At 71.3% G+C, this 112,785-nt stretch carries 109 protein-coding genes and 1 pseudogene (2 of these 110 only partly in view); 49 read left to right on the top strand and 61 right to left on the bottom strand.

Annotation, left to right across the window (positions count from 1 at the left end; genetic code table 11):
* From EDF47_RS03805 to EDF47_RS03795, 3 genes are all read right to left on the bottom strand, one after another.
* Window positions 1-388, bottom strand: partial view of a hypothetical protein gene (locus tag EDF47_RS03805; protein WP_131879495.1) — the 5' portion only. It extends 497 nt beyond the left edge of the window; only the first 388 of its 885 coding nucleotides appear in the window; the start codon lies at window positions 386-388; its stop codon lies off the left edge, out of view.
* Window positions 385-981, bottom strand: a complete 597-nt coding sequence (locus tag EDF47_RS03800) for a TasA family protein (protein ID WP_123291955.1) — start codon at window positions 979-981, stop codon at window positions 385-387. The genes EDF47_RS03805 and EDF47_RS03800 overlap by 4 nt, the downstream gene beginning before the upstream one ends.
* Before the next feature lie 151 nt (window positions 982-1,132).
* Entirely contained in the window at window positions 1,133-1,687 is a 555-nt protein-coding gene (locus tag EDF47_RS03795; protein WP_123291956.1) for an alternate-type signal peptide domain-containing protein, read from the bottom strand.
* A 356-nt stretch (window positions 1,688-2,043) separates the two neighbouring features.
* Here EDF47_RS03795 and pnuC point away from each other — a divergent pair, with 356 nt between their 5' ends.
* Entirely contained in the window at window positions 2,044-2,709 is a 666-nt protein-coding gene (pnuC, locus tag EDF47_RS03790) for a nicotinamide riboside transporter PnuC (RefSeq protein ID WP_131879493.1), read from the top strand.
* Window positions 2,710-2,836: 127 nt separating this feature from the next.
* The gene (locus EDF47_RS03785; protein WP_123291958.1) at window positions 2,837-3,547 is read left to right on the top strand and encodes a hypothetical protein; all 711 of its coding nucleotides are present in this window, start codon (window positions 2,837-2,839) and stop codon (window positions 3,545-3,547) included.
* Here EDF47_RS03785 and EDF47_RS03780 read toward each other — a convergent pair.
* The 6 genes from EDF47_RS03780 to EDF47_RS03755 form a co-directional block, all read right to left on the bottom strand.
* Complete coding sequence (locus EDF47_RS03780) at window positions 3,544-4,767, bottom strand: ABC transporter permease (protein ID WP_133937974.1); 1,224 nt, start codon at window positions 4,765-4,767, stop codon at window positions 3,544-3,546. The genes EDF47_RS03785 and EDF47_RS03780 overlap by 4 nt on opposite strands.
* The gene (locus tag EDF47_RS03775; protein ID WP_123338726.1) at window positions 4,764-5,690 is read right to left on the bottom strand and encodes an ATP-binding cassette domain-containing protein; all 927 of its coding nucleotides are present in this window, start codon (window positions 5,688-5,690) and stop codon (window positions 4,764-4,766) included. Before EDF47_RS03775 ends, EDF47_RS03780 begins: the two co-directional genes overlap by 4 nt.
* A 145-nt stretch (window positions 5,691-5,835) precedes the next feature.
* Complete coding sequence (locus EDF47_RS03770; protein ID WP_133938025.1) at window positions 5,836-7,491, bottom strand: glycoside hydrolase family 13 protein; 1,656 nt, start codon at window positions 7,489-7,491, stop codon at window positions 5,836-5,838.
* Window positions 7,492-7,559: 68 nt separating this feature from the next.
* A complete protein-coding gene (locus EDF47_RS03765) occupies window positions 7,560-8,465 on the bottom strand; it encodes a carbohydrate ABC transporter permease (protein ID WP_123291961.1) in 906 nt (301 codons plus the stop codon).
* A complete protein-coding gene (locus EDF47_RS03760) occupies window positions 8,465-9,412 on the bottom strand; it encodes a sugar ABC transporter permease (RefSeq protein WP_123291962.1) in 948 nt (315 codons plus the stop codon). The genes EDF47_RS03765 and EDF47_RS03760 overlap by 1 nt, the downstream gene beginning before the upstream one ends.
* Before the next feature lie 11 nt (window positions 9,413-9,423).
* On the bottom strand, window positions 9,424-10,686 hold the full coding sequence (locus tag EDF47_RS03755) for an extracellular solute-binding protein (RefSeq protein WP_243834000.1): 1,263 nt from the start codon (window positions 10,684-10,686) through the stop codon (window positions 9,424-9,426).
* Window positions 10,687-10,854: 168 nt separating this feature from the next.
* Here EDF47_RS03755 and EDF47_RS03750 point away from each other — a divergent pair, with 168 nt between their 5' ends.
* Entirely contained in the window at window positions 10,855-12,111 is a 1,257-nt protein-coding gene (locus EDF47_RS03750; RefSeq protein WP_133937970.1) for an ROK family protein, read from the top strand.
* On the opposite strand, the gene EDF47_RS03745 is transcribed toward EDF47_RS03750, so the two are convergent.
* Together EDF47_RS03745 and EDF47_RS03740 are read right to left on the bottom strand one after the other, a co-directional pair.
* On the bottom strand, window positions 12,017-12,763 hold the full coding sequence (locus EDF47_RS03745) for a CoA pyrophosphatase (RefSeq protein WP_243833999.1): 747 nt from the start codon (window positions 12,761-12,763) through the stop codon (window positions 12,017-12,019). The two genes, EDF47_RS03750 and EDF47_RS03745, sit on opposite strands and share 95 nt — an antisense overlap.
* A gap of 151 nt (window positions 12,764-12,914) precedes the next feature.
* Entirely contained in the window at window positions 12,915-13,745 is an 831-nt protein-coding gene (locus tag EDF47_RS03740; RefSeq protein WP_243698071.1) for a siderophore-interacting protein, read from the bottom strand.
* A gap of 113 nt (window positions 13,746-13,858) precedes the next feature.
* Between EDF47_RS03740 and EDF47_RS03735 the strand changes: the two genes are divergently transcribed.
* Window positions 13,859-14,380, top strand: coding sequence for a hypothetical protein (locus tag EDF47_RS03735; protein WP_131879487.1), 522 nt, complete (start codon window positions 13,859-13,861; stop codon window positions 14,378-14,380).
* An 85-nt stretch (window positions 14,381-14,465) separates the two neighbouring features.
* Here EDF47_RS03735 and EDF47_RS03730 read toward each other — a convergent pair whose 3' ends face one another.
* The 11 genes from EDF47_RS03730 to EDF47_RS03680 all read right to left on the bottom strand — a co-directional run bounded on the left by EDF47_RS03730 (window position 14,466) and on the right by EDF47_RS03680 (window position 30,278).
* Window positions 14,466-15,449, bottom strand: coding sequence for a glycoside hydrolase family 16 protein (locus EDF47_RS03730; RefSeq protein ID WP_131879485.1), 984 nt, complete (start codon window positions 15,447-15,449; stop codon window positions 14,466-14,468).
* Between the two features lie 274 nt (window positions 15,450-15,723).
* Window positions 15,724-16,917 carry an alpha-hydroxy acid oxidase gene (locus tag EDF47_RS03725; RefSeq protein ID WP_133938021.1) on the bottom strand — a complete coding sequence of 398 codons (1,194 nt, stop codon included), beginning with the start codon at window positions 16,915-16,917 and terminating at the stop codon, window positions 15,724-15,726.
* Between the two features lie 128 nt (window positions 16,918-17,045).
* The gene (locus EDF47_RS03720; RefSeq protein WP_133937968.1) at window positions 17,046-18,524 is read right to left on the bottom strand and encodes a rhamnulokinase family protein; all 1,479 of its coding nucleotides are present in this window, start codon (window positions 18,522-18,524) and stop codon (window positions 17,046-17,048) included.
* 21 nt (window positions 18,525-18,545) lie between these two features.
* Window positions 18,546-20,648 (bottom strand): bifunctional aldolase/short-chain dehydrogenase, encoded by a 2,103-nt coding sequence (locus tag EDF47_RS03715; RefSeq protein ID WP_131879481.1) that lies wholly within the window; start codon window positions 20,646-20,648, stop codon window positions 18,546-18,548.
* Between the two features lie 4 nt (window positions 20,649-20,652).
* Window positions 20,653-21,825: an L-rhamnose isomerase gene (gene rhaI, locus EDF47_RS03710; protein WP_133937966.1), complete on the bottom strand. Its 1,173-nt coding sequence runs from the start codon at window positions 21,823-21,825 to the stop codon at window positions 20,653-20,655.
* 335 nt (window positions 21,826-22,160) lie between these two features.
* Entirely contained in the window at window positions 22,161-24,467 is a 2,307-nt protein-coding gene (locus tag EDF47_RS03705; RefSeq protein ID WP_133937964.1) for an alpha-L-rhamnosidase, read from the bottom strand.
* A 120-nt stretch (window positions 24,468-24,587) separates the two neighbouring features.
* On the bottom strand, window positions 24,588-25,394 hold the full coding sequence (locus tag EDF47_RS03700; RefSeq protein WP_235036067.1) for a carbohydrate ABC transporter permease: 807 nt from the start codon (window positions 25,392-25,394) through the stop codon (window positions 24,588-24,590).
* An 86-nt stretch (window positions 25,395-25,480) separates the two neighbouring features.
* Complete coding sequence (locus EDF47_RS03695; RefSeq protein ID WP_243649937.1) at window positions 25,481-26,416, bottom strand: sugar ABC transporter permease; 936 nt, start codon at window positions 26,414-26,416, stop codon at window positions 25,481-25,483.
* Between the two features lie 4 nt (window positions 26,417-26,420).
* Complete coding sequence (locus tag EDF47_RS03690) at window positions 26,421-27,770, bottom strand: ABC transporter substrate-binding protein (RefSeq protein ID WP_131845794.1); 1,350 nt, start codon at window positions 27,768-27,770, stop codon at window positions 26,421-26,423.
* 332 nt (window positions 27,771-28,102) lie between these two features.
* Window positions 28,103-29,188 (bottom strand): LacI family DNA-binding transcriptional regulator, encoded by a 1,086-nt coding sequence (locus EDF47_RS03685; protein WP_132099989.1) that lies wholly within the window; start codon window positions 29,186-29,188, stop codon window positions 28,103-28,105.
* Between the two features lie 79 nt (window positions 29,189-29,267).
* Window positions 29,268-30,278 carry a LacI family DNA-binding transcriptional regulator gene (locus tag EDF47_RS03680; RefSeq protein WP_123291975.1) on the bottom strand — a complete coding sequence of 337 codons (1,011 nt, stop codon included), beginning with the start codon at window positions 30,276-30,278 and terminating at the stop codon, window positions 29,268-29,270.
* Between the two features lie 432 nt (window positions 30,279-30,710).
* On the opposite strand from EDF47_RS03680, the gene EDF47_RS03675 reads away from it, so the two are divergent.
* From EDF47_RS03675 to EDF47_RS03665, 3 genes are read left to right on the top strand one after another with little or no spacing between them, the layout of a single operon-like run.
* Window positions 30,711-32,066, top strand: a complete 1,356-nt coding sequence (locus EDF47_RS03675) for an MFS transporter (protein ID WP_208320969.1) — start codon at window positions 30,711-30,713, stop codon at window positions 32,064-32,066.
* Window positions 32,063-32,404, top strand: a complete 342-nt coding sequence (locus tag EDF47_RS03670; RefSeq protein ID WP_131879475.1) for an L-rhamnose mutarotase — start codon at window positions 32,063-32,065, stop codon at window positions 32,402-32,404. Before EDF47_RS03675 ends, EDF47_RS03670 begins: the two co-directional genes overlap by 4 nt.
* A 43-nt stretch (window positions 32,405-32,447) precedes the next feature.
* On the top strand, window positions 32,448-32,879 hold the full coding sequence (locus EDF47_RS03665; protein ID WP_133937962.1) for a DNA methylase: 432 nt from the start codon (window positions 32,448-32,450) through the stop codon (window positions 32,877-32,879).
* Between the two features lie 93 nt (window positions 32,880-32,972).
* Here EDF47_RS03665 and EDF47_RS03660 read toward each other — a convergent pair whose 3' ends face one another.
* From EDF47_RS03660 to EDF47_RS19715, 7 genes are all read right to left on the bottom strand, one after another.
* Entirely contained in the window at window positions 32,973-35,642 is a 2,670-nt protein-coding gene (locus tag EDF47_RS03660) for an alpha-L-rhamnosidase (protein WP_133937960.1), read from the bottom strand.
* 13 nt (window positions 35,643-35,655) lie between these two features.
* Window positions 35,656-36,600: a carbohydrate ABC transporter permease gene (locus EDF47_RS03655; RefSeq protein ID WP_131879473.1), complete on the bottom strand. Its 945-nt coding sequence runs from the start codon at window positions 36,598-36,600 to the stop codon at window positions 35,656-35,658.
* Window positions 36,597-37,574, bottom strand: coding sequence for a sugar ABC transporter permease (locus EDF47_RS03650; RefSeq protein WP_208320968.1), 978 nt, complete (start codon window positions 37,572-37,574; stop codon window positions 36,597-36,599). The genes EDF47_RS03655 and EDF47_RS03650 overlap by 4 nt, the downstream gene beginning before the upstream one ends.
* Window positions 37,571-38,938 (bottom strand): extracellular solute-binding protein, encoded by a 1,368-nt coding sequence (locus EDF47_RS03645; protein WP_165918785.1) that lies wholly within the window; start codon window positions 38,936-38,938, stop codon window positions 37,571-37,573. The genes EDF47_RS03650 and EDF47_RS03645 overlap by 4 nt, the downstream gene beginning before the upstream one ends.
* A gap of 165 nt (window positions 38,939-39,103) precedes the next feature.
* Complete coding sequence (locus tag EDF47_RS03640) at window positions 39,104-40,405, bottom strand: cytochrome P450 (RefSeq protein WP_133937958.1); 1,302 nt, start codon at window positions 40,403-40,405, stop codon at window positions 39,104-39,106.
* Between the two features lie 28 nt (window positions 40,406-40,433).
* Window positions 40,434-41,702: an NAD(P)/FAD-dependent oxidoreductase gene (locus EDF47_RS03635; RefSeq protein WP_166673182.1), complete on the bottom strand. Its 1,269-nt coding sequence runs from the start codon at window positions 41,700-41,702 to the stop codon at window positions 40,434-40,436.
* A 2-nt stretch (window positions 41,703-41,704) separates the two neighbouring features.
* Window positions 41,705-41,896, bottom strand: a complete 192-nt coding sequence (locus EDF47_RS19715) for a ferredoxin (protein WP_165918787.1) — start codon at window positions 41,894-41,896, stop codon at window positions 41,705-41,707.
* 143 nt (window positions 41,897-42,039) lie between these two features.
* Here EDF47_RS19715 and EDF47_RS20300 point away from each other — a divergent pair, with 143 nt between their 5' ends.
* The 4 genes from EDF47_RS20300 (at window position 42,040) to EDF47_RS03615 (ending at window position 47,871) form a co-directional block, all read left to right on the top strand.
* Window positions 42,040-42,900: an AraC family transcriptional regulator gene (locus EDF47_RS20300; protein WP_133937954.1), complete on the top strand. Its 861-nt coding sequence runs from the start codon at window positions 42,040-42,042 to the stop codon at window positions 42,898-42,900.
* 62 nt (window positions 42,901-42,962) lie between these two features.
* Window positions 42,963-45,539, top strand: a complete 2,577-nt coding sequence (locus EDF47_RS03625; protein ID WP_133937951.1) for an alpha-L-rhamnosidase — start codon at window positions 42,963-42,965, stop codon at window positions 45,537-45,539.
* Window positions 45,540-45,645: 106 nt separating this feature from the next.
* A complete protein-coding gene (locus EDF47_RS03620; RefSeq protein WP_133937950.1) occupies window positions 45,646-46,560 on the top strand; it encodes a metallophosphoesterase in 915 nt (304 codons plus the stop codon).
* A 249-nt stretch (window positions 46,561-46,809) separates the two neighbouring features.
* A complete protein-coding gene (locus EDF47_RS03615; RefSeq protein ID WP_133937948.1) occupies window positions 46,810-47,871 on the top strand; it encodes an NADP-dependent oxidoreductase in 1,062 nt (353 codons plus the stop codon).
* A 25-nt stretch (window positions 47,872-47,896) separates the two neighbouring features.
* Here EDF47_RS03615 and EDF47_RS03610 read toward each other — a convergent pair whose 3' ends face one another.
* From EDF47_RS03610 to EDF47_RS03600, 3 genes are read right to left on the bottom strand one after another with little or no spacing between them, the layout of a single operon-like run.
* Window positions 47,897-48,775, bottom strand: coding sequence for an ABC transporter permease (locus EDF47_RS03610; protein WP_173169249.1), 879 nt, complete (start codon window positions 48,773-48,775; stop codon window positions 47,897-47,899).
* Window positions 48,762-49,724: an ABC transporter ATP-binding protein gene (locus EDF47_RS03605; RefSeq protein ID WP_131879456.1), complete on the bottom strand. Its 963-nt coding sequence runs from the start codon at window positions 49,722-49,724 to the stop codon at window positions 48,762-48,764. The genes EDF47_RS03610 and EDF47_RS03605 overlap by 14 nt, the downstream gene beginning before the upstream one ends.
* A gap of 38 nt (window positions 49,725-49,762) precedes the next feature.
* The gene (locus EDF47_RS03600; RefSeq protein ID WP_131879454.1) at window positions 49,763-50,839 is read right to left on the bottom strand and encodes a sigma-E factor regulatory protein RseB domain-containing protein; all 1,077 of its coding nucleotides are present in this window, start codon (window positions 50,837-50,839) and stop codon (window positions 49,763-49,765) included.
* Window positions 50,840-50,978: 139 nt separating this feature from the next.
* Between EDF47_RS03600 and EDF47_RS03595 the strand changes: the two genes are divergently transcribed.
* Complete coding sequence (locus EDF47_RS03595; RefSeq protein ID WP_131879452.1) at window positions 50,979-52,448, top strand: FGGY family carbohydrate kinase; 1,470 nt, start codon at window positions 50,979-50,981, stop codon at window positions 52,446-52,448.
* 86 nt (window positions 52,449-52,534) lie between these two features.
* Here the strand turns inward: EDF47_RS03595 and EDF47_RS03590 are convergent, their stop codons facing one another.
* From EDF47_RS03590 to EDF47_RS03575, 4 genes are read right to left on the bottom strand one after another with little or no spacing between them, the layout of a single operon-like run.
* Entirely contained in the window at window positions 52,535-53,017 is a 483-nt protein-coding gene (locus tag EDF47_RS03590) for a ribose-5-phosphate isomerase (protein WP_133937946.1), read from the bottom strand.
* Window positions 53,014-54,756 carry a dihydroxyacetone kinase family protein gene (locus EDF47_RS03585; protein ID WP_133937944.1) on the bottom strand — a complete coding sequence of 581 codons (1,743 nt, stop codon included), beginning with the start codon at window positions 54,754-54,756 and terminating at the stop codon, window positions 53,014-53,016. Before EDF47_RS03585 ends, EDF47_RS03590 begins: the two co-directional genes overlap by 4 nt.
* An 11-nt stretch (window positions 54,757-54,767) precedes the next feature.
* Window positions 54,768-56,084 (bottom strand): MFS transporter, encoded by a 1,317-nt coding sequence (locus tag EDF47_RS03580; protein WP_207895492.1) that lies wholly within the window; start codon window positions 56,082-56,084, stop codon window positions 54,768-54,770.
* 27 nt (window positions 56,085-56,111) lie between these two features.
* Window positions 56,112-57,242 carry a zinc-binding dehydrogenase gene (locus tag EDF47_RS03575; RefSeq protein WP_123672438.1) on the bottom strand — a complete coding sequence of 377 codons (1,131 nt, stop codon included), beginning with the start codon at window positions 57,240-57,242 and terminating at the stop codon, window positions 56,112-56,114.
* A gap of 105 nt (window positions 57,243-57,347) precedes the next feature.
* Here EDF47_RS03575 and EDF47_RS03570 point away from each other — a divergent pair, with 105 nt between their 5' ends.
* Both EDF47_RS03570 and EDF47_RS03565 read left to right on the top strand, forming a co-directional pair.
* Window positions 57,348-58,160: a GolD/DthD family dehydrogenase gene (locus tag EDF47_RS03570; protein WP_131879446.1), complete on the top strand. Its 813-nt coding sequence runs from the start codon at window positions 57,348-57,350 to the stop codon at window positions 58,158-58,160.
* A gap of 25 nt (window positions 58,161-58,185) precedes the next feature.
* Window positions 58,186-59,148, top strand: a complete 963-nt coding sequence (locus EDF47_RS03565) for a sugar-binding domain-containing protein (protein WP_131879444.1) — start codon at window positions 58,186-58,188, stop codon at window positions 59,146-59,148.
* Window positions 59,149-59,293: 145 nt separating this feature from the next.
* On the opposite strand, the gene EDF47_RS03560 is transcribed toward EDF47_RS03565, so the two are convergent.
* Window positions 59,294-59,818, bottom strand: coding sequence for a DinB family protein (locus EDF47_RS03560; protein ID WP_132100000.1), 525 nt, complete (start codon window positions 59,816-59,818; stop codon window positions 59,294-59,296).
* Between the two features lie 210 nt (window positions 59,819-60,028).
* Here EDF47_RS03560 and EDF47_RS03555 point away from each other — a divergent pair, with 210 nt between their 5' ends.
* Window positions 60,029-61,561, top strand: a complete 1,533-nt coding sequence (locus EDF47_RS03555) for an MFS transporter (protein WP_133937942.1) — start codon at window positions 60,029-60,031, stop codon at window positions 61,559-61,561.
* A gap of 228 nt (window positions 61,562-61,789) precedes the next feature.
* Here EDF47_RS03555 and EDF47_RS03550 read toward each other — a convergent pair whose 3' ends face one another.
* Window positions 61,790-62,818 carry a GTP-binding protein gene (locus tag EDF47_RS03550; RefSeq protein ID WP_133937940.1) on the bottom strand — a complete coding sequence of 343 codons (1,029 nt, stop codon included), beginning with the start codon at window positions 62,816-62,818 and terminating at the stop codon, window positions 61,790-61,792.
* 57 nt (window positions 62,819-62,875) lie between these two features.
* Here EDF47_RS03550 and ykgO point away from each other — a divergent pair, with 57 nt between their 5' ends.
* Window positions 62,876-62,998 (top strand): type B 50S ribosomal protein L36, encoded by a 123-nt coding sequence (gene ykgO / locus EDF47_RS03545; RefSeq protein ID WP_022905672.1) that lies wholly within the window; start codon window positions 62,876-62,878, stop codon window positions 62,996-62,998.
* A 28-nt stretch (window positions 62,999-63,026) separates the two neighbouring features.
* Entirely contained in the window at window positions 63,027-63,683 is a 657-nt protein-coding gene (locus tag EDF47_RS03540) for a histidine phosphatase family protein (protein WP_131879436.1), read from the top strand.
* A gap of 83 nt (window positions 63,684-63,766) precedes the next feature.
* Here EDF47_RS03540 and EDF47_RS03535 read toward each other — a convergent pair whose 3' ends face one another.
* Window positions 63,767-65,527: a glycerol-3-phosphate dehydrogenase/oxidase gene (locus EDF47_RS03535; RefSeq protein ID WP_133937938.1), complete on the bottom strand. Its 1,761-nt coding sequence runs from the start codon at window positions 65,525-65,527 to the stop codon at window positions 63,767-63,769.
* A gap of 191 nt (window positions 65,528-65,718) precedes the next feature.
* Here EDF47_RS03535 and EDF47_RS03530 point away from each other — a divergent pair, with 191 nt between their 5' ends.
* The 4 genes and pseudogenes from EDF47_RS03530 to ald all read left to right on the top strand — a co-directional run bounded on the left by EDF47_RS03530 (window position 65,719) and on the right by ald (window position 70,361).
* Window positions 65,719-66,681 carry a sugar-binding domain-containing protein gene (locus tag EDF47_RS03530; RefSeq protein ID WP_166673181.1) on the top strand — a complete coding sequence of 321 codons (963 nt, stop codon included), beginning with the start codon at window positions 65,719-65,721 and terminating at the stop codon, window positions 66,679-66,681.
* Window positions 66,682-66,730: 49 nt separating this feature from the next.
* Window positions 66,731-67,690 carry an AraC family transcriptional regulator gene (locus EDF47_RS03525; protein WP_133937936.1) on the top strand — a complete coding sequence of 320 codons (960 nt, stop codon included), beginning with the start codon at window positions 66,731-66,733 and terminating at the stop codon, window positions 67,688-67,690.
* Window positions 67,691-67,743: 53 nt separating this feature from the next.
* Window positions 67,744-69,132: pseudogene (locus tag EDF47_RS03520) on the top strand (FAD-linked oxidase C-terminal domain-containing protein).
* A 128-nt stretch (window positions 69,133-69,260) separates the two neighbouring features.
* Complete coding sequence (ald, locus tag EDF47_RS03515; RefSeq protein ID WP_131845775.1) at window positions 69,261-70,361, top strand: alanine dehydrogenase; 1,101 nt, start codon at window positions 69,261-69,263, stop codon at window positions 70,359-70,361.
* A 229-nt stretch (window positions 70,362-70,590) separates the two neighbouring features.
* On the opposite strand, the gene EDF47_RS03510 is transcribed toward ald, so the two are convergent.
* Window positions 70,591-71,391, bottom strand: a complete 801-nt coding sequence (locus EDF47_RS03510) for a tryptophan-rich sensory protein (RefSeq protein WP_123292320.1) — start codon at window positions 71,389-71,391, stop codon at window positions 70,591-70,593.
* A gap of 164 nt (window positions 71,392-71,555) precedes the next feature.
* Between EDF47_RS03510 and EDF47_RS03505 the strand changes: the two genes are divergently transcribed.
* The 7 genes from EDF47_RS03505 to EDF47_RS03475 all read left to right on the top strand — a co-directional run bounded on the left by EDF47_RS03505 (window position 71,556) and on the right by EDF47_RS03475 (window position 78,797).
* Entirely contained in the window at window positions 71,556-72,539 is a 984-nt protein-coding gene (locus EDF47_RS03505) for a magnesium and cobalt transport protein CorA (protein WP_243698069.1), read from the top strand.
* A gap of 14 nt (window positions 72,540-72,553) precedes the next feature.
* A complete protein-coding gene (locus EDF47_RS03500) occupies window positions 72,554-74,668 on the top strand; it encodes an alpha-galactosidase (RefSeq protein ID WP_208320967.1) in 2,115 nt (704 codons plus the stop codon).
* Window positions 74,669-74,728: 60 nt separating this feature from the next.
* On the top strand, window positions 74,729-76,012 hold the full coding sequence (locus EDF47_RS03495; protein WP_133937934.1) for a chloride channel protein: 1,284 nt from the start codon (window positions 74,729-74,731) through the stop codon (window positions 76,010-76,012).
* Between the two features lie 96 nt (window positions 76,013-76,108).
* The gene (locus EDF47_RS03490) at window positions 76,109-76,321 is read left to right on the top strand and encodes an antitoxin (RefSeq protein WP_123292323.1); all 213 of its coding nucleotides are present in this window, start codon (window positions 76,109-76,111) and stop codon (window positions 76,319-76,321) included.
* A gap of 134 nt (window positions 76,322-76,455) precedes the next feature.
* Entirely contained in the window at window positions 76,456-77,748 is a 1,293-nt protein-coding gene (locus EDF47_RS03485) for a SufS family cysteine desulfurase (RefSeq protein ID WP_133938013.1), read from the top strand.
* Window positions 77,745-78,194, top strand: coding sequence for a Fe-S cluster assembly sulfur transfer protein SufU (gene sufU / locus EDF47_RS03480; protein ID WP_133937932.1), 450 nt, complete (start codon window positions 77,745-77,747; stop codon window positions 78,192-78,194). The genes EDF47_RS03485 and sufU overlap by 4 nt, the downstream gene beginning before the upstream one ends.
* A gap of 135 nt (window positions 78,195-78,329) precedes the next feature.
* Entirely contained in the window at window positions 78,330-78,797 is a 468-nt protein-coding gene (locus tag EDF47_RS03475; protein WP_133937930.1) for a GNAT family N-acetyltransferase, read from the top strand.
* Window positions 78,798-78,805: 8 nt separating this feature from the next.
* Here the strand turns inward: EDF47_RS03475 and EDF47_RS19710 are convergent, their stop codons facing one another.
* Entirely contained in the window at window positions 78,806-78,958 is a 153-nt protein-coding gene (locus tag EDF47_RS19710; RefSeq protein ID WP_165901119.1) for a hypothetical protein, read from the bottom strand.
* A 16-nt stretch (window positions 78,959-78,974) separates the two neighbouring features.
* Complete coding sequence (locus EDF47_RS03470) at window positions 78,975-79,406, bottom strand: GNAT family N-acetyltransferase (protein ID WP_208320966.1); 432 nt, start codon at window positions 79,404-79,406, stop codon at window positions 78,975-78,977.
* A gap of 440 nt (window positions 79,407-79,846) precedes the next feature.
* On the opposite strand from EDF47_RS03470, the gene EDF47_RS20140 reads away from it, so the two are divergent.
* Complete coding sequence (locus EDF47_RS20140; RefSeq protein ID WP_243833998.1) at window positions 79,847-80,038, top strand: hypothetical protein; 192 nt, start codon at window positions 79,847-79,849, stop codon at window positions 80,036-80,038.
* Window positions 80,039-80,062: 24 nt separating this feature from the next.
* On the opposite strand, the gene EDF47_RS03460 is transcribed toward EDF47_RS20140, so the two are convergent.
* Genes EDF47_RS03460 through EDF47_RS03450 form a run of 3 tightly spaced genes read right to left on the bottom strand, consistent with a single transcriptional unit; the run spans window position 80,063 to window position 81,450 of the window.
* The gene (locus tag EDF47_RS03460; protein WP_165918789.1) at window positions 80,063-80,638 is read right to left on the bottom strand and encodes a DUF308 domain-containing protein; all 576 of its coding nucleotides are present in this window, start codon (window positions 80,636-80,638) and stop codon (window positions 80,063-80,065) included.
* 52 nt (window positions 80,639-80,690) lie between these two features.
* The gene (locus EDF47_RS03455) at window positions 80,691-80,933 is read right to left on the bottom strand and encodes a hypothetical protein (RefSeq protein ID WP_243833997.1); all 243 of its coding nucleotides are present in this window, start codon (window positions 80,931-80,933) and stop codon (window positions 80,691-80,693) included.
* Between the two features lie 52 nt (window positions 80,934-80,985).
* On the bottom strand, window positions 80,986-81,450 hold the full coding sequence (locus EDF47_RS03450) for a MarR family transcriptional regulator (protein ID WP_133937928.1): 465 nt from the start codon (window positions 81,448-81,450) through the stop codon (window positions 80,986-80,988).
* Between the two features lie 62 nt (window positions 81,451-81,512).
* Here EDF47_RS03450 and EDF47_RS03445 point away from each other — a divergent pair, with 62 nt between their 5' ends.
* The 3 genes from EDF47_RS03445 to EDF47_RS03435 all read left to right on the top strand — a co-directional run bounded on the left by EDF47_RS03445 (window position 81,513) and on the right by EDF47_RS03435 (window position 83,985).
* The gene (locus EDF47_RS03445) at window positions 81,513-81,881 is read left to right on the top strand and encodes a VOC family protein (protein ID WP_133937927.1); all 369 of its coding nucleotides are present in this window, start codon (window positions 81,513-81,515) and stop codon (window positions 81,879-81,881) included.
* Window positions 81,882-82,073: 192 nt separating this feature from the next.
* Window positions 82,074-83,477: an LLM class flavin-dependent oxidoreductase gene (locus EDF47_RS03440; RefSeq protein WP_200849208.1), complete on the top strand. Its 1,404-nt coding sequence runs from the start codon at window positions 82,074-82,076 to the stop codon at window positions 83,475-83,477.
* 4 nt (window positions 83,478-83,481) lie between these two features.
* A complete protein-coding gene (locus tag EDF47_RS03435; protein WP_133937925.1) occupies window positions 83,482-83,985 on the top strand; it encodes a GNAT family N-acetyltransferase in 504 nt (167 codons plus the stop codon).
* A gap of 4 nt (window positions 83,986-83,989) precedes the next feature.
* Here EDF47_RS03435 and EDF47_RS03430 read toward each other — a convergent pair whose 3' ends face one another.
* Together EDF47_RS03430 and EDF47_RS03425 are read right to left on the bottom strand one after the other, a co-directional pair.
* Window positions 83,990-84,577, bottom strand: coding sequence for a VOC family protein (locus EDF47_RS03430; RefSeq protein ID WP_123292003.1), 588 nt, complete (start codon window positions 84,575-84,577; stop codon window positions 83,990-83,992).
* A 117-nt stretch (window positions 84,578-84,694) separates the two neighbouring features.
* Window positions 84,695-85,450, bottom strand: coding sequence for an SGNH/GDSL hydrolase family protein (locus EDF47_RS03425; protein WP_200849207.1), 756 nt, complete (start codon window positions 85,448-85,450; stop codon window positions 84,695-84,697).
* 173 nt (window positions 85,451-85,623) lie between these two features.
* Here EDF47_RS03425 and EDF47_RS03420 point away from each other — a divergent pair, with 173 nt between their 5' ends.
* The 6 genes from EDF47_RS03420 to EDF47_RS03395 are packed head-to-tail and all read left to right on the top strand — an operon-like array spanning window position 85,624 to window position 92,787.
* Window positions 85,624-87,183, top strand: coding sequence for an NCS1 family nucleobase:cation symporter-1 (locus tag EDF47_RS03420; protein WP_133937923.1), 1,560 nt, complete (start codon window positions 85,624-85,626; stop codon window positions 87,181-87,183).
* Between the two features lie 56 nt (window positions 87,184-87,239).
* Window positions 87,240-88,004 (top strand): aspartate/glutamate racemase family protein, encoded by a 765-nt coding sequence (locus EDF47_RS03415; protein WP_133937921.1) that lies wholly within the window; start codon window positions 87,240-87,242, stop codon window positions 88,002-88,004.
* Complete coding sequence (gene allB, locus EDF47_RS03410; RefSeq protein WP_133937919.1) at window positions 88,001-89,425, top strand: allantoinase AllB; 1,425 nt, start codon at window positions 88,001-88,003, stop codon at window positions 89,423-89,425. The genes EDF47_RS03415 and allB overlap by 4 nt, the downstream gene beginning before the upstream one ends.
* 43 nt (window positions 89,426-89,468) lie before the next feature.
* A complete protein-coding gene (locus tag EDF47_RS03405; RefSeq protein WP_133937917.1) occupies window positions 89,469-90,701 on the top strand; it encodes an alanine--glyoxylate aminotransferase family protein in 1,233 nt (410 codons plus the stop codon).
* Window positions 90,698-91,957 (top strand): allantoate amidohydrolase, encoded by a 1,260-nt coding sequence (locus EDF47_RS03400; protein ID WP_133937915.1) that lies wholly within the window; start codon window positions 90,698-90,700, stop codon window positions 91,955-91,957. The genes EDF47_RS03405 and EDF47_RS03400 overlap by 4 nt, the downstream gene beginning before the upstream one ends.
* Window positions 91,954-92,787: a MurR/RpiR family transcriptional regulator gene (locus tag EDF47_RS03395; protein WP_133937913.1), complete on the top strand. Its 834-nt coding sequence runs from the start codon at window positions 91,954-91,956 to the stop codon at window positions 92,785-92,787. The genes EDF47_RS03400 and EDF47_RS03395 overlap by 4 nt, the downstream gene beginning before the upstream one ends.
* On the opposite strand, the gene EDF47_RS03390 is transcribed toward EDF47_RS03395, so the two are convergent.
* Both EDF47_RS03390 and EDF47_RS03385 read right to left on the bottom strand, forming a co-directional pair.
* A complete protein-coding gene (locus tag EDF47_RS03390; protein ID WP_133937911.1) occupies window positions 92,754-93,269 on the bottom strand; it encodes an SRPBCC family protein in 516 nt (171 codons plus the stop codon). The two genes, EDF47_RS03395 and EDF47_RS03390, sit on opposite strands and share 34 nt — an antisense overlap.
* The gene (locus EDF47_RS03385) at window positions 93,266-93,841 is read right to left on the bottom strand and encodes a GNAT family protein (protein WP_133937909.1); all 576 of its coding nucleotides are present in this window, start codon (window positions 93,839-93,841) and stop codon (window positions 93,266-93,268) included. Before EDF47_RS03385 ends, EDF47_RS03390 begins: the two co-directional genes overlap by 4 nt.
* 44 nt (window positions 93,842-93,885) lie before the next feature.
* Between EDF47_RS03385 and EDF47_RS03380 the strand changes: the two genes are divergently transcribed.
* Window positions 93,886-94,923, top strand: coding sequence for a dipeptidase (locus tag EDF47_RS03380; protein ID WP_133937907.1), 1,038 nt, complete (start codon window positions 93,886-93,888; stop codon window positions 94,921-94,923).
* 53 nt (window positions 94,924-94,976) lie between these two features.
* Here the strand turns inward: EDF47_RS03380 and EDF47_RS03375 are convergent, their stop codons facing one another.
* Window positions 94,977-95,648, bottom strand: a complete 672-nt coding sequence (locus EDF47_RS03375) for a DUF899 family protein (protein ID WP_123292329.1) — start codon at window positions 95,646-95,648, stop codon at window positions 94,977-94,979.
* A gap of 166 nt (window positions 95,649-95,814) precedes the next feature.
* Between EDF47_RS03375 and cysK the strand changes: the two genes are divergently transcribed.
* Together cysK and epsC are read left to right on the top strand one after the other, a co-directional pair.
* Window positions 95,815-96,753 carry a cysteine synthase A gene (gene cysK, locus EDF47_RS03370; RefSeq protein WP_133937905.1) on the top strand — a complete coding sequence of 313 codons (939 nt, stop codon included), beginning with the start codon at window positions 95,815-95,817 and terminating at the stop codon, window positions 96,751-96,753.
* Window positions 96,750-97,334 (top strand): serine O-acetyltransferase EpsC, encoded by a 585-nt coding sequence (epsC, locus tag EDF47_RS03365; RefSeq protein WP_243833996.1) that lies wholly within the window; start codon window positions 96,750-96,752, stop codon window positions 97,332-97,334. The genes cysK and epsC overlap by 4 nt, the downstream gene beginning before the upstream one ends.
* Before the next feature lie 64 nt (window positions 97,335-97,398).
* Here the strand turns inward: epsC and EDF47_RS03360 are convergent, their stop codons facing one another.
* Complete coding sequence (locus tag EDF47_RS03360; protein WP_235035941.1) at window positions 97,399-97,698, bottom strand: excalibur calcium-binding domain-containing protein; 300 nt, start codon at window positions 97,696-97,698, stop codon at window positions 97,399-97,401.
* Window positions 97,699-97,853: 155 nt separating this feature from the next.
* On the opposite strand from EDF47_RS03360, the gene EDF47_RS03355 reads away from it, so the two are divergent.
* Window positions 97,854-98,228: an MmcQ/YjbR family DNA-binding protein gene (locus tag EDF47_RS03355; RefSeq protein WP_133937903.1), complete on the top strand. Its 375-nt coding sequence runs from the start codon at window positions 97,854-97,856 to the stop codon at window positions 98,226-98,228.
* On the opposite strand, the gene EDF47_RS03350 is transcribed toward EDF47_RS03355, so the two are convergent.
* Complete coding sequence (locus tag EDF47_RS03350) at window positions 98,229-98,894, bottom strand: MOSC domain-containing protein (RefSeq protein ID WP_133937901.1); 666 nt, start codon at window positions 98,892-98,894, stop codon at window positions 98,229-98,231.
* Between the two features lie 106 nt (window positions 98,895-99,000).
* On the opposite strand from EDF47_RS03350, the gene EDF47_RS03345 reads away from it, so the two are divergent.
* From EDF47_RS03345 to EDF47_RS03335, 3 genes are read left to right on the top strand one after another with little or no spacing between them, the layout of a single operon-like run.
* Window positions 99,001-99,555 carry an RNA polymerase sigma factor gene (locus tag EDF47_RS03345; RefSeq protein WP_111084365.1) on the top strand — a complete coding sequence of 185 codons (555 nt, stop codon included), beginning with the start codon at window positions 99,001-99,003 and terminating at the stop codon, window positions 99,553-99,555.
* Entirely contained in the window at window positions 99,552-100,190 is a 639-nt protein-coding gene (locus EDF47_RS03340) for a hypothetical protein (RefSeq protein WP_133937900.1), read from the top strand. The genes EDF47_RS03345 and EDF47_RS03340 overlap by 4 nt, the downstream gene beginning before the upstream one ends.
* On the top strand, window positions 100,187-100,495 hold the full coding sequence (locus EDF47_RS03335) for a hypothetical protein (RefSeq protein ID WP_133937898.1): 309 nt from the start codon (window positions 100,187-100,189) through the stop codon (window positions 100,493-100,495). The genes EDF47_RS03340 and EDF47_RS03335 overlap by 4 nt, the downstream gene beginning before the upstream one ends.
* Before the next feature lie 37 nt (window positions 100,496-100,532).
* Here the strand turns inward: EDF47_RS03335 and EDF47_RS03330 are convergent, their stop codons facing one another.
* The 7 genes from EDF47_RS03330 to EDF47_RS03300 all read right to left on the bottom strand — a co-directional run bounded on the left by EDF47_RS03330 (window position 100,533) and on the right by EDF47_RS03300 (window position 106,878).
* Window positions 100,533-101,699, bottom strand: coding sequence for a low temperature requirement protein A (locus tag EDF47_RS03330; protein WP_243833995.1), 1,167 nt, complete (start codon window positions 101,697-101,699; stop codon window positions 100,533-100,535).
* Between the two features lie 92 nt (window positions 101,700-101,791).
* Window positions 101,792-102,682 (bottom strand): phospholipase, encoded by an 891-nt coding sequence (locus EDF47_RS03325; RefSeq protein ID WP_131845753.1) that lies wholly within the window; start codon window positions 102,680-102,682, stop codon window positions 101,792-101,794.
* A gap of 290 nt (window positions 102,683-102,972) precedes the next feature.
* Complete coding sequence (locus tag EDF47_RS03320) at window positions 102,973-103,428, bottom strand: MarR family transcriptional regulator (RefSeq protein ID WP_131921792.1); 456 nt, start codon at window positions 103,426-103,428, stop codon at window positions 102,973-102,975.
* Window positions 103,429-103,614: 186 nt separating this feature from the next.
* Window positions 103,615-104,265 (bottom strand): GntR family transcriptional regulator, encoded by a 651-nt coding sequence (locus tag EDF47_RS03315; protein WP_133937896.1) that lies wholly within the window; start codon window positions 104,263-104,265, stop codon window positions 103,615-103,617.
* A gap of 122 nt (window positions 104,266-104,387) precedes the next feature.
* Entirely contained in the window at window positions 104,388-105,179 is a 792-nt protein-coding gene (locus EDF47_RS03310; protein WP_166673180.1) for a DUF2071 domain-containing protein, read from the bottom strand.
* A complete protein-coding gene (locus EDF47_RS03305; protein ID WP_123338786.1) occupies window positions 105,176-105,574 on the bottom strand; it encodes a hypothetical protein in 399 nt (132 codons plus the stop codon). Before EDF47_RS03305 ends, EDF47_RS03310 begins: the two co-directional genes overlap by 4 nt.
* Window positions 105,575-105,603: 29 nt before the next feature.
* Window positions 105,604-106,878, bottom strand: coding sequence for a bifunctional phosphopantothenoylcysteine decarboxylase/phosphopantothenate synthase (locus tag EDF47_RS03300; RefSeq protein ID WP_131879575.1), 1,275 nt, complete (start codon window positions 106,876-106,878; stop codon window positions 105,604-105,606).
* Window positions 106,879-106,942: 64 nt separating this feature from the next.
* On the opposite strand from EDF47_RS03300, the gene EDF47_RS03295 reads away from it, so the two are divergent.
* On the top strand, window positions 106,943-107,734 hold the full coding sequence (locus EDF47_RS03295) for an NRDE family protein (RefSeq protein WP_166673179.1): 792 nt from the start codon (window positions 106,943-106,945) through the stop codon (window positions 107,732-107,734).
* Window positions 107,735-107,784: 50 nt separating this feature from the next.
* On the opposite strand, the gene EDF47_RS03290 is transcribed toward EDF47_RS03295, so the two are convergent.
* Window positions 107,785-108,693: an SDR family oxidoreductase gene (locus EDF47_RS03290; protein WP_123938565.1), complete on the bottom strand. Its 909-nt coding sequence runs from the start codon at window positions 108,691-108,693 to the stop codon at window positions 107,785-107,787.
* An 88-nt stretch (window positions 108,694-108,781) separates the two neighbouring features.
* Here EDF47_RS03290 and EDF47_RS03285 point away from each other — a divergent pair, with 88 nt between their 5' ends.
* The 3 genes from EDF47_RS03285 to EDF47_RS03275 all read left to right on the top strand — a co-directional run bounded on the left by EDF47_RS03285 (window position 108,782) and on the right by EDF47_RS03275 (window position 111,522).
* On the top strand, window positions 108,782-109,891 hold the full coding sequence (locus EDF47_RS03285) for an LLM class flavin-dependent oxidoreductase (protein WP_243698067.1): 1,110 nt from the start codon (window positions 108,782-108,784) through the stop codon (window positions 109,889-109,891).
* 149 nt (window positions 109,892-110,040) lie between these two features.
* Entirely contained in the window at window positions 110,041-110,670 is a 630-nt protein-coding gene (locus tag EDF47_RS03280; RefSeq protein WP_123938566.1) for a hypothetical protein, read from the top strand.
* Window positions 110,671-111,030: 360 nt separating this feature from the next.
* On the top strand, window positions 111,031-111,522 hold the full coding sequence (locus EDF47_RS03275; RefSeq protein WP_123292028.1) for a pyridoxamine 5'-phosphate oxidase family protein: 492 nt from the start codon (window positions 111,031-111,033) through the stop codon (window positions 111,520-111,522).
* 135 nt (window positions 111,523-111,657) lie between these two features.
* Here the strand turns inward: EDF47_RS03275 and EDF47_RS03270 are convergent, their stop codons facing one another.
* Window positions 111,658-112,785 carry the 3' portion of a hypothetical protein gene (locus EDF47_RS03270; RefSeq protein ID WP_133937891.1) on the bottom strand. Its footprint extends 114 nt past the window's final position, so the window shows 1,128 of its 1,242 coding nt (coding positions 115-1,242); its start codon lies off the right edge, out of view; the stop codon is at window positions 111,658-111,660.

Here is a 112,785-nt window from a genome sequence, read left to right as displayed (position 1 = left end):
GTGACGCCCAGGTGCCGGTGACCGAGCCGCTGCCGACCGCGGTGTTCGTCGTGCACGCCGCGGTCGTGGCGACGGGCCACGCGACGACGGTGACCGCCTGCGCGAGCGCCGTCGAGCTGCCGGCGACGACGGACACGGTGGTCGTCGCGGTGCCGGCGATGGAGCCCGAGTTGGTGAGCGTGATCGGCTTCGTGACCGACGTCACCGTGGACGAGAAGGTGGTGGTCAGCGCGCTCGTGCCGGCGATCGAGGCGGAGACCTTGCCGATCGTGACGCTCGAGGCCGTGGTGCCGGACGCACTCCACAGTGCCCAGGCGGCGCTCGACCCACCGCCGACGAACACGGCGGTGAGCAGCACGGCGACGACGAGCCGGAGACGGCGGTTCATGCGGAGACCTGCGTTCCGGTGACGGTGAGGGTGAAGTCGGTGACGGCGCCGGACACGCTCTGCGGCGCGTCGGCGTCGAGGACCAGCTCGACACAGCCGACGGTGCTCGCACCGGGCTGGAGCGTGAACGAACCGCTACCGGTGTCGAAGGCGGCGAGACGGCCGCTCGCGCCGGACAGCCCGGCGGTGCAGGCCGCAGCCGATGACACGTTGGTCAGACGGAGCGTCAGCTCGCCGAGGACGGCCGCCGACGACGCGTTCGTCGCGTAGGCGACGTTCGTGGACGTCGTGGCGACGCGCATCGACAGTGGGATCGAACCGGTGTTCTTCACGGCGAAGGTGCCGGTGACTCCGGTACCCGGTCCGAGGACGGTCGTGTTCATCGTCGACAGGGTGCCGACGGTGATCGTCGCGGTCGCGGACTTCACGGTGGTGGCCGCGGTGCTGGCGGTGCCGTTCCAGAGGGCGTAGGTCCCGCCGACGCCGAGGAGCGCCGTGGCGACGGCGACGACCAGGGCGAGCGCGACGGGCAGGATCCACCGGTGGCGTCGTGCCGCGCGGTGGCGGCCCGTCGTCCTCGGTGTCCCGGTCATGTGCGTCCCCTGGTGCTCGTGAGCCTCTGCTGGTGCGGGCCACAAGGGCCCAGACGGGCCACAAGGGCCCAGACGGGCCACAAGGGCCCAGCACGGGCCACGACCGGCGGATCAGGGGCCGGTCGTGGCCCGCGTCAGTGCGATCGGTGGATCAGGAACCGATCGCGGTCTGGGTGAGCGTGAAGGCCAGGGCGCCGACGTTGATCGACCCGTTCTGCCCGGTCGTCGCCGAGGACGGCAGCGTGATCGTGAAGACGACCTTGACGGTCGAGGTCGACGCCGACGGCGAGACGACGAAGGTGTTCGCGTTCGACGTGGACTGCACGACGGTGGCGCTCGAGGACGTCACGGCCAGGGTCTTCTGCGTCGCGGCGAGGAGTGCGGAGTCACCGGTGATCGACTGGCTGGCGTAGGTCAGGTTCGCCTTGAGGTCCTGGCCGGTCGCACCGATGTTCAGCGTCTGCGTGAACTGGAACGTGTTGCCCGGCACCATCAGGGCGGTGGTGGGGTTGATCGCGGTCGAGCGGCCGTTCGTGATGTCCGTCCAGGCGCCGTCGTTGTTCGCGCTGAGGGTCAGCGTGCCGGAGCTCACCGAGGACGCGGCGCTGGAGGCACTGGCGTTCCAGAGGGCGAAGGTGCCTGCTCCACCGAGGAGGAGGGCGATGCCGGCTGCGCCGGCGATGGCACCGGTGACGATCTTGTGCATGGTGGCGGGTCCGTTCTGTGCGTTCGGGGCGCACTGGATTCCACCAGCTCGTGATTCGGGTCGTCGTGCCGGTGGGACGGTGTCATCGACCTCGCGGGTGAGGGGTCGCGGCTGACCTTTGCCGAGAGCGGTCGCCGGGCTCCGGAGCGCAGATCTGCTGCTCGGGCGGGCTGGACTCGCTCTGGTGACGACGGTACTCGTCCCCCAAAGTGCGGACAAGTAGGAACATGCTTTCGCATGGACCCAGAACGGGGGTGATTTTTGTCCACCCTGTGGAGGACATGTTTGTACCCCGATCACCACCGGAATGCCGGACGGCCCCCGACCGTTGCACCGACCGGAAACGAGGAGGGCCCATGGGCATCGTGCGCTGGCTGTTCGACGCGCAGATCGTCATCGGCGACCAGACGGTGCTCTGGCGCGAGGTGATCGGCAACGTCGTCGGGCTGCTCAGCGCGCTCGGCGGGATGCGCCGCAAGGTCTGGGCCTGGCCCGTCGGGCTGGTCGGCAACGCGCTCCTGTTCACCGTCTTCATGGGCGCACTGTTCGACACCCCGAACCCCGTCAACCTGCTCGGCCAGGCCGGCCGCCAGGTGATGTTCATCATCGTGAGCATCTACGGCTGGTACCGCTGGACCCACCGGCCCGACGACACGTCCACCGTGATCGAACCGCACTGGGCGTCGTGGCGGACGCGCGTCCTGCTGGTCGTCGGCATGGTCGGCGGGACCGCCCTGCTCACCCCGGTGTTCCGCGCCCTCGGGTCGTACGAGCCGGTGTGGAGTGACGCGTGGATCTTCGTCGGCTCACTGCTCGCCACCTACGGCATGGCGAAGGGCTGGGTCGAGTTCTGGCTCATCTGGGTCGCGGTCGACCTTGTCGGTGTCCCGCTCCTGTTCTCGGCCGGGTACTACGCGTCGGGTCTCATGTACGTCTTCTACGGCGTCTTCACGCTGACCGGGTTCTTCGTCTGGGCGAAGCAGCGGGTGAAGCCCCCGGCAGCCCCCGTCACCGTCGGCTGACGAGTCGGCTGACGACCCGGCTGAACGGCCCGCCCACGCCGATCCGGTCCACGCCGACCCGGCGTGGATGTGACGGCCCCCGGTCTGGGACGAGACAATGGGGTACCGCACACGATGGGATGGTCGGATGGAACCCCTGCACGGCGAACGCGTCGAGGACGATGAGTCCCTCGCCGAGCGCACCGTCCGCGGAGCGATCCGCGCCTACCGGCTGCACTCCTTCGACGCGGTCGACGCCTCGGTGGTGGCCGAGGTCGCGGGCATCCCGCTCGAGACCGTGGAGCGGTTGTTCCCCGCGTGGGAAGCCCTGTTGCTGGTGACGTACGACCGGTGGACGCAGCTGCGTGGCACCCGTCGGAAGACCCCGCCGGCGTGCACGATCGACCACGTCCGGCTGACCCTGGCCGAGGACGTCGCCGACCCGGGGCTCGTCCGCGTCCTCGCGGGCGTGATCACGGTCGCGAGCTCGGAGTCCGGCTTCGCCGAGCTGTTCCGCAAGCGCTTCGACGAGTACGTCGAGCAGCTCAGCAACGGTCTGCAGCGCGACTTCGACAACGGTGCCGAGGAATCGGCGATCCCGTCGTACCAGGCGGCCACGCAGCTGCTCGCGGTGTACGAGGGACTGCAGATCCAGATGCTCGTCCGGCCGCACATCGACGTCATGGTGGAGTTCGACCGGTCGGTCCGGACGCTCCGCCAGGGCTGGAAGCAGCACGAGTTGCCGTCGTGGGACCTCGACGCCGACGTCCCCGAGCGCGAGACGCCGCAGCGCCAGCGACCGGCGGAACACCAGCAGACTGCACGCGAAGCCGAGCGGGAACCCCAGAGCCGTCCCTAACGGGAGACCGACCGCCGCCACCACGACACGATCTGGCGCAGCGTCACCTTCGACCCGTACTGCGCGACCGAGTGCCGGAACAGGTACTCGGCGAACCAGAGCAGCAGGCCGGCGGCGACGAACACCTCGACGATGCAGACCACCGACTCGGTGACGCTCAGCGAGCCGACGGCGTTCCGCACCATGGCGGTGACGGGCGTGAACGTCGGGAAGTACGTGAAGAACGCGGCGACGGGCGACGTCGGGGTGGTCATCACGAAGAACGCCGCGTAGAGCGGGATGATCAGGGCGAAGATCGCCGCCGACTGCAGTGCCGAGGCGTCCTTGATCGACGGCACCGCGGCACCGACGGCGACGAACAGTCCGGACGCCAGCAGCACGCCGCCGACGAGCAGCAGCGCGCCGACGAGCATGCGCCACGGGTCGATCGTCAGCCCGCCGAGCTGCGAGGCGACGAGTGGCAGGACGGCGAGCATCCCGACCAGCCCCGGGATGACGAACACCCCGACCTGCACGAACCCGACGAGCAGCATCGCGATCACCTTGCCGCGGATCAGGTCGCCGGCGGTGACGGCGGTCAGGATCATCTCGGAGATGCGGTTCTCCTTCTCCTCGACCACGACGGTCACCATGCGTGCCGCGAGCAGGATGACGAGTCCGAAGAAGGCGGCGACGTACAGGAACGGCGGAACGATCGACAGCCATCCCGGCGCGACCTGCCCGTCGGCGTAGGTCGTGACGTCGGTGGCCGGTGGGGAACGCAGGAGCTCGACGGTCTCGGGGTCGTCGACGGTCGCGGCGACGCTCTGCTCGAGCACCCGTTCGGCGAGCGACGAGTAGCCACCGTTCGCGAACAGGCCGCGGTCGGCGGCATCGACGGTGATCGGCGAGGTCGAGGGGGAGGACGGGAACGAGATGAAGGCGTCGAGGTCCCCGGAACGCACGGCGGCGCGGTCGGCGTCGGCGTCGGTGGACGGCGACCCGCCCCACTTCGCCGCGACGGACTCGGACACCAGCCCGGAGTGGTCGACGTAGCGGAACGGGGTCTTCGTGGCCGACGAGCCCGAGACGACCGAGTCGGTGCCGGCTGCCTGTCCGATGCCGACGAGCAGGGACACGATGACGATGACGACCGGCAGTGCGAGGGTGCCGATCCAGAACGCGGGCTTCTTGACCGCGCGGACGAACTCGAACCGGACGACGGTGCCGAGGCGGCTCACGCTGCTGCCCCCGCGGCGGCGAGCGCGTCGTGGCCGTAGACCTGCACGAAGATCTCGTCGAGCGGGATCCGACGCATCTCGAACGCGGTGACGCGGACACCGTCCGCCACGAGCGCCGCGAGGATGTCGGCACCGTCCGGTGCGGCGGCGGACGTCGGCACGAGGTAGGCGACGTGCCCCTCGTGCCGCGCGAGCTTGTACAGCGGCGAGCGGGGGACCGGTCCGTCGAGGCCGACCCGGGCGACGGCGCCGCCGAAGGCGTCCTGCACGTCGGGGATCGACCCGTAGGCGGCGGCGGTGCCGTCCTTGAGCAGCAGGATCCGGTCGCAGAGCCGCTCGACCTCGTCCATGTGGTGGGTCACGAGGATGACGGTCGCGCCGTCGGCCTTCCGTTCGTCGACCAGGTCGAGCAGCAGCCGTCGGTTCACGGGGTCGAGGCCCTTCGTCGGTTCGTCGAGGATGAGCAGCCGCGGCCGGTCCATGATCGTGATGCCGAGCTGCACCTTCTGCTGCTGCCCGCCGGAGAGCTTGTCGACGCGGAGCTTGGCGCGGTCGGCCAGACCAACGCGTGCCAGGTAGTCCATGCTCCAGGCCGTCGCCTCGGGGCCGCGCAGCCCGCGGAGCCGTCCGAAGTAGGACATCACGTCGATGACGGATTCCTTGCGGTAGAGCCCGCGCTCTTCGGGCAGGTACCCGATGCCACCGGTGGCGGGCCGGTAGGGCTGGCCGTCGATGGTCAGGGTGCCCGCGGTCGGGGTGGTGATGCCGAGCAGGGCACGGATCGTCGTGGTCTTGCCGGAGCCGTTGCTGCCGAGCAGGCCGAACGTCTCGCCGGCGGCGACGTCGAACGACAGTCCGTCGACCACGTTCCGGTCCCCGAACCGCATGACGAAGTCCTGCACGCTGATCGTCGCCCCGCTCATGCGGCGACCCTACCGTCAGCGGCTGACGTCTCGGATGCCGGTCGCGGCCCGAGATGGTGACCCCACGGCGGACGGGAGGCCCGGTGCCTGCCTGCACCGTGCCTCCCGTCCGTCACCTGGTCGCGTCCACGACGCGCACCCTGCGTCAGGAACGCAACCAGGCCGTCCCCACGCCCGTGAGAGCACCGTCTGCCACCGGTGCCGAGGCGAGCAGCAGCTCGCCGGCGGGGAGTTCGTAGGGCTCGTCACCGAACACCGTCACGCTCGTCCAGCCGTTCGGGCGTCGGAACGCGAGCACGTCGTCGCGGCCGGTCTCGAGCCACTCCAGGTGCTCCTCGGACTGCAGCTGGCCGCGCAGCCCGAGGGCCTTCCGGTACAGGCTCAGGGTCGAGTCGGGGTCGGTGTCCTCGGCCTCGACGCTCGCGTCCGCGAACCACGCCGGCTGCGGCAGGTGCGCGGAGCCGGAGCCGAACGACGGGCCGGACCGGGTCCACGGGATCGGGACACGGCAGCCGTCGCGGCCGACGTCGACGCCCGGGTTGCGGAAGAACGCGGGGTCCTGGCGGTCGGCGTCGGGGATGTCGCCGACCTCGTGCAGACCGAGCTCCTCGCCCTGGTACAGGTAGGCGGAGCCGGGCAGTGCGAGCTCGAGCAGGGTCGCCGCCTGCGCGCGGCGCAGCCCGAGCGAGCGGTCCAGCGCGTCCTGCGACCCACCGGCGAGCAGCCACTTGCCGCCCTGCTTGTCGGGGGAGCCGTTCCGCGCAGGCAGCGCGTAGCGGGTGGCGTGCCGGACGACGTCGTGGTTCGAGAACACCCACGTGGTCGACGAGCCGGACTGCTCGGCCAGGCCGAGGTTGAACTCGATGATCTCCTTGAACGAACCGGCGTCGAAGTCGGCCTCGAGCAGGTCGAAGTTGAACGCCTGCCCCAGACCGTCGGCGCTGGCGTACCGGGCGCGGCGGTCGGCGGCGACCCAGGCCTCGGCGACCGCAGTGCGCGCCGGGATGTACTCGTTGAACACGGTCCGCCACTCGGCGTAGATCTCGTGCACGTCGTCGCGGTCCCACAGCGGGTGCGAGCCGTCCTTCGGGATCTCGGCGAGCTCCGCCCAGGTCGGCAGGGCTCCGGACGGCAGGTCCTTCGCGAGCCCGTGGGCGACGTCGATGCGGAAGCCGTCGACGCCGCGGTCCGACCAGAAGCGCAGGGTGTGCAGGAAGTCGTCGCGGACCTCGCGGTTCGCCCAGTTCAGGTCGGGCTGCTCCTTGGCGAACGAGTGCAGGTACCACTGGCCGTCGCCGACCGCGGTCCAGGCCGGGCCGCCGAAGATCGAGATCCAGTCGGCCGGAGCCTGTTCGCCGGACGGCCCGGTGCCGTCGCGGAAGACGTAGCGGTCGCGGGCGGGGGAGCCCTTCGGCGCGGCGAGCGCCTCGCGGAACCACTCGTGCCGGTCGCTCGTGTGGTTCGGCACCACGTCCACGATCACCCGGATGCCGGCGGCGTGCAGCGCCTCGACCATCCGGTCGAAGTCGTCGAGCGTGCCGAGCTTCGGGTCGACGTCGCGGTAGTCGTCGACGTCGTAGCCGCCGTCGGCGAGGGCGGACGGGTAGAACGGGCTGAGCCAGACGGCCTCGACACCGAGCGACGCCAGGTACGGCACGCGCTCGGTGATGCCGGGCAGGTCGCCGATGCCGTCGCCGTTCGCGTCCGCGAAGGAGCGCGGGTAGATCTGGTAGACGCTCGCCTGGCGCCACCAGGTCTCGTCGGTGGCAGTGGTGGCGGGCTGGGCGAGGGTGTCGGTCACGACGGGCCTTTCGTGGTTCGTGGCGGTGTCGGTCGGTTCGGTCGTACCGGCCGGGTCGGTCGTCTTGCTCACTTGATGGCGCCCTGGGTCACACCGGCCATCACCCATCGCTGCGTGACGAGGTAGACGATGATCGCCGGGGCCATCGCCATCAGGTACGAGGCGAACGAGACGTTGTAGTTGTTGCTGAACTGGGTCTGGAACATCTGCTGCAGCACCGGCAGGGTCTGCAACGCCGGGTCCGAGGTGATCAGCGACGGCATCACGAAGTCGTTCCACGACGCCAGGAACGCGAAGATGCCGACGGTGGCGCTCATCGGTGCCAGCAGCGGGAACACGAGCCGCCAGAACACCTGACCGGTGCTCGCGCCGTCGATGCGGGCGCTCTCCTCGAGCTCGGCCGGGATCGACCGCAGGAACGCGGTGAAGAGCAGCACGCTGAACGACAGCTGGAACATGACGTGCAGCAGCGCGACGCCGAACGGGTTGTCCAGGTGCGCGAGGCCGGTGAGCTTCACCTGCGACAGCGCGAGCACCGGGAACGGCAGGAACATGGCGGCGAGCAGGTAGAAGAACGACCAGCGGAACAGCCGACGGTCCCAGTTCCGGGCGATCGCGAACGCCGTGAACGACGCGAGCAGGATCGTGCCGACGACGGTGATCGCGGCGACGAGCACCGAGACGCCGAACGCCCGCGGGAAGTCGGTGAGCTCCCACGCCTGCACGAAGCCGTCGACGCTGAACGGTGCCGGCAGCGAGAACGCGTTGCCGTCGACGGCCTGGCCGGTCGTCTTGAACGCCATCGTCAGGGTGACGTAGAGCGGCACCAGGATCGAGAGCGCGCAGAGCACGAGGACGACGGTGACGGGCCAGTTGGCGTTGCCGCCGCGGCGGCCGGCGGTCCGGTCGGCGTCGACCGATCTGATGCTGCCCGTCTTCGTCGTCCCCGGACGGAGGGGTGTCTGGATGGTCATCAGAGCGCTGCCTTCCCGCGGGTCGCCCGCAGCTGGATCACGGCGATGACGACCGCGATGATGAAGAAGATCGTGGCGTTGGCCATCTGGTAGGCGTAGTCGCCGCCGTTGAAGCCCTTGAAGATCGACATCGCGACGCTCGTGGTCGAGGTGCCGGGGCCACCGTCGGTCAGGCCGACGATGATGTCGTACGAGTTCAGGAAGTTCTTGAACCCGATCACCAGGTTGATCAGGATGTAGCCGGCCGTCAGCGGTGCGGTGATCGAGATCAGCTGCCGCCACGCGCTCGCGCCGTCGAGGGCAGCTGCCTCGTAGACCTCGCCGGGGATGGACAGCACCCCGGCGATGTAGATGAGGAGCGTCGACGGGATCGCCTGCCACGCGGTGACGATCACGATGGCGACCCACGCCAGGTCGGGGTTCGCCAGGATGCTCTGCTCGAGCGGACCGAAGCCGATCGCACTGGCCAGGGCCGGCAGGCTGTTCGCGAACAGGAACGAGAACACGTACGCGATGACGATGCCCGAGATGACCATCGGCAGCACGAACACCGCGCGGAGGGCGATCTTGCCGCGGATCTTCGACGTCAGCGCGATGGCGAGCAGGAACGCGATCGCGTTGACGACGATCACGGTGACGAGCGAGAACCCGAGGGTGAACAGGTACGCCTGCAGGATCGCGGGGTCGGAGAACACCGCGACGTAGTTCGTGAGCCCGATGAAGCGGAACTCACCGAACCCGACGGAGTTCGTGAAGCTGAGCACGATGCCCATCACGGCCGGCAGCGTGATGGCGAGCGTGAAGAGCAGCAGGGTGGGGAGCAGGAAGGCGAGGAAGAGCGGTTCGATCCGCTTCCGCTTGTGGGTGACGGACGGGAGGCCCGGGGCGGCTCCGCCACGTCGGCGGCGGTCCGCCGTCGTGATGGCTTCGGTGGTCGTGGTTGCCATGGGACGTCTCCTTACGCGGCCGTGCGGAGCGCGAGACGCGCCCAGTCGGCGTCGAGGGTGCGGAGCTGGCGCTGCGGGTCGCCGCCGAAGGCGATCGACTGCGCGTAGTTCGCGACCGGGATCTCGGCGGGGATGAGCTGCGACGCACCGAGGTAGAAGGCGGCGTCGTCGTAGTACGACTGCATGCCGGTCAGCGCCGGGTTCGACGCCGGGGGAGCGTCCTTCCGGACACCGAAGCCGTTGTTGTCGGCGTTGTACTTGTCGTTGACCTTCGACTGCATCAGGAACGTCAGGAACTCGCGGGCGGCCTCCTGCTTGCGGGACGCCTCCGGGATCCAGAGCGCCAGGTCGACGTTCACCCGCACCTTGTTGTCCGCGGCGTCGTCGGTGACGGGCAGCGGGAACGTGCCGAGGTCCATGTCCTTGTTCGTCTTGGCGATCTCGCCGAGCGCCCACGGCCCCTGCAGGTACATCGCGGCCTTGCCCTGTGCGAACGCGAGGTTGCCGTCGCCGTAGCCGCGGCTGGCGGCACCGTCCTGGTGCCATGCGCGCAGCTGGGTCATGCGCTCCATCGGCGTCCGGAGGTCCTTCTCGAACGACACCGACGAGTCCTTGCCGACGCTCGTGCCCTCGCGTCGCAGTGCGTCGAACGTCTTCGGGGTGTCGATCGCACCGCCGACCGTGTAGTCGAACATGCCCTGCGCGATCGTCCAGTTGTCCTTGAACGTCCCGTAGATCGGGGCGATGCCGGCCTGCTGCAGCCGCCCGCAGAGATCGGCGAACTCGCTCCAGGTGGTGGGCACCTCGAGTCCCTGCTCGGCGAACAGCGCCTTGTTGTAGATCACCGAGGCGGCGGTCACCGAGTACGGCAGCGCGCTCTTGCGACCCGGGTAGTCGGCGGTCTGCTGCATGAGCGGCCACAGGTCCGGGTTGATCGTGTCGGCCTGCGGCAGGTCGGAGAGGTCCGTCAGGGCTCCGTGCTCGACGAACGGCACGACCGAGAAGTTGTAGTTCCAGCAGCCGAGGTCCGGCGGCCGGTTCCGGACGAAGTTCGCGGACATGCTGGAGGTCGAGTCACGGACGACCCGCACCTTCGACTGGCTGTCGTGGAACTGCGCGATGACGCCGTCGAAATACCCGATGACCTCGGGCTTCGAGACGTAGAACGTGATGGTCTCCGGCTTGGCGCTCGAGGACCCGATCGGGGCGCACCCGGCGAGCGCGAGGCCCGCTCCGATGCCGCCGGCTCCGAGCAGGAACGAGCGTCGGCTCACCGATGCCGCCGTCCTGGTCGTGGCGTGTGGTTGCACGTCGTCTCCGTCCGTCCGGACCCGGCAGCCCTGCCGTTCCGTCCTGCGATCGGCTCCGATGCCGACCGCGAGACTAAATCTAGCGACAAAATCTAATTACGCAAGGAACTCGTTGCGCGATAAGGTCACGGCATGCCGCCACCCCGTCGAACGAGCGCCGAGACACTGCTCGCGCACGCCTTCGACGCTGGCGCCTTCACCGCGACCGAGGCCATCGACGCCACCGGCCTGACCCGCTCGACCGTGCTGGCCGCGTGCGAGGAACTCGTCCGGCTCGGCTGGCTCCACGAGCTCGACGACGCCCGTGCCGCCGGGGAGTACCGGATCGGTCGGCCCGCCCGGCGCTACGAACTCGACACCGCCGCCGGGGTCGTCGTCGGGGTGGACGCCGGACAGCACCGGGTCACCGCCATCGTCGCCGACCTGCGCGGCACCGTGCTCGGTCGCGCCGAAGGGGCACTCGGTGAGTCGGGACTCGAGGTTCCCGTCCGGCTCGCAGTCCTCGCCGACACCGTGGACGACGCGCTCGCCGCCGCCGGAGCCGACCGCTCCCGCGTTCTGGTCACCGTCGTCGGCATCCCCGCGCCGGTCGACGCCGGCGGGGCATCGCCGGGCGACGGCGGCTTCTGGGACCGGATGAACCCGGGCTTCGCCGGCGCCGTCCCGCACGGCCGCGTCGTCGTCGAGAACGACGCGAACCTCGCCGCGCTCGCCGAGCGGCCGTCCTCGGGGGACGCCTCGTTCGCCGCACTGCTCTCCGGCGAGCGGTTCGGCAGCGGCCTCGTGGTCGACGGTGTGCTGCTCCGCGGTGCCCACGGCGGCGCGGGGGAGATGCGCGTGCTCGACATCGTCCAGGGGGTCGGGTCGTCGGACGGCATCGGCGCGACGGCGCGGACGCTGGTCGCCGAGGCCGTCGCCGCGGGCGAGGTCCGGCCGGGCAGTCCGCTCGCGGTGGACGCCGGTGCCTCCGCCGTGTTCCGCGCGGCGCAGGACGGCGACACCGTGGCGCTGGCGATCGTCGACCGCCTCGGCGACCGACTGGCCCGCGTCTGCGTCCTGCTCGCCAGCCTGCTCGACATCGACCGCGTGGTCGTCGCCGGTGCGATCGCCCAGCCCGCCGTCGCCGTCATCGACCGCGCCCGCGCGCTGCTCGACGGCTGGCACTTCGACCCCGTGCCCGACCTGGTGGCGTCGACGCTCGGCGGCGACGTCGTCGTCATCGGGGCCGTCGCCCACGCGGTGGACGCAGTCCGTGCCGACCCGCTGTCGTTCCCGCTGGGCGGTACCGACCGGATCAGTGTCGACGATCGAGCGGCAGTTCCCGCTCCCGATCCCAGTCCTCGGTCCACCCGAGCCGGTCGAACAGCGCATCCAGCAGCATCGCGGTGAACCCCCACACCAGGTGGTCGTCGTGGTGGTCGTCGTCGTGGTGGTCGCCGTCGTCGTGGTCGCTGTGCTCCGCATCGACGGTGAAGCCCGGCCCGCGCCACTCCTGACCACCGCGTTGGATCACCGTGACCCCGCGGTTCGCCGGGTCGAGCAGGTCCGCCACGGGGACCCGGAACACCGCGGCCGACTCGCGCTCGTCGACGACCCGGATCGGGGACGGCTCGCGCCACCACCCCAGCACCGGGCGCACCAGGTGGTTCGAGAACGCCAGCGGCACCGCGGGCAGCGTGCCGAGGACCTCGACGCCCGTCGGGTCGAGCCCGGTCTCCTCACGCGCTTCGCGGAGGGCTGCGGCGACGGCGTCGACATCGCCCGGGTCGATCCGTCCGCCGGGGAACGCGACCTCGGCCGGGTGCGCGCGCAGGGTCGTGGCGCGCGCGAGTAACAGGACGTCCAAGTCGCGCGGGACGTCGGCGGCGACGGCCGGGCGGTCGCTGGGGGTGCGGTCGAGCGTGCCGAAGAGCATCAGGACGGCGGCGTGCCGCGGGCTGGACGAACCGGTGAGTTCGCCCGCCACGGGCCCGGCATCCGCCCACCCGTTCGCTGCGACGGTCGCGAGTGCCGCCCGTGCTCGCCCCTCGTCGCCCATCACCCGCCCACCCTAGGCGTGCGGCGCTGGTGGCCGTGCGCCGTGCTTCGTGCTTCGTGCGTCCGCGCCGTGCTTCGTGAGCAGAAATGGTCGGGTCGGGAATCGGCACTCGACCATTCCTGCTCACGAAGTTGCCGGAGGTGCCCGAACGCAGTCAGCCGGACCGGCCCGCGCGCCAGTACCCGGTGAAGGCGATCCGCTCCTTCGGGATGCCCGCGCCGACCCAGTGCCGTCGTGCTCCGCCGGCGAGGGACTGCTCGCCGGCGACCCAGGCAGCGTGGTCGGGGCTCACCGACGATCGGGTGACCGCGTCGAGCGCCGCGGCTCCGGGACGTCGACCGGGTTCGCGGGTGATCCACGTCACGTCGATGCCGGTCGGCGCATCGATGGTCCGCACGTCGGCGTCCGTCGGGACCTCGAGGATCGCGGTGCCCTTGGTCGAACGGGGGAGCGACTCGAGGATCCCGGCTGCAGCGGGCAGGGCGCTCTCGTCCGCGACGATCACGATCGGACGACCGAGGGCGTCCCGGTCGAAGCCGATGCCCTCGTCGATGAGCCCGGCCACGTCGCCGGGCTGTGCGCCGAGTGCCCACCCAGCCGCGGTCGGCCCGGTCGGTGCGTGGTCGTCACCAGTGCCGTGCACCACGAAGTCGACGTCGAGCTCGTCGCCCTGGTGCAGTCGCCGGAGGCTCCGCACGGTGTAGCTGCGGAGGATCGGTCGGCTCGCCTTCGCCACCGTCAGGAACCTCAGGTAGCTCACCGTGTCGAGCTTCTGCGGGGCCCGCGCGAGGTCACCGCCGTCCACCGGCAGGAACAGACGGAACCACTGGTCGTAGCCCATGTGGGTGAATCGGCTCAGGTCGTCGTCGCCGAACACCACGCGGATGAAGGACGGCGAGATCCGTTCGGTCCGCACGACGTGCAGGGTGAGGAGCTCGACGCGTTCCGGCTTCGTGCGGGTCGCCTGCATGTTCGTCCGTGCCACGTAGGTAAGGCTAACCTAACTATTACTCGAGCGGGAAGTCTCAGCCGACTCCCGGGCACCGTCGGCATGGTGGAGGAACCGAGGACCACTCGAACATTCGACGAGGAGACACCGTGGACCGCTTTCGACGACTCCCGCTGCCGGCACTGCTGCCCATCGTGTTCGTCCTGGTCGGCGGACTGTACTTCGCCATCGGTCTGGCTTCGAACCCCGACGGTGCCGGTCTGGCCGCCCGCGCGATCGGATCGCTCTTCTACGCCGTCTTGATGACGGTGTTCTTCGGCTTCCTCATCGCCTACCGTCGCCGCCGAGCGGGTGGCACCGAGGGTGCTGCCGCGATCCAGCGAGCGGTGCGCTCCGGAGACCTGCCGGACGACGTCGACCACGTCGTGTGGACCCGCGAGCTCGAGTCGACCCGCAAGCGGTACCGGAACAACCGGGTCATCGTGCCGATCATGGTCGTCGTCTTCGCGGCCTTCTCGGTCTGGGCAGCTCTGACGGTCAGTCCGTTCTGGTGGGCGATCCTGGTGCTGTTCGTGGGGATGTGCGCGTACTCCGTCTGGGAGACCCGACGGGCACTGCGGAACATCGACCACCTGCTGACCACCCTGCGCGGAACCTGGACCGTGCGCTGACGTCGCGAGCCTGATCCAGTGAGCAGAAGACGTCGGGTCCCTGGTGGGAAACCGACGTCTTCTGCTCACTCAGTGGGCCGAACGCTCACTCCGTGGTGGAGACCCAGTCGATGAGCAGGTTGCCCTGGTCGCCCCAGTTGCCGACCTGGAACATGAAGCGGTGCGGGGTCGTCGGTACGTCGTGCGTGATCGTGTCGAGGACCTTGCCGTCGACGCTGTAGGTGACCGACTCTCCGGGCACCCAGTCCACCGTGTAGGTGTGCCAGTCGCGCCATGAGACGCCCGTGCCGATCTGGACGCGGTCGGCTTCCTTGCCCGGGGTCATCGAGTGGTGGAAGGCCGAGGGGCTGTCCTCGAAGTTGCCCTCGGGGAAGTCGATCTCGCCGTCGGACCAGGTGCCCGACGTCGGCCACAGCATGAACGCCGCGCCGTTGCCGTCGCCACCGGTTGCCTTGGCGCGGACGGAGAACGAGCCGCCGACGTGGTCCCAGGCTCCGGCGGAGGAGCCGAACGTGCCGGCCGCCCCCGCTCCGGTGCCGAGGGCGACGTCCATCACGCCGTCGTGCACCGAGACGGTCTTGCTCGGCGCGTAGATGCCGGAGGTGCCGTCGGGGTAGGGCTGCCACGACTGCGGGTAGAGCCGCGAGACGAGGCCGGTGACGGCGTCGGTGGTGAAGTCCTCGACGAACGAGGCGGCCGGCGCAGCGGAGGTGTCGGCGACCTCGTCCTGCGGTTCGGCCGCGTCGTCGGCGTCCGACTCCGCGGCTTCGGCGTCGTCGGTGGGCGCAGCCGCCTCGGGTTCCGCGGTCGGGGTGGTGTCCTTGATCGGCGCGGCCTCGGCGGTCGGCGCGGGCGTCTCCGTCGGCGTCGCGTCCGACTCCTCGTCGTCTGACGGGGCCGGGGTCGCAGTGTCCGAGGGGGTGGGCGTGGGGGTCACCGGGGCGTGCTGCCCGTGGCGGTGTCCGCCCCAGCCCCACCAGCTGTCAGCGGAGGCGGCGGAGGCGGTGGGGACTCCGAGTGCCAGGCAACCGGCGGTCGCTGCCGCCAGGATCGCGCGACGGCGGCTCATCGGGTGTGCCGTTCGGTGGTGGAGGTGATGGGCGTGGTGGTCGCGGGGGTCGTGCCGCGCATGGGCGTGCACGTGCTTCGGGTCGAGATGTCGGGCTCCTCGGGGTGCTCGGGCGCAGGATGCGGGGAGGGGACGGCGCGCCAGGGGGCAGGATGCCGAGGGGTTCGGTGACGCGTCCACGGACATCTTGCATCATTTGTGCCCCGTTCGGGGGTAATCGCCCGAATCGGCACCCGAACGCGCGGTGAACGGCGGGCAGCCCGCGCCCGCCGCCTCAGCCGCGCGGCACCGGCTGCAAGCGCTGCAGCTGCGTCACGTGACCGGGCTCGAGCTCGTCGAGCGACGTGACCCCGAGCAGCCGCATCGTGCGCTCGATCTGCTCCGACAGGATCTGGATCATCCGGTCGACACCGGCCTCGCCGCCCGCCATCAGCCCGTACAGGTACGCGCGGCCGACCATGGTGAACTTCGCACCGAGCGCCACGGCGGCGACGATGTCCGCGCCGGACATGATGCCGGTGTCGAGGTGCACCTCGGTGTCCATGCCGACCTCCTTCACCACGGAGGGCAGCAGGTGGAACGGCACGGGTGCCCGGTCGAGCTGGCGTCCGCCGTGGTTCGACAGCGTGATCCCGTCGACGCCCATGTCCGCCAGACGACGGGCGTCGGCCAGGGACTGCACGCCCTTGACGACGACCTTGCCCTTCCACTGGTCGCGGATCCAGGCGAGGTCCTCGTAGGTGACGGTCGGGTCGAACATGTGGTCGAGGAGCTCCCCGACGGTGCCGGACCACCGGTCGAGCGACGCGAACGCCAGCGGCTCGGTGGTCAGGAAGTCGAACCACCACCACGGTCGCGGGATGGCGTTCAGTACGGTCCGGGCGCTCAGCTGCGGCGGGATCGAGAAGCCGTTGCGCTTGTCCCGCAGGCGCGCGCCGGCGACGGGCACGTCCACGGTGACGAGCAGCGTGTCGAACCCGGCCTTCTCGGCGCGGGAGACCAGCGCCATCGACTTCTCGCGGTCCTTCCACATGTACAGCTGGAACCAGTTGCGGCCGTTCGGGTTGGCGCCGCGGACGTCCTCGATGGCCGTGGTGCCCATGGTGGAGAGCGAGAACGGGATGCCCGCGCGTCCGGCTGCCCGAGCACCGGCACGTTCGCCCTCGGTCTGCATCATGCGCGTGAACCCGGTGGGGGCGATGCCGAACGGGTACGCGACCGGCGCACCCAGCACCGAGCGCGAGGTGTCCACGGACGACACGTCGCGCAGGATCGCGGGTGTGAACTCGATGTCCTCGAACGCCTGGCGGGCGCGCGCGAGCGAGATCTCGGCCTCGGCGGCGCCCTCGGTGTAGTCGAACGCGGCCTTCGGCGTGCGGCGGGCGGCGATGTCGCGCAGGTCCCAGATCGTCAGGGCCTGTTCGAGGCGCTGACGCCGACCGGGCAGCGAAGGCTTCTTGAACTGCATGAGCGGCGCGAGGTCACGCACGGTCGGCAGCTGCCGCTTGATCGGGGTCCGCCGGGCCGACGGTGTGCCCGGGGTGGCTGCCGGTGCGCCCGTGGCGGGGTCGACGCGGTGCTGGTCGTCGGTCGAGGTCATACAGACATCCTACGTCTCGAGGTGGATTGGCGGAGGGAAGCGTCGGAGGAACGCGGGGTGTACCGGACGGGCTCGACGGTGCGCGCGATCGTCGCGCGCAGGGCCTCGAGCGATGCGCCGCGCAGGCCGCCGAGTCCGGCTGCCCGCGCCTGCAACAGGATGTTGCCGAGTGCCGTCGCCTCGACGGGCCCGGCCAGGACGGGCAGCCCGGTGCGGTCGGCCGTCAGCTGGCAGAGCAGTCGGTTCTGCGATCCGCCGCCGACGATGTGCACCTGTCGGACGTCTTTCCCCGTGATGGTGCTGATCGTCGCAAGTGTCTCCGCGTACGCGCCGGCCAGTGACTCGAGGATCGAGCGCACGAACTCGGCCCGCGACGCGGGCGCGCTCAGCCCGTGGTCGCCGCACCAGGCGGCGATGCGCGCGGGCATGTCGCCGGGCGCCGTGAACGACTCGTCAGCGGGGTCGAAGACGGGGACCGGGGCCGTGACGGCCGCGGCGGAGGCGAGCAGGGCCTCCAGGTCGATGCTCGCGCCGTCACGTTCCCAGGTGCGGACGCTCTCGGAGAGCAACCACAGTCCGGACACGTTCTTCAGGAACCGGACGCGGCCGTCGACCCCGCCCTCGTTGGTGCAGTTCGCGTCGCGCGCCGCGTCCGACAGGACGGGTGCGTCGAGCTCGACGCCGACGAGTGACCAGGTGCCGGAGGAGATGTACGCGAAGTCCGGTTCGGTCGCGGGGACCGCGACGACGGCGGAGGCCGTGTCGTGCGAGCCGACGAGCGTGACGGGTGCCTGCCCGCCGACGGCGTCGGCGACGGACGGCAGCAGGGGCCCGAGTCGGTCGCCCGGGTCACGCAGGGTGGGCAGGAGGCCGGCCGGGAGGCCCGCAGCAGCCCGCAACGCCGGGTCCCACCCGCGGGTCGTCGCGTTCAGGACCCCGGTCGTCGACGCGTTCGTGCGCTCGGCCGCCTCGACACCGGTGAGCCAGTAGCCGAGCAGGTCGGGGACGAGCAACGCCCGCTGCGCGAGCTGCAGGGACGGGTCGGCAGCGAACTGGAACACCGTGTTGAAGGGCAGGTGCTGCAGACCGTTCCGGGCGTACAGCTCGGCCGCGTCCATCCGTCGGTGCACGCGGTCGACGCCGCCCTCGTGCCGCTCGTCGCGGTAGTGGTACGGCAGCCCGAGCAGCCGACCGTCGCGCAGCAGGCCGTAGTCGACCGCCCACGAGTCGATGCCGATGCTGACGATCGCCGGGTGCGTGGCGAACGCCTGACGGAGGCCGTCGGTCACCTGTCGGTGGAGCTCGACGACGTCCCAGTGCAGGGCCTCGCGGTCGTGCTCGTGCAGGGTCACGGGGCCGTTCGGGAACCGGGCGACGTGCTCCATCCGGACGCCGTCGGTGTCGACGTGCCCGAGGATCACGCGGCCGCTGGTGGCCCCGAGGTCGACGGCGGCGACGGTGCCGCTGGTGGACATGCTCTTACCTCTTGTCGTTCATCAGCGCAGGAACGCGGCGGCGACACCCGCGTCGACGGGCACGTGCAACCCGGTCGTGTGCGAGAAGTCGTCGGTGCAGATGGCGTAGACGGCGTTCGCGACGTTCTCCGGGACGACCTCGCGCTTGAGGATGGTGCGCTGGGCGTAGAACGCGCCGAGGTCCTGCTCCTCGATGCCGTAGGTCTTCGCGCGGTTCGCTCCCCAGCCGCTCGCGAAGATCCCCGAGCCACGGACGACGCCGTCGGGGTTGATCCCGTTGACGCGGACACCGTGCTCGCCGAGCTCCGCCGCCAACAACCGGACCTGGTGCGCCTGGTCGGCCTTCGTCGCCGAGTACGCGATGTTGTTCGGACCGGCGAACACCGAGTTCTTCGACGAGATGTAGACGATGTCGCCGCCGAGGCCCTGCTCGATGAGGACCTTCGCTGCCGCCTTGGACACCAGGAACGACCCCTTCGCCATGACGTCGTGCTGCAGGTCCCAGTCCTGTTCGGTGGTCTCGAGCAGGCTCTTGCTGAGCGACAGTCCGGCGTTGTTGACGACGAGGTCGAGGCCGCCGAAGTGCAGCAGCGTCTCTTGGATGGCCTGCTCGATCTCCGCTGCGGACGTCACGTTCGCCGCGACGCCGATGGCCCTGTCCGTGTTCCCGATCTCGGCCGCAGCGTCTTGCGCCTTCGTGAGGTCGAGGTCGGCGATGACGACCGCGGCACCCTCGGCGGCCAGGCGCTTCGCGATCGCCTTGCCGATGCCGCTCGCGGCTCCGGTGACCAGGGCGATGCGGGTGGCGAGCTTCTTGGGGGCCGGCATCCGCTGCAGCTTCGCCTCTTCGAGGGCCCAGTACTCGATGCGGAACTTCTCGGCCTCGTCGATGGGGGCGTAGGTGCTCAGCGACTCGGCGCCGCGCATGACGTTGATCGCGTTGACGTAGAACTCCCCGGCGACGCGGGCGGTCTGGGCGTCCTTGCCGTAGGAGAACATCCCGACGCCGGGCACCAGCACGATGAGGGGGTCGGCGCCGCGGATCGCGGGGGAGTCCGGGTTCGCGTGGCGGTCGTAGTAGGCCTGGTAGTCCGCGCGGTACTGCTCGTGGAGTTCGTGCAGGCGGGCGGTCTGCTCGTCGACGCTCGCGGTGGCGGGCAGGTCGAGGATGAGGGGCTTCACCTTGGTGCGCAGGAAGTGGTCGGGGCAGCTCGTGCCGAGCGCGGCGAGCTCCTCGGCGCGCGACGACGCCAGGAACTCGAGCACGACATCGCTGTCGGTGAAGTGCCCCACCACCGGCTTGTCGTGCCCGGCGATGCCGCGGATCGTCGGTGCGAGGGCGGCGGCGCGTGCGTGGCGTTCCTCGGTCGGCAGCGCCTCGAAGCCTGCTCGGGATCCGCCGAACGGGTCGGCCTTCCCGTGCTCCGCGATGAACTGCTCGGCGGTGTCGATGATCCAGCGCGAGTTCGCCTCGGCCTCCTCGCTCGTCTCGCCCCAAGCCGTGATCCCGTGGCCGCCGAGGATCGTGCCGATCGCCTGGGGGTTGTCCCGCTTGATCGCGGCGATGTCGAGCCCGAGCTGGAACCCGGGTCGGCGCCACGGCACCCACACCACCGTGTCGCCGAAGATCGTCGACGTCAGGGCTGGTCCGTCCGCCGCCGTCGCGATGGCGATGCCGGCGTCCGGGTGCAGGTGGTCGACGTGCGCGGCGTCGACCAGGGCGTGCATCGCCGTGTCGATGGACGGGGCGGCACCGCCCTTGCCGTGCAGCGTGTAGTCGAACGCGGCGACCATCTCGTCCTCGCGCTCCACTCCCGGGCCTGTTTCTGATGCGTACATGTCCTGGAGGGCACGGACGCGGTCGACGCGCAGGACCGCGAGGCCCGCCGGGGTGAGGGTGCCGAGGTCGCCCCCGGAGCCCTTCACCCAGAGCAGCTCCACCGGCTCGCCCGTGACCGGGTCGGTGTCGGTGCCCTTCGCCGAGGTGTTCCCGCCGGCGTAGTTCGTGATCCGCGGATCCGAGCCGAGCGCGTTCGAGCGCGCGATGAGCGCACTGATCGTGGTGTCTGCGTCGGTGCCGTGCGTTGCGGGGTCCACCCGAGCCTCCAGGTCGTTGATCGTCATCTGTCTACGCGCCCCAGCCGGCCTGGACGCCACCGACGCGGTCCTCGGCGATCGACTGCTGGTACCCGGAGTCCAGGTACGCGCGCATCGGGTTCGCCGGCAGACCGCGGGATTCGCGCCACGCGGCGAGGTCCGCCCGGACGTCGGTCTGGTACGCGTCCATGAAGACCTCGTTCGCGCCGAGGACGTCGTGGGCCTCCTGCGCTGCGGTCAGGGCCACGCGGTCGAGGAGCAGTGCCCGGGCCGTCATCTCCTGCACGTTGAGCACGGAGCGGATCTGACCGGGGATCTTGTCCTCGATGTTGTGGCACTGGTCGAGCATGAACGCGACGTCGTGGTTGTCGTAGCCGCCGCCGCGGATGACCTCGACCAGGATGCGGAACAGCTGGAACGGGTCCGCTGCGCCCACGATCAGGTCGTCGTCGGCGTAGAACCGCGAGTTGAAGTCGAAGCTGCCGAGCTTGCCGAGGCGCAGGAGCTGCATCACGATGAACTCGATGTTCGTGCCGGGGGCGTGGTGGCCGGTGTCGAGGCAGACCATCGCCTTGTCGCCGAGCGCGGACGTCTGCACGTAGCTCGTGCCCCAGTCCGGCACGTCGGTGTGGTAGAACGACGGCTCGAAGAACTTGTACTCGAGCACCAGGCGCTGGTCGGCACCGAGGCGGTCGTAGATCGTGCTGAGCGACTCGTGCAGGCGGTCCTGGCGGGAGCGCATGTCCTCCTGCCCGGGGTAGTTCGAGCCCTCGGCGAGCCAGATCTTCAGGTCGCGGCTGCCGGTGGCGTCCATCACGTCGATGCAGCGCAGGTGGTGGTCGATCGCCTTCTGCCGGATCGTCTCGTCGACGTGGGTCAGGGCGCCGAACTTGTAGTCGTCGTCCTGGAACGTGTTCGAGTTCACGGTGCCGAGCGACACCCCGTGCTCTTCGGCGTGCCGCTTGAGGTCGCTGAAGCCGTCGACGAGGTCCCACGGGATGTGCAGGGCCACGGTCGGTGCGAGGCCCGTGTACTTGTGCACCTGGGCGGCGTCGGCGATCTTCTCGTACGGGTCGCGCGGGGTGCCGGGCGTGCTGAACACCTTGAAGCGGGTCCCGGAGTTGCCGAAGGCCCAGCTGGGCAGCTCGATCTGCTGTCGTGCGAGCTGGTCGGCGATGCCGGTGAAGGTCGGGGTCGATGTCATCGTGTCACTTCCTCGTGTGCGATTGAATCGTTTCATACAGTACGGGTCGCGGCGGTCTGCCGCAACCGTGTGGGGTGTGTTGCGTCGCGCGCCCCGTTGCGGTCATCGCGCCCCGGAGAGTCGGGGCGCGATGACCGCACGGGGGCGCGATGCGGGACGGGCGCGGGCGCGATGCGCGCACGGGGGCGCGGGACGGGCGCGGGCTGCGCGCCCCGTTGCGGTCTTCGCGCCCCGAAGAGTCGGGGCGCGAAGACCGCCCGGGGGCGCGACGCCGGGCGAGCGCCGTCAGGCGTCCCGCGCACCCACCGTGACCAGCCCACCGTCCGCTCCCCGCGCTACGCCGCGGGGACCGCAGCCGGCGCGCGCAGCTCGTGCGAGCCAGCGCCGAGCCGCTGCTCCGCAGCACCCGGCAGGCGCACGACCGCAGTGACGCCCTCCGGCACCTGTGCACGGACGAGCAGCTCGCCGTCGACGAGCTCCCACCGCACCGCGATGTGCCCGTGCACGGAGTCGAGCGACGTCGAAGCCCACGTCAGGCCACCGCCCGGCTGCGGTGCGATGAGCACGGAGGCGTACCCCGGTTCGAGCGCCGACAGACCGCCCACCACCCGGTGCATCCAGTCCGCCACGGCACCGAGTGCGTAGTGGTTGAACGAGGTCATCTCACCCGGGTTGATGGTGCCGTCCGGCAGCATCGAGTCCCAACGCTCCCAGACCGTCGTCGCACCCATCGTCACCGGGTACAGCCACGACGGGCACTCCGTCTGCAGAAGCAGCCGGTACGCGTCGTCGAGGTGTCCGGTCTGCGTCAGCGCGTCGGTGATGAACGGCGTACCCGCGAAGCCCGTCGAGATCCGGTACCCGGACTGCTCGGCCAGCTCCGCCAGGCGGTCGCCCGCACGGCGCTCGTCGTCCTCGTCGAGGATGCCGAACACGATCGCGAGCGCGTAGACGGTGGTGCAGTCGCTCCGGATGCGGCCGTCGGTCACGTAGTGCTGACGGAACGCGGCCTGGAGGCCCGTGGCGAGCTCCTCGGCTTCCGTCGCCTCCGCCTCGTGGCCCGTCAACCGCGCCGCCTGCGCCACCAGGGTCGCGCTGCGGTACGCGCACGCCGTCGCGACGACGCCCGGGTCGGCCTTCGCCTTGGCGGCGTCCTCCGGCGGGGCGTCCGGGTCGAGCCAGTCGCCGAACTGGAAGACGGTGGCCCACAGGCCCTCGGGTGACAGGTGGCCCTTGATGCGGCGGAGGTGCGCCGTCATCGAGTCGAGCTGCTCCTCGAGCACCGCGGTGTCGCCGTAGGCCTGGTACAGGGTCCACGGCACCCAGACGCCGGCGTCCGACCAGATGGCGGTGGCGTCGGGGGTGCCGAAGTCCTCGGCGGGGGAGTACTTGAGCACGTCCGGCACCACGAACGGGATGACACCGTCGGCGTGCTGCTGCTCGAGCCACACGTCGCGGAGCCAGTCGCCCAGGAACGCGCGGGTGTCGAACAGGTAGGACGCCGTCGGCGCGAACGCCGCGATGTCGCCCGTCCAGCCGAGGCGCTCGTCACGCTGCGGGCAGTCGGTCGGGACGCTCAGGAAGTTGCCCTGCATGCCCCGGATGACGTTGTCGTGGAACGTGTTGAGCAGCTCGTGGCTGGACTCGAAGGTGCCCGTCCGGGTCAGGTCGGAGCCGACCTGCACCGCGGTGACGGCCGCGCGGAGTTCGTCGAGCGTGCCGGTCCAGCCGTCGACCTGGGCGTACCGGAAGCCGTGGAAGGTGAAGCGGGGCTCGAAGCGGTCCTCACCGCCGCTCAGGGTGAAGTGGTCCGTCGCCTTCGCGGTGCGCAGCGGGCGGGTGCCGAGCTCGTCGTGTTCGAGCACCTCGGCGTGCTTCAGGGTCAGCACCCTGCCCGCGGGCCCAGAGGCGACCACGCGGAGCCAGCCGACCAGGTTCACGCCGAAGTCGATCAGCGTCGCGCCGGACGGGCTCGTCCACACCTCGACGGGGGCGATCTCGGCGAGGGGTCGGACCGGCGGCACGGTGTCGGCGACGAGTTCGCGCTCGCCGATGTCGACGGTGCGCACGGCGCTGGTGCGTCCCTCGTGGCCGTCGACGCTCGGTGTGGTGACCTCGCCGGGCGTCAGGAAGGAGCCGTCGCGGAGTCGGGCGTCGATGTCCTCGCCGTCGTACAGCTGGTCGGCGGTGATCGCGCTGGACAGGGCCTGCCAGTCCGTGTCGGTGGCGACGAGCTGTTCGTGGCCGTCGGCGAAGGTGATGCGGAGCTCGGCGAACGCGGCGGGCTCGTCGGCGTACCAGCCGCCGCCGCCACCCCAGGCGAGCCGACCGGCGGCCCAGCCCTTGCCGAGGACGAGTGCGAGCACGGCGGCGCCACCTGCGGGCGTCTCGGTCAGGTGTGGCGTGACGTCGTGCGAGACGACGCGGATGCGCCACTCGTAGCTCGTCCACCCCGGTTCGAGCAGGTGGTCGGAGACGCGTTCGCCACCGAGCCACGCCTCGACGACGCCGAGGGCGCTGACGTCGAGGGTCGCGCTCGTGACGGCGCCGTGGCCGTCGTCGAGGGTGAACTCGCGGCGCAGGATCGGTGCGCTCCCGAGGTCGGCGTCGCTCGTGATGAACGGTGCTGTCCAGGCGGTCATGTGGTGTGTCCTTTCACGCGACCGGTCGTCGTCGACCGGTGCGGGGGTCCGGGGCCCGGCCGCCCGCCCGGGTGGGCGGTGCGGCGGAGGCGGGTCGCGCCTCCAGGCAGAGGTCGGGCGTCAGCCCTTGACGGCGCCGCTGGTCATGCCGGCGACGATCTGGCGGTTGAAGAAGATGTACAGGATCAGCGGCGGGATCGTGATGAGCAGGACGTCGGTGAACAGCAGGTTGAGCTGGCTTACCGACTGGCTCTGGAACGAGTAGAGCGTCTGCTGCACCGTGGCGTTCTCGGATCCCGGCAGGAAGTACAGCGGGTTCGTGAAGTCGTTGAACACCGTGACGGACTGCACGAGCACGACCGTGATGATGACCGGCTTGAGCAGCGGCAGCACGACGCCGAAGAACAGACGGATCGGTCCGGCGCCGTCGAGGACGGCTGCCTCGTCGAGCTCCTTCGGGATCGTCGCCACGAACGCCCGGAAGAGCAGGATGCAGAACGACAGGCCGAAGGTCGCCTCGATGAGGATCATCCCGCCCATGGTCTTGAACAGGTTGAGCCCCTGCAGCACCCAGATCGTCGGGACGATCGCGGGCGGGACGATGAGGCCCGCCAGGACGAAGAAGTTGATCACGCCGTTCCACTTGCTCGGACGACGCTGCAGCACGTACCCGACCATCGCGGAGAACACGACCATCACGATCACGCTGCCCACGGTCAGGACCGCACTGTTCAGGAACGCGCGGACGATCACGCCGTCACCGGATCCGAACACGGCCTGCAGGTTCTGCCAGAGCTGCCACTCGGTCGGCAGGCTGAAGCCGAGCTGGTTCGCCTCGGCCGGGTTCTTCATGGCCTGCAGCAGGACGAAGACGAACGGCACCAGGAACACCACGAAGCTGACGACGATGGCGATCGAGCCGATGATCCACCGTCGGGTCCGGCCCGGGTGGCGGTTCCGGCTCGCCGGCGTCGGCGCACGGCCGGCGGTCCGGCGGGGGCTGGTGACGGCGGTCACAGGTCCGCCTCCTTGCGGTTCAGGAGCCACGAGATCGGGACCATGATCGCCGTGACGACCACGAACAGGACCACGTTGCCGGCGGTCGACAGGCCGTAGAACCCGGCCTGGTACTGCTTGTAGATGACGCTCGCGATGACGTCACTGGTGAACCCTGGCCCACCGCCGGTCATCGCCCAGATCAGGTCGAAGGACCGCAGCCCGCCGATCAGCGACAGGATGATGACGGTGCCCATCGCGGGACGCGACAGCGGCAGGGTGATGTTCCGGAAGATCGACCACGCGCTCGCGCCGTCGACCCTTGCGGCTTCGAAGTACTCCTGCGGGATCGCCACGATGCCGGCGATGAAGATGAGCGTCGCGATGCCGACGCCCTTCCAGACGTCCACCGCGGCGACGCTCCACAGGGCGAGGGCCGGGTCGGTCAGCCACCCCGGAGTGGGGAGGCCGACCGAGCCGAGGACGCCGTTGATGATCCCGTGGAACGGGTCCATCAGCGCCTTGAACGTGATGCCGATGCCGATCGTCGACACGAGCACCGGGAAGAACACGACCGCCCGCAGGTAGCCGCGCCCCAGCACGGGCGACGTGAGGAGCAGGGCGAGGGCGAGTCCGATGACCACCTTCGCCGCGCTCGTCACGAAGCCGTACTGGAACGTGTGCACGAACCCGGAGACGAGCTGCGGGTCCTGGAAGAACCGGACGAAGTTGTCGAAACCGATGAAGGTCTGGTCGAACAGCGTCCAGCGGGTGAGGGAGAAGTAGAACCCGGCGAAGGTGGGGACCGCGAAGAACACGACGTACAGCGCGATCGCGGGGATGAAGAACCACGCGGGGTAGAACGAGCGCATCCGCTTGCGCGCGGGACCGGTCCCGCCGGAACCCGCTCGGGTCTTCGCCGGCTCGAGTGCCGTCGTGAGTGTCGCGGTCACCGTGTCACCAGCCCTTGATGCCGAGCTGCTGTGCCTGCTGGACGACGTCGTCGTCGTACTGGTCAGCACCCTTGGCCGCGTTGGTGATGCCGGAGCCGACCTGCACGCAGATCTTCTCGAGGTTCGGGCCCTTGATCGGGGACAGGAACTCGAGCGCCGGGCTCGCCTTGCCGTCGTCCAGGTACTTCTGCAGGTCGTCGATCATCGGGGGCACGTCGTCGGGCAGCGAGCAGGTCGAGATGACGTACGGGCCACCGGGGGTTCCGGTGTCGTTCTGCACCTTGCAGCCGTCGGCCGAGTTCGCGAAGGCGATGAACTTCTTCGCGGCGGCGAGCTCGTCACCCTCGGTGGTCTTCGGGATGTACAGGCCGTTCGGCTCCCAGATGGTCAGGTTCGTGTCGTCGGCGTCCTCGGCCGGCAGCGCGAACGCTCCGATGTCCGCGACCGCGTCGGGGCTGTCCTGCTGCAGGGTCGAGATCGCGTTCGTCAGCATCGGGTACTGCGCCCCGGTGCCGTCGGCGAGCATCTTCAGGCCGTTCGCCTGCGTGGCCGAGGCGTAGTCCTCGTTGTAGAGGTCCTTGTCCTTGCCCTCGGCGAGGTGGTCGAAGCCGGCGAGTGCGGGGTCCTTGGCGTAGGACTCCTTGTTCGCGGTGTAGTTGTCCGCCCAGTCCTTGTCCTGCGCCGTGATGTTGGCGAAGTCGCCGAGCACGAACAGCTGGCTGGTCCAGGTGTCGCCGTACGTCTGGATGATCGGGGCGACCTTGCCGGCGTCCTTGATCTTCTCGCTGTTGCTGATGAACTCGTCCCACGTGGTGGGGACGCTGAGTCCGAGGTCGGCGTAGACCTTCTTGTTGTACATGACGCCGCCACCGAAGCTCGTGCCGAAGGGAGCGCCGTAGACGCCCTTGTCGGTGCTGACGACCTTGGTGAACTGCTCGTCGACGTCCTTCGTCCAGCTCTCGTCGGACAGGTCCACCAGGGTGTTGTCCGGGTTGAGGGCCTGCATGAGCGAACCGGAGTTGTAGTTGAAGACGTCGGCCATCTCGCCGGTCGACAGCTGGGTCTTCACCAGGTTGTCGCCGTCGGTGCCCTGCGGGCGGGTGTCGAACTTGACCGTGATGTCGGGGTTGGCCTTCTCGAACGCCTCGATGAGCGGCTTCGCGGTGGCTGCGGTCGCGGGTGAGTTGTCGGCCTGGTAGGTGATCTGCACCTTGCCGCCGCCTTCGTCGGCGGAACCGCCGGACGAACAGGCCGCGAGCCCGCCGATCAGGACCGTGGCGCCGCCGATGGCGACGAGCCGTTTGACGACGGCGCGCTTGGTGAGCGTCCTCGTGGTCAGGGAACGAGCTGACATTCCTTACCTCCTCGTAAGGCCCGGGGCGGGGTACCCCGGGTGAAACGGACCCGGATCCCGCGTCGTCGTGGGCTCCGGTTGCTGCTGTTTAGAACGTTTCAATCAGGATGGAACCACGTGGATTGAAGCGTGTCAATCGCTGTGCCGATTTCGTTACGGGAACGCGCATGCCTGGTGCGCGCGGTCCCGCCTCGCCCCACCCGCCCTGCTTCGCCCGCCCTGCCTCCACCCCACCCGCGAAAGCGACAGTGTGCCGCGAACTGTTCGCGCGGATCTGTCGCTTTGCCGGACCAGACGGCGTCCCGTGCCGCAGAACTGTCGCTTTCGCGCGCTCAGGCCTCGGTGCGGCGCGGGTCGCTCGGCGCCGTGGCCCGCGCGGCCGCTGCACCGGCGCGGCCGAGCGTGCTCTCGCGGGGGACGAGCTCGCTGCCGAGCACCACGGTGCGGTGGACGTGCATCGGGTCGGAGAGCTCCTCGAGCAGCAGGGCCACCGCGGTGGCGCCCATCTCCTCGCCGTGCATGGTGACCGAGGTCAACGGCACCGCGCCACCCCACGCGACCGAGTTGTGGTCGCACCCCGACACCGGGATGTCCTCCGGCACGCGGATGCCGGCGGCTCGGAGCTCGGAGACGACCGCCATGGCGAGCAGGTCGGTGACGCCCAGGACGCCGTCGGGCCGTTCGGCGACCGGCATCGCGGCGATCCGCGCGCCGGCGTCGGTGCCGCCGGGCGGGTCGATGTCACCGGCGTCGACGTCGACGAGTTCGACTCCGGGGTGTTCCGCGATCGCGCGGAGGAGCCCCGCGCGGCGACGGGCCACCGGCTGCAGGTCGGGCCGGGCACTCACGAAGCCGATGCGTCGGCAGCCCTGCTCGATGAGGTGCTGTGCGGCGACGTACCCGGCCTGCTCGTTGTCGACGACCACCGAGCAGGCGTCCACCTCGGTCGGTTCGTAGTTGACGTAGACGACGGGCAGGCCGTGCTGCTTCGCTGCCTCGACCTGTGCGCGAGACTCCGTCATCGAGGCCAGCAGGATGCCGGACACCCGGGTGCTCTCGAGGAACGCGAGGTGTTCGCCCTGCGCCTCGAGGTCGTTCTCGCTGCTGGCGACGAGCAGGGTGCGCCGGCGTTCGCGGGCGGTCGTGTGCGCACCGCTCACCACGTCGGTGAACAGCGAGTTGCGGAGCGAGGCGACCACGAGACCGATCGCCCGGGTGCTGCCGGACACCAGTGCCCGGGCGTTGCGGTTCGGCGTGTACCCGAGTTCGGCGATCGCGTCGTGCACGCGTGCGGCCGTGGACTCGGCGACCCGCTCGGGGTGGTTCAGGACGTTCGAGACCGTCGCCAGCGAGACGCCGGCGCGAGCTGCGACGTGGTGCACGCTCGGCGGGCCGTCGCGCCGGGGGACATGCACCATGCTCCGATCGTAGGCCGCAGCGGCGGCCGGTCCGTGCCGCAGAGCCGGGCAGGCTGATGGGCAGACGCGAGGCGGTCGGCTACGCGTCGGCGACGGAGGACTGCCGGACCACGAGCTCCGGCGTGAACTCGACGTGCTCGAGGTCGATGCCCTGCCCGAGCTCGACCTGCTTCGTCAACAGCTCGATCGCCTGGCGCCCGAGGTCCTGTGCAGGCTGGCGCACCGAGGTCAACGGGACGACGGCTGCCTCGGCGAAGGCGATGTCGTCGTAGCCCACGATCGCGATCTCGTCCGGCACCGCGATCGTGCCGCGCATGATGAACGCCTGTTCGAGGCCGACCGCGAGCAGGTCGTTCGCCGCGAACACCGCGTCCGGCCGTTCACCGCGGGGGCGTGCCTGGAGTTCTTCGCCGATGCGACGCCCTTCGAGCACCGACAGTGACGCGGTCGGCAGGACCTCGAGCTCGATACCAGCTGCCCGGGCCGCCGACAGTGCCCCGGCGTGCCGGTCGGCAACCTGGCGGATGCTGGACGGGCCACCGACGAACGCGATGCGTGTCCGCCCGATGGCCGCGAGGTGCTCGACCGCGATGCGACCGCCCGCGACGTCGTCCACCGACACCGAGGCGAAGTGCTCGTCGTCGGCGCGGCGGTCGACGAGCACGACGGCGGTGCCCTGGTCGCGCAGGCGGGCGAGGCGGGACAGGTCGTCACCGGCGGGGGAGATGAGCAGGCCGGCGACGCGGCGTTCCTCGAACAGGTCGACGTAGGTGCGCTCGCGGTCGGTGGACTCGTCGGAGTTGCCGATCAGGACGGCCAGGCCCTTGTCCATCGCGGCGTCTTCGGCGCCGCGCGCGACGTCGGTGAAGAACGGGTTGCCGCCGTCGAGCACGATCAGGCCGACGGTGGAGCTGCGGCCGGCCCGGAGCTGGCGTGCGGAGTCGTTGCGGACGAACCCGAGCGCGGCGATGGCGGACTGCACCCGGTCGACGGTGGTCGGGGCCACCTTGTCGGGACGGTTCAGGACGTTCGACACCGTCCCCAGGGACACGCCGGCGAGCGCTGCCACCTCTCGCACACTGACCGCCATGTGGCCATCCTGGCATCGCACCTGCGCTTCCGGGTGGTGCGCGCCGTGATCTGTGGAAAACGGCGGACGGGAGGCGCGGTGCGGGCTGGGCCCGGGCCTCCCGTCCGGTGGGTGGTCGCGTCCACCGCACGGTGCGAGATCGTGGGTGCGGCCGCGCCCCGTGCGTGCTCCGCTCCGGCGTCGCACCGTGCGTGCTGCGCCGCCACGTGCGAGGTTGGCCGCTCGGTGCGCGCTTGCAGCGCCGCACGGAGCGGGCAACCTCGCACCGAGTGAGCGACCGCGCACCGTGCGGACGCGGGCCCGCACCGTGCGGACGCGGGCGCGCCGCACGCGGACGCGCAAAGCACGGACTTGCCAACGCCCGCCGGGGCGCACTATCGTCTCGCTGTCCCGTTGAAACGATTCACTGGCGAACACGCGAACGGAGGACCAATGGCGGTCCGAATCGGAGCCCGGAGCACCACGGGCTGGAAGGCGACCGTCTCGGTCGCCATGTCGAACTACATCGAGTCGGGGTCGATCATCGCGATCGCCACGAGCCTCAGTCTGTGGCAGGCGCAGTTCCACGTCGGCGACCTCGAGGTCGGTCTGCTGGCGAGCCTGTCGGCGAATGCGTTCGGCGCGGCCGCCGGCGCCATCATCGGCGGACCGCTGTGCGACCGCTACGGCCGGAAGTTCATCTACACCTACGACCTGCTGCTCTACATGCTCGGCATCCTGCTCGCGGTCTTCGCCGGCAGCTACGGCATGCTGCTGGTCGGCTTCATCCTGACCGGCATCGCGGTCGGCGCCGGGGTGCCGGCGAGCTGGACCTACATCGCCGAGCAGGCACCAGCGGACAAGCGCGCCGCCCACGTCGGCACCGCGCAGCTCGCCTGGTCGATCGGCCCGATGGTCGGCTTCGCGTTGGCCATCGCCGCCGCACCCCTCGGACTGCTCGGCAGCCGGCTCATCTTCGCGCACCTGTTCGTCGTCGCCGCCGTCGTCTGGTGGCTCCGCCGCGGGCTGCCGGAGTCGGCGATCTGGAAAGACGAGCGCGCCGCGACAGGCACCGCGAACTTCTTCCACGGGATCACCCAGCTGTTCAGCCGGCGCCGGAACCTGACCGCGATGCTGTTCCTGTTCGGCGTCTACGCGCTCTGGAACACCGTCGCCGGGCAGGCCGGCATCTTCCAGCCGCGGGTGTACTCGGCCACCGGGGTCACGAGCGTCACCGAGCAGTACGGCCTGCAGATCCTGGTGTGGGGCTGCACCGTCGCCGCGACCTACTTCGGCTTCATGCGCTACGGCGACCGGGTCAGTCGACGGTTGCTGTTCGCCCTCGGCGCGGTGCTGGCGATCGTCGCCTGGGCCGTCCTGATCTACGCGCCGGCGAACCTCGGCACGCTGCTGTTCTTCGCCGTGGCGTGGGGCATCTCGTCGGGCATCGGTGCCCAGGCGTTCTACGGCCTCTGGACGAGCGAGCTCTTCGCCACCCGGTACCGGGCCAGTGCGCAGGGCGTGCTCTTCCTCGCCGCGCGGGTCATGGTCGGTCTGCTGAGCATCTGGTTCCCGCTGCTGCTGTCCGACATCGGACTCCGTGCGCTCGGCGGACTCATCCTGGGGCTCCTCGCGATGTCGTTCCTGGTCGGCACCATCTGGGCGCCGAGCACACAGGGCAAGACGCTCGAGGCGATCGAGGCCGAGCGGTACGGCACCGTGACCACCGTCACCGGTACCGTGCGCACCGCCGACGAGCGCGCCGTGCAGGACGCCGAACGGCGTCGCCGCGCCGAGGCCGACCGGTGACCCGCGTCTGCTTCCGACTGCAGGTGCAGGCCGAGCACCTGGACGCCTACCGCGAGCGGCACGCCGCGGTCTGGCCGGCGATGCTCCGGGCGATCGCCACGGCGGGGCGGCGGAACTACTCCCTGTTCCTCGACGACGACGGCCTGCTGATCGGCTACTACGAGACCGACTCGGTGGCCGATGCCGACGCGTCGCTCGCGGCCTCCGAAGTCGCGAGCGCATGGGAGGCGCACATGCAGGACCTGTTCGACGGTGCCGCGGGTCGGGCGGACCAGACCGCGCGGGTGCTGCCCGAGGTGTTCAACCTGGAGGACCAGCTGGCCGCCGCCGCCGAGTGAGGAGCGGGGGAGCGGGGAGCGGGGGGCGGGTAGCGTCCGGTCCATGGCCGACGTGACCCACGCCGCGGACCTCGGGATCGACCTGTCCGACGGCAAGCCCCAACAGCTCTACCGGTGGTTCCTCGCGAGCATGCTCTTCGGCAGGCCCATCCGGCAGGAGCAGGCGGCGGAGACCTACCGCGTCCTCATCGACCACGGGTTCACCAGCCCGGGGAAGTTCGCGGGCGCCGGACGCGAGCAGTTGCGGAGGGTCCTGGACGAGGGCGGCTACGCGCGCTTCGACTACCAGATGACCGATGCCCTGCACGAGACGATGCACACGCTCGACGCCGACGAGGGCTCCGTGTCGCACCTGGTGAAGACCGCGGCATCGCGGAAGGACCTGCGCGACCGACTCGGCACGCTCAAGGGGATCGGTCCGAAGACGATCGAGATCTTCCTGCGGGACATCCCGGACGCGGTGCTGCCGGACTGAGCGCGAGTGCGTGCCCGGATGACTTCGTGAGCAGGAATGGTCGGGTGGGATGACCCGACCCGACCATTCCTGCTCACGAAGCGCCCGCCCGCGCTACACGGGAACCGAGGCCTGCCACGTGCCGTGGGCCAGCGGCGTCGCCGGAGCGCCGGGCAGGTCGAGCACCGCGGTCGCGCCGACCGGCACGGTGACCGAGACCGACAGCGTGCCGTCGACGACCTCCCAGTCGATCGCCGCCCGTCCGTGCGGGGTGTCGAGCGCTGCCCCCGCCGAGGTCAACCCACCACCGGGGCGCGGGGCGAACAGGATGTCCCCGTAGCCGGGGGACGCGAGCGCGATGCCGGCCACCACCCGGTGCATGAAGTCCGCGACCGACCCGAGGGCGTAGTGGTTGAACGACGTCATCCCGCCGGAGTTCACACGGCCGTCCGGCAGCAACGAGTCCCAGCGCTCCCAGATCGTCGTCGCGCCCTGCGCCACCGGGTAGAGCCACGACGGGCACTCGTCCTGCAGCAGCATCGCGTAGGCGTCGTCGAGGTGCCCGGCCTGCAGCAGCGCGTCGCAGACCACGGGGGTGCCCGCGAACCCGGTGCCGATCCGGTGCCCGTTCGCGCGCACCAGGGCGGCGAGCCGTTCACCGACCGGCCCCGAGGCGTCGACGAGCCCGAACACGATCGCGAGCGCGCTGGACGCCTGCGAGTCGTCGAGCACCTCGCCGGCGTCGGACAGGAATCGCTCGCGCCATGCATCGCGGATCCGGCCGGCCAGCGCCGCGTAGTGCTCGGCGGCCGACGAGTCGCCGAGCACCCCCGCCCATGCCGCCAGCACCGACGTCGATCGGTAGGAGTACGCCGTCGCCAGGCAGTACTTGTCGGCCTTCGCGGCCGCGGCGTCCTCCGGCGGGGCGAGCGGGTCGAGCCAGTCGCCGAACTCGAAGCCGTCGACGCGCACCAACGACTCGTCCGAGGTCGCGTGTACCCCGTCGACCCAGGCCTTGGCGGAGGCCCACTGGTCCTCGAGCAGCCCGACGTCGCCGTACGCCCGGTACAGCTCCCAGGGTGTGAGCACCGCCACGTCGCCCCACACGGCGGCGTGGTTGCCCTCGGGGTCGGCGCCCGGCAGCGTCGGCACGTAGTGCGGCACGCCGCCGTCCGGTCGCTGCTCGAGCGCGAGGTCCCGCAGCCACGACCGCAGGACGCCGGCGCAGTCGTACAGGAACGCCGCGGTGGGCGTGAACACCTGCAGGTCGCCGGACCAGCCGAGCCGTTCGTCGCGCTGCGGGCAGTCGGTCGGGATGTCGACGAAGTTGCCGCGCATCGACCAGACGACGTTCTCGTGGAACCGTTCGAGTCGTGGATCCGAGCAGTGGAACCACCCGGTGCGGCGCATGTCCGAGTGCAGGACCTCGGCGACGATGTCCCCGGGCTCGAGCGTCGCGGACGGCCATCCCTCGACCTCGGCGTAGCGGAACCCGTGCACCGTGAACCGCGGGTGCCACGTGCCGGTGCCGTCGTCGGACGGCCCGGAGTAGAAGACGTCGGTGGCCTTCGCGGTGCGCAGTGGCCTGGTGGCGAGCTCGTCGTCCTGCATGACCTCGGCGTGCCGCATCGTGACGCCGAACGGTCCGACCGCGTGGTTCCGGATCCGCAGGCGGCCCGGCAGGTTCTGCCCGAAGTCGAGCTGGATCGCGCCGGCGTCCCAACGCCGTGACCACGTCGGTTCGATCTCCTCGGTCACCCGGACGACGGGGCCGTCGGCGGCGACGAGCGAGGCGGACGGGCGGTCGAGGACCTCGACCGGGTCCCAGTCGGAGTCGTCGAACCCGACGGCCTGCCAACCGTCGGGCTCGACTCCGCCATCCCACTTCTCTCCGTCGTAGAGGCCGGAGAGCAGGATCCCGGCGCGTGCGGCGCGCCAGGAGTCATCGGTGCCGAAGGTCTCGGCCGTGCCGTCCTCGTACTCCACCTCGAGTTGGGCGATGAGTGCGAGGCGGTCGCCGTAGACGTTCCGCATACGGTCGTCCCAGGTGATCCGGCCGCGGTACCAGCCGTCCGCCAGGCGCGCGCCGAGGACGACGTCGCCGCCCTGCGACAGGTGTCCGGTGACGTCGTGCACGAGGTACCGCACGCGGTGTCCGTACGACGTCCACCCCGGCGCGAGCTCGGCGTCGCCGACGCGCACCCCGTCGATGGTCACCTCGTGCAGGCCGAGGCTCGCGACCGCGAGCCGCGCCCGGCGGACCGGCCCGCGCAGCGAGACCTGTCGCCGGAGCACCGGCGGTGCCTGGTCGACACGGGTGTTCTCCCGCCAGGGCGCGGCGACGAACGAGGCGGTCCAGTCGCTGTCGGCCAGGAGGCCCGCCTCGACCTCCAGGGGCTCGCTCCAGTCCGTCGCGTGCTCGGCTCCGGTGCCGTCGTCGCCCACCACACGGACGCGCCAGACCGCGCGCTCGCGGGACGTCAGTGGTGCGAACGGCCACGCGACGAGGACGCCGGAGCCGTCGACCCGGGCGGAGGAACCGGCGTCGTCGCCCGCCGACCGCGAGACGAGTTCGACGTCGGCTCCGATCGGGGACCAGCCCGCGGGGGCGTCGGGTACGAGCCACGACAGGCGCGGAGTCGGTGAGCCGATCCCGAGGGGGTCGCGGAGGTGTTCGACGCGGAGCCCCGACGGGGCGACCGTGTCCTGCGGGCCGGTGGCGGGCCTCCCGGTCGGGTGGGAGCCGGCCACACGGCGGGCGGTGGATGTCGTCGTGTCGGTCATGCGGTTCCTTTCGTCAGTCCTTGATGCCGGACATCGTGATGCCCTGGATGAAGGTCTTCTGGGCGAAGAAGAACAGCACCACGATGGGGATGAGGATGATGGTCGAGACGGCCATGAGGGGGCCGACCGCGGTGTCGCCCTGCGCGCCCTGGAAGAACGTCAGGCCGAGGGACAGGGTGTACTGGCTCGACTTCGTCAGGTACAGGAGCGGGCCGAGCAGGTCGCTCCACGACGCCAGGAACTGGAAGAGCATCACGGCCGCCAGCGCGGGCTTGCAGAGCGGCAGGATCACCTGGAAGAACACACGCAGCTCGCCGGCGCCGTCGATGCGTGCGGCGTCCGACAGCGCTTCGGGGATGCCGAGGAAGAACTGGCGCATCAGGAAGATGAAGAACGGGATGCCGAAGAACGTCGGCACGATGAGCGGTAGGTACGTGCCCGTCCAGCCGATGTCACGGTAGGCCACGAACAGCGGCACCATCGTGACGTAGAACGGCACCATCATCGTCGCGATCAGGATCGTGAAGATCCCGTTCCGCCACGGCCACCGGATCTTCGAGACGCCGTAGCCGACCATCGCGCTGGACAGTGCGGCGCCGATCATCGAGGGCACGCAGATCACGAGCGTGTTCCAGAAGTACTGCAGCAGCGGGAACGTGGCGAGGCCGTACGAGAAGTTGCCGGTCGTGATGGTGTCCGGGAACCACTTCACCGGGAACGCACCGATGTCCGCCTGGGTCTTGAACGCGCCCGTCACCATCCAGAACAGGGGCATCAGGAAGACGACGCTCAGCACGATCAGGACGGAGTGCTTCGCGATCGACTCGGCGACCTGCGGCCAGGTGCGCTTGCGGTGCTTCGGGACCGGTCGGCTGGGCTCCGCGGTGCCGGGGCGGCCGGGTTGCCCCGGCTCGAGGGCGGCCGCGGCCGCGCCGGTCGGACTGTCGATGGCGGTCATCGTGCCTCACCTCCGTAGTAGACGCGCCGGCCGATGATCCGGTACGCCAGGATCGAGACGGCGGCGATGATCACGAAGAGCACCCAGCCGACCGCGCTCGAGTAGCCGAGTTGGTAGTGGTAGAACGCGGACTGGTACAGGTAGACGCCGGACACCAGGGTCGAGCCGGCTGGATCGCCGTACCCGCCCGTCATCACGAACGCCTGCGTGAAGTACTGGAACCCGGCGATCAGGCCCGTGATGGTCGCGAACAGCAGCTGCGGGCTGATGAACGGCAGCGTCACGTTGCGGAACTGCTGCCAGGTGCCGGCGCCGTCGAGGGACGCCTGCTCGAGCAGGTCCTGCGGCACGCCCTGCAGGCCGGCGAGCAGGATCACCATGAGGTTGCCGACGCCCCACAGCCCGAACAGGATCAGCGCGGGCTTGGACCAGTCCGGGTCCGAGAGCCAACCGGGGCCCTGGATGCCGAACAGCCCGAGCACGTTGTTGATGACGCCGTACTGCGGGTTGAGGACGTACGCCCAGATCACCGCACTGGCGACGATCGGCACGATGGACGGGACGAAGAAGACCACGCGGTAGAAGCCGAGGCCCCGCACCCGCCAGTTCAGCAGCAGTGCCAGGCCGAGCGCGACGGCGATGCCGAGCGGGACGGAGATCACCGTGATGAAGAGCGTGTTGCCGAGCGACAGCCACCACTGGCCGTCGGCGAAGAGCGTCCGGTAGTTGTCCCAGCCGATCCAGTCGCGGCTGCCGCCGAGCAGGTTGGCGTTCGTGAAGCTGTTCACGGCGCTGGTGATGATCGGGCCACCCGTGAAGGCGACGAGACCGATGATCGCCGGCGCGGTGAAGAAGAGCCCCCACAGGAACGTCTGTCGCTGCGCGCGGGTGCGGGGGATCCAGTGGGTGAGCCAGCTGGACCCCTTGTCGCGCGACCGCGGTCCGCTGGTCGTGATGCTCCGTGTGACGGTCACGGGTGCTCCTTCCGGAACTCGTCGAGGGCGGAGTTGACCTGCGCGGCGACGCTCTTCATGGCGCGCTCGGGGGTCGTCTTGCCGTAGATGGCACTGCTGACGGCGACGTCGAGTGCCGTCGCGTAGGTGCTGGCGACCGGGATCGTCGGTCGGATGTTCCGCGCGGACAGCAGGCCCTCGCGGTAGATCGCGACCGTCGGGTCGTCGCGGAACTCCTGCAGGACCGGGGACTTCGTGTAGCCGGGCAGCAGGGTGCCGTTCGTGAAGTTCGCCTGGGTGCCCTCGTCGGACGTGGTCGCGAACTGCAGGAAGTCCCACGCGGCGTCGTGCTCCTTCGACTCCTTCGGGATGAAGAGGTCGTAGCCGCCGAGCCAGGTGGCACTGCCGGGGGAGCCGAGCCCCTCGGCGTAGGGGAACAGTGCGGCGCCGAGCTCGACCTTGGACGCGTCGCCCTGCTTGTAGACGTTCGAGCTGTCGGTCGTGGTCATCGGCGCCATGCCGACGTTCCCGCTCGCGATGGACGGCAGGGTCTGCGACGGAGCGGTGACGGCGAGCTGGCTGGCGCCGCCGACCTTCTTCGCGTAGTCGCACATCCACTGCAGCCCCTGCACGATGTTGTCGTCGTCCGGGGTCGCGACCTGGTTGTCGTCGCTCATGAACTTGCCGCCGAAGGCGAAGCCGAGCGTGAACATCGAGTTGCTGAAGCCGTAGTAGTCCCACGGGATCGTGCCGATGCGGGTGATCCGCCGGCCGTCCTTCCGCAGGATCTTGTCCGAGAACCGGTCGAGCTCGTCGATGGTCGTCGGCGGCGTCTCGGGGTCGAGGCCGGCGTCGGCGAAGACCTTCTTGTTCCAGAACAGCGGGAAGTTGACGTCGACCAGGATCGGGTGCGCGTAGATGCCGTCGGTCGCGGTCATCTGCTTCCACACCGCCGGGGCGTAGTCGGCTTCGCCGAGGCCGGCCTTCGCCATGTAGCCGTCGAGCTTCGTGACGACGCCGTACCCGGCGAACTGCGGGTACTCCTCGGGCGTGCAGAAGGCCAGGTCGGGCGGGGTGCCCGCGGCGATGGCGGTCTGCAGACGGATCTGGGTGTTGCCGGACAGCGGCGCGTACGTGACCCGGACGCCGGTGTGCGACTGCGACTTCTCGTAGAGCTCCCCGAGCAGCACCCAGGCGTTGCCGAGGGTGCCGCCCCAGATGTTGTAGAGCTCGATGACGTGGTCGCGGCCAGGTGCCGGGTCCTTGCTGAGTCGGATGCCCTGCTGGTCGGCAGCAACTGCGCCGCCGCTGATCACGGTGCACCCCGCGAGCCCGATCGTCGCTGTGCCGGCGGCGATCGCTGCGAGGAACGCCCGACGCGACACGTCGCGTGGCGCGGGCCTGGTGGGTGGGTGTGGTGGTCGGCTCGACATCGAGTCCCTCCGGTCATCTTCGTTGACAATCGGCACACCGTCCGGTGGAGGTGAATCGTTTCACCGGGCGGCTGGCGACAAATGTACGACGCTCCGGGCCGGAGCGCCAGCATTAATTCAGATCGATGGACAAATTGAACGAGGATCGGTTTTCGGGCCGGTCCCCGCGGTCTCCTGGCCCCACGTGACATGGACCGCTCCCGCCTCGTACGTGGCGACGGGGTTCGCGAACGGCAGCGGGTGGAGCTGGTCGGCGTCGAGCAGTCGGAGCCCGGGCAGGCCGGCGAGCAGTTGCGTGAGCGCCTGCCGGATCTCGAGCCGCGCGAGCTGCTGCCCGACGCACCCGTGCGGACCGTGCCCGAACCCGAGGTGCCCGAAGGCGTCCCGCTCGACGTCCAGGCGATCGGGGTCCGGGAACCGTTCCGGATCCCGGTTCGCACCGACGGGCGAGACCGACACCGTCGTGCCGGCCGGGACGAGCTGGTCGTCGACGACGACGTCCTCGGTCGCCGTCCGCGGGAACAGGGTCAGGAACATCGCACCGGTTCGCATGAACTCCTCGATGGCCGGCGCGATGCGGTCCGGGTCGTCGCGGAGCAGGGCCAGCTGGTCGGGGTTCGTGAGCAACGCGACCATGGCGGTGGCGATCAGGTAGGCGACGGAGTCGTGTCCCGCGCTCATGAGCTGGAACACGAGCCCCTCGACCTCGTACCGCTCGAAGTCCGAGGCGAGCAGGTCGCTCACGACGTCGTCGCCGGGATCGCCCGTCCGTCGGTCGAGGACCGTCCGGATGTGGTCGAACCGCTGCTGGGTGGTGGTCGTCGTCACCTGGTCGACGAACAGTTCCCGGAACTGCGGCACCAGGTCGTCCGGCACCCCGATCACCCGGCAGTGCGTCCGTGCGGCGATCGGCTGGGCGAAGTCGGCGAACACGTCGGCACCGGGGCCCAGCGCCCGGAACACCGCGAGCTGGCCGGCCACAGTGTCGTGCACCCAGGGCTCGCGACCACGGACCTGCTTCACCGAGAACCGGCTGGTCACACCGCGGCGCATGCGCTGGTGGGCGTCGCCGTCCAGGGCGAGCAGGTTGGCGGCGTCGATCGACCGGCGTGCGGCGTCGTCGAGCGTGTCCGGTGGAGGCGCCGTGGTTGCGTGCGCTGGGTCGTGGGCCGGTGCAGCGTCGCTCCGCGGCATGCGGTGGGGCAGCTGGCTGAAGCGCGGGTCGCCGAGCACCGCTCGCGCGGCCTCCCACCGGGTCTCGACCCTGCCGACGTGGCCGTCCTGGTACTCGAGCGGTACCGCGGCGTCGGATGCGCGCCACGCGGCGAGTGTCGGCGACGGGGCGAGCGGCGTGCCGTCCACGGGCAGGGTGCGCGCGTGCGCGAACGGGCAGGCGGCGGGTTCGGTCGAAGTGGTCACGGGGACCTCCAGGTCGGTGCGGTGCGGGTCATCGGGTGGGTGTCGGGATGCCGGCCGCCAGGAGCCGTCGTGCGCGTCGGAAGGACCGCGGTGCACCCCAGCCGACGACACCCGTGGTCGCGTGGTCGTTGGTACCACCGCGGTCGCCGGCACTGTCGTGGTCGCCGGCACCGCCGTGGTCGCCGGAGCGCTGCACGAGGACGGCCGGGTCGTCGTCCCACGGTTCGAGCGGCGCGGCGGGGTCGAAGGTGCCGGCTGCCTGCACGAGCACGCCGTGCACCTCGGACCAGAAGAACGGCACGCGCTCGGTCTGGTCGTCGTGGCCGGTGATGGTCGCGGCGACGGACAGGGCCTGCTCGATCGCGTTGGTCTGGTGCTCGACACGGGGTGGCAGCGACGTGCCGGACGCGGGAGCGGGTGCCGGTACGAGCCCGGGCGCCGCCCACCGCGCCACGTCGCCGATCGCGAAGACGTCGGGAGCCGCGACCCCGCGTGCATCGCAGCAGACGCCGTCGTCGACGACCAGCCCGGAGCCAGCGAGCCAGGCCGCGTTCGGACGTCCGCCGGTCGCGGCCACGACCACGTCGGCCGGCACGCGCCGACCGTCGCCGAGCACGACCGCCGTGCCGCCGCGCCCCGTGCCGCCGCGCCCCGTGCCGTCGGTCCGCGTGGCCTCGACCGCCCGTGCCCCGGCGCTCGGTTCGACCGTGACGCCCGCGGCCCGGTGCAGCGCGGTGAGCCGATCGGACAGCGCGAGCCCGACCGTCCCGAACGACAGCCCGCCACGACGTCCGACCATCGTGACCGCGCGCTCGCTGCCCCGGGCCGCCGACGCGATCTCGGACGCGAGCACCCCGCTGCCGATGACCACGACCCGCTCGGCCGACGTCCACGCGGCACGCAGCCGCACGGCGTCGTCGAGCGTCCGCAGCAGGTGCACGCGTTCGGCGCCCGGTACGGCGGGTCGGACCGCGGTCGCCCCGGTGGCGACGACGAGCACGTCGTACGCGATCGGGCCGGCATCGGTCAGCAGTCGGTGCGCCGACGGCTCGAGGCCGGTGGCTCGGACACCACTGCGGATCGTGACGTCGAGGGCGTCGAGCTCCGCGGCGGTCCGGAGCGCCGCGCGATCGGCATCCCATGCTCCGGTCAGGACCTGCTTCGAGAGCGGTGGCCGACCGTACGGCACGTGGGGCTCGTCGCCGACCAGGGTCACCGGCCCGCTGTGGCCCTCGGCCCGGAGCGCCTCGGCGACCGTCAGACCGGCGACCGAGGCGCCGACGACGACCACGTGCACGGTCAGTCCTGCAGGGTGATCGCGTGTGCGGGGCAGAGCGCCGCCGCGCGTCGGGCTGCTGGTTCGTCGGCGGCGCCCGGGTGCTCGTCGAGGAGCTCCACGATGCCGTCGTCGTCCTGGTCGAAGAGTGCTCCGGCGACAAGGGCGCACTGCCCGGCCCCGACGCAGATGTCCGTGTCCGCGGTGATCCGCATGGTCGTCCTCCTGTCACCGATCGCCGTCGACCGGTGCACCGACGCTACGTTCGGACCAGGTGGCGGCGGCATGGGTTCCGCGGGCAGAACCTGGACGATCCGGTCAACGCTGGTCCACCTGCACCGATGCGTACAGTGTCCGCATGGACGAACGCGCTGCCGCTGGCCCCGTCGTCGTCGCGGCGAACTGGTACCGCTTCCGCCCGGGTGAGCAGATCCACCACCTGTGGGTGCACAGCGTGTGCTGCCTCTGGGTGCTGAGCGGGAGTGGGGTGGTCGAGTCCACCGGGCAGCGGTTCCACCTGACCGCCGGCGACGTCCTCCGGCTGCCGTGGAGCCACGACGTCGCCTACCGCGCCGACGACCGCTCGCCGTTCCGGTTGGGGACGGTGCACGTCGTCCCGCGCCATGTGCGCGGTCGGCCGGTCGTCCCCGAGGTCGCGCACGCGCCCGGTGACCAGGTGCTGGGCGACTCCGCACGCTCCGACGATCCCGACGGCGTGGACCTCCCGATCCTCTGGCCGGGGCGCAGCAGTGTCGCGCGTCGCCTCGGGTCGCTCGGCCGGTACGTCGTCGAACGGTTCGCCGACGGCCCGTTCGACGAGTCGGTGTTCCGCGCGCTCGGGGCGGTCGTGCTCGCCGAGACCCGCGCCGCACGCGACGACGAACACGAGACGGTCCCGGTCGCGCTCGACCGGATGACGGACTTCGTGCTCCGGAACCTGCAGCGCCCGATGACCGTCGCCGAGATCGCCACCGCTGGCGACTGCAGTGAGTCGACGGCCGGCCGGCTGTTCGCCGCGCACCTCGGGTCGTCGGTGTCGAGCTGGGTGCGCGAGACCCGGATGCGAGAGGCAGCCGAACTGCTGTTGACGAGCGGACTCCGGGTCGGCGAGGTCGCCGCCGCAGTCGGGTTCGCCGACCCGCTGTACTTCTCGCGGGCGTTCCGTGACGCGTTCGGAGTCCCGCCGAGTCGCTACGGCATCGACCGCATCCGACCTTGATGCCGCACGGGTTGACAGCGCCCGGATCGTCCTGAATCGTTTCATCCGACCTTGGAGGTGCGATGGAGCTCCTGGACCACGACGTCGACGGCCAACACGACCCGATCGGGACCGCACAGTGCGGCCTGCGGTTCGCCTGGCGTCCCGACGAGACCCAGACCGCTGCGCAGGTGGTGGTCCGGGACGCCGACCGCGTCGTCTGGGACTCCGGCCGCACGGAGACGCCGACACCCTGGTTGCGTTCGCCGTCCGACCTGCGGTTCACCGCGTGGACCGAACACGCTTGGGAGGCCCGGGTGGAGTCCGCCACGGGCGTCGCCGTGGTACGCGGCAGGTTCACCCCGGCACCGCTCGCCGCCGCCGAGTGGTCCGGAGCACGCTGGATCGGAGGCCCGGCCAGCGCCGGAGCCGCCGCGCGTGACGCCGCCGACGACGGCCGGGGTCCGCGCGCACGCAGCGCGGACGGCAGCTTCGCCGCACCGGTGCTCTCGATCGGTGTGCCGGCCGGACCGCCGGTCGAACGGGTACTGCTCGCCCTCGCCGCCGGGGGCCACGCCGACGTGCGCGTCGACGGGGCGCTCGCCACCGACGAGGTCCTGGCGCCGACCACGACGCACTGGGACCGCCGGGTCCAGGTCGTCGTGCACGACCTGACGGCGGCGCTCGGCGACGGCAACGCGCACGAGGTCGGTCTCGAACTCGGCCGCGGCTTCCACGGCATGACGAACGCGAACGTCTGGGCGTGGGAACGGGCTCCGTGGCACGCGGAGCCCTCGGTCCGTGCGGTGCTCCGGATCGAGCGCGACGGCGGCGCGGTGGAGGTGCTGCCCACCGGACCGGACTGGACCGCGCGGGCCGGCACGATCCTCCTGGACGACCTGTACGGCGGCGAGCTGGCGGACCTGCGCCGTCGCGTCGGCGGGTCGCTGGCGGCGGTTCCGCAACCGGCCACCGTCGTCCCCGGCCCGGCCGGGGCGCTCGAGGCGCGACGTGAGCAGCCGATCCGGATCGTCGAGGAGCTCGCGGCCACCTCGGTCACCGAAGCCGCACCGGGGGAGTGGGTCGTGGCCTTCCCGCGGGTGATCGCCGGTTGGGTCGGTCTGCGGTTGCCGGCCGGTGCCGCGGGGCGGACGGTCCGGATCCGCTCGGGCGAACGGCTGCGCGCTGACGGACTGCCGAACGCCGACGACGACAACCACTACTTCGCCGACGGGTTCCAGACCGACGAGGTCACCCTCGACGACCGTGGCGGGTGGTGGGAGCCACGCTTCTCGTACAAGGGATTCCGGTTCGTGCAGCTCTCCGGTTGGCCGGACGCGTCCGGTCCCGCTTCGTCCGACGTCGTCGCCCGGGTGGTGCGCACCGACGTCGCACGGCGCGCGGACTTCCGGACCGACGAGGCCCTGCTGCAGTGGGTGCACGACGCGACCGTGCACACGATGGAGAACAACCTGCACGGGTACCCGACCGACACCCCGAAGTACGAGAAGAACGGGTGGACCGGCGACGCAGCGGTCGGCGCGGACATGTTCCTGACGAACCTCGACACCGCGGCGGTGCTCACGAAGTGGGTCGGTGACCTCGCGGAGACCGTCGCACCGGGGCACCCGCCCGCGCTGATCGCCCCCAACGCCGGCGTGTTCGGCGTCGACACCCGCGCACCCGTGTGGCACGCAGCGCTCGTCACCGTGCCGTGGGACGTGTACCGCCACACCGGGGACCCCGCAGTGCTGGAGCAGCACGTCGACGTCATCGAGGAGTACGCGCGCTTCGAGGCCGAACGGTCGCCCGGGGGGATCGCCGACACGATCCTCGGGGACTGGGTCGCCCCCGGCACGAGCCCCGGCGGCGGAAACCCACCCGAGGACTCCCGCGTGCCGGCCACCGCGTTCCTCGTCCGGATCCTCGACACCGTCGCCGCGATCGACGACGTGCTCGGGCGCGACGGGTCCTGGGCACGAACGGCCGCAGAGGACGTCCGCGCGGCGTTCACCGAGGCGTTCCTGCACGACGGCGCGGTCCGGGGCGAACGCGACGAGGGATTCCGACAGTCCCACCAGGTGCTCGCCCTCGCGTTCGACGTCGTGCGCGCCCCGTCCGACCGGGGAGCCGTGGCCGCGGCGCTCGCCGCCGACGTCCGGGCCCGCGGCGACCACCTGGACACCGGGGCGATCGGGACGAAGTGGCTGCTGCCCGTCCTGACCGACGCCGGCTACCCGGACCTCGCGCTCGCCGTCGCCCGACAGACCTCGCCACCGTCGTGGGGCGCCTGGCGCGAGGCCGGGGCGACGTCGATGTTCGAGCACTGGGACCTGGCGGCACGGTCGCACGGTCACTACTTCCTCGGGACGGTCGACGACTGGCTCACCGGGTGGGTCGCGGGGATCCGGCCGACCGAGGCCGGATGGCGGCGGTTCACCGTGGCACCCGCGGTGTGCGGCCCGGTCGGGTCGGCATCGTGCACGGTGCGGACCCCGTACGGCGACGCCGCGGTGGCGTGGACCGCCGATGACGGCACCGTGTCCCTCACCGTGACGGTGCCGCCCGGTTCCGGCGCGGACGTCGTCCTGCCCGACGGCACGCAGCACGTCGCCGGCCCCGGCACGAGTCACTTCGTGAGCAGAAACGGTCGAGTCTGACGACCCGACCCGACCATTCCTGCTCACGAAGCGCCCCCGCTCACGAAGCGCCCCCGACCCAACCCCGCCCAGCCCACCCATCGCCCCCGTGGCTACCGTGGACCCCATGCAGCCGCCCGCAGCAGGAACCCTCCGCGTCCTCCACCTCTCCGACACCCACCTGACCGGCGACGGCGCCCTGCACCAGGGGGCCGTCGACACCACCGCAGCGCTGGACGCCGTGCTCGCCCACGTCGACGGAGTGCCCGGCATCGGCCTCGTCGTCATCTCGGGCGACGTGTCCGAGGACGGCAGCCCCGAGTCCTACGCCGCCGTCCTCGAGCGGGTCGGCGGATGGGCCGAACGCCACGGAGCCGCCCTCGTCGCGGTCCCGGGCAACCACGACCTGCGCGAGGGCTTCCGCCAGGTGCTGTCCAACGGCCACGTCCTCGGCGAGGGCGGCCGACCCGTCATGCACACGATGGAGTACCACCCGCCGACGGTGCCGGTGTGGGGGCAGTCCCTCGTCGCCGGCCGGAGGATCGTCACGGTCGACACGAGCGTGCCGGGTGCCGGCTACGGCGAGCTGAGTGACGCCAGCCTCGAACGACTCCGCGCCGCGCTCGCCGGGGACCACGCCCCGCACGGCACGGTCGTCGTCCTGCACCACCCGCCCCTGCCGGCCCCGACCGAGCTGCACGAGGCGCTCCGGCTGCAGAACCCCGAGGCGCTCGCTGACGTGATCCGGGGTTCCGACGTGCGCGTGGTCCTGGGCGGGCACTACCACCACCACTTCGCCGGATCGCTGGCCGGGGTCCCGGTCCTCGTCGCCCCCGGGGTCGCGAACGACACGGACGTCACCGGCGCGTACGACGAGGAATCGGCCTCCGTCGACAGCGGCGCCCTCGTCGTGGACGTCGCCGAGGACGGCTCCGTCTGGTCGACGCCGCTGCGCGTCCCACGCCCCGACGCCGACCCGCTCGCGTTCCACCTCGACGCCGAGACCGTCGCGTCCGTCATCGCGGCCGCCGGCAAGCACTGAGCGGCAGCCAGCAAGCACTGAGTGGCCGCCGGAAAGCACCGAGCGGCCGGCGTGCAGTGAGCGCGCGACGCGCACCGAGCGCGCGGGGCGCCCTGGACGTGCGCGACCGACGGACGGGAGGCCCGTGGCGGCGCCGCCACGGGCCTCCCGTCCGCTCGTCGGTACCGCCCACGGCCGGTACCCCGCCTGCTCGGGCTGCACGCGGGGAAACCGAGTAGGCCGGAGGCACACGCCAGCGAAGGAGCACCCATGCGGAACGGCAAGGCAGTCCAGTACGACCGGTACGGCGACTTCAGCGTGGTCGAGCTCGTCCCGCAGGAGAAGCCGACGGCCGGCCCCGGCGAGATCGTCGTCGAGATCGTCGCCGCCGGGTTGAACCACATCGAGCGCTTCCTGCGCGAGGGGAAGCTCCGGGACCACATCGAGCTCGAGTTCCCGGCACGGCAGGGCGTCGACTTCGCCGGCATCGTCCGGGCGCGGGGCGACGGCGTGAAGGACCTTCGGGTGGGTGACGAGGTCATGGGGCACGCGCCCCAGGGCGGATCGCACGCGAACTGGATCGCGGTTCCGCGTGGTGCCGTCATCAAGAAGCCCGAGTACGTCGGGTGGGAGGTCGCCGGTGGCCTGTACCTGGCCGGGTGCACGGCGGTGTCGGTGGTGCGATCGCTCCGCCTCGGACCGGACGACACCGTCGTCATCACCGCTGCAGCGGGCGGTGTCGGCCACATCGAGAGCCAGCTGGCGCACGACGCCGGTGCGACCGTGATCACCCTCGGCAGTGCGCGCAACCACGACTACCTGCGGCAGATCGGCACGCTGCCGGTCGTGTACGGCGAGGGCGAGGAAGACCGCATCCGAGCGATCGCGGACGGCCGGCCGATCACCGCCTTCATCGACAACCACGGGGAGAGCAATGCCGAACTCCTGGCGGAACGCCTCGGGGTCGGGTCCGAGCGCTTCGTGTCGTCGGACGAGCGCCGCGACATCGAGCTGCGGTTCCTGCGCGCCCCGGCAGAGGACGAGGAGACCCGGGAACTCCTGACCCTGCTGGCGAAGGCCCTGCAGGAACGTCGCTTCCAGGTGCTCATCTCGGGCTTCTACCCGTTCGAGTACATCGTCGAGGCGTACGAGGACCTCGCCGAGATGAAGTCACGCGGCAAGGTCGTCATCGGGATGCAGACGGTCGAGACCGGAGCACGGCTCGACTGGTACCGCTCCGAGAAGGCCCGCGACCTGCGGGACCGCTACGCGGATGCGCGCGGCTCGGAGGCGGAGACGATGGCGGGCGGCTCAGCGAGCCCGGCGAGCTGACGGCGGTCGGGCTCGGCGGTCGGGCTCAGCTCAGGATGTCCTTCGAGGCGAACCGGCTGTACGCCAGCGCCCCGAACACGACGACGTAGCCGAGCTGCAGCAGTGCGTTCGAACCGAACGAGTCGAACGAGATCGGGTCGCGGAGCAGGTCGCCGAACCCCAGCCACTGGTGCGAGAACAGGTACGGGTGCAGCCAGTCGAGCTGGGGCAGCTGGTCGAGGACCTGGGAGGCCCCGGCCAACACCACCGTCGCGGCCATCGCCCCGACCGGCACGTTCGTCAGTGTCGAGGCGAACATGCCGATCGCCACGAGTCCGAGCATCGACATCGCCACGTAGAGGGCGAGGAGCAGTGCCCGACCGGCGTACGACGCTCCGCCGACCTGGGTGCCGGACAGCAGGGTGACCGGACCGATCGGGAACAGCACGGCACCGATCGCCGCACCGACGAGCACCACGAGCAGCGTCGCTGCCAGGCAGAACGCGACCGCGCCGGCGAACTTGACCAGGATGAACCGCACCCGGCCGGTCGGTGCGACGAGCAGGTAGCGGATGGTGCCGTGGCTGGCCTCGCCCGCGACGGTGTCGCCCGCGACCACGCCGACAGTGAGCGGCAGGAACAGCGGGATCGACACCGTCAACGCAGTGAACGCCACGAACAGGCCGTTGTTGGTGATGTCGCCGAGGAACGCCGGACCGCCGTCGTCGCCGTCGGTCGTCAGCTTCACGGCGACCGCGATCAGGACGGGGACGAGCGCGAGGGCCCCGAGCATCGCCCACGTGCGGCGGCGGCGGAACACCAGCGCGAGTTCGGAGCCGAGCAGGGCGAAGGGACGCTGGCGGCGCGGGGCCTCGGCATCGGCCTCGGCGTCGGGCAGTGCACGGGCAGTGTCAGGCAGCGACATCGAAGCCCTCTCCGGTGAGCGCGACGAACAGGTCCTCGAGCGTGCCGCCGCCGACCGTCAGCCCACGGACGCGGACGTCGGCGCGGACGAGTTCGGCGGTGATGGTCTCGGGCAGCAGCTCGTGCGGCAGGTCGGCGACCAGGACGTCCGCGCCGCCGTCGTGCCGGGGGACGAGTCCGAGCCGGCTCAGCACGCTGCCGGCCTGCCCGACGTCGGGCGTGCGGACGGTCACGGTGCGTGCACCGGCGGACCGCAGCTCGTCGAGTTCGCCCTGTGCCACGAGCTTGCCGGTGCGCATCACCGCGGCGTGGGTGCAGACCTGCTCGATCTCGGCGAGCAGGTGGCTCGACACGAACACCGTCGTGCCGTCGTCCGCCAGGGACCGGATGAGGTTGCGGACCTCGCGCGTGCCCTGCGGGTCGAGGCCGTTCGTCGGTTCGTCGAGCACCAGCAGGTCGCGCGGGGAGAGCAGTGCGTTCGCCAGGCCCAATCGCTGCTTCATGCCGAGCGAGTACGCGTGCGCCTTCTTGTCCGCCGCGTGCGTCAGGCCGACACGGTCGAGGGCGCTGGCCACGCGGGCCTTGCGGGTGCGCGGGTCCGACGTGGGGTCGGCCGCGTCGAAGCGCTGCAGGTTCGCGCGCCCGGACAGGTACGGGTAGAAGGCCGGACCCTCGACCAGGGCACCGACGTGCGGCAGCACCTGGTGGAGCGCCTTCGGCATCGACTGGCCGAGCACCTCGATCGTGCCGCCGGTCGCGCTCGACAGCCCGAGCAGCATCCGGATCGTCGTCGTCTTGCCGGAGCCGTTCGGCCCGAGGAACCCGAACACCGCGCCGCGCGGCACCGACAGGTCGATGCCGTCGACGGCGCGCTGCTTGCGGAAGACCTTCTGGAGGCCCGTGGTGCGGATCGCGAGGTCGGTGCCCGTGGTCGGACGGGTCGCGTCCACGGCGGCCGGTTCCGTCGTGTGCGCGGGTTCCGGTGTGCTCACTTCGCGGCGGCGACCAGCGACGACACCGGCACGGCGCCGGCGAGGACCCGGCCGTCGTCGGTCAGGTAGACCGACACGAGCGAGGTCTGGACGGCACGGCCGCCGTCGACGGCCTTCGTGAGCTGGCCGAGCAGGCCCGACGCCTCGTCACCGAGGGACGACTGGTCCACCGTGCCGGCGGGGAGCTCGGCGATCGTGCCCCAGCCTTCGCCCGTCAAGGTCGGCTCGTCACCGTCGTGCGCGGTGCGGGCGTGGTCACCCTTCGCGTGCGCACCGTGCTCGGCGTCGGACAGGTCCTTCTCGGTGACCTTCGCGTTCGACGGGGGAGTGAAGTCGAAGAGCCGTGCGGCCGGGGCGCCGTAGTCGAGGCTCGTGAACCCGACCTGCACCGCGGGGTCGTCCTGCCCGGCGGCCTGGATCGTCGCGCGCAGCGGGAGCCCGGTCTGCTGGTCGACCGCCAGTCGGACGGTGCCGACCAGGGTGTCGGAGGACTTCGGCGTCAGCGTGATCTGCCAGGCGTCGTGACCCGCGACGCTGACCTCGGTCGGCTTCGAGACCGTGGTGCTGGGGGTGATGGCGTCGATGGCTTGCTCGGCGATGTCGGTCGGCGTGGTGGTGCCGTCCTGCAGGTCCTTCGCGGTGTCGGAGGGCAGGGTCACGTGCGTGGCCGTGCGCTCCTTCGAGTCCCAGGTCCAGACCTCGGACCCGTTGCGGACCACGTCCTGCTCGGCGAGCTGCTCCGTCAACTGCACGCGCTGCTTGTCGGCGCCGTCGACGTACACGCGGGCAGTGTGCGACGAGGTGAGCAGCCCGAGCACGTCCGAGGCGTCGCCCTCGAGCGAGGAGCCGCCGGAACCGGTCGGCAGTTCGGGGAGTCCGAGGTCGCTCGACTGCGAGAGCTTGCCGGAGTACTGCGCGTCCGAGGACTTCGCGATGCTGGCGATGACGTCGGCCGCGGTCGGGTTCGTCCCCGCGATCGGGTCGTTCGCCGCGTTCGCGATCATCGGGGCGGCGACGGCGCCGGCGACGACCACCGGCGCGATGACTGCTGGCAGCCAGGCTGACTTCTTCATCGGGTTCCCCTCGTGGAGCATCGGAGTCGTGAGTACGGTACGTCCGGCCCCCGACAGGACGCTGGGCGTCGACGGATCGCGATCGTTCGTAGACTCGGGGCGCGACCGACGGCGGTCGTGTGGCGGCGAAGGAGGCGGCATGCGGGCGGTGCTCGGTCTGGACATCGGGACGTCGAGCACGAAGGCGCTGCTGGCCCGGTTCGACGGCACCGTGATCGCCGAGGTGAGCCGTCGGCACGACGTCGACCGTCCTGCCCAGGGCCTGGTCGAGATGGACGCGGCCGTGTGGTGGGACGAATTCACGACGTTGACGCACGAGCTCCTCGCGCTCGTCCCCGATGCCGACGTGCAAGCCGTGGGCGTGAGCGGCATCGGCCCCTGCGTCCTGCTGACCGACGATGCAGGGGATCCGCTGCGCCCGGCGGTCCTGTACGGCATCGACACCCGGACGGCCGACCTGCTCGACGAGGTCACGGCCGAGCTCGGGGGCGAGGACACGATCCGCGCCCGGTGCGGCTCTGCGCTGAGCACCCAGGCCGCCGGGGCGAAGCTCGCGTGGGTCGCCCGGCACGAGCCCGACGTCTGGGAGCGGGCGGTCCGGTTCACGATGCCGGCGTCACGCGTGGTGGAGCTGCTGACGGGGGAGTACGTCCTCGACCACCACTCGGCCAGCCAGACCACCCCGTTCTACGACGTCCACGAGAACACCTGGATCACCGAGTGGTGCGACCGGCTTGCGCCCGGCCTGCCCCTGCCGCGGCTGCTGTGGTCCGGCGACCAGGCGGGCGTGGTGACGCGCGAGGCGGCCGCGGCCACGGGCCTCCCGGTCGGTATCCCCGTGACGGCCGGCACCATCGACGCCTGGGCGGAGGGCGTGAGCGTCGGCGAGTCGGTGCCGGGCCGGATGTTCCTGCAGTACGGCACCACGATGTTCATGATCGCGCCGACCGCCGAGCCGACGCCGGTGCCGGGCATGTGGACGACGGTCGGGACGCACCCGGGGCAGCCGAGCGTGTCGGGTGGGATGGCGACCTCCGGGGCGATCACCGACTGGCTGCGTCGGCTGGTCGACGGCGAGTGGCCGACGATGCTCGAAGAGGCACGGTGCGCCGGGATCGGCGCGAACGGGCTGCTGATGCTGCCGTACTTCGCGGGTGAGCGGACGCCCATCGCCGATCCGGACGCGCGCGGGGTGATCGCTGGGCTGACGGTGCGGCACACGCGTGGGGACATCTACCGGGCGACGCTCGAGGCGACGGCCTACGCGGTCCGGCACAACATCGAGGTGCTGCGTGCGGCCGGGGTCGAGGTCCGCGAGCTCGTCGGGGCCGGCGGCGGGTTGCTCGGACGGCTCTGGCCGACGATCGTGAGCGACGTGACCGGGCTGCGGCAGACGGTGCCGTCGGTGACCGTGGGGGCGTCGTACGGGTCGGCGTTCTTGGCGGCAGCGCTCGTGGCCGACGTCGACATCCGGCAGTGGAACCCGCCGGCCACCGTCATCGAGCCCGACCCCGTTGCGACGGCCGCCTACGAGCCCGGGTACCGCGACTACCGCGAGCTCTACGAGGCGACGAAGGCCGTCGTGCACCGCTTGGCCGCGCGCAGCTGACCGTTCGACACCGCGCAACGGACACAGCACCGCGCAGATGCACGGTGCTGTGTCCGGAACCTGGTTCCGCGGGAGTGCCGCCGCGCCTACGCCTGGGCGTCGACGCCGGCCGGCGCGCTGCCGTCGTAATCGCAGATGGCCTGGACCTTCGAGGCGCTCGCGCTCGTTCGGTCGAACTCGTAGCCCAACCACTCCTTCGCCATCCGGCGGGCGACCTCGACGCCGACGACCCGCTGGCCCATGCAGAGGACCTGGGCGTCGTTCGACAGGACCGAACGCTCGACGCTGAACGAGTCGTGCGCCGTGACGGCCCGGATGCCCGGGACCTTGTTCGCCGCGATCGCGACGCCGAGTCCGGTGCCGCAGATCAGGATCGCGCGGTCGGCCTCACCGTTCGCCACGAGTCGTGCCGCGTCGACGGCCACGTGTGGGTAGGCGGTGTGCCCGTCCGCGTCCACGCCGACGTCGACGACCGACACCACCCGCGAGTCGGCCTGCAGGTCCTGCTTGATGATCTCCTTGTAGTCGAACCCGGCATCGTCCGAGCCGATCACGAGACGGTACGTCATGCGTGTGTTCCTTCCAGTTCGTTCGCACGGGCAGCGAGGACCTCGCCGACCCGCGTGAGGATCATCCCCATCGAGGTGGCACCCGCGTCGGGTGTCCCCAGGCTCTTCTCCGCCAGCGGCCGGGCACGCCCGACCTTCGGCGTGAGGTCGGCTGTCTTGTCGGCCTCGTCACGAGCGACTTCCGCTGCAGCCTGCCACGCGTCGGTGAGCGAGGAGCCAGCCGACACCGAGGTCCGCAGTGCATCCACGAACGGCAGCAGTGCGTCGAGCAGCGTCTTGTCTCCACGGGACGCCCCGCCCAGGTGGACGATCGAGTCGGCGAAGGCCTGCGCGGCCTCGACGACGTCGGACGCCTCGTACGCGGAGCGGTCGTCGCGCAGCGACCGTCCGAAGGCCTCGAGTGCCGCACCCCACAGGACTCCCGAGGTGCCGCCCGCGAACTCGGCCCACGCGTCACCGGCGCGTCCGAGGACGAAGGCGACCCCTGCCTCCTGGCCGACCCGGTCGACCGCCTTCCGAGCCGCGCCGATCCCCTTGACCATGCCGCGTCCGTGGTCGCCGTCGCCGGCGACCGCGTCGATGCGGCCGAGCTCCTGCTCGTGCTCCCGCAGGAGCGCGTCGATCGCCTCGATCGCGTCGCGTGCCGTGTGCGCGGCCTGCCGGGAGGCATCACTCGCGTCCGGCACGGCCGTCGCCTCGTCCTCGGCGTCGTCCACGGCGTCGGCCGGCAGCAACGCTGCGATCGGCGCGGCCGCCTTGCGGTACGCGGGCGTGTAGGTGTCGGCGCGCCACAGGGGATCGAGCTCGTCGTCGAGCCACTGCAGGGTCAGCGAGCAGCCGCTCATGTCGAGGCTCGTGACGAGTTCACCGACCTCGGGTTCGACGATCTCGAGGCCGGCGTCCTGCAGCAGCGGGAGGACGCGTCCCCAGAGCAGGAACAGTTCCTCGTACTTCGTGTCGCCGAGGCCGTTCAGGATCGGGGCGACCCGGGTACCCGCGTTCGCCGGTCGGTCGGCGAGCAGCCGTTCGACGAGCAGCCCCGCGAGGTCGGTGGCGCGGAGCAGTGGGACGTCCTCGATGCCGGGCTCGCCGTGGATGCCGAGCCCGAGTCCGAGGTGGCCGTCGGGCACGGTGAAGAGCGGCTCGGTGGCGCCGGGCATGGTGCACCCGGAGAACGCGACACCGATCGTGCGGGTGGCGGCGTTCGATGCGTTGCCGAGGCGCTCGACCTCGTCGAGGTCCGCGCCCGCGGCAGCCGCGGCACCCATCGCCTTGAAGACCGAGAAGTCCCCGGCGATGCCACGGCGCTTCGACTCCTCGTCGGCGCTCGCGATGTCGTCCGTGACCACGACGATCCGGGTGTCGATGCCCTCGGCGCGCAGCCGCTCGGCGGCGAGCCCGAAGTTCATCGTGTCACCGGCGTAGTTGCCGAACGACAGCACGACGCCCTTCCCCTGGTCGGCCGCCTTGGCGACCGAGTACACCTGCGCGGTGGACGGCGAGGTGAAGACGTTGCCGACGACGGCGCCGGTGGCGAACCCCGGGCCGACGATCCCGCAGAACGCGGGGTAATGGCCGGAACCGCCGCCGACGACCACCGCGACCTGGGGGTCCGCGCCCTCGGTGGGCAGGGTGACGACGCCGCCGTGGACGCCGCGGACGCGGTCGGCGTAGAGCGCGAGCCAGCCGGCGAGCTGGTCCTCGGCGAACTCGTCGGGGGCGTCGTGGATCGTGGTCATGCTGGAGTCCTTCAGTGGGAGGTGCGGGTGCCCTGCGGCACCTTGAGGAAGTGGATCATCACGAACGCGCAGGCGTACAGACCGACGAACGTCCAGGTCGCGGCCTGACCGCCACCGCCGAGCGCGAAGACCGCGGCGACCACACCGGTGCCGAGGAACGCCGCGCCACCGGCCGCCGTCGTGTACATCGCCATCGCGGCGCCCTTGTGCTCAGGGGCGAGCGCCGGCATGATCGCGCCCATCGGCACGAAGCCGGCGAGCAGGCAACCGAACACGCAACCGGCGACGACGGAGAGCACGTAGCCCCAGTCCGAGCCAGCGGGGACGAGCTGCGGGACGTACCACCAGGCGATGAGGCCGAGGGCGGACCCGACGATGCCGAACCACTTGACGGTGCGCTGCCAGCCGATCTTGTCGCCGACCCAGCCGAACAGCGCGTTCACCAGGATGTTCGTCGCGTAGACGCACACGGTCATGAGCAGCCAGCGGCTCTGGCCCCACCCGCGCTCGTTCGCGATCACGGCGGGCAGGACGACGAACATGCCGAACTCGGGCGCGGTGTTGATCAGGCGGACCAGGAAGCCCATCAGGATCTTCGGCCGGGTGACGGTCAGACGGATGCCGCTCGTCAGCACCTGCCAGGCGCTCTCTCCGGCCGGGGCGATGCGGGAGAACCCGTTCGGCAGCCGCACGCCGAACAGCATGATGAGGAAGCCGATCACGACGAGGCCGATCGAGGCGACCATCGCGCCGGTCTCACCGATCGTGCCGCCGCCGAACACCGGGATGGCGCCGATCGCGAAGAGGGAACCGAGCGTCGGCAGGCCACCCGTGAAGGCGACGTAGAACCAGCCGACCGCCGAACCGTTCCGCTCGACCGGGGTGGTGATGTTCACCCAGACCAGGAACGCGAAGGCGAAGAGCGGGTAGCCGAAGCCCCGGACGGCGTAGGCGACGGCCGCGAACGGCACGCTGCCGATGTTCAGCGCGAGCAGGAAGAGCACCTCGAAGACGACCCAGACGGCGAACCCGAGGATCATCACCCGGCGCGGCCCGATCAGGTCGGAGAGGGCGCCGGAGACGTAGCTGCCGATCAGGGCGGCGAGGCTGTAGAAGGTCACGATCGTCGCGACGGTGGCCTCGGGACTGCCGAGGACCGCGACCATGTGCGGGGTGATGAAGTTCGACTCGACGCCGTTCCCGGTCATGAAGACCAGGACGGCGACGAACCCGAGGGCGAGCGGGCGGGGGATCCCCATCCGGTCGAGGCGGCCCTCGGCGCGAGGGGTCGTGGGCGCACCGGTGGCGCGCTGTGTCGTCGTTGACATGCTTGCTGACTCCAGGGGTCGGCGGGCTCAGGCCTGCAGGGACGGGAGGATCGAGACCTTGACGCTCGCGCCGGCGGAGTCGCCGACCAGGTCGAGGGCCTCTTGGAACCGCTCGAGCGGGAACTGGTGCGTGCAGATCTCCGACATCGGCAGGGTCTCGGCCTCGAGCAGCTTGATCGCCGCCGGCCAGGTGTGCGGGCCGAGGTGGGCGCCCCGGACGTCGAGCTCCTTGTCGTCCGAGATGATCGACCAGTCGACGGAGACGGCGTCCTTGAACACCGAGTACTCGACGAAGGTGCCGAGTTTGCGCAGCAGGTTGAGGCCCTGCGGGACCGCGGACGGGTGGCCGGTCGCCTCGATGTAGACGTCGGCGCCGTAGCCGTCGGTCAGTTCCTTGACCCGGGCGACGGCGTCGTCCTCGGCGATGTTGATCGTCAGGTCCGCGCCGACCTTGCGGGCCAGCTCGAGCTTCGCCTCGACCACGTCGAGGGCGATGATCCGGAGCGGGTTCTTCTGTCGAGCACCAGCGATCGCGGAGAGGCCGATCGGTCCGGCGCCGGCGATCACGACCGTGTCGCCGAACTTGATGTCGCCCCGCTCGACGGCGTGGAACGCGCAGGACAGCGGCTCGGCGAACGCGGCGACCTGACCGGGCAGGGCGCTCGACACCGGGTGGGTCAGGGCCTTGGCGGGGACGAGCACGTACTCGGCCATCGCGCCGTCGTAGCCCTTGAAGCCGAACATGTCGTGGACGTTGCACATCCAGTACGCGCCTTCGAGGCAGTACCGGCACTCCCAGCACGGCACGATCTGCTCGCACGCGATGCGGTCGCCGAGTGAGACCTTCCGCTTCGCCAGGGTGTCGTCGTCGCCGGAGACGATCGTGCCGACGAACTCGTGCCCGGGGATGCGGTCCGTCTCGGCCCAGGCGGCGCGGTTCTCGTCACCCCAGAACTTCGCGGCGCCGTGGTAGCACTTCAGGTCGCTCGCGCAGATGCCGACGGCGTCGGTCCGGAGCAGGAGTTCGCCGGGGCCGGGCGTCGGCACGGGGCGTTCCTCGAGCCGGTAGTCGCCCGGGCCGTGGACGACGACGGCTCGCATCGTCGTGGGGATGGTCGTGGTGGCGGTCGTGGCCGCGTTCTCGGTCGTCGTCGACATGCGCTGCTCCTTCGTTGGATGGCTTCGGCGACGACTGTACACCTCGCAGAACGTTTGTCCAGAACACAATTTCTGCTAGGTTCGACCCGACGCAAAGGAGCGAACATGACGACCAGCACCACCCCCGACTTCGCCGCAGCCCTGCGCCCGGGCCCGGACACCGTCGACCTGACGAACGACTTCACCGGCCGCACCGCAGTGGTGACCGGCGGCGCCTCCGGCATCGGGAACGCCATCGCCCGGGCACTCGCCGCACGGGGTGCGCGGGTCGCGATCGTCGACGTCCGTGCCGACGGCGCCACGACGGCGGCGGCCGACCTGCCGGCCGCGGGCCTCCATGCCGGGTTCGGCTGCGACGTGACGGACGAGACATCCGTGGCGCGCACCGTCGCCGACGTCGTCGCGCACTTCGGTCGCGTCGACGTGCTCGTCAACTGCGCCGGGATCGCCGCACTCGCTCCGGCGGACGAACTGTCCGCCGAGACCTGGTCGAGGACGATCGACGTCAACCTGACCGGCACCTTCCGCGTCGCCCAGGCCGTCGGCCGGCACATGCTCGCCGCCGGGTACGGGCGCGTGGTGAACATCGCTTCGCAGGCCGCGCACGTCGGCATCGACGGGCACGCCGCCTACTGCGCCTCGAAGGCGGGCGTCATCGGACTCACCCGTGTGCTCGCGCTCGAGTGGGGCGGTCGCGGCGTCACCGTCAACACCGTGTCGCCGACCGTCGTGCTCACCGACCTCGGCCGTGCCGCGTGGGCGAACGAGAACGGCATCCGGCACCAGGACGAGATCCCCACCGGCCGCTTCGCCACCCCCGACGAGATCGCCGCCGCGGTGCTGTTCCTGGCGGGGGAGTCGAGCGCGATGGTGAACGGCGCCGACCTCCGGGTGGACGGCGGGTTCACGATCCGCTGAGGTGTGCCGGGGATACGATCGGCGCATGTCCGCCGAGAACCCTGCCGCCGAGGGTGCCCGGACCCGGTTCCCGCTTGACACCGTGTACCAGGCGGCGCGGATGTACTACCTCGAGGACGCCACCCAGGTCGAGATCGCCTCGCGCCTCGGTGTCTCGCGTCCGACGGTGTCGCGGCTCGTGGCCGAGGCGCGCAAGGCCGGACTCGTCCGCATCGAGGTCGTCGACCCGTTCCAGGACGAGACCGTCGCGCTCGCCGAACGGCTGCAGGTCGTGCTCGGCATCCGAGCGGTGCACCTGGCCGCCGTCACGCACACCGCCACGCTCGGCGCCGACCTCGCCGCGCCCCTGGCCGCAGCGGTCGAGGGCATGGGACTCGTCCCCGGCGACGCCGTCCTGATGTCGTCGGGCCGCACGGTGTACGACGTCGCACACGCCGGCATGCCGAGCCTGCCCGGCGTGCAGCTCGTCCCGACGGTGGGCGGGCAAGCCGACCCGATGCCGTGGTTCCAGACGAACGAGATCACCCGGACCGCCGCGGAGCACTCCGGAGCGATCCCCGCCTTCCTGTTCGCGCAGGCGCTTCCGTCGCCCGCGATGCGCTCCTCGCTCGACGAGGACCCGGCCTTCCAGCACGTCGTCGGGCTCTGGGGCCGGGCGAAGGGCGCGATCCTCGGCATCGGGGCGCCGACCCCGACGCGCGACGCCCTGGCGCGGGGCGTCCCCGTCGAGGACGCCGCGTTCGACCAGGCCGCCGGTGACGTCTGCCTCAACTTCTACGCCGCGGACGGTTCGCCCATCGAGTTCCCCGGCAGCGACCGGATGGTCCGGACCTCACGCGAGGTCCTGTCCGGTGTGCCGCACGCCGTCGGCGTCGCCGTCGGCAGCGCCAAGGTCGGCAGCATCGTCGGCGCCGTGCGCGGAGGGCTCGTCAACGAGCTGGTGTCGGACGCCGCGACGGCCCGCGCCCTGCTCGACGCGCTCGCCTGAGCGGTCTGCTCGACGCCTGGCAGGTGCGCGCTCCTTCCCAGAACGGGCGCGATGGAAGGCGCTTTCGGGCATACCTGGTCGTTTCTTCGTGGCAGGTACGCCCGATTCCGGCAGGTACGCCCGATTCGGGCAGGTACGCCCGAACCTAGTGCGTGCGCCGCACGTCCCACAGGTGGTGGACGGGGTCGTGCGCGTAGTACGTCGCGAGGCTCGCGACGGTGAAGGCGCTGCCGTCCGACCGCAGTCCGGTGCGCTCGAGCTGGTCGTCACGGACCTCGTCGAACGCCCGCGCTGCCCGGTGTGCGGCCTCGCCGAGCTCCCGGACGACGACGGCCGGGTCCTGCTCGCCGTACCGGTCCTGGACCGCGGTGGCGTCCTGGTCCCAGTTCGGGAACGTCGGGGCGTCCTCTGTGAGCATCAGGGCGAGCCGCTCGGTCATCTTCCGGTGCACGTCGCGCACGTGGGCGCCGTACTCGAGTGCCGACCAGGTGTGGTCGTCGGGACGCTCGCGCACGTCATCCCGGCCGAGTTCGGTCGGCCACGCGGTCGTGTTCGCGTCGATGATCCCCGGCACGTCGCGGATCGACACCGTGGTGCCGTCGTAGCCGCACTCGGGGCAGGTGCCCTCGATGACCCAGGTCCAGCTCTTCGTCTCGGGTTCGATCGCCATGCGCCGATGTTATGTCCTCGTTACTCAGCCTGGCGGATCCGCCGACGCATGCGGATCGAGCGCTCCCCCCGTTCGGGTGACACGCCGCTGCCTGGGAATCACCGGCCAATGACATTTCGGTCGCTCGGTAACGTCGCTCGCTGTTCCTGAGCCGGTCTCCACCGGCCCGAGCCGGTCCCTGCCGGCTCGTCACGATCCTCGAGGAGAGACATGGGCTCCGATCCCAGCCATACCCCGACCCGGCCGCACCGACGTCTGCGCGAGAGCGACGTCACCGTGGTCGACAAGAGCATGATGCGCCGCGCGGTGAGCGGCATGGTCGTCGGCAACACGATGGAGTGGTACGACGTCGGCGTCTACGGCTACCTGGCGGTCACGATGGGGAAGGTCTTCCTGCCGACCGCCGAGCCCGCCGTGCAGATCCTGTTCAGCCTCGGTGTCTTCGCTGCGACGTACATCGCCCGTCCGCTCGGCGGCATCGTCTTCGGCCGTCTCGGCGACCGCATCGGGCGCCAGAAGGTGCTCGCGACGACGCTCATCATGATGGCGGCGTCGACGTTCCTCATCGGAGCGCTGCCCGCCTACGCGACGATCGGGGTGTTCGCACCGATCGTGCTGGTCGTGCTGAAGCTGGCGCAGGGGTTCTCCACCGGCGGTGAGTACGCCGGTGCGACGACCTTCGTGACCGAGTACGCCCCGGACCGTCGCCGCGGGTTCTTCGCGAGCATCCTGGACTTCGGCAGCTACCTGGGCTTCGCGCTCGGCGCGACCGTGGTCTCGGTGCTGCAGATCACCCTCGGCGAGGACGCGATGGTCGCCTACGGCTGGCGCTTCCCGTTCCTGGCGGCCGGTGTGATCGGCGTCGTCGCGATCTGGTTCCGTCTGCGCATCGAGGAGTCGCCGGTGTTCCAGGCGACCCAGGCCGCGCAGGAGGCCGCGTCCGAGACCCGCGCGTCCTTCGACGGAGAGCGTCCCGCGAACGTGCTCGTGATGATCCGGGACCACTGGCGGCCGATCGTCATCGCGATCATGCTCGTCGCGGCGTCGAACACCGTCGGGTACGCCCTGACCTCGTACATGCCGACCTACCTGACCGACTCGCTCGGGTACTCGCCGCTCGACGGCACACTGCTGACGATCCCGGTGCTCCTGCTGCTGGCGGTCATGCTCCCGCTCACCGGCAAGCTGTCCGACAAGCTCGGTCGACGCGTCGTGATGTGGATCGGTGCCGCGACGACCGTGGTGCTCGTCCTGCCGGCGTTCATGCTGATCGGGCACGGTGCGCAGTGGTCCACGCTGGCCGGACTCGGGCTGCTCGCACTGATGACCGCGCTGTGGGTGTCGAACCAGGCGGCGTCGCTGCCGGCGCTGTTCCCGACCTCGACGCGGTACGGCGGCATGGGCTTCGCCTACAACATCGCCATCGCGGTCTTCGGTGGGACCACGCCTCTGATCGTGCAGGCGCTGCTGACCGTGACCGGGGACGAGCTCGCCCCGGCGTACTTCTTGATGGCGATGAGCGTGGTCGGTGCGATCGGCGTCTTCTGCATGAAGGAGTCCTCGCGCCGTCCGCTGCCGGGTTCGATGCCGGCGGTGGAGACCGAGGCCGAGGCGAAGGAGCTCGTGCTCACGCAGGACACGAACCCGAACCTGGACCTGGGGGACCTGCCGTTCGCCGCGCAGGACGCTGCCGCCCGGGCCGCGGGCGACGCCGCCGAGGCCGAGGCCGTGCCGGCGCGCTGACGCCGGGGGCGCTCGCGACGCGACCACGGGCGGGAGGCGCGGTGCAGGTCCGACCTGCACCGCGCCTCCCGTCTGTGCGTGCGCATGGTGCGACGATCCACGCGTCGATCGACTCGTGTTCTGTCGGAAGATGCGCACGCACGGGATGCGTGTGCATGCTGCGACGATCCACGCGTCGATCGACTCGTGTTCTGTCGGAAGATGCGCACGCACCCGCACGCACCCGCCTCACTCGTGCCGGTGCTCCGACGCCGGGTCCACCGCCGGCCACACGGGGAACGGGTCCGCCCACCCGCGCCACAGGTCCGGCCCGGCCAGCAGCTCCGGCGGCGTGAGCAGCGCCCCGTCGAGGGCACGTTCGATCGCCCGCACGTCGAGCCGCTCGCCGACGAGCCACAGCGCCTGCCCGATCGGGGCGTCGGCGTCCCACGACGGGTTCGCGGTGGGGTCGAGCGCGAGCATCGCCCCGAAGCTCGACCACGAGCCGACGTGGTCCGGGCGTGACGCCAGCCGGAAGAACCCCTTCGAGCGGAGCACCCGGCCCGAGGCCCCGGCGGCCAGGTCTCGCTCGATCACGGTGGCCAGTCGCCCGGGGTGGAACGGCAGCGGCTCCCGGTAGCGCATCGCGACCAAGTCGTCGCGGGCGTCCCGGCCGGTGTCGGCTCCGCTCGACAGGGCGCGCATCCACCCGGCACCCGAGGCCAGGACCCGAGCGGCCCCGCCGTTCGACGCGGGCAGGTCGCGCGCGGTCCGGAGTGCGGGCAGCGCCACGATCACGGCCTGTGGTGCGAGCCGGTGCAGCAGTGCGACCAGTGCGCGACGGCGGCGCAGGGACAGTGGCGCGAGACGGTCGAGCGCGATGACGGTCGCGTACTCGACGAGGGACGCCACCCGGTCGGCGGCCACGAACGCGTCGTCGACGTCCGACCACAGCAGGTGGGCGACGTCGTCGGCGCGCAGCACCCCGACCACGTGTCGGAGCACCCGGTCGTCGCCGGTCTCGCTCCGGGCGGCGTTCGCGAGCATCATGCCCACGGCGCGGGCGTCGGAGCCGGGCTGCAGCGTGACGACGAGGCCGTGGTCGGCGTCGGGGCCGCAGGCGCGGTCGAGGTGGTCAGCCCGCTCGGCGACCGCGCGGGCCGCTGCGAACGCGCTCCCGTCCACGTGCATCCGGTGCCCGGTGGTGATCCGGGCGGCGACGCGGTCGGCGTCGGCCTCGTGGAGGGCGGTGACGAGGGTGATGGCAGCAGCACGCATGTCGGGTACCCTACCTGAAAACCGTTCTCAACAAGAGAGCGCCGACGGAGGAGAACCATGAAGGTCCGCAACTCGCTCAAGGCACTGAAGAAGATCCCGGGCTCGCAGGTCGTCCGTCGCCGCGGCCGGGTCTACGTCATCAACAAGCAGAACCCCCGCTGGAACACCCGCCAGGGCTGACGTCGGCGGTGGTCCGTAGGGTGGATCCATGCGACTGCTGCTCATCCGCCACGGCCAGACCCCCGCGAACGTGAACGGTGTCCTCGACGCCGTGGTGCCCGGACCCGGCCTGACCGAGCTCGGCCAGCAGCAGGCGGATGCCCTGCCGGCAGCCCTGGCCGACCGGGGGATCGAGCGGCTCTTCGCCTCCACCATGGTCCGGACGCAGATCACCGCGGCACCCCTGGCGGCGTCGCTCGGGCTCGAGCCCGTCGTGCTGCCCGGTCTGCGTGAGATCGAGGCCGGGGACACCCAGGGCAAGAGCGACAAGGTGTCCGTGCAGCTGTACATCTCGACGGTGCACGGCTGGTCCGGCGGGGACCGCACGACCCGGATGCCGGGGGCGGAGAGCGGGCTCGAGTTCTTCGAGCGGTACGACGACGCCGTGCGGCAGATCGAGGCCACCGGCGTCGGCGTGGCGGCGGCGGTGAGTCACGGTGCGGCGATCCGTACCTGGGCGAGCGCGGCCGCCGACAACACCCCGGACCACTTCGGCACCAAGCGCCACCTGGAGAACACCGGCATCGTCGAGCTCGAGGGGTCCTTCGCCGACGGCTGGCACCTGGTCGACTGGGAGGGCGAGCCGATCGGTGGTGACCAGCTCATCGACCGCACCGCGCTGGACCCGACCGGCGAGCGCTACTGACGCACGAGAACGCAACCCCATGACGGACGGGAGGCCCGGTACCAGCTGGTACCGGGCCTCCCGTCCGTAGGTGGTCGCGTCGACTACGCGAGCTGCGATGCCGACGCCTGTGCCGTTGCGGACGTCAGCGGCACGATCACACGGTGCGCCTCGCGCAGCACGTCGAGCGTGCGCTGGACCTCGTCCGCGCGCTCCTCGGGCGTCCAGTCGAGCGCCCCGGCGAGCACGTCGGCCAGCTCGTCGAGCAGGTCGATCGTGACACCGCCGACGAACGCCAGGTTCGTGCGGCGCAGCACCACGTCGACCAGGTGGACGGCCTGCTCGTGCTCGGCGAAGTACGCGACCTCGGCGCGGGTGAGTGACGGGTCGGACTCGAGCGCCTCGACGGGGCCGTCGGTCAGGACGTCCACGACCTCGGCGGCACGGGTGCCGTAGCGCTCCAGCAGGCCTTCGACCAGGGACTCGTCCAGACCGTCACGGTGCGAGGTGATCCACAGGGCGCGCTGCGCGTCGGTGGTGGGGAACTCCTTGCCACCGCCGATCGCCATGCCGGTCGTGTCGACCTTGCGGGGCATGCCGAGCTTCGTGGTGGCCTCGGTCGACAGGTGCGCGGCGAGGGCACGGAACGTCGTCCACTTGCCGCCGACGAGCGACAGCACGGTCGACTTCGGCAGCCCGGCGATCTGGGTGTCCACGATCCGGTAGTCACGCGAGACGAAGCCGGGGGCGGTGTCCTCGTGGCGGGGGAGCGGACGGATGCCGGAGTAGCTGTAGACGATGTGGTCGCGGGTGACGTCGATCTGCGGGAACACGTGCTTCACGAGCCCGAAGAAGTAGTCGATTTCCTCGTCGGTGGTCGTGACCGGCTTCGAGGGGTCGGCGTCGATGTCGGTCGTGCCGATGAGGACCCGGCCCTTGAGCGGGTAGATGAGGACGATGCGTCCGTCGTCGTTCTCGAAGAACAGCTCGCGGCCCTTGGTGGCCTCGAGCAGCTCGTCGTTCTGGACGACGATGTGGGAGCCCTTCGTGCCGCCCATGAACTTCGTCTCGCCGCCGAACGCCTCGTTCGTCAGGTCGGTCCAGGGGCCGGACGCGTTGATGACGACCTCGGCGGTGAACACGAACTCCTCGTCGGTCTCGCGGTCGCGCAGCAGCACGCCGCCGTCGCGGGTGCCGGCTGCCTCGACGTAGTTCGTCGCGCGGGCGGTCGCGGCGGAGCCGGTCCCGGTGCCTGCGGCGATGCCGTCCTTGAGGACGTCGAGGGCCAGGCGCTCGGGCTCGTGCACGCTCGCGTCGTAGTAGGTGCCCGTGTACTTCAGGTCCTTGTTGAGGGCGGGCATGTCCTCGAGCGCGGCCTTCTTGGTGCGGAAGACGTGCTTCGGGACGGAGCCGCCGTCGCGCGAGAAGGAGTCGTAGATCGTCATGCCGATCTTGATGAGCATCGCGCCGCGCTCCTTGGTGGAGCGCTGCTTGTGCGTCAGCATGCGCAGCGGGGCGTTCATGATGCCGGAGAACGTCGAGAAGATCGGCATCGTGGTCTGCAGTGGCTTGACGTAGTGCGGGGCGATGCGGATGAGCCCGTTGCGCTCCTGGACGCTCTCGCGCACCAGGCGGAACTCGCCGTTCTCGAGGTAGCGGATGCCGCCGTGGATCATGTGGCTCGACGCGGCGGACGCACCGGAGGCGTAGTCGCCGCGCTCGACCAGGGCGACGTCGACGCCCTGCAGCGCGAGGTCGCGGAACGTGGCGATGCCGTTGATGCCGCCGCCGACGACGAGGACCTGCGCGTTCGGGCGCTCGGTGAGGGCGGTCACCGTGTTCCGGGGCTGTGTCTTCTTCGACATGGTTCGTCGCTTCCTTCGTCGGTTCTCGTGGTCAGGATCGATCGTGCGCCGGTTTGGGAGGTCGGGCAACTTGCGTGCACGAACGTGCAGCACACGTGTCGTGCGCTCCGATCCGGGGGCCGGGAGGCACGACAGGGGTTGCAGAGGCCCTGCACGTCCGTGCATGGTTGCGTTCGACAGATCGGAGCACCATGAGCGATGCGGCTCAGCCCATGCGCACGCAGCAGGCGCTGCGCGCCGCCCACCTGTACTACCTGCAGGACCTGACGATGGACGCCATCGCGGACGAACTCGCGACCTCGCGGTCCTCGGTGTCGCGCCTGTTGAAGTACGCCAGGGACACCGGTCTCGTCGACATCCAGATCCGCTCACCCCTGGACCAGGCGGCCGCGCTGAGCCGCAGCATCCGCTCGCGGTTCGGCGTGCACGCGCACGTCGTCCCGGTGCCGGACCACACGAGCGACGTCGACCGGCTGGAACGGGTCGCCCTGTCCGCCGCCCGGATCCTGACGCAGTACGTCGAGTCGAACATGGTGATCGGGATCTCGTGGGGCTCGACGGTGAGCGCGGTCAGCCGGTACCTCGTGCCGAAGACCACGCACGGGTCGACCATCGTGCAGATCAACGGCGCCGCGAACACCCGGACCACGGGCATCGTCTACGCCTCGGAAATCCTGCGGCGGTTCGGCGAGGCCTACGGCGCGTTCGTGCAGCAGTTCCCGGTGCCCGCGTTCTTCGACGACCCGGCCACGAAGGAGGCGCTGTTCCGCGAGCGGTCGATCCGCCGCGTGCTCGACCTGCACGAGCGGATGGACCTGGTCGTGTTCGGTGTGGGCGCCCCGCAGGCCCCGGTGCCGTCGCACGTGTACTCCGGCGGCTACCTCGACCCCGCGGACCGCGAGGAGCTCACGAAGGCCCAGGTCGTCGGGGACGTCTCGACCGTGTTCTACCGGGCCGACGGGTCGTGGCGGGACATCGGCGTGAACGCGCGCGCCGGCGGGCCGGACCTCGACACCATCAAGCGCGCTCCGCGTCGGGTCTGCGTCGTCGCGGGCCGGTCGAAGGCCGCGTCGTTGCGGGGTGCGCTGGCGTCCGGGCTCGTCACGGACCTGATCCTGGACGAGAGCGTCGGGCAGGCGATCCTGCAGCCCTGAGTCAGGATGTGACCCGGTTCTGTCGGGGGTGCCGGGTACGTTCTCGGCCATGGTGATCTCGATGGACCGACCGGGCGGCCGGTACTCCCGTCGCGTGGTCGGCACGGACGTCGACCAGGCGCTCGCGTTCTTCGGGCGCGACTACGACTTCCGGGCACCCGCGGTCCGGCGCACCCGCCCCACCGCGCACTGGGACTTCGCCGGAGTCGGCGACGACCGGATGTCGCTGCGGTCGTCGCGGTTCATGGTCGACCTGCGCAGCGAGAGCCAGGTCGACGACGAGTTCCTGGTGGCCTGGATGCGGAGCGGTTCCAGCCGGATCACCTGCGGCGGCGAGACCTGGGCGCTCGAAGCCGGCGTGCCCGTCGTGCTGCCGTTCGCCGAGCCGTACTCCCTGCACCACCGCGACATCGCGCTGAACCTCGTGCACCTGGACCGCGACTTCGTCCGGGCGCTGGTCGGCGAGGACGACTTCGCCTTCGAGCCGATGCAGCGCCCGACGGCTGCGGGCACGGCCGCGTGGCAGGACGTGGTCCGGACGCACTCGTCGACGTGGCTCGACGTGGACCACGACCTCGACCCGATCGCGCAGCGCGACATCGCCGAGGCCTTCGCGACCGCTGCGATCCGTGCGTTCCCGCAGCGCGATCGCTGGCGCTCGACCGTGGCCGGCGGCGGTCCGGAGCACGGCCGCGTCCGCCGGGCGCTCGACTTCGTGCACGAGCACGCCCGCGAACCCATCGGCACACCCGAGATCGCCGCGGCGGCGGGGCTCAGCCCGCGCGGGCTGCAGCAGTCCCTGCGACGGCACCTCGACCAGACGCCCGGCGACCTGCTGCGCGAGGTGCGGCTCGACGGTGCGCGGGCGGACCTGCTCGGGGGCGCGCGCGACGAGACCTCGGTGGCCGAGATCGCCCGGTCGTGGGGCTTCGGGCACCTCGGGCGGTTCTCGGCGACGTACCGTGCCCGCTTCGGCGAGCTGCCGAGCGAGTCGCTCCGCACGCGCTGACCGCCGCGAGGCACCGAGCCGGGGAGTCCACCCGGCGGCGGTAGCGTGACGACATGGACACCGTCGTCACCGCGCTCCGCTCCGCACTGCAGGACCCCGACGGCACCGTCGTCCGGACCGAACCGGGCGTGCTCGACGCCGCGCGGACCGACAAGTCCGGCTGGATCGCACCCGGCGGTCCGGTCGCCGTCGTCGAGGCCCGCACCGTCGAACACGTGCAGGCGACACTCCGGACCTGCTCGGCCCTGGGCGTCCCCGTCGTCCCGCGCGGCGCCGGCACCGGTCTGGCGGGTGGCGCGAACGGCACCGAGGGCACGGTGGTGCTCAGTGTCGCGCGGATGGACCGCATCGTCGAGGTGTCCGTCGAGGACGAACTCGCCGTCGTCGAACCCGGGGTGCTCAACGGTGCGCTGAACGCCGCCGTCGCCGAGCACGGGCTGCGCTTCGCACCGGACCCCGCGAGTGCGGCGATCGCGAGCGTCGGCGGGAACATCGCCACGAACGCCGGTGGTCTGCGGTGCGTGAAGTACGGCGTCACGCGCGAGGCCGTGCTCGGACTCGACATCGTGCTGGCGGACGGCCGGCTCGTGTCGACCGGCCACCGAACCGTGAAGGGGGTGACCGGCCTCGACCTGACGGCGTTGCTCGTCGGGTCCGAGGGCACGCTCGGCGTCATCGTCGGCGCCACGGTCCGACTCGTCCCGATCCCGGCGGGTGAGCCCGCGACCCTCGGGGCCGTCTACCCGTCCGTGCAGCAGGCGGCGGCTGCGGCAGCGGCCGTCGTGGCGGGAGCGGATCGGCCGTCGACGGTCGAGCTGCTGGACGCCCTCGCCCTCGAGGGGATCGCGGCGTACCTGGGACCCGAGGTGATCGTCGAGACGGTGGGGAGCACCGCGGCGGGCGGGGTCTTCCTGCTGGTGGAGTTCGACGGCCCGGGCGCGACCGAGGCCGCGCTGGGAGCCGTGCCGCGCCTCCAGGCCGAGGGTGGAACCGTGCACCTGGCCGTGTCGGCGGCGGAACGCGAGCGCCTGCTGACGATCCGCCGGTCATTCCACGCCGCGATGGAGTCGCGAGGCCGGGTGCTCATCGAGGACGTCGCCGTGCCGCGCAGCCGGCTCGCCGAGATGTTCGCCCGCGTGGAGGAGATCGGTCGCGAACACGGTGTCCCGATCCCGACCGTGGCGCACGCCGGCGACGGCAACCTGCACCCGAACTTCGTCTTCGACGGCGACGAGGTGCCGGCTCACGTCTAGGACGCCGCCGATGCGATGTTCCGTGCCGCGATCGAGTTGGGAGGCACCCTGACGGGCGAGCACGGCGTGGGGGTGTTGAAGCGTCGGTGGATCGGTGACGAGCTCGGCGACGACGTGCTCGAGCTGCAGCGGGGGATCCGACGGGTGTTCGACCCGGCAGGCATCCTGAACCCGGGCAAGGTCTTCTGAGCGACTGATCGCCGAATCTCATCGCACGGATGCGCCGTGCGTCGTCTGGATCTTCGGCCGTAACGTCACCGCAACGAATCCGGCGCTGAATGGTGTGGACGAGAGCACCACCCACGAAGGAGTCTGCGATGCGCATCGGCGTCCCCACCGAGATCAAGAACAACGAGTACCGCGTGGCGGCCACCCCAGCGGGTGTCGCGGAGCTGGCGCTGCACGGCCACCAGGTCCTGGTGCAGGCCGGCGCCGGCACCGGGTCGGCGTTCCCCGACGACGAGTACCGCACCGCGGGCGCCGAGATCGTCGACACCGCGGACGAGGTCTGGGCGCGCGCCGAGCTGATCCTGAAGGTCAAGGAGCCGGTGGCGTCCGAGTACCCGCTCATCCGTCCGGGCCAGGTGCTCTTCACGTACCTGCACCTGGCGGCCGACCGTCCGCTGACCGATGCGCTCATCGACTCCGGGGCCACCGCGATCGCCTACGAGACCGTGCAGCTGCCGGACCGCTCGCTGCCCCTGCTGTCGCCGATGTCCGAGGTCGCCGGGCGGCTGTCCGCCCAGGTCGGCGCCTACAACCTGATGCGCACGAACGGCGGACGCGGGCTGCTGCTCGGTGGGGTGCCCGGCACGCCGAAGGGCCGCGTCGTCGTGATCGGCGGTGGGGTCGCGGGCGAGCACGCCGCGACGATGGCGCTCGGCATGGGGGCCGACGTGACGGTCTTCGACATCAGCCTGCCCCGGCTGCGCGCGCTCGACGCCCGGTTCGACGGGCGGATCACGACGCTGCGGTCGTCGGCGCACGCCATCGCGGAAGCCCTGCGGGACGCCGACCTGGTGATCGGTTCCGTGCTCATCCCCGGGGCGTCCGCGCCGAAGCTCGTCACCGACGCCATGGTCGCGGACATGCGGCCGGGATCGGTGCTCGTCGACATCGCGATCGACCAGGGCGGCTGCTTCGAGGGCTCGCACCCGACCACCCACGACGACCCGACGTTCGCGGTGCACGACACCGTGTACTACTGCGTGGCGAACATGCCCGGTGCCGTCCCGCGCACGAGCACGATCTCGCTGACGAACGCGACGCTGCCGTACGCCGTCGCGATCGCCGACCGCGGGTGGGAGGCCGCGCTGGCCGCCGACCCGTCGCTCGCCCTCGGCCTGAACGTGCACGCCGGCCAGGTCACGAACGAGGCCGTGGCGGCCGCGCACGGCCTCGTGGCGTCCGCGCGGTAGGCCGCGGCCGCGTCGCGCCGGGCCGGCCCCCGGCCCCCGGCCCGCGAAAGCGACAGTCTGCCGCGGAACATCCGCGGCAGACTGTCGCTTTGGCGGCACGGACCGGATCGGCGCCGCGAGAAGTGTCGGTTTGCCGGGACAGACCGGGACAGACCGGGACAGACCGGGACAGACCGGGACAGACCGCGACAGACCGCGACGCACCGTGGCGCCCCGCCCCGGCCCGCTGTCACGCCGTGCGCGCCGCCAGGCCACGCGCGCCGGACCAGCCCGCACGCGCCCGCACGGCGACCGTCACCACCACGACCGCGGCGGCTGCGACCACTGCGGCCACGGCGGTCGGCGTCGACACCAGCGGACCGTCGAGCCGCGCGACCGCCACCCACGCCAGCCCCCAGGCCAGGGAGAGCATCGGCGCCAGGCGACCCCGACCCCACACCGCCAGCAGCAGCCCGACGAGCCCGGCCACCGCTGCGACGAGCACACCCCAGACGTCCTGCCCGAGGTCGAAGCCCCGGAAGCCCGCTGCCGTCAGCACCGCGGCCGTGTTCGCCGCCGTCGCGACGCACACCCACCCGAGGTAGAGGCCGAACGTGCCGTCGGTGACGATCGCCTCGACGACGCCGGAGGGCTTCGTCCGCCGCAGGATCGTGAAGGTCCACACCAGCACCGCGAGCAGGGCCACGATGATCGGCTCGCTCGCCCACAGGAACCCGAACTGCACCGACAGGATCCACGCCGCGTTGAGCAGCAGGGACAGGATCGCCGGCACCGCCAGCTTCGCGTGCCGGTCATCGTCCGACGTGCGGAAGAGCTGGCGGATGGCGTAGGCGATGAGGCCGACGTAGACGACGCTCCAGATCGAGAACGCCGGGCCGTCCGGTGCGATGGCGGTCGAAGACGCGGACAGTGCTCCGCCGGCAGCGTCTTGGATCGGCGTCCCGCCGGCCGCGCCGGACCCGACGAACGCCCCGACCACCGCGACGACGGCACTCACGGCGACTGCGATGCGCTTCCAGATCCTCTTCATGACCGTTCCCTTCGTCAGCATGCTGATGACCTGCACCGTAGGCGGGCGGTCCTGTCGGGCGCGCAGCGTGCGTTCAGCCTGTGGGGGACGGCGGACTGGAGGCGCGTGGCGGGCCCGCCACGGGCCTCCCGTCCGAAAGCCGGTCACCTGCGTACGGTGGTCGCGTGAGTGTCGAGATGAACACCGTGTACGTCGACCGGATCGCCCCGATGGCGAGTCCGTCGCTGGACGACACCTTCCGGATGCTCGACGAGCAGGGCGCGAGCGCGTGCATCGTGCTGTACCAACCGGACGCGCAGGAGCTCGGCGACGTCGCGGTCGCCCTCGGCCTGCACGAGCTCGCGGTCGAGGACTCCGCCGAGGGGCACCAGCGGCCGAAGCTCGAGCGGTACGGCTCGACGCTCTTCGTGGTCCTCAAGCCCGCGCTCTACAACGACGGGCAGGAAGAGGTGGCGTTCGGCGAGGTGCACGCCTTCGTCGGCGAGGACTTCTTCCTCGTCGTGGTGAAGGCCGACCCGCGCGGCAAGCCGACCGTCCCGCGAGCACTGCAGCGGATGAGCGGCAAGCCCGGCCTGGTGACGGTCGGACCGCAGGCGCAGCTCTGGGCGCTCATGGACACGATCGTCGACGGCTACGTGCCGGTGATCGACGGGCTGGAAGAGGACATCAACCAGATCGAGGACCAGCTGTTCGCGGGCGAGGCCGGGGTCTCGCGGCGCATCTACGAACTGTTCGGCGAGGTCGTCGACTTCCAGCGTGCGGCCCGCCCACTCATCCACATCATCGAGAACCTGCACCGCGGCGCCGAGAAGTACCACCTGCCGATCGAGATGCAGCGCCGGTTCCGCGACGTCCTCGACCACGCCATCCGCACGGTGGAGCGGTTGGACACGTTCCGGCAGCTGCTGCAGAACGCGCTGACCGTCGACTCCACCCTGGCGGCGCAGAAGCAGAACGACGACACGAAGCGGATCTCCGGCTGGGCGGCGATCCTGTTCGCCCCGACGCTCATCGCCGCCATCTACGGCATGAACTTCACGCACATGCCCGAGCTGACGTGGACCTGGGGCTACCCGCTGTCGATCGTCGGGATGGTCCTGTTCGCCGCGATCCTGTGGGTCGTGTTCAAGGTCAAGCGCTGGTTCTGAGGAAGACTGGGGCCGTGACCTCGTACGACCTCGTCCAGCTGACCGCCGGGGGCGTCTCCCTCGTCCTCGACTGCCGTGACCACGCGCTGCCCGCGGTGGTGCACTGGGGAGCAGCCCTCGGGCCACTCGACGACGACGCGCTCGTCGCACTCGCCGACGCGGACGTCGCACCCGTGGCCCAGAACGAGATGGACGGCCCCGTCCGTGTCGCCGTGCTGCCCGAGCCGAACCGCGGGTGGAGCGGACGACCCGGCCTGGCCGGACACCGCGACGGCCACGACTGGTCGCCGGCGTTCACCGTCCGGTCGCTCGACGTCACCGACACGACCGTCACGGCCGAGGCTGCCGACGACACCGCGGGGCTCGCCGTCCGGCTGACGATCGAGGTGCTCGTCTCCGGACTCGTCCGTGCCCGGGCTGCCGTCACGAACACCGCCGACGGCGTCTACACGGTGGACGACCTGACGGTGGCGATGCCGATCCCGTCCGGGGCGCGCGAGGTCCTGGACTTCGCCGGTCGATGGGGCAAGGAACGCACCCCGCAGCGCCGCGAGCTCGTCGTCGGTACCCACCAGCGCGAGAGCCGGAAGGGCCGGACCGGTGCCGACGCCGCGACCGTCCTGACGGTGGGGGAGCCCGGCTTCGGCTTCGCCCGCGGTCAGGTGTGGGGCGTGCACACCGGGTGGAGCGGGAACCACCGGCACCACGCCGAACGCCTGTCGACCGGGCGCCAGGTGATCGGCGGCGGCGAACTGCTGCTGCCGGGCGAGGTCCGGCTCGGCACGGGCGAGACGTACGAGGGGCCGTGGGTGTGGTTCGCCCACGGTGACGGGCTCGACGACCAGGCCCGACGCTTCCACCAGTGGCTCCGCAGCCGGCCGCAGCACCCGACGACGCCGCGGCCGATGACGATCAACGTCTGGGAGGCCGTGTACTTCGACCACGACCTCGCCCGGCTGACCGACCTTGCGGAGCGCGCCGCGGCCCTCGGGGTCGAGCGGTACGTGCTCGACGACGGGTGGTTCCGCGGCCGCCGGAACGACCACCTCGGGCTCGGCGACTGGTACGTCGACGAGGACGTCTGGCCCGACGGGCTCGGGCCGATCGTGGACCGTGTCCGGGCGCTCGGCATGGAGTTCGGCCTGTGGTTCGAACCCGAGATGGTGAACGAGGACAGCGACCTCGCCCGCGCCCACCCGGAGTGGATCATGCAGGCGGACGGCCGACTGCCGATGCGGTCCCGCGACCAGCAGGTGCTCGACCTGGCGATCCCCGAGGCGTACGAGTACGTGCTCGAGCGGATGACGGCGATCATCGGCGAGTACGGCATCGAGTACGTCAAGTGGGACCACAACCGCGACCTGGTCGAGGCGGGGTTCCCCGGTGGCGGTGCGGCGGTGCACGAGCAGACCCTGGCGACGTACCGGCTGATGGCGACCCTGAAGGAACGCTTCCCGACGCTCGAGATCGAGTCGTGCGCGTCGGGCGGCGCCCGGGTCGACCTCGGCGTGATCGAGCACACCGACCGCGTCTGGGTGTCCGACGACATCGACCCCCTCGAGCGGCAGCAGATGCACCGGTGGACGCAGCAGCTCCTGCCCCCGGAACTCCTCGGCGCGCACATCGCGAGCGGCAGGAACCACTCGACGGGCCGCGTGCACGACCTGGCCTTCCGGGCCGGCACCGCGCTCGTCGGGCACCTGGGCATCGAGTGGGACCTCACCGAGGCGACGGCGGAGGAGTCGGCGTCGCTGGCCGAGTGGATCGCGCTGTACAAGGAGCTGCGCGGGCTGCTGCACGGCGGCGACCTGGTGCGGATGGACGAGGTCGACGACTCCCGGCTCGTGTACGGCACGGTCACGCCGGACCGGCAGCAGGCCGTCTTCTTCCTGGCGAGCATCGGGCGGTCCGAGGTGTCCGGCACCGGTCGGGTCACCTTCCGCGACCTCGACCCGGACGTCTCGTACCGCGTCGACCCGATCGTGGTCGGCGACGGGCACGGGATCGTCCGGCCGGACTGGTGGAGCGGCGCACGGGTGTTCAGCGGTCGGGTGCTCGGCACGGTCGGCCTGCACCCGCCGCTCATGCCCGCCGACTGCGTGGTCCCGTTCCGGCTGACGGCCGTCTGACGACAGGCGGGATGGCCGGGAGGCCCGGTGCCGGTGATCGGAGCCGCTAGGGTTTTCGACATGCCGCGCTCCGGACACGCGACCCCCGTCTGGGCGCTCAAGCTCGCCGTCGTCACCGCCCTGGTGGGCATCTCCGGCGGCATCGCCGGCATCGCCGTGTGGCTCGCGCTGCAGCTCATCCAGTTCGTGGCCTTCGGGTACGGCTTCGGTGGGCACCTCGAGGCGGCAGACGCCCCGTCGGCGCTGAACCGGTTCCTCGCGCTCGTGGCCGCCGGTGTCCTGACGGGCTTCGCCTGGTGGGCGCTCCGGCGCTGGGGGCGCCCGATCGTGTCGGTCACCGCGGCGGTCGGCGGCAAGCGGATGCCCGCACTCGCGACCCTGGCGAACGCCGGCGTGCAGATCCTGGCGGTCGGGCTCGGCGCCTCGATCGGCAAGGAGGTCGCCCCGCGCGAGGTCGGCGCCTGGCTCTCGCAACTGGTCACCCGTCGTGCCGGTCTCACCCCGCGCGAGACGAAGATCCTGGTCGCCTGCGGAGCGGCAGCGGGTCTCGCCGCGGTGTACGACGTCCCGCTCGGCGGTGCGCTGTTCGCCGTCGAGGTCCTGCTCGGCGAGATCAGCTTCGCCACCGCCCTGCCCGCGTTCGCCACGAGTGCCGTCGCCGCGTTCGTCGCCCGGCTCGTGATCCCGGACGAGGTGCTCTACCACGTGCCGGCGATGCACATGTCGCCGTCGCTGCTCGTCTGGGCGATCGTCGTCGGGCCCGTCCTCGGCCTGGCGGGCGTCGGGTTCGTGAAGCTCACCAACCGGCTGCAGGGCATCGCGCCCAAGGGCTGGCACCTGCTCGTCGTGCTGCCGGTGGTGTTCGCGATGGTCGGGCTCATCGCGGTGCCGTTCCCCGAGATCCTCGGCAACGGGCGGGCGCTGGGCCTCGTCGCCATGAACGCCTCGCTCGACGACGACACCGTCGCCGGCCTGGCGCCGATCGTGCTGCTCCTGCTGCTCGGCGTCGTCCGGACGATCACCACGTCGGCCACGATCGGTGCCGGCGCGGTCGGCGGCACCCTGACACCATCGATCGCGATCGGTTCGGCGATCGGCGGCGGCCTCGGGGGCGCGTGGCTCCTGCTCTGGCCGGCTGACGGCCCGGGCCTGGCGGCCTTCGCGTTCGTCGGCGCCGCGGCGTTCCTGGCGACCACGATGCGGGCCCCGTTCACGGCGCTCGTCCTGGTGGTCGAGTTCACGCAGGAGGGCACCGACATCCTCATCCCGTCGCTGCTCGCGGTGTCCGGGGCGGTCGCGGTCGGGTACGTCCTGGCACGTCGACGCAGCGCCCAGATGGTGTGAACACTTCGTCACGTTCCGGGACAGAGGACGGTTCTGCGGCCTACGATCTGCGGCATGACGGAGCGACGGGCTCCGCACCGAGCTGAGGAGCAGGCCATGGCGGGGTTCGACGACATCACGAAGAAGGCCCAGGACTTCCTGAAGGACAACAAGGTCCAGGACGCCCTGAAGAGCGAGAAGGCCGAGGACATCAGCGACAAGGTCCTCGGGGGCGTCGCCGACGCGGTCAAGAAGGCCACCGGCGGCAAGTACGACGACAAGATCGACGGTGCCCGCGACGCTGCGGACAAGAAGATCGGCAACGAGTAGCCCCACCGTGCGACGGCCCAGGACCCGGCGTGGTCCTGGGCCGTTCCCGCGCCGACTGGACGCCGTCGGGAACAACGGCCACCATTGACGGGTTGCTCCGGACAGCAACACCAGGAGGACGAGACGTGACAGTCGTGGCGCCGAACCAGCCGCTCACCGAGGCCGAGGTCGAGACGATCAAGTCGGACTTCCCGATCCTCGCGCAGGACGTGAACGGGCAACCGTTGGCGTACCTGGACTCCGGGGCGACGGCGGAACGCCCGACCCAGGTCCTCGACGCCGAACGCCGGTTCCTCGAGCACGACAACGCCGCCGTGCACCGCGGCGCGCACACGCTCGCGGGCCTGAGCACCGATGCCTACGAGGACGCCCGCGCCACCGTCGCCGACTTCATCGGCGCTGCCGGTCCGAGCGAGGTCGTCTGGACCGCGAACGCCACCGACGCCCTCAACCTCGTCGCCTACGGCATCGCGAACGCCAGCCGTGGCCGCGGCGGGGTCGACGCCGCTCGCTTCCGCATCGGACCGGGCGACGAGATCCTGGTCACCGAGGCCGAGCACCACGCGAACCTCGTGCCGTGGCAGGAACTCGCCGCGCTGACCGGTGCGACGCTCCGCTGGGTCCCGGTCGCCGACGACGGCACCTGGACCGCCGAGGACGCCGCGGCCCTGATCACCGACCACACCAAGGTCGTCGCGTTCGCGCACGTCTCGAACGTCACCGGCATGGTCGCCCCCGTCGAGCAGATCGTCGGTCTCGCCCACGCCCGTGGCGCACTGGTCGTCCTCGACGCCTGCCAGTCCGCGCCGCACCGGCCGCTCGACGTGCAGGAGCTCGGCGTCGACTTCGCCGCGTTCTCCGGGCACAAGATGCTCGGCCCGAACGGCATCGGCGTGCTCTGGGGCCGCAGCGAGCTGTTGAACGCGCTGCCCCCGTTCCGTACCGGTGGGTCCATGATCACCACCGTGACCATGGAGGCGTCGGAGTTCATGCCGGCACCCGAGCGGTTCGAGGCCGGCACGCAGCCCGTCTCGCAGGCCGTCGCCCTGGCCGAGGCCGTCCGCTACCTGCAGGGCATCGGCATGGAGCGTGTCCGCGCGCACGAGGAGCACCTCGCCCGGCGCATGCTCGACGGCCTGGCCGCCGTCCCCGGCATCCGCGTCGTCGGTCCGCCGGTCGGCGTCCCGCGATCGGGCCTGGTGTCGTTCGACGTCGACGGCGTGCACGCCCACGACGTGTCGCAGTACCTCGACGCGCAGGGCATCGCCGTCCGCTCGGGGCACCACTGCGCCCAACCCCTGCACCGCCGCCTCGGCCTGGTCGCCACCAACCGCGCGAGCACCTACGTCTACACGACCGAGCACGACGTCGACCGGTTCATCGCGGCCGTCGGCGAGGTCCGTGGCTACTTCGGAGCGACCGCGTGAACGCCCTCGACAGCCTGTACCAGCAGGTCATCCTCGACCACGCGAAGGCCCGGCACGGCGACGGCGACCTGCCCGACGCCGACGCCTCGCACTTCGAGCGCAACCCCACGTGCGGCGACGAGATCACCGTCCGCATCCGCCTCGAACCGGGCACCGACCGCATCGCCAGTCTCGCCTGGCAGGGCGACGGCTGCTCGATCTCGATGGCCTCGGCATCGGTCCTCACCGACATGGCCGTGGGCCGCACGGTCCCGGAGCTCCTCGCACTGACCGACGAGTTCCGCACGATGATGCGCTCCCGCGGCATCGGCGAGCCCGACGAGGACGTCCTCGAGGACCTCATCGCCTTCCACGGCGTCTCGAAGTTCGTCATGCGGGTCAAGTGCGGCATGCTCGCCTGGGTCGCGGCGGAAGCCGCTGCGCGTGAGGCGACGGCGTCCCGCTGAGCCGGGTGCGGCTCGCGATCGCGACCACGTGACGGCCGGGAGGCCCGTGGCGGGCCCGCCACGCGCCTCCCGTCCGCAGCTGGTCACCGACCGGGCCCCGAACGGCTTGAATGGTGTGCCTGTCGGAGGGGCGCGATGATCTTCGAGACGGAGCGACCCGGCGCAGGCAGGGCCGACGCGATCGTGCGGGACTACCTGACCGAGGTCGCGTCGCGGTGGTTCGGGCGGGCGGCGACGCCGGCCGAGGTCGACCGCGCGATGCTCGACGAGCCCTTCGACGACCTGCAAGGGAACTCCGGGCTGTTCGTCGTCGCCTCGGACGGGGGAGCGGTGGTCGCGTGTGCCGGCGTGCGTTTCGTGGGTGTCGTCGGTGAGCTGACGAAGGTTTTCACGCTGCCGGATTGCCGCGGTCGGGGTGTCGGTTCGGCACTCCTGCGGCACGTCGCGGAGGTCAGCCGGGCGCGCGGGATCACGTCGCTGCGGCTCGACACCCGGGCCGAGCTCGCCGAGGCCTGTGCCCTCTACGAGCGGCTCGGGTTCGTGCAGGTCGCGCCGTTCAACGACGACCCGTACTCCGACCGCTGGTACGCGAAGGTGCTGTAGCGCCCGGCTCAGGGGCGGTACTCGTCTCGCGGCTTCGTGGATCGGGTAGGTGGCTGGGCCGGTGCGGTGGCACCGCCGGAACCGATGGCGCTCAGTACGGCGGCCAGGTACTGCAGCGTGGTCAGCACCACCCGGCCGATGGATCGCAGGACGTGGCTCATGCGGCGAACCTATCGTTCAGACGTGACGATGCGTCATGAAGACGTCGACGTCGCCCTCGGTGTCGACGACGAAACCGTGCCGTTCGTAGAGCCGGCGCGCGGCGCTGCCCTGCAGGACGTTGAGTCGCGTCGCACCCGCGTGGGGTTCGGCCAGGACGGTCCGGAGCACTGTCGATCCGACGCCCCGCCCCTGGACCTCCGGCGCGAGGTAGAAGTGCTCGACCCAGCAGGTGTCGTCGTCGATCCGTGTGGCGATCGAGCCGACATCGCGGCCGTCGACCACGACGACACGGGTGTGCTCGGGCGCGAAGGCATCACGCATCCGCCCGCGGACCCGGACCGCGTCAAAGCGGCCGAGACGCTCCAGGTCGGCACGGAGGACCTGCGCACGCAGCTCGACGAGCCACTCGATGTCCTCGGGGATGCTGTTCCGCAGTGTGACGTCCACCCGTCGAGCCTAGGAGTCGTCGGCGTGGATCCCGTGCTGGTGATCGGCTCGTACCCTGGTCCGATGGATCAGGACGGTGTCATCGACCTCGTGGCGGCACGCCGCGCCTCGGCCGGGCACCCCATCGTCGTCGGCATCTCGGGGTACTGCGGCTCCGGGAAGTCCACGCTGGCGCGCAGTCTGGCCGGGACGGTGCCGGGCGCGGTGCGGATCCGTGGAGACGACTTCCTCGATCCGGAGCGGTCCCACCGGCGGTCGGGTGACTGGGACGGTGTCGATCGGGAGCGTCTGACGTCGTCCGTCCTCGAACCGCACCGGACGGGGCGAGCGAGCACGTTCCAGCGGTTCGACTGGTCGGTCCGGGCACTCGGTCCCGCGGAGCCACTGCCGACGACGGACGTCTGGTCGTCGACCTCATCGGCCTCTTCCACCCCGACGCGATGCCGCACATCGACGTGGCGGTCTGGTGCGACGTGGACCTCCACACCGCCGCTCGTCGCGGCATGGCCCGCGACCGCCAGCTCGGACGTGACCACGACGACCTGTGGCAGGACGTGTGGATCCCCAACGAACGCGACTTTGAAGCGCAGTTCGCCCCGAGGGACGCTGCCGACGTCGTCTTCGACGGGTGACGAACCCCCGCACAGAGGCTGCGGTCAGGCCGCTCGTCCGGCGGTCGTGGCGGATCGGTCAGCGCGTCCGACGGTGACCCCGAGGGCGATCTGCACGATGCCGAACAGGATCAGGAAGCCCGCGATGGCGACGACGGCCAGCGCTGCCCCGATGGACGGCAGGTTGATGACGAGCACGCCGATGACGATGCTGAGCACCGCGGCACCGATCGTCAGGGCACGGTTCGTCGGTGTCGGGGCGTAGAGCAGGGTGATGCCCTCGACCAGCCAGGCGAAGCCGATCACGAACGCGATCCACCGCACCCCGACCGGCGGGGCGACGAGCGCCACGATGCCCCCGGCGAGGATCAGTGCGCCGAGGACGACCAAGCCGATGCGGCGGCCGGTGCCGATCCCGCGGGCGAACGCACGGACGATCATCGACAGGCCGGACACCAGCAGGTAGATGCCGAACACCCACGCGACCGCGAACAGCGTCGCGTGCGGGAGCACGAGTGAGGCGACACCGACGAGGACCGCCACGATGCCAACGATCAGCAGCGCGGTCCGTAGTCGTCGATCCCCGCCGACGTCGGTGACGACGTCGTCCTGCAGCGCCATGGTGTCCGCCCTTCCCTGAGAGGATCTGGTCCTGCGCGCTTCTGCGTCAGGGCTACTCCTCGGAACCGCCCGTGTCCGGTGCCGATGCGGACGCATCGGTCCGCGTGGGGTCGGTCCGGCTCGGCGGGCGCGCCGGCCACGTGACGAGCAGCAGCACCGCGAGCGGGCCGAACAGCAGCGTCAGGAGGAACCAGGTCCACGCCGATCGGTTCCGGGTCCGGGCGTGCCCGCCGGCGAGCATCGCGACGCTGAGCCAGAGGCTCGACAGGTACAGGCCGGTGGAGTCCTCGTGCACGAACGGTTCCCTTCGAGAGATACATCAATACCGGTCGAAGGGTAGCGCGTCGTCAGACCGTGCCGGCCTCGTCGTCGCTGGTGCGGCGGAGTGAGCGCACCATGCTGCGCAGCGCCCCCCGCGCCGCCACCTGCTGCTCACCCGACAACCCGTCGAGCATCCGGACCTCGACGCCGCGGACGGCCGCACTCGCGAGCTCGAGGCTCGCCCGGCCGCTCGCCGTCAACCGCGTCGGGAGCGCCTTGCCCACCGGTGCCTCGGTGGCCCGCGTCACGAAGCCGTCCCGTTCCAGGGCCTGCAGCAGCACGTTCATCGACTGCCGCGTGACGAAGGCGCCGCGTGCGAGCTCGGAGTTCGACAGCCCGGGCCGCTGTGCCAGGAGTTCAAGGCACGAGTAGTGCGTCATCGTCATGCCGAGGGGGCGCAGCACGGCCTCCATCGCGGCGCGGAGCGCGCTCGCGGCTTCCTTGAGCAGGTACCCGAGGGACGTCTCGAGGTCGATAGCGTCTTGACTCATGTCAGGAGTCTGACATAGATTGCTCTTTGTCAGAAGACTGACACGACACGAAGGAGCACCACATGCCCGTCACCGGCCCCGACTTCATCTCCCTGCAGACCCGCGACCTGACGGCGTCCCAGGCGTTCTACGAGCAGTACCTCGGTCTGGTCCGCTCGCAGGCCGGCCCGCCGCACGCCGTCGTCTTCGAGACGACGCCGATCGCGTTCGCACTGCGGGACGTCGTCCCCGGCACCGACCTCGATGCGGTGTCGCAGCCGGGCATCGGGGCGGCGATCTGGCTGCACGCGACCGACGTGCAGGCCATCCACGACGCCCTGGTGGCCGACGGCCACACGATCGTGTCGGCACCGATCGACGGCCCGTTCGGCCGGACGTTCACGTTCGCCGACCCGGACGGCTACCAGGTCACGCTCCACGACCGCGCGTGAGTCGTGGGCAGCGCACTGCCGCACAACCAAAGTGAATCCGAGCAGGGTGAATCCCCGGTTCCGGACGACTTTGGTTGCGCGGGACGGACCGGCACCGGCACCGGCACACGCAGCAGCACCTGCCGACAGTCAGCCGTCACGCTTCGTCACGATGGATGACGGACGCAGACCCCGCACGTAGCGTCGCCAAGCGTGACCAGCAGCAGCGAACCCCGGCAGATCCGCTTCAACGCGTTCGACATGAACTGCGTCGCCCACCAGTCCTCCGGGCTGTGGCGGCACCCGCGCGACCGATCGCGGGACTACCGCGACCTGACGTACTGGACGGACCTGGCGAAGACGCTCGAAGGCGGGGCGTTCGACGGCATCTTCATCGCCGACGTGCTGGGCACGTATGACGTGTACGGCGACTCGAACGAGGCCGCGCTCCGCACGGGCTCGCAGGTGCCGGTCAACGACCCGATCCTGCTGGTGTCGGCGATGGCGTCGGTGACCGAGCACCTCGGCTTCGGGATCACGGCGGGCACGGCGTACGAGCACCCGTACCCGTTCGCCCGGCGGATCTCCACGCTCGACCACCTGACCAAGGGGCGCGTCGGCTGGAACGTCGTCACCGGCTACCTGCCGAGCGCCGCGCGCAACATGGGCCAGACCGACCAGCTGTCGCACGACGACCGGTACGACGTGGCCGACGAGTACCTCGAGGTCCTCTACAAGCTGTGGGAGGGCTCGTGGGAGGACGACGCGGTCGTCGCCGACCGCGCGTCCGGCGTCTTCACCGACCCGGCGAAGGTGCACCCGATCGAGCACCACGGCAAGCACTTCGACGTGCCGGGCATCCACCTGTCCGAGCCGTCGGTGCAGCGTTCGCCCGTCATCTACCAGGCGGGCGCGTCGCCGCGCGGCATCCGCTTCGCAGCGGAGAACGCCGAAGCCGTCTTCGTGGGCGCACCGACCGTCGAGCAGCTCGCGTCGACCGTCGCGAAGGTCCGTGACGCCCTGGAGGCAGCTGGTCGCGACCGCTACGCCGCTCGCGTCTACACACTGCTCACCGTGATCACGGACGCCACCGACGAGCTGGCCCAGGCGAAGTACGAGGACTACCTGTCGTACGCGTCGGAGCTCGGTGCCCTGGTGCTCAACTCCGGCTGGATGGGCGTCGACCTGTCGCAGTGGGACCTCGACGAGCCCCTCGGCGATGTCGAGTCGAACGCGATCCAGTCGGCTGCGGCCAACATCGCGGCGGCGACCGGCGAGGACGGCAGCTCGTGGACGATCCGCGACCTCGCCCGGCACACCGCGATCGGCGGACTCGGGCCGGTCGCCGTCGGCGGGGGAGCGACCATCGCCGACCGCCTGCAGGAGATCCAGGAGCTCACCGACGTCGACGGCTTCAACTTGGCGTACGCGGTGACGCCGGGCACGTGGGAGGACGTCATCGAGTTCGTCATCCCCGAACTCCGGGCGCGCGGGGCGTACCCGACCGGCTACGAGCCCGGTTCGCTGCGGCACAAGCTGCACGGCCGCGGTGACCGGCTGCCCGACGAGCACCGTGGGGCGTCGTTCAGGATCGGCAGCAGCGCGGTCGTAGGCTGACCGGGTGATCGAACCGTCCGTGTCCGTGCGTCCAGCGGCCCCGGACGAGGTGTCGGCGTGTGTCGACCTGTGGGTCGCAGCGGTCGCGGCACGGGACGGCGTTCCGGAGTCCGATGCGGTGCGAGCCCGCGCGGCGTCGAAGTTCGCCGTCCCGCGGGTCGCACTGCTCGTCGCTGCCGGAGCGGCCGGTGCGATCGACGGCTTCGCGCTCGTGACGGCGCCGGGGTCCGGACGGTCGACCGACCCGTCGGACGCCGCCTACCTGTCGCTGCTCGCCGTCCGCCCGGACGTGCAGGCGCGGGGTGTCGGGCGTGCGCTCCTGGCCGCCTCGGTCGATGCGGCGTCGGCGGCGGGACACCCCGCGGTGGTCCTGCACGCACTCGCCGGCAACGAGCGAGCGCTGCGGCTCTACGAAGCCAGCGGGTTCCGGGCGGACGGGGTCGAGTTCCCGCACGCCCTGACGGGCGGGCCGACGCGGACGTACATCGCGACGGCCCCGGCGCGCTGAACGGTCAGACGCGCCACTTCGGTCGCGGGGCGTGGTCCTCGTACGACTGTCGACTCGGGTAGGTGATCAGCTCGATCGTCGATCCCCACGGCGTTCCGACGTACACGAACCGGTTGCCGAACCCGCCCTCGTTGCCGCCGAGGTCCCGCGGGTCGGCGTACCGCTGGCCGCCCGCCGTCTCGATGTGCGACAGTGCGTGGTCGATGTCGTCGACGTAGAACGCCACGTGCTGCCAGCCGAGGTCGCTCGCGCGGACGGCCGGGCGCTGATCGGGGCCGTGGTACTCGAAGAGCTCGAGTCCCGGCCCGTTCGGCAGCGCGAGCATCCGCAGTGCCCCCTGGGCCATGGTCTTCGGGATGCCGAGGCGCCGCTGGACGTCGGGTTCACCGCGGAGCGGTTCGCTCCGGAGGAACCGGTCGTACAGGGGGACGGCGTCGAGTCCCAGGACGAAGAAGTCGGTGGCCTGGTCGATGTCGGGCACGGTGAGGCCGATGTGGTCGATGCCGTGTGCGGTGCTGGGGGTGCCCGTCGGGGTGGTGACGGTTGCAGGACGTGTCGCGGTGGTGCCGGATGGGCGTGGCGCAGTGTGCATGGTGCCGTCTCCCCTGAGTTCGGCTCGGACGTGGATCACCCGAGTAGAACGGCTGTTCGCGGGGGAGGACAAGCGGAGCGCGGGACGCGTGCGGAGAACCGCCGCGATCGTGCGTGATCAGTCGACGGGGGTCCACGCCGGGTAGGTTGCCGAGCGTCCGTCGCCCGAGGACCGCCGGGTGACGCGGCGCTGTACCCAGGGCAGGACGTGCTCGCGGTAGTAGCGGAGTTCCTCGGAGAGTCGGGTGCGGCCGGTCTGTTCGGACGCCGGCTCGATCGGTGCCGGTCCGTCCTCGATCGCGTGCAGGGCGAGGTCCGCGACGCGCTGGTGGCCGGTGTCGTTCATGTGCAGCCGGTCCTCGGACCAGAACTCGGCACGGCGCAGGTGCGGATCACGGGACACGTCGACGAAGGGCAGGTCGTACCGGTCGGCGAGGTCGGCGAGGGCGTCCGCCCAGGCGTCGCCGCGCGCGTTGATGAGGCGTCCGAGGGGGAGTCGTGCGCTCGGGTCGGCGGGGCTCAGCAGCGCCAGCCGGACCCCGCGGCCCAGGACCGTGTCGACCGCCGCTTCGAGCGGTGCGATGAGGGCGTGGGCGTCGAACCGTGGCCGCAGCAGGTCGTTGCCGCCCGCGCAGAACGTGATCAGCGTCGGTGCGGGGTCGAGTGCGAGAGCCGCGTCGAGCTGCTCTCCGAGGACCCCGGCGAGCAGGCGCCCGCGGACCGCGAGGTTGGCGTACCGGACGTCTGCGTCGTGCGCTCGGGCCATGCCGCTCGCGAGTCGGCCGGTCCAGCCGGGGAACGGTACGGCGCCGGCGTCGCCGATGCCCTCCGAGAAGCTGTCGCCGATCGCGACGTAGCGGATGGTGTCGGGCATGCGGCCATCATCGTGCACATCCTTGTGCACGTTCTGGAGTGGAACGAGCGTTTCAGGACAGCGACCACGACACACGACCGTTACACGAGGGAAACGGCGGGCGCGAAGAGGCTCCCTAACTTCTGTGGTGGAGGCGATCACCGCCTCCCCACCCCACTCCCTCGGAGGACGCCATGGCTACCGATCTCGTGACACCCGTCGCAGCGCCCCACGCCCCCACCACGACCGCCGCACCCGCTGGTGCCGGCGTCGTCAAGACCGGGTACGACCCGGCGCTCACGAACGAGGACCTCGCCCCGCTGCGCAAGCAGAGCTGGACGAGCTACAACTTCTTCGCCTTCTGGATGTCGGACGTGCACTCGGTCGGCGGCTACGTCACCGCCGGATCGCTCTTCGCACTGGGCATCGCGAGCTGGCAGGTGCTCATCGCCCTGGTGGTCGGCATCCTGATCGTGCAGGTCTTCGCCAACCTCGTCGCCAAGCCGTCGCAGCGCACTGGCGTGCCCTACCCGGTCATCAACCGTGCGGTGTTCGGGGTGCTCGGGGCGAACGTGCCCGCGATCATCCGCGGGCTGATCGCGATGGCCTGGTACGGCGTGCAGACGTTCCTCGCCGCGCAGTCGCTCAACATCATCTTCCTGAAGTTCATCCCCGCCTCGGCCGGGCTGCTCGACCACTCGTTCCTGGGGCTGTCGGCGCTCGGGTGGATCTCGTACGCGATCCTGTGGGTCGCGCAGGGGGCCCTGTTCTGGATGGGCATGGAGGCCATCAAGAAGTTCATCGACTGGGCGGGCCCGGCGGTGTACGTCGTGATGATCGCGCTGGCGATCTACCTCGTCAGCCAGGCCGGCATCGGCAACATCTCGTTCACGCTGTCGGTGGGGGAGCCGCTCTCGTTCGGCGCGTCGATCCCGGTCATGCTCTCCGCGGTCGCCCTGGTGGTCAGCTACTTCTCCGGCCCGATGCTCAACTTCGGTGACTTCTCGCGCTACGGCAAGTCATTCGCGTCCGTCAAGCGGGGCAACTTCTGGGGCCTGCCGATCAACTTCCTGTTCTTCTCCGTGCTCACCGTGCTGTGCGCGAGTGCGACCGTGCCGGTCTTCGGCAAGCTCATCACCGACCCGATCGAGACCGTGCAGGCGATCGGCGCCCCGTTCGCGATCCTGCTCGGCGGTCTGACCTTCGTCACGGCGACGGTCGGCATCAACATCGTCGCGAACTTCATCAGCCCCGCGTTCGACTTCTCGAACGTCGCTCCGCGCAAGATCTCGTGGCGAGCCGGCGGCATGATCGCCGCGGTCGGCTCCGTGCTGCTGACCCCGTGGAACTGGTACGGCAACGACCAGGCCATCCTGTACACGCTCGGGGTGCTCGGCGCCCTGATCGGCCCGCTGTTCGGCATCCTGATCGCCGGGTACTACATCGTCGGGAAGCAGCGCATCGCCGTCGACGACATGTACACGAAGGACACCTCGGCCCGGTACTGGTACCGCGGCGGCTTCAACCCGAACGCCATCGGTACCCTCGTCGTCACCGGGGTGGTCTCGGTCGCCAGTGCGGTCCTGCCGCCCGCGCTCGGGATCCTGCCGGGGCTGAACAACTACAGCTGGTTCATCGGCTGCGGCCTGGGGCTCGTGGTCTTCTGGGGCCTCGAGCGGGTCCGGCCGAGCATGCCGGAACTCGCCTCGGACGACCCGACGGTCGACGACGGCGCCGCCGTCGGACGAGCCTGACACGCCCCCGCACCACCAGCGACACCCGCACCGCCCGCACCACCGGAAGGACCCCGATGCGCATCCGCGTCGTCAACCCGAACACCACCACCTCGATGACCCGCTCGATTGGCGTCGCCGCCACCGCGGTCGCCGGCCCGGGCACCATCGTCGAGGCGGTGAACCCCACGATGGGCCCGGCGTCGATCGAGAGCCACTACGAAGAGGCGCTCGCGGTGCCGGGGCTCCTCGAGCAGATCGCGCTCGGGGAGCAGGACGGCGTGGACGCCTACGTCGTCGCTTGCTTCGGTGACCCGGGCCTCGACGCCGCGCGGGAGCTCGCCGCCGGGCCGGTCATCGGGATCGCCGAGGCGGGCTTCCACGCAGCGGCGATGCTCGGGCGCCGGTTCGGCGTCGTGACGACCCTGGCGCGGACGACCGGACGGGCCCACGAGCTCGCCGAGCGCTACGGCTTCGCGTCGCTCGTCACCGAGATCCGGGCGTGCGAGGTCGCGGTGCTCGAGCTCGACGACCCCGCTTCGGGCGCACGCGCCCTGGTGATCGAGGAGTGCCGGGCCGTCATCGCCGGCGGAGCCGACGCGGTCGTGCTCGGCTGCGCGGGGATGGCGGACTTCTGCGCCGAGGTCTCGCGGGCGATCGGGGCACCGGTCGTCGACGGCGTCGCCGCGGCGACCGTGCTCGCCGAGTCGCTTGTGCGGCTCGGGCTCTCGACGGGCAAGCACGGCGAGTACGCCACCCCGCCGACGAAGGCGATGTCGGGTCTGCTGGCGGGCTTCGAACGCCAGCCGGCGGCGGGCGCGACGGTCGGGGCGGGCGCATGACGGGCCTCCCGGCCGACGGCAGCACCGGGTCCCGCACCGACGTCGACACCGACACCGTCGCGGACCTCGTCCTGCGCGCAGACCGCGCCTGGATCGACGGAGCCTTCCGCCCCGCAGCGGTCGTCGTGCGCGACGGCCGCGTCGACACCGTCCTGCCGGTCGACGCAGCCGTGGCCGCTGTCGACGACCGCACCGTGCCGGCCGACCAGGTCCTGCTGCCCGGCCTCGTCGACACCCACGTGCACGTCAACGAACCCGGACGCACCGAGTGGGAGGGGTTCGCGTCCGCGACCCGGGCCGCCGCACTCGGCGGGGTCACGACCATCATCGACATGCCGCTCAACTCGATCCCCGCGACGACGACGGTCGAGGCGCTCGCCGTGAAGCGCGCGAGTGCCGAGGGGCGGGTCGCCGTCGACGTCGGGTTCTGGGGCGGAGCCGTGCCGGACAACGCCGGCTCGCTCGGCGCACTGCACGACGCGGGCGTCTTCGGGTTCAAGTGCTTCACCGCGCCGTCCGGGGTCGACGAGTTCCCGCACCTGGACGCCGACCAACTGCGCGCCGCGATCGAGGAGGTCGCCCGGATCGACGCCCTGCTCATCGTGCACGCCGAGGACCCCGAGTTCCTGGTCGACCACGCCGCGCTCGGCGGCCACTACGAGGACTTCCTCGCCACCCGCCCGGTCGACGCCGAGCGGTCCGCCATCGCGCGGGTCATCGACGGCGCACGGGCCACCGGCGCGCGGGTCCACATCCTGCACCTGTCCGACGCCGGAGCGATCCCGATGATCCGCGCCGCGAAGGACGACGGCGTCCGGATCACGGTCGAGACCTGCCCGCACTACCTGTCGTTCGAAGCGGGGACCATCCCCGACGGCGCGACCGAGTACAAGTGCTGCCCGCCGATCCGTGACGACGCGAACCGTGACGCCCTGTGGGCCGGTGTGCTCGACGGCACGATCGACATGATCGTGTCGGACCACTCGCCGTCGACCGCCGACCTCAAGGTCGACGACTGGGGACTGGCCTGGGGCGGGATCGCCGGCCTGCAGGTCGGCTTCCGAGCCGTCTGGACCGAGGCCCTCCGCCGCGGCATCCCGCTCGAGGTGCTGTTGCCACTGTTCACGACCGGTCCGGCAGCACTCGTCGGCTTCCCCGACCGCGGGGTCATCGCCCCCGGCGCGCTGGCCCACTTCGCCGTGTTCGACCCGTCCGCCACTGCGGTCATCGACGTGGCCGGCCTCGCACACCGCAACCCGGTCTCCGCGTTCGCCGGCCTGGAGGCCCGTGGCCGCGTCACCGAGACCTGGCTGCGCGGGCGCGTGGTGGCGTCCACCGCGTCCGGCGTCACCGCCGTCGAGGGGCAGCTCGTCGCGGCTCCCGTGACCGCGGATGCCCGGGTCACCGAAACACGTCTGTAACGATCGTTCCGGTACGCTCGTGATCGGAACGGAAGGACCAACCATGCACCCCGTGAACCCGCCAGCCCGCCTCCTCATGGGCCCCGGCCCGATCACCGCCGACCCGCGTGTGCTCCGCGCCCTGTCGACCCCGCTCGTCGGGCAGTACGACCCGTGGATGACCTCCGCCATGAACGACACCCAGGAGCTCTACCGCGGTGTGTTCGGCACCAAGAACGACGCCACCGTGCTCGTCGACGGCACCTCGCGCGCCGGGATCGAGGCGGTGCTCGTGTCGCTCCTCGCACCCGGGGATCGCGTGCTCGTGCCGGTGTTCGGCCGGTTCGGGCACCTGCTCGCCGAGATCGCCGGCCGTGCCGGGGCCGAGGTCCACACCATCGAGACCGCGTGGGGGCAGGTCTTCACACCGTCCGCGATCGAGGACGCCATCGTCCGTGTCCGGCCGAAGGTGCTGGCGATCGTGCAGGGCGACACCTCCACGACGATGAACCAGCCGCTCGACGAACTGGGCGCGATCTGCGAGCGGCACGGCGTGCTGTTCTACACCGACGCCACGGCGACCGTCGGCGGCAACCCGCTCGAGGTCGACGCCTGGGGCATCGACGCCGTCAGCGCCGGCCTGCAGAAGTGCCTCGGCGGGCCGTCCGGCAGCGCGCCGGTCACCGTCTCGCCGCGTGCGACCGCCGTGCTCGACGAGCGCCGTAGTGTCGAGGCCGGCATCCGGGAACCCGGTGACGACGTCGCCGACGAGCCGATCCGCTCGAACTACCTCGACCTCGCGATGATCCTGGACTACTGGGGTCCGCGGCGGCTGAACCACCACACCGAGGCCGCGTCGATGCTCTACGCCGCCAACGAGTGCGCCCGCATCCTGCTCGACGAAGGGCGCGAGCAGGCGATCGCTCGGCACGAACTCGCGGGCCGCGCGATGCTGCAGGGCGTCCAGGCGCTCGGGCTCGGGGTGTTCGGTGACGTCGCGCACAAGATGCACAACGTCGTCGCCGTGGAGATCCCGTCCGACGTCGTCGGCGACCAGGTCCGTGGTTCGATGCTCGACGACCACGGCATCGAGATCGGCACCTCGTTCGGACCGCTGCACGGCAAAGTCTGGCGCATCGGCACCATGGGCTACAACGCCCGCAAGGACACCGTCGTGACGACCCTCGCCGCCCTCGAGCACGCGCTCCGCCGGGCCGGGCACGCCGTCCCGCACGGCGGTGGGGTCGACGCCGCCCTCGACGCCTTCTCCGGTGCGCCGGTCGGGGTGCTGGCGTGAGCGCGGCCCCGGTCGTGACCGCCACCGCCCTGGGCACCGCCGACGCCGAGCTCGTGGCGCGCTGGTGCGACGAGCTGGCCCTGGTCACCGAGGAGACCGGCCGGATCACCCGCGTGTACCTGTCGCCCGAGCACGCCCGCGTCAACGGGATCGTCGCCGGGTGGATGCAGGACGCCGGACTCACCACCTGGCAGGACGCCGCCGGCAACCTGCACGGACGGGTCGACGGCGCGACGCCCGACGCCCCCGTGCTGCTGCTCGGCTCGCACCTCGACACCGTGGTGGACGCCGGCCGCTACGACGGGATCGTCGGGGTCCTGATGGCCATCCGCACCGCTGCGCGACTGACGGCCGCGGGACCGCTGCCCGTCGCGCTCGAGGTCATCGCGTTCTCCGACGAAGAGGGGACCCGCTTCGGCAAGGCGCTCCTCGGGTCGTCCGCCGTCGCCGGGGTGTGGGACGAGTCCTGGTGGGACCTGGCGGACGGCGACGGCGTGACCCTGCGCGAGGCCTTCACCCGGTTCGGGCTCGACCCGGCCCGGGTGGGTGACGCGGCGGCAGACCCGACGACGCTCGCCGGCTACCTCGAGGCGCACATCGAACAGGGTCCGTACCTCGAGCAGGCCGGTCAGGCGCTCGGCGTCGTCACGAGCATCGCGAGCGCCCGACGCTTCTCGGTCGAGGCCGTCGGCGAGGCCCGGCACGCGGGCGGAACGCCGTACGAGCGCCGCCACGACGCGCTGCTCGCCGCGGCCGAGGCCGCCTTGGCCGTCGAGCGGATCTGCCGGGCGTCGCACCACGTCGGCACCGTCGGCACGATGACCGTCGAACCGGGCGCCGTGAACGTGGTCCCCGGGCTCGCACGGTTCTCGGTGGACCTGCGCGGCGAGTTCGACGACGGCCGCGACGCGGTCTGGGACGAGCTCACGAAGGCGTTCTCGCTGATCGGGGAACGACGCGGGGTCAGCGTCACGCCGACCGAGGTGCACCGCGCGCCGGCGGTGTTCTGCGCGCCGCGGCTGATGGACGCCGTCCGCGCCGGCATCGAGTCGACGGGCGAGGCCGCGCCGATGGAGCTGTTCTCGCGGGCCGGACACGACGCCATGTCGCTCGGGCTCGTCACCGACGTCGCGATGCTGTTCCTGCGCAACCCGGACGGCATCAGCCACCACCCGGACGAGTTCGTCTCGACGCCCGACATCGCGCTCGGGCTCGACGCGCTCGCCGTCGCGGTGGAGCGGGTGGCCCGGGCATGAGCACCGCCGGACCGGACGTCCGCGCCCGCATCGACTCCGTCTGGGAGCAGCTCTCGCCCGCCGAACGACGCGTCGCCGCGATGGTCCGGCACGACCCGGAACTCCTGCTCGTCGGCACCTCGGCCGAGCTCGCCGCCGAGTCGGGCACGTCGAAGGCCACGGTGTCCCGGCTCGTCCGGTCGCTCGGGTTCCAGGACGCGGCCGAGGTCCGGCAGAACCTGATGTCCGCACGCGGCTCCGGCCTGCCGTGGGTCGCGGAAGACGCCGCCCACGTCGACCAGCGCGCCGTCGAGGCCCGCAACCTCGACGCGGCCTTCGCCTCGCTGGCCCGTGCCGATCGTCCGCGACTCGCTCGCCGCATCGTCCGCGCTCATCGCGTGCTCGTGTTCGGGGAGCGCGGCGCCTACCCGGTGGCGCTGCAGCTCCGCGCGCAGCTCGCCCAGGTCCGCTCCGACGTCCGGGTCGGTCCGGCACCGGGGCAGCGGCTCGGCGAAGAGGTCGCCGACCTCGACCGCCGTGACCTCGTCGTCCTGGTGACCGTGCGTCGTCACACCGCCGGGGTCGACCGGATCGTGCGGCACTGCGTGTCGACCGGCGCCGACGTCGTCGTGCTGGGCGATCCGACCGCAGCCGTCATCGCGGCACCGGCGAGCACCGCGATCCTGTGCCCGGTCGACTCGCCGGCGGCGTTCGACTCGATGGCGGCCTTGTTCGCGGTCGTCGCGGCCATCGCGAACGACGTGTACGAAGCCTCGGGGCCGGCCGGCCGCGCGCGGGTCGACGCGGTGGCGAGTGCTTACGACGCGCTGGGGGAGCTCGCAGCGCCCTGACCGTCGGGGCCGTCAGGGCCATCGCGGCCGTCGGCGTGCAGCTCGGTGGCGAGCGACGCGTTGCGCTCACGGATGAGCCGCGGCAGGTAGCGCTCGAGGGCGACGACCTCGGCCAGACGACCGAGCGGGCCGAACGGTGCGCGGAACGTGATGGTGTCGACCATGCGCGTGCCGCCGGCCGACGGCTCGAACCGGTGCTCGTGGTGGAAGCGGGCAAACGGACCACGCACCTGTTCGTCGACGAACCGGTGCGGAGCCTCCAGGCTGGTGATCTCACTCGTCATCCGCCAGACGATCCCGAAGTGCCGCGCGCGCCAGGTGACGGACTCGCCCAAGCCGATCGTGCCGGACGTCGTGCCGGCGACGGCGCGTTCGTCGGTCGCAGCCATCGACCGCTCGTGCGCGCCGATGTCGAGCGACAGCGCGAACGCGCGCTCGGGCCGTGCGGCGAGCTCGGTCACCACGCGGAACGTCACCGTCACGACGCGGGCCAGACCGTCGGCGTCGAGCGGTCGTCGTCGCGCAGAGCAGCTGCGATGAGCTGGTCGTGGCGTCGTCCCCGGTGGAACACGCCGGACCGGAGTCGCCCCTCGTAGCGGAGCCCGAGCCGCTGCGCGATCGTCGCAGACGGGGCGTTCGTGGCGATCGCTCGCCACTGCACGCGGACGAGCCCGAGTCCGTCGGGAGACGGCGCGAACGCCCACGCCAGGACGGCGGCTGCGGCCTCGGTCACGAAGCCGTGGCCGCGACCGCCCGGGTGCACGGCGTAGCCGACCTCGGCCGCGCCGTCGACGAACCCGAACAGCCCGATCGTCCCGAGGAGTCGGAGGTCGTCGGCTCGCCGGATGCCGAACTCGTAGCGGGAGTCCGTGGACCAGCCAGCGCGCACGACGTCGGTGATCCAGTGGTGCGCTTCGGCGTGGCCGTACGGCACCGGTACCGGTGTGTAGGCGACGACGTCGGGATCGTTCGCGTAGGCGACGACGTCCTCCGCATCGGCGGGCACCGGCACGGAGAGCACCAGGCGATCGGTCCGGAGGGTGACGGGGTCCACGCACCGAGCCTAGCCACAGGGACGTGCGCGGTAGCGTCGGGGGCATGACGTTCGACGCGATCCCGTTCCCGGTCATCGACGGCCACAACGACCTGCCGTGGGAGCGCCGCGAGACCCACGACTCCGGGCTCGAGGGCATCGACACCGAGGTCGACTCGCTGCACACCGACCTGCCGAAGCTCCGCGCCGGTGGGGTCGTCGGCCAGTTCTGGTCGGTCTTCGTGCCCGTCGACGAACCGGACCCCGTGCGGACGACGCTGCAGCAGATCGACCTGACGCACCGGATCATCGCGCGGTACCCGGAGTCGCTCGCACTTGCCCGGACGGCGACCGAGGTCCGGGCGGCGGTCGAGTCCGGCCGGATCGCGTCGCTGCTCGGCGCCGAGGGCGGGCACTCCATCGGCGACGACCTGGCGGTGCTCCGCGACTTCGCCCGACTCGGCGTGCGCTACATGACGCTCACGCACAACGACGACACCCCCTGGGCCGACTCGGCGACGGGCTCGCGTCCGCACGGCGGGCTGACCGACCGCGGCCGCCAGGTGGTGGCCGAGATGGAGCGGATCGGCATGCTCGTCGACCTGTCCCACACCGCACCGGCGACCATGCGGGACACCCTCGACGTCGCCACGCAGCCCGTCGTCTTCAGCCACTCGTCCACCGTCGCCGTCGACGACCACCCGCGCAACGTGCCGGACGACGTGCTCGCCCGGTTGTCGGACAACGGCGGCATCGTGATGATCACGTTCGTGCCGAAGTTCGTCTCCCGCGACTGGGCGGACTGGGAGGACGCCGGCTCGGTGGGGGAGCCGCCGCTCGTGACGGTGTCGGACGTCGCCGACCACGTCGAGCACGCCCGCGACCTCGCCGGCGCAGCACACATCGGCCTCGGCGGGGACTACGACGGCACCCCGGTGCTGCCGCCGGACCTGCGAGACGTGTCGCGGTACCCGGTGCTCGCGGCCGAGCTGCAGCGGCGCGGGTGGGGAGCGGATGACCTGCGGGCGCTCGCCGGGGGCAACGTGCTGCGGGTGCTCGAAGCGACTGACGAGCGGTTCGCGCGGACGGCGTTCGTGCGCTGACGAATCGTCAATAGGTCAACAGCCTGTTGACCGATTGGCACGGAGCGCCGGCGTCAACCGTAGGTGGGGTACTGCGGCCAGCCCTCGGGGCTGTCCTCCCAGTCCTGCTGGCGGCCGTACGCGGTGCGGTCCATGATGTGCGCGACGGGCAGGATCGCCTCGGTCCCACGCGATCCGGTGGCGTACGTCAGGTAGGGCACGCCGTCGCGCAGCAGGTAGTACGAGTAGCCCGGCACCGGACCGTCGTAGTCGTCGTGGTGCAGGGTCCACCCCCAGTCGTCGTGGTAGCTCGTGGCGCCCGACGACACCCACCGGTGCGGCCAGCCGCGCAGCTCCCGCCAGCGCTCGAGCTTCTCGATCGGAGCCTGCGAGACCATGGCGAACGCGATGCCCTCGTCGTCGAGCCGGCCCGTGTTCGCCGGCAGGTTGTCCACGGCCCAGGTGCAGCTCGGGCAGCCGTCGTCCCAGTCGGGCGCGAACATCACGTTCTGCACGAGGAGCAGGTAGCGGCCGTCGAACAGCTCGGAGAGCCGGACCGGGCCGTCGGCGCCCTGGAACTCGTAGTCCTCCACCTGGACCATCGGGAGTCGGCGGCGGGCGGCGGACACACGGTCGCCGTGCCGGGTGAGTTCTTTCTCGTCGCGGACCTGGGTGGCGAGTGCCTCGTCGAACGCGGCACGGTCGACCACGGGCGGTGCGACCTCGGGTTGCTGCAGCTTGGACATGGCGACCTCCTCGTCGTTGCCCGGCACCGTACGCCCAGGTGGGCCACACGGCAACGGGAGCCCGATGCCGTGGACAGGACCACCTGGGGTCCGGTCGCTAGGATCGGGCGCACACCGCGCCTCCAGGAAGAGCGATGCGCGACCTGACCCGATGAGGACGGACCGGATGAGCGGCACGATCTACGACAACATCTCCCAGGCGTTCGGCAACACCCCGCTCGTCAAGCTGAACCGGCTGCCGAAGGCGGGTGGCGCCGAGGTGCTGGCCAAGCTCGAGTTCTACAACCCCGGCGCCAGCGTGAAGGACCGCCTCGGCGTCGCGATCCTCGACGCGGCCGAGCAGTCCGGCGACCTGCAGCCGGGCGGCACCATCGTCGAGGGGTCGTCGGGCAACACCGGCATCGCCCTCGCGCTCGTCGGTGCGGCCCGCGGGTACAAGGTGATCATCACGATGCCGGAGACGATGAGCGTCGAGCGTCGTGCGGTGATGCGCGCCTACGGTGCCGAGATCGTGCTCACCCCCGGTCCCGAGGGCATGAAGGGCGCGGTCGAACGCGCCGCCGCGATCGTCGACGAGACGCCCGGCGCGATCCTCGCCCACCAGTTCGAGACCGCCGCGAACGCCGCGATCCACCGGAAGACCACCGCTGAGGAGATCCTGCGCGACACCGAGGAGCACGTCGACGTGTTCGTCGCCGGCGTCGGGACCGGTGGCACGATCACGGGTGTCGGCCAGGTGCTCAAGGAGCGCGTGCCCGGCGTGCAGATCGTCGCGGTCGAGCCGAAGGACTCCCCGCTGCTGACCGAGGGCAAGGCCGGACCGCACAAGATCGCGGGCATCGGTGCGAACTTCATCCCCGAGGTCCTCGACCAGTCCGTCATCGACGAGGTGTTCGACGTCGAGCTCGACGACGCCCTGCGTGTGGCGCGGGCGCTCGCGACCGACGAGGGCATCCTCGCCGGCATCTCGTCCGGCGCGATCATCCACGCCGCGCTCGAGATCGCAGCGCGACCCGAGAACGCCGGCAAGCGCGTCGTCGCGATCGTCTGCGACACCGGGGAGCGCTACCTGTCGACGGTGCTCTTCGAGGGACTCACTGCGTGAGTCGTCCCGTCCGACGAGGCGTGCTGCGGACGGTCCGGGAGGACCTGGCCGCAGCACGCCGCGGCGACCCCGCCGCCCGTGGTGACCTCGAGAACGCGATCGTCTACTCCGGGCTGCACGCCATCTGGACCTACCGCGTGACGCACCGGCTCTGGCTCGCCAGGGGCCTGCCCGGATCGCGGTTCGTCGCACGGGTCATCGGCCAGGCAGCACGGTCGGTGACGGGCATCGAGATCCACCCTGGCGCCCGCATCGGCCGACGGTTCTTCATCGATCACGGCATGGGCGTCGTGATCGGGGAGACCGCGGTGATCGGAGACGACGTCGTGCTGTTCCACGGGGTGACCCTGGGCGGGCGCGGTGGCGACCACGGCCCAAGAGCTCGCCGGCATCCGGTCGTCGGCGACCGCGTGGTGCTCGGCGCGGGATCGTCCTTGATCGGGGCGATCAGCATCGGACAGGACTCCGTCGTGGGTGCGAACACCGTGGTGACGAAGGACGTCCCTGCGGGGTCGGTCGTCACCGGGGTCGCCGGGACCGCCCGCCCGCGGTCCGGGCACGAGGGCGTCCCGACGCTCTGAACGCCCCGCCGGATCGACGGGGCGTTCGAGGGTCAGCGGTTCGGTGCGTCAGCGCGTCAGCGCCTCAGCTCTTCTCGCAGGCGATGCCGTCCTTGTCGCGGTCGAGCTTCGCGTTCGCCTTGTACAGGGCGTCGTCCTTCTTCACCGTGCCCTTGAGCGCACGGGTCGTGGTCTTGCCGCCGGAGACCACCTTGTTCTTCGTGACGGACTTCTTCGCGATGCCGCCCGAGTACACCTTGTGCACCGCGGTGCAGTTGGCGTAGGTCTTCGGGGCGGCCTGCGCGGTCGAGGCCCCACCGACGACGACGGTGGTGGCGAGGACTGCGGTGGCGGCGGCGATGCCGAGGGTACGGATGATGCGCACGGGTTCCCCCTGGAACGAGTGGGTGATCGCCGGAGCGACCGCCGCGTCGGGTACGCGGCGAGCTGATCATACGATGTGAACGACGCTCATGACATGCCCCCGAACAGGTCCGGTCCGCGAGCCACGGTGTCGGGCGTCTGGGGCATGCTGGGTGCATGGACGGCGCGCAGTTGCACGAGATCGCGAGTCGCACCGCGATGGGCCTGCCCGCGGTGTTCGAGACCGAGCCCTTCGGCGAGGGCGCCGTGGTCTACAAGGTCGTCGACAAGATGTTCGTGATGACGAGCGAGCTCCGTGGTGTGCCGATCGTCAACCTGAAGTGCGCGCCGCCGCACGGGGCAGCACTCGTCCGCGACCACGCCGAGATCACGCCGGGGTGGCACATGAACAAGCGGCACTGGATCACGCTCGCTCCCGGTGACGGCATCGACGAGACCCTGGTCGAGGACCTCGTCGCGAACGCCTACGACCTGGTCGTCGCCGGGTTGCCCCGAGCGAGGCGGCCCCTCGACCCGACGCGCGGCGACTGATCAGGAGCTGGCGGCTGCCGAGGACCGGGCGGCTGCCGAGGACCGGGCGAGGACCTTCGAGACGTCGCGGACGACCTTCGGCGCGAGTCGCTCCCCGGACTCGAGCACGGCACGGGCACGCTCGGGGGTCAGCCCCGCGAAGACCTCGCCGATCGTCACGCCGTGCTCCGGCCGGTACGTCACGACGACCGGGTCGCCTGCTGCCACCGGGCCGGACTTCACGACCCGCAGGTACGCGCCCGGACGGCCTTCCTCGGTGAACCGCCGGACCCACTTGTCGACGCCCATCCGGCGCGCGAACGTGCCGCACGGGATCCGCGGGATCGTCACCTCGAGCTCCAACGTCTCGCCGATGCGCCACCGCTCGCCCGTCACGGCCCCGGTGACGTCGACACCCGTGGTCCGCAGGTTCTCGCCGAACAGGCCCGGCGGGATCTCGCGCTCCAACGACGCGGCGAAGTACGCGGCGTCCTCGTCGGCGTAGGCGTACACGGCCTGGTCCTCGCCGCCGTGGTGCTTCCGGTCGGCCTGGACGTCGGCGTACAACCCGAGCGGTCGGACCCGGACCTTGCCGTCGACCGGACGCTTGTCGATGGCGGTGACGCCGATCGTGCCGGAGTCGGGTAGCAGGCGGTCGACGCGGCAGACGGCGGTGACGAGCGACATGCCACAACTCTGGCGCAAGTGTGACGAGAAGTGTGACGATCCGCCGTCCTCGCGCGTCCCATCAGCGACCGACCTCGTTCCCAGCCCCGACCAGTAGAAGGAAAGCGTGCACCACCAGTCCCTCGCCGAGCTCGACGACGCGGTCCTCGCCGGCCGGTCGTCCGATGGCGACGTCCGGGCCTTCGAGGTCCTGATCCGCCGCTACACACCGCTCCTGCGCGCCTACGCCCGTCGGACCCTGGGATCGACCGACGAACTCGACGACGTCGTGCAGGAGACCTTCATCACCGCGTGGGACCGCCTTGACCGGCTCGAGGACCACGCCAAGGTGAAGTCCTGGCTGATGCGGATCCTCAGCCGGAAGTGCCTGGACCGCATCCGGGCCCGACGGTTCCACGACGACGTCACCGAACTCGAGGTCGCCGCACCCGCCGACGACGCTCCCGACCGGGTCGCCGAGGCCCGCTCGCGTGAGGAAGCGGCGGAGACGGCGCTCGCTGAACTGCCCGAAGCCCAACGACGCTGCTGGATCATGAAGGAGGTGCTCGAGTACAGCTACGACGACATCGCCGCAGAACTCGACCTGCCTCCCTCGACGGTCCGCGGACTCCTGTCCCGAGCGAGGAAGAACATGATCCGACTCATGGAGGGATGGCGATGAGCGACCTCGACGCACTCGAACTCGACGACCTCGACGGCCACTCCATCGACGAGCTCGCCGACTACCTGGACGCCGGCATGCAGCCGCCGGACCCCACCATCGACGGCTCACCCGCGTGCCAGAACGCCCTCGCGGCGATCCTGCGCGTGCGGCACGCGTCGCTCGGCTCCCTCGAGGCCGCCGCCCGCGACGAAGCCCCGGCCGACGAGTCGTGGATCGGCGGCGTGCTCGCCAACATCTCGTTGGAGTCCCGCTCCGGACGGGACGTCCCGCTCCGCGCGCAGTCCGAGTCGGAGCGCCCGGTGATGACCGAGGGAGCCATCCGATCGCTCATCCGCCGGACCGGCGACGGTGTTCCCGGCGTCCTCGTCGCCCGGTGCCGGCTCGAGGGCGACGTCACCGAACTCGCCGCACCGATCCGCGTGGTCGTCGAGGTCGCGATCATGTCCGGCCCGTCGATCGTCGCGACGGCGGACCTGGTCCGCACCGGGGTCGCCCAGGCGCTGGCCGAGCAGACCGACCTGGTCGTCGAGTCGATCGACGTGGTGGTCCGCGACCTGCTCGAACCGCAGCCCGACGCCGACGACCCGCACACCGACACCGGCACCGAGATCGACACCGAGGGGACCCGATGAGCACCACCGACGACACCGTCGCCGCGGTCGAACAGGCCGTGGTCGACGTGCCCGGCGTCACCGACCTCTACCGCGCCCGCCCGACCGTGGCCAGCACGGTCAGCGCCGTCCGCGGCATGGCGTCCAGCGCGACCCCCGCCCGCGTCGTGGTCGACGACGGCGTCCTGCGCGTCGTCATCGGCACCGACGGACACCGGCCCGCGCCCGAGGTCGCCCGCGCCGTGCACGACGTCGCCCTGACGACGGCGTCGGCGCACGGCCTGGCGCTCACGCGGGTCGACGTGCGGGTCGCGCGGGTGGGGTGAACCCGGCCCACCTCCCGTCCGACCCCCGATCGCGTCCTCAGCGCACGCGGTGCGTCCCCGGCCGCCGCTCGGCGACCTCGAGCACCACGACGATCGCGGCGACGAGCAGCGCGGTCGCGACGAGGGAGACGTCGGGCACCGCGATCGTCGCGAGGATCGCGACGGCGAGCACGACGACGATCGCGTTCCACCCGGCGGACAGTGACGGCCGGAGTGCGAGCGCCCAGATCGCGAGCACGAACAGCGCGACCGGGACGGCCACGGTCGCAGCCACCGTGGCGTGCGACAGGTCGGCCTCACCGGCGTCCGCGCTGACCGCGACCTCGATCCCGGCCGGCAGCGCACCCGCGGCGGCGAAGACGAAGTAGTGGCCGTAGCCGAACACGAGCGCGCTCGGCAGGTTCCGGATGTGGTCGTGCTGCTCACGCGAGAAGTAGACCCACCAGAGTCCGGCGACGATGACGAGCCCGGCGGCGGCCAGCACGAGCAGCGACGCGAGGTGGTCGGCCTGGGCGATGCCGTCGATGACCGCGTTCGCCGAGGCGACGAGCCCTTCGCCCAGCACGATGAGGGTGAAGAGCGCGTACCGCTCGGCGATGTGGTGCGTGTGCCACGGCGTCGTCTCGCCCGTGCCCTCGGCGATCGGCGGGACGAGGACCTCGAGCAGGACGAGGACGGGGAACGCCCACGCCGTCGATCCCTGCGGCAGCGCGAGCATGCCGACCCAGAGCACCTGGACGACGACGATGCCCACGGCGTACCGGAGTGCGGTGCGGCGGTACCGCGAGGACGACACGGCGACGCGGACCCACTGCGCCACCATCGCCAGGCGCATCACCACGTAGCCGATCACCGGCACCGTGAAGTCCCCCTCGGTCATGGCGGCGTGCACTCCGGCGGCGAGCACGAGCACGCCGGCCATCTGCACGAACGTCGTGACGCGGTACAGCCAGTCGTCGGTGTCGAACGAGGTCGCGAACCAGCTGAAGTTCAGCCACGCCCACCAGATGGCGAAGAACACCATGGCGTACGCCACCACCGCGGAGCTGACGTGCCCCTCGGTCTCGATCTCGTGCAGGTTGGTGGCGGCGAAGCCCACCGCGACGACGAACACCAGGTCGAACAGCAGTTCCAGGGGGCTCGCGGCACGGTGTCCCTCGGCGGGGTCGCGGGGCGCCATCCGGCGCAGTCCGATCGTCGTCACCCGGCATGCCTACAGGACGAACGGCCCCGGGCGGTACCCGGGGCCGTTCGATCTGCAGGTGCGTGGGCCACCAGTCGGCCGGCCCGCGCCGCTCAGTAGAAGTTGCTCGCCTGCGAGTGCGCCCACGCCGAGCACGGCGTGCCGTACGCGGCGCTGATGTACTGCAGGCCCCACTTGATCTGGGTCGTGGCGTTGGTCTGCCAGTCGGAGCCGATGGTCGCCATCTTCGAACCGGGCAGCGCCTGCGGGATGCCGGTCGCCCCGCCGTTGGCGTTGACGGCCTGGTAGTTCCACCCCGACTCCTTGGTCCACAGGTTGTCGAGGCACTGGAACTGGTCGGAGCCCCAGCCGTACTCGGACGACGCCAGCGAGGTCGCCGTCGCCTTGGCGCCTGCGACGGTGTTGCCCGCCGCCAGCTTCTGCGCGGCCTCCGCTGCTGCGGCAGCGGCCCGCTTCTCGGCGGCGGCCTTCGCGACGGCGGCCGCCTTCGCGTCGACGTCGCGCTTGTCCTGCGTGGCGCTGGCCTGTGCGACGTGCGCGGTGGACTCGACGGTCGACGAGATGCGCGTCGTGAGCGCGGCGCCGGACAGCTCCGGGTAGTCACTGAGCGCGTCGATGTGCTGCTCGAGCGAGGCCGTGTCGGTCTTGGCGTTCGCCGTCGTCATCACGGTCTTCGCGGTGGAGATGGTCGCCGCTGCCTGGGCACGGTCGAGGGCGGTGCCGCGCAGCGCGGGCTGGGCCGTCGCGGACGCACTCGCGGTGCCGGTCGGCATGCCGAGCGCTTCGCCGATGGCGGGCTGGGTGCCGATCGTGAGGGCACCGCCGGCGACGGCGAGGACCGCGGCGCCGCCGACGATCAACGTCGCACGGTGTCGGAGCGCACGGTGGCGGAGGGCGCGGCGCACGCGCCGGCTGGGGGAGTTCAGGGCCTCACGTCGGGTCGAGGCGGTGGTGGTGGGGAGGTCGGGGGTGTGTCCTGGCATCGGTTCCGGTGGTCGGGCGGTTCGTGGTGCGGGACTCCGGGCTGCGCGACGCGTCGGGGACGGTGAGCGATGCTGCGCGCGTCAAGGTGCGCGCAGCAGGGGGAGTCCGGCGAACCGGGGAGGACCGGACGGTGGTGTGGGGCCCGTCCGTCCGCCGCGACCGGCCCTGGGGAGGCCGCCGTCGGGCGAAGCCGACACGATGACTCGTCAGACTGGATGACGCGTCCAGGATCGCTGGCAGAACCGTCCGTCCACCCGTTGGTAACGGTTCGGTAACGGCCGGTTCGGACCTAGAACGTGTGAGGTTCCTGGGTGCGGTCGCCCTGGGCGACGCGTTCGAGGGCGTCGAGCGCTCCGGCGATCGCGGTGACGTCGGACTCACCGAGCTCGGCGATGAGCTCGGCGACGATCCCGGTGCGGTCCGAGCGTGCTCGTTCGACCGCTGCGATGCCCTCGTCGGTGGCCGAGACCATGAAGGCCCGACCGTCTCGGGGGTCTGCCTCGCGCGCGATGAACCCGCGTTGTTCGAGCTCGGTCAGGATGCGGGTCATCGTGGGCTTCGTGACCACCTCGATCCGCGACAGGTCGCCCGGGCGCAGGGGTCCTTCGCGCTGGATGGTGGCGAGTGCGGACACGATCCCGTACCCGAGCGAGGCCGAGTCCGTCCGTGCTCGCCGGTTGATCCGTCCGACCGCCGCGGCCAGACGTGCGGCGACCTCGGTACGGTCCGTCGATCGAGGACTCATGTGCTGCTCCGGGTGGGCGATCGGGTGGTCGCCAGCGATGCTATCGGCTCGCCGGATCCGCAGTCTGGGAGCGTCGTGCGCGTCGGTCGCGGGCCTGGACGGGGTGTCCGGGAGGCCCGTGGAACGCGGACCGCCCGCCTCGCGTGCGCGAGACGGGCGGGTTCCTGTACGGCGGTACAGCCGGACTCAGTGCTTCTCGCCCGGCAGCTGGTGGATCGCCTCGGTCGCGAGCTCGGCGGCGACGTTGTCGCCGGACTCGGTCGCGGTGCGCAGCCGACGGAAGTCCGCGGTCATGCGGTCCCAGTCGACGAGCTCGTCGAGGTTCGGCAGGCGCAGGCGGAAGGCCAGACCGTCCATGGTGTCGCGGCACACGCGCTGCAGGTTCTCGTTGCCGCACTCGGCGACGTAGAGCGCGAACACGTCGAGCGAGTCGTGGTTGACGGCGGGGACGTCGTGCGACTCGAGCTCGGCGATCGTCTTGTCGAGCTGCGCGAGGATCCTCTTCCGTGCACCCGCGCCGAGGCGCGGGACCGCGAGGCGGACGACACCACCGAACAGCACCCCGAGGGTCTGCATCGCCTCGATGACCTCGGCGGGGTTCGGCGTCGTGACGCGCGTGTACCGGTTCGGCGCCATCTCGATGAGGCCGGCGCGGGAGAGCTGGCTCAGCGCCTCGCGGATCGGCGTGCGGGAGACGCCGAGCCAGGCGATGAGCTCGTCGTCGTTGAGCCGCTCGCCGGGGACGAGCGTGCCGTCCATGATCGCGTCGTGGATCTTGTGCCGGACGGTGTCGCGGAGCAGCTGGTGCTCGGTCGGGGCGCTGCGGGGGACCGGCATGCGTTCTCCTTCGATCGGGGCGCGGTCAGTGCACGCGCACCGATCAACGTACCTGATATGAGACCGGCGTTCCGCTCGGCTCAGCGCGTGTCACTGGGCGGCATCGTCCGTGGCGTGGTCGCTCACCGCACGACCCCGCCCCAGGCGTACCGCACCGTGGTCCCGTCGACGACGAGCAGCGAGTCGGGTGCCCGGTCGAACAGCCCCGGCATGCCGACGGCGTCGGGCAGGTCCCCCTCGAGCCGGTCGAGGTGCGCGGCCCGTACGGTCAGCGGCGGGTGCTGTCGCTGCCAGAACAGCGTCTGGGCCAGGTACCGGGCGTGGATGCCGGCGCGGGTGGTGAGCTCGGCGGCCAGTGGCGTGTCGACGACGTCACCGGCGGTGACCCGGATCGAGGCCGCGTGCCGGGGTCTGGCCGTGCCCGAGGGACGTTCCTGCCGCAGCGACCGCGCCCAGCGCACCGGGTGCAGTGCACGTGCGGGATGCCGGACCGACCGGTGCGCGACGACCTCGCCGCGGCGGCGCGACCGGGCGTGCGCGAAGGTGTACGGCACGCCGAGCAGCGCGTGTGCGGCCACGATCGCCGGCACGTTCGCGGTGTCCACGGTGCGGTACGCGACGCCGCGTCGGCCCTGGTCGTCCACGGTCAGGACCTCGATGGTGACCTCGGTCATGCGGCCGAGGCGGCCGGCGGAGGGGAACGGCGGCACCCGCGTCTCGTGGAAGACGTAGGCCGTGAGTCCCACCCAGGCGCTGCCGTCGACCACGTCGGGGCGCGTCCCCCGTGGGACGAGTCGCGCCAGCGAGCCCGGGTCGTGTCGCCAGTGCGCGAAGACGACGTCGTCCCACGCGTGCTGGGTCACCGGCCGGTGCAGCAGCGGTGCGGCCGCACGGGTCCAGGACTGCTGGGTCACCGCTTCGGTGCGTGCCGACCCACGCGCACGGCCCACAGGACGAGCGGGGCCTGCAGCGGGAGCCGCAGCACGGAGACGAGCCGCATCGCCCGGGTCGACCGCGGGCTGTCGAGCAGGTCGTTCGCCATCTTCACGTTCGCGGGGAAGACCGCGGCGAACAGGGCAGCTGCAGCCCACCCCGAGGCCCGGCGAGTGGCCGGGAACGCGAGCCCGGCGGCGATGCCGAGTTCGGCCACGCCGGACGCGACGGTCGTCAGCCGCGGTGGCAGTGTGTCCGGCACGATCCGGTCGTAGTGGCGCGGCTGCAGGAAGTGGGTGACACCCGCCCCGCCGAGCAGCACCGCGAGCAGTGTGGCAGTCCGGGTGGCTCGTTTGATCCGCTCACGTCGTCGCATGCCCCCATCGTGCTCGCCCGTCCTCGGAATCAGGTCAGTGCGGTCGCGACGAGGTCGAGGACCGCCGCCGCCACCTCAGCCTTCGTGCCCGAGGTCTCGCGGACCACCTCGCCGCCCGGCACCAGGACCTCGATCGCGTTCTCCTCGCGCTCGAACCCGGCCGACCAGCCGACGTGGTTCACGACGAGCAGGTCGGCGGGCTTGCGGGCGATCTTCGCGCGCCCGAGTGCGATGCGGGCGTCGCGGTCGGGTTCGGTCTCGGCGGCGAACCCGACGATGACCTGCCCGGTGCGCCGCGCCGCCACCAGGTCGGCGAGCACGTCGGGGTTCCGCACCAGCTCGAGCGTCATCCGCTCGCCCTGGGCGTCCTTCTTGAGCTTCTCGGCGAGGACCTCGGCCGGACGGTAGTCGGCGACGGCAGCGGTCATCACGACGACGTCGGCATCGACCGCCGCGGCGTGCACGGCCTCGGCGAGCTCGAGCGCTGACCCCACCGGCACGACGGTCGCGTCGATGCCCACGGTCAGGCCGGCCTCGACGTTCGCGGCGACGACGGTGACGACGGCGCCGCGCGCCGCTGCGTCGGCGGCGATCGCCAGGCCCTGCCGACCGCTCGACCGGTTGCCGACGAAGCGCACCGGGTCGAACGGCTCGCGGGTGCCGCCCGCGCTGACGACCACGCGGACACCGGACAGGTCGCCCTGCTCGCCACGGGCCCCGGCGCCGGACTGCGTCCCCCCGTCCGTGCCGGCGCGACGCCCCGCGCCTGCACCGGCCGGGTCGTCCAGCACGGCGAGCGCCGCGGCGACGATGTCCTCGGGTTCCGCCATCCGGCCGATGCCGGCGTCGTCGCCCGTCAGCGCGCCGACCACCGGTCCGACCAGGTGCACACCCCGCTCGCGCAGGACGGCGACGTTGGCCCGGGTCGCCGGGTGTTCCCACATCTGCGGGTGCATCGCCGGCGCGACGACGACCGGGGCGTCGGTGGCGAGCAGCGTCGTACCGAGCAGGTCGCTCGCCAGGCCGTTCGCCATCCGTGCCAGGGAGTCCGCGGTCGCCGGGGCCACCACGACCAGGTCCGCGCGACGGCCGAGGGCGACGTGGCGGACCTCGGAGACGTCGTCCCAGACGCTCGTGGTGACGGGGTTGCGGCTGAGTGCCTCGAGCGTCGGCAGCCCGACGAAGCGCAGCGCCCCCTCGGTCGGGACGACGTGCACCTCGTGCCCGCGCTTGACGAGGTCGCGGACCACGCCGACGGCCTTGTAGGCGGCGATGCCCCCGGTGATCCCCACGATGACGGTCAGGCCGCGCTCTGCTGCTGCGTTCACGCCGCTCACGCTACCGGGGGCACGTGCGAGGATCGACGGCATGTGCACCGTCGTCGTCCGCGTCGACCCCGGGTCCGCGTGGCCCGTCACCGTGCTCGCCCTGCGGGACGAGTCACCCGAGCGTCCGTGGGACCCGCCTGCTGCGTGGTGGCCCGATCGCGACCCCGGGGTCCGTGGTGTCCGTGACCGTGCTGCCGGCGGTGCGTGGCTCGCCGCCTCGGACCGTGCCGGACTGGCGGTCGTGCTCAACCGCGGCGAACCGGTGCCGAGTGTCGACGGCACGTGGACGACCCGCGGGGTGGTGCCGGTCGACGCCGTCGCCGACGACCTGTTGCCCGGACACGACGGCACGCTGCCGACCACGCGCGCGTTCAACCTGGTGCGGGTGACCGCCGACGGCGCCGCGGTCCTGACCTGGGACGGCACACGGGTCCGCACGACCGAGCTCGGCCCGGGCGTGCACATGGTGACGCACGGCGAACCGGACGACCCGGCGGCGCCGCGCATCGGGCGGTGGCTCGAGGCCTTCCGCGCCGCGGACGCCCCGGTCGGGCCACCGGTGCTCGGACCCTTCGACGAACTCCGGACGGTGGACGCGGGCGACGATGCCGGAGACGGGTGGAGCGGCTGGTTCGGTGTCCTGGCCGAGTCTGCTGTGCTGCCGAGCGACCACCCGGACGCGATCCTCCGCGACGCGCACGAGGCCGAGGGGCACATGACGACGCTGTCGATCGTCGCCGCGGCGATCGGTCCGGACCGCACGGTCCTGCAGCACGCCCGCCTGACCGAACCCGGACGGTTGGACGGGTCGGTGGAACTGCACCGCGCCTGACGCGGGCGGCGCACCGGACGCGCCACGGGCCTCCCGGCCGCGCCCCGCGCTCAGAGGGGCGGGCGTGTCCCGGTGAGGTCCTCGGCGACGGCCCAGAGCGAGCGGGCGAGGTCGGCGCTCCTTGCCGACCCGGGGATCGAGACGGCGGTCGTCGGTCCGGTCAGGCCGAAGGGGCCGGCCGGGCCGTAGTAGGCGCCGCCGACCGCGTTCGGGCCGACCGCGGCGTAGAGCAGCGGCTCGGTGCCCTGCTCGACCGCCTGCGTGAAGGGGAGCGCGCGGTTGTTGGACCGCACCGGCTTCGCGCGTCCGAGTGAGCGCCCGGCCGACTGGAGGTTCGTGCGGGTGTAGCCGGGGTGCGCCGCGGTGCTGACGAGGGGGACGTCCGCCTCGACGGTCAGTCGGTGCAGGTGCAGCGCGAGGAGCAGGTCGGCGAGCTTGGACTGGCCGTAGGCGCGCCAGCCGTTGTACCCGCGTTCCCACTGCAGGTCGCCGAAGCGGATCCGGCCGGGGATCGCGGCGAGGCTCGACATTGTCGCGACCCGCGGTGCCTCGGCACGCAGCAGCGAGGGCAGCAGCAGGTTCGTCAGCGCGAACGGACCGAGGAAGTTCGTGCCGAACTGCAGCTCGAACCCGTCGACCGTCTCGAAGCGCTGCGGCGGCGCCATGACGCCAGCGTTGTTCACCAGGACGTCGATCGGGCGGTCCTCGCCGACGATGCCGTCGGCGAAGCGGCGCACGCTCGCCAGGTCCGCGAGGTCGAGTTCGCGCACCTCGACGTCGGCGTTCGGGTGGGCTGCACGGATCTCGGCCGCGGCGGCATCGCCCTTCGCGGTCGTGCGCACGGCGAGCACGACGCTCGCGCCGGCGGCCGCGAGACGGGTCGCGGCTTCCTTCCCGGTGCCACTGTTGGAGCCGGTGACGACGATCCTGCGTCCGGTCTGGTCAGGGAGCTTCGGCATGCGGGCGACCGTACACGCGGGCGCTGGCCATCACGGCTCGGCCGTGATAGTTTGATGCAAACGCATGGAAGTGCGACCAGGAGGAACCATGAGCAACGCATTCGGCACCGACCGCCCCTCGGACGTCCCGCCGCCCGCACCCGAGCGGATCGGACGCGTGGAGCTCGGCATCGACACCTTCGGCGACGTCACCGAGCTCGCCGACGGCAGCCTCAAGTCCGACGCGCAGAGCATCCGCGACGTCGTGGCCCAGGCCGTCCTCGCCGACCAGGTCGGCATCGACTTCATCGGCGTCGGCGAGCACCACCGCGCCGACTTCGTGGTGAGCGCACCCGAGGTCGTCCTCGCCGCGATCGCCGCCTCGACCTCCCGCATCCGGATGGGCTCCGCCGTCACGGTGCTGTCGTCCGACGACCCCGTGCGCGTCTACGAGCGCTTCGCCACCGTCGACGCGATCTCGGACGGCCGTGCCGAGGTCATCCTCGGGCGCGGTTCCTTCACCGAGTCGTTCCCGCTGTTCGGCCACGAGCTCTCCGACTACGAGGTCCTGTTCGAGGAGAAGCTGCAGCTCTGGGCGGCCCTGCGCGGCGGCGACGCCGTCACCTGGTCCGGCACGAAGCGCGCGAGCCTGGTCGACCAGGACGTCTTCCCGAAGCTCGAGCACGGCGCCATCCCCACCTGGATCGGCGTCGGCGGTTCCCCGCAGTCGGTGATCCGTGCGGCGTCGTACGGCCTGCCGCTGTTCCTCGCCATCATCGGCGGGCAGCCGGCGCAGTTCGCCCCGTTCTCGCGGCTGTACCGTCAGGCGCTCGCCCAGCTCGACCTGCCGCAGCAGCCCATCGCGATGCACTCGCCGGGCTTCGTCGCGGCGACCGACGAGGAAGCCGCCGAGCGCTACTGGCCGTACCACAAGGCCGTCACCGACCAGCTCGGCCTGGAGCGCGGCTGGCCGCCCCTCGACGTCGCCGGGTACCACGCGGGCCTGTCCGCCGGTGGCTCGCTGTACGTCGGCTCGCCGGAGACCGTGGCGCGGAAGATCGCCCGGAACATGCGGATCCTCGGCGCCTCGCGGTTCGACATGCGCTACGCGACCGGTCGTCTGCCGCACGAGGACATGCTGCGGTCCATCGAGCTCTACGGCACCCGGGTCGCGCCCCGTGTGCGCGAGCTGCTCGCCGAGCCCGTCCCCGTCCCGTAGGCGGTCACCCCGGCGGGCCCACCCCGCGAAAGCGACAGATCGCCGCGGAACGTTCGCGGCGATCTGTCGCTTTCGCGCACCCGTCGGCCGGGAGGCGCGGGTCGGCTCCGTCGGTCCGGTTCACGGGCACGCCGGGTACGGTCCACGGCATGCCGTCACGCCCCAGCACCCCACCCGTCGAGCGCCGGTTCCGCGGCCGGATCATGGGCGTCGGCACCACCTCGGGCGTCCGGATCGTCGTCGGGATGTGGGACCGCTCGCCGTTCGGGGCGTTCACCGACGTGTTCCTCGAGCTACCCGACGGCACCAGCGTGCTGCTCGCGCCGGACGAGATCGTCGCCGCCTACGTCTCCGGCACCTACCGGTTCGACACCGTGTCCGTGGTCGACGTCCGGGCCCGACGGACGGCCCGTGGCCTGGAGCTCGACGCCGGCGCCCTGCAGGTCTCGGTCGACGTCGGCACGATCTCACCGCTCGGCCGGGTGCTGCGCGTCGTGCCGAAGCCGATCGCCCGCGACCCGCGGTGGCTCGCCGCGATCGACCCGATCGCCCGGCTCGTCGCGCCCGGATCCGGCACCGCCGGCTCGGCGGGGAACGGACGCCGCGAGTACTACGGCGTGACCGGGGCGCACGACGTCACCGGCGTGCGCGGGACCTGGGCGGGGGAGCCCCTCGGCACCTTGGTACCGCTCGACCCGCCCGTGGCGTTCGGCTTCGCGTCGATGCCGCGGGTGCCGCAGGTCGTCGACGTCGAGACCACCATCCGCGAGCCCGCCTGACGCGTTCCGTACGGGTGCATCTTCCGTCGATCCACCACCGGATCGACTCGTGGAGTGTCGCTCGTTGCGCATGCATCCGGTGCGTGTGCATGTCCCGACGATGCACGCGGTGATCGACTGGTGGAGTGTCGCTGTGTGCGGACGCATGGAGCGCGCCGGACCGGGTGCGGGCACTGCGGACCGGCCACCTGCGTGGCCGGACGTGTCCGGGGGAGTCGGCGCGGGCCTCCCGGTCGGGGTGGTGCTGCCGTGTGCCGGACGCGCCCAGCGTCGAGGGGCACACTGGCGGGAACGGTACGGCCCCGCCGGACCCGCGGTCGAACGTCGGGACGGGTGGGGCGCACGACGCAAAGGAGCATCATGACCGACACGCAGACCGACCAGCGCGCCGCCATCTCGGACATCGTCCACGGCGCCCACACGGCCCTGTTGACGACGGTGAGCGAGGACGGCCAGCTGCACGCCCGGCCCCTCGCCGTGCAGGACAAGGCGTTCAACGGGACCCTCCGCTTCCTGGTGCAGGACGGCAGCGAGAAGGTCGACGACATCGCCAGGAACCCGCACGTCAACGTCTCCATCGAGTCGCAGGGCGGCTACCTGTCCATCGCCGGCACCGCCACGGTGACGCAGGACAGTGCCGTGATCGACGAGCTGTGGTCACCGTTCGCCGAGGCCTGGTTCCCGGACGGCCGCGACGACCCCTCGATCCGACTCCTCACCGTGTCGGGCGACTCGGTCGAGTACTGGACGCAGGACACCGGCCCGGTCGGCAGCCTCGTGCAGACGCTCAAGGCCGCACTCGGCAAGCAGAGCCAGCCGGACACCGGGGACCACGGGACCGTCGAGCTGTAGGGGCGGGGCGGGCTCGGCTCGGCTCGAACCGACTCCGAACGACGGGACCGATGTCGTACGACGTCGGTGCCGTCGTTCCGCGTCGGAGCTGCCGTCGTGCCGATGCCGGGGCCGCTGCCGGCGTCGCCGTCCTCGCTACGGAGGCCCGAGCAGCCAGAGCACCGCGACGAGCACCGGCTGCCCGGCCAGCGCCGCGGTGACGAACGTCCACCGCATCCACGGCTTCGCGACGAGCTCCGGCGAGCCGAACAACGGCGCCAGGGGCATGAGCAGTCGCGGGGTCGAGGCCATCGGCAGCGACACCGCGAAGATGTAGAGCGCGTAGGCGGCCGAGTACAGCACGGTCGTCGACCCGAGCCGCTTCGTCGACCGGCGGAGCAGCCAGATCGGGAACCCGACGAGCAGGAACACCACGATCAGGATCCCGCCGACGCCGAGCCAGCGCCCGGCGATGAGGAACCACGGCGACAAGGGCACGAAGTCCACGCGGCCGATGAAGTTCACCCACCACGACATCTCGGTCTCGAGGTAGGCGTTCGGCGTGCCGGTCACGTGCGACGCGATGACCGGCCACGCGAGGCCCGCCGCCACCATCACGGCACCGGCGGCCACGACCTGCACCTGCTCGCGGATCGGGAAGGTGTCGAGCACCCGCCCGGTCTCGCGGCGAGCCCGGACCCACCGCACCAGGGCGATGACCCCGAGCACGAGCGGGACGGCCAACGCACCCGGACGGGTGAAAGCAGCGGCGACCCCGAGCACGGTGAGAAGCCCGTACCGGCGACGCTCCAGGGCGAGCAGTGCGCCGAACGTGAGCGCGAGGAACATGCTCTCCGCGTAGCCGACCTGCAACAGGAACGACAGTGGCCCGCACGTGAAGAAGAACACCGCCCACATCGCGGCGGCGTTGCCCGCACGGTCCCGGACCAGGCGGTGCAGCAGGTAGGTCGCCAGCAGACCGGCCAGCACGGAGATGAGCGGGGCACCGACGGTGAACGGCAGCCCGGTCGATGCGGTGAGCATCCGGATCGTGAACGGGAACGCCGGCAGGAAGGCCCAGGCGTTCTGTGCCACGTTGCCGACGGCGTCGAGCGGCAGCACGTCGGGGTACCCGTGCAGCGAGATCTGCTCGTAGTACTGGCCGTCCCAGGCGGTGAGGAACGCCGTGAAGCCGTGCCCGTTGCCCCAGATGGCGTTGTCCGGCATCGCCCGTCCGATGAGCGGGTACGCGAGTGCCAGCCACAGCGTCGACACGATCCGGCC

It is taken from the genome of Curtobacterium sp. PhB190 (genome assembly GCF_004365385.1).
Classification (GTDB): domain Bacteria; phylum Actinomycetota; class Actinomycetes; order Actinomycetales; family Microbacteriaceae; genus Curtobacterium.
Note: the sequence above shows the minus strand (reverse complement) of the source record. Positions and strands in the feature narration are given on the sequence as shown.

Coding starts and splice junctions, on each gene's coding strand:
- EDF47_RS03610 (WP_173169249.1), bottom strand. CDS start 48,775: ATGTCGCTGCCTGACACTGCCCGTGCACTGCCCGACGCCGAGGCCGAT.
- pnuC (WP_131879493.1), top strand. CDS start 2,044: ATGGGCATCGTGCGCTGGCTGTTCGACGCGCAGATCGTCATCGGCGAC.
- EDF47_RS20140 (WP_243833998.1), top strand. CDS start 79,847: ATGCCGCACATCGACGTGGCGGTCTGGTGCGACGTGGACCTCCACACC.
- EDF47_RS03420 (WP_133937923.1), top strand. CDS start 85,624: ATGGCTACCGATCTCGTGACACCCGTCGCAGCGCCCCACGCCCCCACC.
- EDF47_RS03290 (WP_123938565.1), bottom strand. CDS start 108,693: ATGCCGAAGCTCCCTGACCAGACCGGACGCAGGATCGTCGTCACCGGC.
- EDF47_RS03655 (WP_131879473.1), bottom strand. CDS start 36,600: ATGACCGCCATCGACAGTCCGACCGGCGCGGCCGCGGCCGCCCTCGAG.
- EDF47_RS03295 (WP_166673179.1), top strand. CDS start 106,943: ATGTGCACCGTCGTCGTCCGCGTCGACCCCGGGTCCGCGTGGCCCGTC.
- EDF47_RS03430 (WP_123292003.1), bottom strand. CDS start 84,577: ATGCACACTGCGCCACGCCCATCCGGCACCACCGCGACACGTCCTGCA.
- EDF47_RS03285 (WP_243698067.1), top strand. CDS start 108,782: ATGAGCAACGCATTCGGCACCGACCGCCCCTCGGACGTCCCGCCGCCC.
- EDF47_RS03680 (WP_123291975.1), bottom strand. CDS start 30,278: ATGGCGGTCAGTGTGCGAGAGGTGGCAGCGCTCGCCGGCGTGTCCCTG.
- EDF47_RS03425 (WP_200849207.1), bottom strand. CDS start 85,450: ATGCCCGACACCATCCGCTACGTCGCGATCGGCGACAGCTTCTCGGAG.
- EDF47_RS03760 (WP_123291962.1), bottom strand. CDS start 9,412: ATGGCAACCACGACCACCGAAGCCATCACGACGGCGGACCGCCGCCGA.
- EDF47_RS03800 (WP_123291955.1), bottom strand. CDS start 981: ATGACCGGGACACCGAGGACGACGGGCCGCCACCGCGCGGCACGACGC.
- EDF47_RS03620 (WP_133937950.1), top strand. CDS start 45,646: ATGCAGCCGCCCGCAGCAGGAACCCTCCGCGTCCTCCACCTCTCCGAC.
- EDF47_RS03765 (WP_123291961.1), bottom strand. CDS start 8,465: ATGACCATCCAGACACCCCTCCGTCCGGGGACGACGAAGACGGGCAGC.
- rhaI (WP_133937966.1), bottom strand. CDS start 21,825: ATGACATCGACCCCGACCTTCACCGGCATCGCCGACCAGCTCGCACGA.
- EDF47_RS03375 (WP_123292329.1), bottom strand. CDS start 95,648: ATGTCCAAGCTGCAGCAACCCGAGGTCGCACCGCCCGTGGTCGACCGT.
- EDF47_RS03335 (WP_133937898.1), top strand. CDS start 100,187: ATGAGCACCACCGACGACACCGTCGCCGCGGTCGAACAGGCCGTGGTC.
- EDF47_RS03720 (WP_133937968.1), bottom strand. CDS start 18,524: ATGTCCACCAGCGGCACCGTCGCCGCCGTCGACCTCGGGGCCACCAGC.
- EDF47_RS03705 (WP_133937964.1), bottom strand. CDS start 24,467: ATGACCGCCTGGACAGCACCGTTCATCACGAGCGACGCCGACCTCGGG.
- EDF47_RS03280 (WP_123938566.1), top strand. CDS start 110,041: ATGCCGTCACGCCCCAGCACCCCACCCGTCGAGCGCCGGTTCCGCGGC.
- ykgO (WP_022905672.1), top strand. CDS start 62,876: ATGAAGGTCCGCAACTCGCTCAAGGCACTGAAGAAGATCCCGGGCTCG.
- EDF47_RS03590 (WP_133937946.1), bottom strand. CDS start 53,017: ATGACGTACCGTCTCGTGATCGGCTCGGACGATGCCGGGTTCGACTAC.
- EDF47_RS03415 (WP_133937921.1), top strand. CDS start 87,240: ATGCGCATCCGCGTCGTCAACCCGAACACCACCACCTCGATGACCCGC.
- EDF47_RS03575 (WP_123672438.1), bottom strand. CDS start 57,242: ATGTCGACGACGACCGAGAACGCGGCCACGACCGCCACCACGACCATC.
- EDF47_RS03730 (WP_131879485.1), bottom strand. CDS start 15,449: ATGAGCCGCCGTCGCGCGATCCTGGCGGCAGCGACCGCCGGTTGCCTG.
- EDF47_RS03445 (WP_133937927.1), top strand. CDS start 81,513: ATGCCCGTCACCGGCCCCGACTTCATCTCCCTGCAGACCCGCGACCTG.
- EDF47_RS03750 (WP_133937970.1), top strand. CDS start 10,855: ATGCCGCCACCCCGTCGAACGAGCGCCGAGACACTGCTCGCGCACGCC.
- EDF47_RS03305 (WP_123338786.1), bottom strand. CDS start 105,574: ATGCGACGACGTGAGCGGATCAAACGAGCCACCCGGACTGCCACACTG.
- EDF47_RS03495 (WP_133937934.1), top strand. CDS start 74,729: ATGCCGCGCTCCGGACACGCGACCCCCGTCTGGGCGCTCAAGCTCGCC.
- ald (WP_131845775.1), top strand. CDS start 69,261: ATGCGCATCGGCGTCCCCACCGAGATCAAGAACAACGAGTACCGCGTG.
- EDF47_RS03275 (WP_123292028.1), top strand. CDS start 111,031: ATGACCGACACGCAGACCGACCAGCGCGCCGCCATCTCGGACATCGTC.
- EDF47_RS03530 (WP_166673181.1), top strand. CDS start 65,719: ATGAGCGATGCGGCTCAGCCCATGCGCACGCAGCAGGCGCTGCGCGCC.
- EDF47_RS03325 (WP_131845753.1), bottom strand. CDS start 102,682: ATGCCAGGACACACCCCCGACCTCCCCACCACCACCGCCTCGACCCGA.
- EDF47_RS03510 (WP_123292320.1), bottom strand. CDS start 71,391: ATGAAGAGGATCTGGAAGCGCATCGCAGTCGCCGTGAGTGCCGTCGTC.
- EDF47_RS03685 (WP_132099989.1), bottom strand. CDS start 29,188: ATGGTGCATGTCCCCCGGCGCGACGGCCCGCCGAGCGTGCACCACGTC.
- EDF47_RS03715 (WP_131879481.1), bottom strand. CDS start 20,648: ATGACGATCAACGACCTGGAGGCTCGGGTGGACCCCGCAACGCACGGC.
- EDF47_RS03320 (WP_131921792.1), bottom strand. CDS start 103,428: ATGAGTCCTCGATCGACGGACCGTACCGAGGTCGCCGCACGTCTGGCC.
- EDF47_RS03315 (WP_133937896.1), bottom strand. CDS start 104,265: ATGCCGGTCCCCCGCAGCGCCCCGACCGAGCACCAGCTGCTCCGCGAC.
- EDF47_RS03340 (WP_133937900.1), top strand. CDS start 99,552: ATGAGCGACCTCGACGCACTCGAACTCGACGACCTCGACGGCCACTCC.
- EDF47_RS03525 (WP_133937936.1), top strand. CDS start 66,731: ATGGTGATCTCGATGGACCGACCGGGCGGCCGGTACTCCCGTCGCGTG.
- EDF47_RS03585 (WP_133937944.1), bottom strand. CDS start 54,756: ATGACCACGATCCACGACGCCCCCGACGAGTTCGCCGAGGACCAGCTC.
- EDF47_RS03565 (WP_131879444.1), top strand. CDS start 58,186: ATGTCCGCCGAGAACCCTGCCGCCGAGGGTGCCCGGACCCGGTTCCCG.
- EDF47_RS03795 (WP_123291956.1), bottom strand. CDS start 1,687: ATGCACAAGATCGTCACCGGTGCCATCGCCGGCGCAGCCGGCATCGCC.
- cysK (WP_133937905.1), top strand. CDS start 95,815: ATGAGCGGCACGATCTACGACAACATCTCCCAGGCGTTCGGCAACACC.
- EDF47_RS03490 (WP_123292323.1), top strand. CDS start 76,109: ATGGCGGGGTTCGACGACATCACGAAGAAGGCCCAGGACTTCCTGAAG.
- EDF47_RS03355 (WP_133937903.1), top strand. CDS start 97,854: ATGGACGGCGCGCAGTTGCACGAGATCGCGAGTCGCACCGCGATGGGC.
- EDF47_RS03405 (WP_133937917.1), top strand. CDS start 89,469: ATGCACCCCGTGAACCCGCCAGCCCGCCTCCTCATGGGCCCCGGCCCG.
- EDF47_RS03725 (WP_133938021.1), bottom strand. CDS start 16,917: ATGCAGTTCAAGAAGCCTTCGCTGCCCGGTCGGCGTCAGCGCCTCGAA.
- EDF47_RS03555 (WP_133937942.1), top strand. CDS start 60,029: ATGGGCTCCGATCCCAGCCATACCCCGACCCGGCCGCACCGACGTCTG.
- EDF47_RS03665 (WP_133937962.1), top strand. CDS start 32,448: ATGGCCGACGTGACCCACGCCGCGGACCTCGGGATCGACCTGTCCGAC.
- EDF47_RS03580 (WP_207895492.1), bottom strand. CDS start 56,084: ATGTCAACGACGACACAGCGCGCCACCGGTGCGCCCACGACCCCTCGC.
- EDF47_RS03550 (WP_133937940.1), bottom strand. CDS start 62,818: ATGCGTGCTGCTGCCATCACCCTCGTCACCGCCCTCCACGAGGCCGAC.
- EDF47_RS03460 (WP_165918789.1), bottom strand. CDS start 80,638: ATGGCGCTGCAGGACGACGTCGTCACCGACGTCGGCGGGGATCGACGA.
- EDF47_RS03690 (WP_131845794.1), bottom strand. CDS start 27,770: ATGTCAGCTCGTTCCCTGACCACGAGGACGCTCACCAAGCGCGCCGTC.
- EDF47_RS03380 (WP_133937907.1), top strand. CDS start 93,886: ATGACGTTCGACGCGATCCCGTTCCCGGTCATCGACGGCCACAACGAC.
- EDF47_RS03595 (WP_131879452.1), top strand. CDS start 50,979: ATGCGGGCGGTGCTCGGTCTGGACATCGGGACGTCGAGCACGAAGGCG.
- EDF47_RS19710 (WP_165901119.1), bottom strand. CDS start 78,958: ATGAGCCACGTCCTGCGATCCATCGGCCGGGTGGTGCTGACCACGCTG.
- EDF47_RS19715 (WP_165918787.1), bottom strand. CDS start 41,896: ATGCGGATCACCGCGGACACGGACATCTGCGTCGGGGCCGGGCAGTGC.
- EDF47_RS03540 (WP_131879436.1), top strand. CDS start 63,027: ATGCGACTGCTGCTCATCCGCCACGGCCAGACCCCCGCGAACGTGAAC.
- EDF47_RS03560 (WP_132100000.1), bottom strand. CDS start 59,818: ATGGCGATCGAACCCGAGACGAAGAGCTGGACCTGGGTCATCGAGGGC.
- EDF47_RS03600 (WP_131879454.1), bottom strand. CDS start 50,839: ATGAAGAAGTCAGCCTGGCTGCCAGCAGTCATCGCGCCGGTGGTCGTC.
- EDF47_RS03615 (WP_133937948.1), top strand. CDS start 46,810: ATGCGGAACGGCAAGGCAGTCCAGTACGACCGGTACGGCGACTTCAGC.
- EDF47_RS03675 (WP_208320969.1), top strand. CDS start 30,711: ATGGCGGTCCGAATCGGAGCCCGGAGCACCACGGGCTGGAAGGCGACC.
- EDF47_RS03535 (WP_133937938.1), bottom strand. CDS start 65,527: ATGTCGAAGAAGACACAGCCCCGGAACACGGTGACCGCCCTCACCGAG.
- EDF47_RS03785 (WP_123291958.1), top strand. CDS start 2,837: ATGGAACCCCTGCACGGCGAACGCGTCGAGGACGATGAGTCCCTCGCC.
- allB (WP_133937919.1), top strand. CDS start 88,001: ATGACGGGCCTCCCGGCCGACGGCAGCACCGGGTCCCGCACCGACGTC.
- EDF47_RS03350 (WP_133937901.1), bottom strand. CDS start 98,894: ATGTCGCTCGTCACCGCCGTCTGCCGCGTCGACCGCCTGCTACCCGAC.
- EDF47_RS03395 (WP_133937913.1), top strand. CDS start 91,954: ATGAGCACCGCCGGACCGGACGTCCGCGCCCGCATCGACTCCGTCTGG.
- EDF47_RS03570 (WP_131879446.1), top strand. CDS start 57,348: ATGACGACCAGCACCACCCCCGACTTCGCCGCAGCCCTGCGCCCGGGC.
- EDF47_RS03475 (WP_133937930.1), top strand. CDS start 78,330: ATGATCTTCGAGACGGAGCGACCCGGCGCAGGCAGGGCCGACGCGATC.
- EDF47_RS03660 (WP_133937960.1), bottom strand. CDS start 35,642: ATGACCGACACGACGACATCCACCGCCCGCCGTGTGGCCGGCTCCCAC.
- EDF47_RS03625 (WP_133937951.1), top strand. CDS start 42,963: ATGGAGCTCCTGGACCACGACGTCGACGGCCAACACGACCCGATCGGG.
- EDF47_RS03450 (WP_133937928.1), bottom strand. CDS start 81,450: ATGAGTCAAGACGCTATCGACCTCGAGACGTCCCTCGGGTACCTGCTC.
- EDF47_RS20300 (WP_133937954.1), top strand. CDS start 42,040: ATGGACGAACGCGCTGCCGCTGGCCCCGTCGTCGTCGCGGCGAACTGG.
- EDF47_RS03775 (WP_123338726.1), bottom strand. CDS start 5,690: ATGAGCGGGGCGACGATCAGCGTGCAGGACTTCGTCATGCGGTTCGGG.